The 112,098-nt window shown below is 66.8% G+C and carries 109 protein-coding genes, 1 tRNA gene and 1 pseudogene (1 of these 111 only partly in view); 55 read left to right on the top strand and 56 right to left on the bottom strand.

The genetic code is table 11. The annotated features are described in order from the left end of the window. Window positions 1–768 carry the 5' portion of a PD40 domain-containing protein gene (locus H7A87_RS19165; protein WP_119129820.1) on the bottom strand. It extends 114 nt beyond the left edge of the window, so only the first 768 of its 882 coding nucleotides appear in the window; it begins with the start codon at window positions 766–768; its stop codon lies off the left edge, out of view. Between the two features lie 52 nt (window positions 769–820). On the opposite strand from H7A87_RS19165, the gene aroE reads away from it, so the two are divergent. From aroE to H7A87_RS19085, 16 genes and pseudogenes are all read left to right on the top strand, one after another. After that, window positions 821–1,672 (top strand): shikimate dehydrogenase, encoded by an 852-nt coding sequence (gene aroE / locus H7A87_RS19160; RefSeq protein ID WP_119129819.1) that lies wholly within the window; start codon window positions 821–823, stop codon window positions 1,670–1,672. Then, a complete protein-coding gene (locus tag H7A87_RS19155; protein ID WP_180496803.1) occupies window positions 1,662–2,036 on the top strand; it encodes a hypothetical protein in 375 nt (124 codons plus the stop codon). Before aroE ends, H7A87_RS19155 begins: the two co-directional genes overlap by 11 nt. Next, the gene (locus tag H7A87_RS19150) at window positions 2,033–2,269 is read left to right on the top strand and encodes a hypothetical protein (protein WP_104584214.1); all 237 of its coding nucleotides are present in this window, start codon (window positions 2,033–2,035) and stop codon (window positions 2,267–2,269) included. Before H7A87_RS19155 ends, H7A87_RS19150 begins: the two co-directional genes overlap by 4 nt. A 250-nt stretch (window positions 2,270–2,519) precedes the next feature. After that, a complete protein-coding gene (gene dinG, locus H7A87_RS19145) occupies window positions 2,520–4,652 on the top strand; it encodes an ATP-dependent DNA helicase DinG (protein ID WP_119129818.1) in 2,133 nt (710 codons plus the stop codon). Window positions 4,653–4,678: 26 nt separating this feature from the next. Further along, window positions 4,679–5,089: pseudogene (locus H7A87_RS19140) on the top strand (hypothetical protein); the annotation flags it as partial. Continuing rightward, window positions 5,086–5,673 carry a DUF6624 domain-containing protein gene (locus tag H7A87_RS19135; protein WP_119129817.1) on the top strand — a complete coding sequence of 196 codons (588 nt, stop codon included), beginning with the start codon at window positions 5,086–5,088 and terminating at the stop codon, window positions 5,671–5,673. The pseudogene H7A87_RS19140 and the gene H7A87_RS19135, both read left to right, overlap by 4 nt. A 97-nt stretch (window positions 5,674–5,770) precedes the next feature. Continuing rightward, the gene (locus H7A87_RS19130; protein ID WP_180496802.1) at window positions 5,771–5,980 is read left to right on the top strand and encodes a hypothetical protein; all 210 of its coding nucleotides are present in this window, start codon (window positions 5,771–5,773) and stop codon (window positions 5,978–5,980) included. A 173-nt stretch (window positions 5,981–6,153) separates the two neighbouring features. Then, complete coding sequence (gene katB, locus H7A87_RS19125; RefSeq protein ID WP_180496801.1) at window positions 6,154–7,659, top strand: catalase KatB; 1,506 nt, start codon at window positions 6,154–6,156, stop codon at window positions 7,657–7,659. 57 nt (window positions 7,660–7,716) lie between these two features. Next, complete coding sequence (locus tag H7A87_RS19120; protein ID WP_119129815.1) at window positions 7,717–8,292, top strand: ankyrin repeat domain-containing protein; 576 nt, start codon at window positions 7,717–7,719, stop codon at window positions 8,290–8,292. An 879-nt stretch (window positions 8,293–9,171) separates the two neighbouring features. Beyond that, the gene (locus tag H7A87_RS19115) at window positions 9,172–9,396 is read left to right on the top strand and encodes a hypothetical protein (RefSeq protein WP_016902784.1); all 225 of its coding nucleotides are present in this window, start codon (window positions 9,172–9,174) and stop codon (window positions 9,394–9,396) included. A gap of 453 nt (window positions 9,397–9,849) precedes the next feature. Next, window positions 9,850–10,854, top strand: coding sequence for a tRNA dihydrouridine(20/20a) synthase DusA (dusA, locus tag H7A87_RS19110; RefSeq protein ID WP_119129988.1), 1,005 nt, complete (start codon window positions 9,850–9,852; stop codon window positions 10,852–10,854). Between the two features lie 250 nt (window positions 10,855–11,104). Next, the gene (locus H7A87_RS19105; protein ID WP_180496800.1) at window positions 11,105–11,494 is read left to right on the top strand and encodes a hypothetical protein; all 390 of its coding nucleotides are present in this window, start codon (window positions 11,105–11,107) and stop codon (window positions 11,492–11,494) included. 71 nt (window positions 11,495–11,565) lie between these two features. Continuing rightward, window positions 11,566–12,249, top strand: coding sequence for a response regulator transcription factor (locus H7A87_RS19100; RefSeq protein WP_002808458.1), 684 nt, complete (start codon window positions 11,566–11,568; stop codon window positions 12,247–12,249). Between the two features lie 74 nt (window positions 12,250–12,323). Then, window positions 12,324–13,694, top strand: a complete 1,371-nt coding sequence (locus H7A87_RS19095; RefSeq protein WP_024939071.1) for an ATP-binding protein — start codon at window positions 12,324–12,326, stop codon at window positions 13,692–13,694. Window positions 13,695–13,805: 111 nt separating this feature from the next. Beyond that, window positions 13,806–15,407, top strand: coding sequence for a DUF1800 domain-containing protein (locus tag H7A87_RS19090; RefSeq protein ID WP_119129814.1), 1,602 nt, complete (start codon window positions 13,806–13,808; stop codon window positions 15,405–15,407). An 84-nt stretch (window positions 15,408–15,491) separates the two neighbouring features. Further along, window positions 15,492–16,679 (top strand): DUF1501 domain-containing protein, encoded by a 1,188-nt coding sequence (locus H7A87_RS19085; protein WP_119129813.1) that lies wholly within the window; start codon window positions 15,492–15,494, stop codon window positions 16,677–16,679. A gap of 157 nt (window positions 16,680–16,836) precedes the next feature. Here H7A87_RS19085 and H7A87_RS19080 read toward each other — a convergent pair whose 3' ends face one another. Beyond that, entirely contained in the window at window positions 16,837–17,592 is a 756-nt protein-coding gene (locus H7A87_RS19080) for a M90 family metallopeptidase (RefSeq protein WP_119129812.1), read from the bottom strand. Window positions 17,593–17,600: 8 nt separating this feature from the next. Beyond that, window positions 17,601–17,915, bottom strand: a complete 315-nt coding sequence (locus tag H7A87_RS19075) for a hypothetical protein (RefSeq protein ID WP_104649935.1) — start codon at window positions 17,913–17,915, stop codon at window positions 17,601–17,603. A 50-nt stretch (window positions 17,916–17,965) separates the two neighbouring features. Between H7A87_RS19075 and birA the strand changes: the two genes are divergently transcribed. From birA to H7A87_RS19055, 4 genes are all read left to right on the top strand, one after another. Next, a complete protein-coding gene (birA, locus tag H7A87_RS19070; protein WP_321186793.1) occupies window positions 17,966–18,970 on the top strand; it encodes a bifunctional biotin--[acetyl-CoA-carboxylase] ligase/biotin operon repressor BirA in 1,005 nt (334 codons plus the stop codon). Then, entirely contained in the window at window positions 18,967–19,695 is a 729-nt protein-coding gene (locus H7A87_RS19065) for a type III pantothenate kinase (RefSeq protein ID WP_119129810.1), read from the top strand. Before birA ends, H7A87_RS19065 begins: the two co-directional genes overlap by 4 nt. 156 nt (window positions 19,696–19,851) lie before the next feature. Continuing rightward, entirely contained in the window at window positions 19,852–20,745 is an 894-nt protein-coding gene (locus H7A87_RS19060; RefSeq protein ID WP_119129809.1) for an SPOR domain-containing protein, read from the top strand. Window positions 20,746–20,778: 33 nt separating this feature from the next. Next, window positions 20,779–20,854 (top strand) — tRNA-Thr (locus H7A87_RS19055). Window positions 20,855–21,024: 170 nt separating this feature from the next. Here the strand turns inward: H7A87_RS19055 and tmk are convergent. The 5 genes from tmk to H7A87_RS19030 form a co-directional block, all read right to left on the bottom strand. Then, window positions 21,025–21,708, bottom strand: a complete 684-nt coding sequence (gene tmk / locus H7A87_RS19050; RefSeq protein ID WP_104584242.1) for a dTMP kinase — start codon at window positions 21,706–21,708, stop codon at window positions 21,025–21,027. Window positions 21,709–22,210: 502 nt separating this feature from the next. Beyond that, on the bottom strand, window positions 22,211–22,753 hold the full coding sequence (locus H7A87_RS19045; RefSeq protein WP_016904520.1) for a GTPase: 543 nt from the start codon (window positions 22,751–22,753) through the stop codon (window positions 22,211–22,213). After that, a complete protein-coding gene (locus H7A87_RS19040; RefSeq protein ID WP_119129808.1) occupies window positions 22,750–23,667 on the bottom strand; it encodes a hypothetical protein in 918 nt (305 codons plus the stop codon). The genes H7A87_RS19045 and H7A87_RS19040 overlap by 4 nt, the downstream gene beginning before the upstream one ends. 94 nt (window positions 23,668–23,761) lie before the next feature. Next, a complete protein-coding gene (locus H7A87_RS19035) occupies window positions 23,762–24,121 on the bottom strand; it encodes a roadblock/LC7 domain-containing protein (protein ID WP_119129807.1) in 360 nt (119 codons plus the stop codon). Window positions 24,122–24,184: 63 nt separating this feature from the next. Beyond that, a complete protein-coding gene (locus tag H7A87_RS19030; protein ID WP_104649943.1) occupies window positions 24,185–24,637 on the bottom strand; it encodes a roadblock/LC7 domain-containing protein in 453 nt (150 codons plus the stop codon). Between the two features lie 469 nt (window positions 24,638–25,106). Between H7A87_RS19030 and rocF the strand changes: the two genes are divergently transcribed. The 7 genes from rocF to H7A87_RS18995 all read left to right on the top strand — a co-directional run bounded on the left by rocF (window position 25,107) and on the right by H7A87_RS18995 (window position 31,452). After that, entirely contained in the window at window positions 25,107–26,030 is a 924-nt protein-coding gene (rocF, locus tag H7A87_RS19025; RefSeq protein ID WP_119129987.1) for an arginase, read from the top strand. A gap of 109 nt (window positions 26,031–26,139) precedes the next feature. Further along, window positions 26,140–26,292 (top strand): entericidin A/B family lipoprotein, encoded by a 153-nt coding sequence (locus H7A87_RS19020; RefSeq protein WP_006451340.1) that lies wholly within the window; start codon window positions 26,140–26,142, stop codon window positions 26,290–26,292. A 78-nt stretch (window positions 26,293–26,370) separates the two neighbouring features. Further along, window positions 26,371–26,505 (top strand): entericidin A/B family lipoprotein, encoded by a 135-nt coding sequence (locus H7A87_RS19015; protein ID WP_016904515.1) that lies wholly within the window; start codon window positions 26,371–26,373, stop codon window positions 26,503–26,505. Between the two features lie 239 nt (window positions 26,506–26,744). Continuing rightward, window positions 26,745–26,954 carry a CsbD family protein gene (locus H7A87_RS19010; protein WP_016904514.1) on the top strand — a complete coding sequence of 70 codons (210 nt, stop codon included), beginning with the start codon at window positions 26,745–26,747 and terminating at the stop codon, window positions 26,952–26,954. Window positions 26,955–27,147: 193 nt separating this feature from the next. Continuing rightward, window positions 27,148–28,437 carry a tryptophan--tRNA ligase gene (locus H7A87_RS19005; RefSeq protein ID WP_119129806.1) on the top strand — a complete coding sequence of 430 codons (1,290 nt, stop codon included), beginning with the start codon at window positions 27,148–27,150 and terminating at the stop codon, window positions 28,435–28,437. A gap of 57 nt (window positions 28,438–28,494) precedes the next feature. Further along, window positions 28,495–29,439, top strand: a complete 945-nt coding sequence (locus H7A87_RS19000) for an MBL fold metallo-hydrolase (RefSeq protein ID WP_119129805.1) — start codon at window positions 28,495–28,497, stop codon at window positions 29,437–29,439. Between the two features lie 318 nt (window positions 29,440–29,757). After that, complete coding sequence (locus H7A87_RS18995; protein WP_180497048.1) at window positions 29,758–31,452, top strand: M28 family metallopeptidase; 1,695 nt, start codon at window positions 29,758–29,760, stop codon at window positions 31,450–31,452. Window positions 31,453–31,575: 123 nt separating this feature from the next. On the opposite strand, the gene H7A87_RS18990 is transcribed toward H7A87_RS18995, so the two are convergent. Next, complete coding sequence (locus H7A87_RS18990) at window positions 31,576–31,959, bottom strand: Rap1a/Tai family immunity protein (RefSeq protein ID WP_232087887.1); 384 nt, start codon at window positions 31,957–31,959, stop codon at window positions 31,576–31,578. A 117-nt stretch (window positions 31,960–32,076) separates the two neighbouring features. Here H7A87_RS18990 and yedA point away from each other — a divergent pair, with 117 nt between their 5' ends. After that, entirely contained in the window at window positions 32,077–32,973 is an 897-nt protein-coding gene (gene yedA / locus H7A87_RS18985) for a drug/metabolite exporter YedA (protein WP_119129803.1), read from the top strand. After that, window positions 32,970–33,881, top strand: a complete 912-nt coding sequence (gene rarD, locus H7A87_RS18980) for an EamA family transporter RarD (RefSeq protein WP_119129802.1) — start codon at window positions 32,970–32,972, stop codon at window positions 33,879–33,881. The genes yedA and rarD overlap by 4 nt, the downstream gene beginning before the upstream one ends. A gap of 241 nt (window positions 33,882–34,122) precedes the next feature. On the opposite strand, the gene H7A87_RS18975 is transcribed toward rarD, so the two are convergent. The 5 genes from H7A87_RS18975 to H7A87_RS18955 all read right to left on the bottom strand — a co-directional run bounded on the left by H7A87_RS18975 (window position 34,123) and on the right by H7A87_RS18955 (window position 40,247). After that, a complete protein-coding gene (locus H7A87_RS18975; protein ID WP_104584260.1) occupies window positions 34,123–35,238 on the bottom strand; it encodes an alpha/beta fold hydrolase in 1,116 nt (371 codons plus the stop codon). 191 nt (window positions 35,239–35,429) lie between these two features. Then, entirely contained in the window at window positions 35,430–36,749 is a 1,320-nt protein-coding gene (locus tag H7A87_RS18970) for an ABC transporter permease (protein WP_180496799.1), read from the bottom strand. A 13-nt stretch (window positions 36,750–36,762) separates the two neighbouring features. Next, on the bottom strand, window positions 36,763–37,923 hold the full coding sequence (locus tag H7A87_RS18965; protein ID WP_119129801.1) for an ABC transporter permease: 1,161 nt from the start codon (window positions 37,921–37,923) through the stop codon (window positions 36,763–36,765). 12 nt (window positions 37,924–37,935) lie between these two features. Then, window positions 37,936–38,625, bottom strand: coding sequence for an ABC transporter ATP-binding protein (locus H7A87_RS18960; protein WP_119129800.1), 690 nt, complete (start codon window positions 38,623–38,625; stop codon window positions 37,936–37,938). 377 nt (window positions 38,626–39,002) lie between these two features. Beyond that, a complete protein-coding gene (locus H7A87_RS18955) occupies window positions 39,003–40,247 on the bottom strand; it encodes an efflux RND transporter periplasmic adaptor subunit (RefSeq protein ID WP_180496798.1) in 1,245 nt (414 codons plus the stop codon). Between the two features lie 432 nt (window positions 40,248–40,679). Here H7A87_RS18955 and H7A87_RS18950 point away from each other — a divergent pair, with 432 nt between their 5' ends. The 3 genes from H7A87_RS18950 (at window position 40,680) to H7A87_RS18940 (ending at window position 43,527) form a co-directional block, all read left to right on the top strand. Next, window positions 40,680–41,867 (top strand): sensor histidine kinase, encoded by a 1,188-nt coding sequence (locus H7A87_RS18950; RefSeq protein ID WP_119129799.1) that lies wholly within the window; start codon window positions 40,680–40,682, stop codon window positions 41,865–41,867. A 91-nt stretch (window positions 41,868–41,958) separates the two neighbouring features. Then, window positions 41,959–42,561 carry a response regulator transcription factor gene (locus tag H7A87_RS18945; protein ID WP_119129798.1) on the top strand — a complete coding sequence of 201 codons (603 nt, stop codon included), beginning with the start codon at window positions 41,959–41,961 and terminating at the stop codon, window positions 42,559–42,561. Between the two features lie 177 nt (window positions 42,562–42,738). Next, on the top strand, window positions 42,739–43,527 hold the full coding sequence (locus H7A87_RS18940; protein WP_119129797.1) for a ThuA domain-containing protein: 789 nt from the start codon (window positions 42,739–42,741) through the stop codon (window positions 43,525–43,527). A 241-nt stretch (window positions 43,528–43,768) separates the two neighbouring features. Here the strand turns inward: H7A87_RS18940 and H7A87_RS18935 are convergent, their stop codons facing one another. The 9 genes from H7A87_RS18935 to H7A87_RS18895 all read right to left on the bottom strand — a co-directional run bounded on the left by H7A87_RS18935 (window position 43,769) and on the right by H7A87_RS18895 (window position 52,345). Further along, entirely contained in the window at window positions 43,769–44,311 is a 543-nt protein-coding gene (locus H7A87_RS18935) for a cytochrome b (RefSeq protein ID WP_104649955.1), read from the bottom strand. Further along, window positions 44,308–45,402, bottom strand: coding sequence for a catalase family peroxidase (locus tag H7A87_RS18930; RefSeq protein WP_104649956.1), 1,095 nt, complete (start codon window positions 45,400–45,402; stop codon window positions 44,308–44,310). The genes H7A87_RS18935 and H7A87_RS18930 overlap by 4 nt, the downstream gene beginning before the upstream one ends. Window positions 45,403–45,994: 592 nt before the next feature. Further along, a complete protein-coding gene (locus tag H7A87_RS18925; protein ID WP_119129796.1) occupies window positions 45,995–47,365 on the bottom strand; it encodes a leucyl aminopeptidase family protein in 1,371 nt (456 codons plus the stop codon). 42 nt (window positions 47,366–47,407) lie between these two features. Further along, window positions 47,408–48,145, bottom strand: a complete 738-nt coding sequence (locus H7A87_RS18920; RefSeq protein WP_119129795.1) for an HAD family hydrolase — start codon at window positions 48,143–48,145, stop codon at window positions 47,408–47,410. A 115-nt stretch (window positions 48,146–48,260) separates the two neighbouring features. Beyond that, window positions 48,261–49,367 carry an AI-2E family transporter gene (locus H7A87_RS18915; protein WP_104584851.1) on the bottom strand — a complete coding sequence of 369 codons (1,107 nt, stop codon included), beginning with the start codon at window positions 49,365–49,367 and terminating at the stop codon, window positions 48,261–48,263. A 187-nt stretch (window positions 49,368–49,554) separates the two neighbouring features. After that, the gene (locus H7A87_RS18910; RefSeq protein ID WP_119129794.1) at window positions 49,555–49,938 is read right to left on the bottom strand and encodes a hypothetical protein; all 384 of its coding nucleotides are present in this window, start codon (window positions 49,936–49,938) and stop codon (window positions 49,555–49,557) included. Continuing rightward, a complete protein-coding gene (locus H7A87_RS18905) occupies window positions 49,935–50,423 on the bottom strand; it encodes a phage holin family protein (RefSeq protein WP_119129793.1) in 489 nt (162 codons plus the stop codon). The genes H7A87_RS18910 and H7A87_RS18905 overlap by 4 nt, the downstream gene beginning before the upstream one ends. Window positions 50,424–50,426: 3 nt before the next feature. Then, window positions 50,427–50,789 (bottom strand): hypothetical protein, encoded by a 363-nt coding sequence (locus tag H7A87_RS18900; RefSeq protein ID WP_006450942.1) that lies wholly within the window; start codon window positions 50,787–50,789, stop codon window positions 50,427–50,429. 116 nt (window positions 50,790–50,905) lie between these two features. After that, the gene (locus H7A87_RS18895) at window positions 50,906–52,345 is read right to left on the bottom strand and encodes a Do family serine endopeptidase (protein WP_104584857.1); all 1,440 of its coding nucleotides are present in this window, start codon (window positions 52,343–52,345) and stop codon (window positions 50,906–50,908) included. A 242-nt stretch (window positions 52,346–52,587) separates the two neighbouring features. On the opposite strand from H7A87_RS18895, the gene H7A87_RS18890 reads away from it, so the two are divergent. After that, the gene (locus H7A87_RS18890) at window positions 52,588–53,406 is read left to right on the top strand and encodes a histidine biosynthesis protein HisIE (protein WP_119129792.1); all 819 of its coding nucleotides are present in this window, start codon (window positions 52,588–52,590) and stop codon (window positions 53,404–53,406) included. Between the two features lie 330 nt (window positions 53,407–53,736). Here H7A87_RS18890 and H7A87_RS18885 read toward each other — a convergent pair whose 3' ends face one another. The 8 genes from H7A87_RS18885 to H7A87_RS18850 all read right to left on the bottom strand — a co-directional run bounded on the left by H7A87_RS18885 (window position 53,737) and on the right by H7A87_RS18850 (window position 59,202). Then, window positions 53,737–54,399 carry a DUF3313 domain-containing protein gene (locus H7A87_RS18885; RefSeq protein WP_119129791.1) on the bottom strand — a complete coding sequence of 221 codons (663 nt, stop codon included), beginning with the start codon at window positions 54,397–54,399 and terminating at the stop codon, window positions 53,737–53,739. Between the two features lie 59 nt (window positions 54,400–54,458). Further along, window positions 54,459–54,749 carry a hypothetical protein gene (locus H7A87_RS18880; RefSeq protein ID WP_119129984.1) on the bottom strand — a complete coding sequence of 97 codons (291 nt, stop codon included), beginning with the start codon at window positions 54,747–54,749 and terminating at the stop codon, window positions 54,459–54,461. A gap of 106 nt (window positions 54,750–54,855) precedes the next feature. Beyond that, window positions 54,856–56,040, bottom strand: a complete 1,185-nt coding sequence (locus tag H7A87_RS18875) for an ATP-binding protein (RefSeq protein ID WP_119129790.1) — start codon at window positions 56,038–56,040, stop codon at window positions 54,856–54,858. Further along, window positions 56,037–56,702, bottom strand: coding sequence for a response regulator transcription factor (locus H7A87_RS18870; protein WP_119129789.1), 666 nt, complete (start codon window positions 56,700–56,702; stop codon window positions 56,037–56,039). Before H7A87_RS18870 ends, H7A87_RS18875 begins: the two co-directional genes overlap by 4 nt. 146 nt (window positions 56,703–56,848) lie before the next feature. Continuing rightward, window positions 56,849–57,736, bottom strand: a complete 888-nt coding sequence (locus tag H7A87_RS18865; protein WP_119129788.1) for a TIGR01777 family oxidoreductase — start codon at window positions 57,734–57,736, stop codon at window positions 56,849–56,851. 201 nt (window positions 57,737–57,937) lie between these two features. Continuing rightward, the gene (locus H7A87_RS18860) at window positions 57,938–58,531 is read right to left on the bottom strand and encodes a DUF4142 domain-containing protein (RefSeq protein ID WP_104584867.1); all 594 of its coding nucleotides are present in this window, start codon (window positions 58,529–58,531) and stop codon (window positions 57,938–57,940) included. A 94-nt stretch (window positions 58,532–58,625) separates the two neighbouring features. Further along, window positions 58,626–58,892, bottom strand: a complete 267-nt coding sequence (locus H7A87_RS18855) for a hypothetical protein (protein ID WP_180496797.1) — start codon at window positions 58,890–58,892, stop codon at window positions 58,626–58,628. Between the two features lie 28 nt (window positions 58,893–58,920). Continuing rightward, window positions 58,921–59,202, bottom strand: a complete 282-nt coding sequence (locus tag H7A87_RS18850; RefSeq protein ID WP_104584871.1) for a hypothetical protein — start codon at window positions 59,200–59,202, stop codon at window positions 58,921–58,923. Window positions 59,203–59,591: 389 nt separating this feature from the next. Here H7A87_RS18850 and H7A87_RS18845 point away from each other — a divergent pair, with 389 nt between their 5' ends. From H7A87_RS18845 to H7A87_RS18835, 3 genes are all read left to right on the top strand, one after another. Then, a complete protein-coding gene (locus tag H7A87_RS18845; RefSeq protein WP_127169473.1) occupies window positions 59,592–59,777 on the top strand; it encodes a hypothetical protein in 186 nt (61 codons plus the stop codon). Window positions 59,778–59,885: 108 nt separating this feature from the next. After that, window positions 59,886–60,986: a DUF3182 family protein gene (locus H7A87_RS18840; RefSeq protein WP_119129786.1), complete on the top strand. Its 1,101-nt coding sequence runs from the start codon at window positions 59,886–59,888 to the stop codon at window positions 60,984–60,986. Then, complete coding sequence (locus tag H7A87_RS18835; RefSeq protein WP_115678001.1) at window positions 60,986–61,855, top strand: alpha/beta fold hydrolase; 870 nt, start codon at window positions 60,986–60,988, stop codon at window positions 61,853–61,855. Before H7A87_RS18840 ends, H7A87_RS18835 begins: the two co-directional genes overlap by 1 nt. 115 nt (window positions 61,856–61,970) lie before the next feature. Here the strand turns inward: H7A87_RS18835 and H7A87_RS18830 are convergent, their stop codons facing one another. Next, on the bottom strand, window positions 61,971–62,783 hold the full coding sequence (locus H7A87_RS18830; RefSeq protein ID WP_119129785.1) for a hypothetical protein: 813 nt from the start codon (window positions 62,781–62,783) through the stop codon (window positions 61,971–61,973). A 479-nt stretch (window positions 62,784–63,262) separates the two neighbouring features. Beyond that, window positions 63,263–63,910 carry an HTH-type transcriptional repressor FabR gene (gene fabR / locus H7A87_RS18825; RefSeq protein WP_104584881.1) on the bottom strand — a complete coding sequence of 216 codons (648 nt, stop codon included), beginning with the start codon at window positions 63,908–63,910 and terminating at the stop codon, window positions 63,263–63,265. Window positions 63,911–64,003: 93 nt separating this feature from the next. Between fabR and H7A87_RS18820 the strand changes: the two genes are divergently transcribed. After that, the gene (locus H7A87_RS18820) at window positions 64,004–65,080 is read left to right on the top strand and encodes a ferredoxin reductase (RefSeq protein ID WP_119129784.1); all 1,077 of its coding nucleotides are present in this window, start codon (window positions 64,004–64,006) and stop codon (window positions 65,078–65,080) included. Window positions 65,081–65,089: 9 nt separating this feature from the next. Next, entirely contained in the window at window positions 65,090–66,214 is a 1,125-nt protein-coding gene (locus H7A87_RS18815) for an acyl-CoA desaturase (protein WP_104584885.1), read from the top strand. A gap of 246 nt (window positions 66,215–66,460) precedes the next feature. Here H7A87_RS18815 and H7A87_RS18810 read toward each other — a convergent pair whose 3' ends face one another. Continuing rightward, the gene (locus H7A87_RS18810) at window positions 66,461–68,020 is read right to left on the bottom strand and encodes an EAL domain-containing protein (protein WP_119129783.1); all 1,560 of its coding nucleotides are present in this window, start codon (window positions 68,018–68,020) and stop codon (window positions 66,461–66,463) included. 383 nt (window positions 68,021–68,403) lie between these two features. Between H7A87_RS18810 and H7A87_RS18805 the strand changes: the two genes are divergently transcribed. After that, window positions 68,404–68,580: a hypothetical protein gene (locus tag H7A87_RS18805; protein WP_010374782.1), complete on the top strand. Its 177-nt coding sequence runs from the start codon at window positions 68,404–68,406 to the stop codon at window positions 68,578–68,580. A gap of 625 nt (window positions 68,581–69,205) precedes the next feature. Here the strand turns inward: H7A87_RS18805 and H7A87_RS18800 are convergent. The 3 genes from H7A87_RS18800 to H7A87_RS18790 form a co-directional block, all read right to left on the bottom strand. Continuing rightward, window positions 69,206–69,715 (bottom strand): lipocalin family protein, encoded by a 510-nt coding sequence (locus H7A87_RS18800; RefSeq protein ID WP_161960161.1) that lies wholly within the window; start codon window positions 69,713–69,715, stop codon window positions 69,206–69,208. Between the two features lie 272 nt (window positions 69,716–69,987). Next, window positions 69,988–71,508 (bottom strand): YifB family Mg chelatase-like AAA ATPase, encoded by a 1,521-nt coding sequence (locus H7A87_RS18795; RefSeq protein WP_119129780.1) that lies wholly within the window; start codon window positions 71,506–71,508, stop codon window positions 69,988–69,990. A gap of 15 nt (window positions 71,509–71,523) precedes the next feature. Continuing rightward, complete coding sequence (locus tag H7A87_RS18790) at window positions 71,524–71,790, bottom strand: accessory factor UbiK family protein (RefSeq protein WP_119129779.1); 267 nt, start codon at window positions 71,788–71,790, stop codon at window positions 71,524–71,526. Window positions 71,791–71,981: 191 nt separating this feature from the next. On the opposite strand from H7A87_RS18790, the gene H7A87_RS18785 reads away from it, so the two are divergent. Then, complete coding sequence (locus H7A87_RS18785) at window positions 71,982–72,320, top strand: P-II family nitrogen regulator (protein ID WP_016904463.1); 339 nt, start codon at window positions 71,982–71,984, stop codon at window positions 72,318–72,320. Between the two features lie 201 nt (window positions 72,321–72,521). Then, window positions 72,522–74,501 carry a beta-N-acetylglucosaminidase domain-containing protein gene (locus H7A87_RS18780; protein ID WP_119129778.1) on the top strand — a complete coding sequence of 660 codons (1,980 nt, stop codon included), beginning with the start codon at window positions 72,522–72,524 and terminating at the stop codon, window positions 74,499–74,501. Between the two features lie 154 nt (window positions 74,502–74,655). Here H7A87_RS18780 and H7A87_RS18775 read toward each other — a convergent pair whose 3' ends face one another. Beyond that, the gene (locus H7A87_RS18775) at window positions 74,656–75,312 is read right to left on the bottom strand and encodes an RIO1 family regulatory kinase/ATPase (RefSeq protein WP_164739214.1); all 657 of its coding nucleotides are present in this window, start codon (window positions 75,310–75,312) and stop codon (window positions 74,656–74,658) included. 281 nt (window positions 75,313–75,593) lie between these two features. Between H7A87_RS18775 and H7A87_RS18770 the strand changes: the two genes are divergently transcribed. Continuing rightward, window positions 75,594–75,764 (top strand): hypothetical protein, encoded by a 171-nt coding sequence (locus tag H7A87_RS18770; protein ID WP_180496796.1) that lies wholly within the window; start codon window positions 75,594–75,596, stop codon window positions 75,762–75,764. Between the two features lie 184 nt (window positions 75,765–75,948). Further along, window positions 75,949–76,560 carry a PH domain-containing protein gene (locus H7A87_RS18765; protein WP_119129777.1) on the top strand — a complete coding sequence of 204 codons (612 nt, stop codon included), beginning with the start codon at window positions 75,949–75,951 and terminating at the stop codon, window positions 76,558–76,560. Window positions 76,561–76,727: 167 nt separating this feature from the next. Here the strand turns inward: H7A87_RS18765 and speE are convergent, their stop codons facing one another. Next, on the bottom strand, window positions 76,728–77,585 hold the full coding sequence (gene speE / locus H7A87_RS18760) for a polyamine aminopropyltransferase (protein ID WP_024939717.1): 858 nt from the start codon (window positions 77,583–77,585) through the stop codon (window positions 76,728–76,730). Window positions 77,586–77,818: 233 nt separating this feature from the next. Here speE and speA point away from each other — a divergent pair, with 233 nt between their 5' ends. The 5 genes from speA (at window position 77,819) to H7A87_RS18735 (ending at window position 87,318) form a co-directional block, all read left to right on the top strand. Continuing rightward, a complete protein-coding gene (speA, locus tag H7A87_RS18755) occupies window positions 77,819–79,705 on the top strand; it encodes an arginine decarboxylase (protein ID WP_119129776.1) in 1,887 nt (628 codons plus the stop codon). A gap of 376 nt (window positions 79,706–80,081) precedes the next feature. Continuing rightward, window positions 80,082–80,348 (top strand): hypothetical protein, encoded by a 267-nt coding sequence (locus tag H7A87_RS18750; RefSeq protein WP_147421126.1) that lies wholly within the window; start codon window positions 80,082–80,084, stop codon window positions 80,346–80,348. A gap of 250 nt (window positions 80,349–80,598) precedes the next feature. Further along, on the top strand, window positions 80,599–84,582 hold the full coding sequence (locus H7A87_RS18745; protein WP_119129775.1) for a non-ribosomal peptide synthetase: 3,984 nt from the start codon (window positions 80,599–80,601) through the stop codon (window positions 84,580–84,582). Continuing rightward, entirely contained in the window at window positions 84,575–85,909 is a 1,335-nt protein-coding gene (locus H7A87_RS18740; protein ID WP_119129774.1) for a glycosyltransferase, read from the top strand. Before H7A87_RS18745 ends, H7A87_RS18740 begins: the two co-directional genes overlap by 8 nt. Window positions 85,910–86,190: 281 nt before the next feature. Then, entirely contained in the window at window positions 86,191–87,318 is a 1,128-nt protein-coding gene (locus tag H7A87_RS18735; RefSeq protein WP_119129773.1) for an acyltransferase, read from the top strand. A 131-nt stretch (window positions 87,319–87,449) separates the two neighbouring features. On the opposite strand, the gene H7A87_RS18730 is transcribed toward H7A87_RS18735, so the two are convergent. The 5 genes from H7A87_RS18730 to radC all read right to left on the bottom strand — a co-directional run bounded on the left by H7A87_RS18730 (window position 87,450) and on the right by radC (window position 92,170). Continuing rightward, entirely contained in the window at window positions 87,450–88,205 is a 756-nt protein-coding gene (locus H7A87_RS18730) for an SDR family NAD(P)-dependent oxidoreductase (protein ID WP_104584909.1), read from the bottom strand. Window positions 88,206–88,245: 40 nt separating this feature from the next. Further along, window positions 88,246–88,794 (bottom strand): hypothetical protein, encoded by a 549-nt coding sequence (locus H7A87_RS18725; protein ID WP_119129772.1) that lies wholly within the window; start codon window positions 88,792–88,794, stop codon window positions 88,246–88,248. 5 nt (window positions 88,795–88,799) lie between these two features. Further along, entirely contained in the window at window positions 88,800–89,672 is an 873-nt protein-coding gene (locus H7A87_RS18720; protein WP_119129771.1) for an SPOR domain-containing protein, read from the bottom strand. A 45-nt stretch (window positions 89,673–89,717) separates the two neighbouring features. Next, window positions 89,718–91,406 carry an arginine--tRNA ligase gene (gene argS, locus H7A87_RS18715; RefSeq protein WP_104584916.1) on the bottom strand — a complete coding sequence of 563 codons (1,689 nt, stop codon included), beginning with the start codon at window positions 91,404–91,406 and terminating at the stop codon, window positions 89,718–89,720. Between the two features lie 86 nt (window positions 91,407–91,492). After that, window positions 91,493–92,170, bottom strand: coding sequence for a DNA repair protein RadC (radC, locus tag H7A87_RS18710; protein WP_104584918.1), 678 nt, complete (start codon window positions 92,168–92,170; stop codon window positions 91,493–91,495). A gap of 96 nt (window positions 92,171–92,266) precedes the next feature. Between radC and coaBC the strand changes: the two genes are divergently transcribed. From coaBC to H7A87_RS18695, 3 genes are read left to right on the top strand one after another with little or no spacing between them, the layout of a single operon-like run. Continuing rightward, window positions 92,267–93,541 (top strand): bifunctional phosphopantothenoylcysteine decarboxylase/phosphopantothenate--cysteine ligase CoaBC, encoded by a 1,275-nt coding sequence (gene coaBC / locus H7A87_RS18705; protein ID WP_119129770.1) that lies wholly within the window; start codon window positions 92,267–92,269, stop codon window positions 93,539–93,541. Next, window positions 93,538–94,005: a dUTP diphosphatase gene (gene dut, locus H7A87_RS18700; protein WP_104535010.1), complete on the top strand. Its 468-nt coding sequence runs from the start codon at window positions 93,538–93,540 to the stop codon at window positions 94,003–94,005. Before coaBC ends, dut begins: the two co-directional genes overlap by 4 nt. Before the next feature lie 13 nt (window positions 94,006–94,018). Continuing rightward, the gene (locus H7A87_RS18695) at window positions 94,019–96,364 is read left to right on the top strand and encodes a phosphomannomutase/phosphoglucomutase (RefSeq protein WP_180496795.1); all 2,346 of its coding nucleotides are present in this window, start codon (window positions 94,019–94,021) and stop codon (window positions 96,362–96,364) included. 299 nt (window positions 96,365–96,663) lie between these two features. Here H7A87_RS18695 and H7A87_RS18690 read toward each other — a convergent pair whose 3' ends face one another. From H7A87_RS18690 to pyrE, 10 genes are all read right to left on the bottom strand, one after another. Continuing rightward, window positions 96,664–97,197 (bottom strand): hypothetical protein, encoded by a 534-nt coding sequence (locus H7A87_RS18690; protein WP_119129982.1) that lies wholly within the window; start codon window positions 97,195–97,197, stop codon window positions 96,664–96,666. Window positions 97,198–97,486: 289 nt separating this feature from the next. Next, window positions 97,487–97,828 carry a lipid-A-disaccharide synthase N-terminal domain-containing protein gene (locus tag H7A87_RS18685; protein ID WP_039816706.1) on the bottom strand — a complete coding sequence of 114 codons (342 nt, stop codon included), beginning with the start codon at window positions 97,826–97,828 and terminating at the stop codon, window positions 97,487–97,489. Continuing rightward, window positions 97,828–98,550 carry a glycosyltransferase family 2 protein gene (locus H7A87_RS18680; protein ID WP_119129769.1) on the bottom strand — a complete coding sequence of 241 codons (723 nt, stop codon included), beginning with the start codon at window positions 98,548–98,550 and terminating at the stop codon, window positions 97,828–97,830. Before H7A87_RS18680 ends, H7A87_RS18685 begins: the two co-directional genes overlap by 1 nt. Before the next feature lie 335 nt (window positions 98,551–98,885). Beyond that, window positions 98,886–99,851, bottom strand: coding sequence for an SDR family NAD(P)-dependent oxidoreductase (locus H7A87_RS18675; RefSeq protein ID WP_104584928.1), 966 nt, complete (start codon window positions 99,849–99,851; stop codon window positions 98,886–98,888). Window positions 99,852–99,897: 46 nt separating this feature from the next. Beyond that, the gene (locus H7A87_RS18670) at window positions 99,898–100,623 is read right to left on the bottom strand and encodes a suppressor of fused domain protein (protein WP_119129768.1); all 726 of its coding nucleotides are present in this window, start codon (window positions 100,621–100,623) and stop codon (window positions 99,898–99,900) included. Between the two features lie 43 nt (window positions 100,624–100,666). Continuing rightward, entirely contained in the window at window positions 100,667–100,975 is a 309-nt protein-coding gene (locus tag H7A87_RS18665; RefSeq protein ID WP_119129767.1) for a helix-hairpin-helix domain-containing protein, read from the bottom strand. A gap of 34 nt (window positions 100,976–101,009) precedes the next feature. After that, entirely contained in the window at window positions 101,010–101,939 is a 930-nt protein-coding gene (locus H7A87_RS18660) for a ParB/RepB/Spo0J family partition protein (protein ID WP_119129766.1), read from the bottom strand. Then, window positions 101,939–102,736: an AAA family ATPase gene (locus H7A87_RS18655; RefSeq protein ID WP_104584936.1), complete on the bottom strand. Its 798-nt coding sequence runs from the start codon at window positions 102,734–102,736 to the stop codon at window positions 101,939–101,941. The genes H7A87_RS18660 and H7A87_RS18655 overlap by 1 nt, the downstream gene beginning before the upstream one ends. A 114-nt stretch (window positions 102,737–102,850) precedes the next feature. After that, on the bottom strand, window positions 102,851–103,516 hold the full coding sequence (locus H7A87_RS18650) for a hypothetical protein (RefSeq protein WP_119129765.1): 666 nt from the start codon (window positions 103,514–103,516) through the stop codon (window positions 102,851–102,853). Window positions 103,517–103,538: 22 nt separating this feature from the next. Continuing rightward, the gene (pyrE, locus tag H7A87_RS18645) at window positions 103,539–104,198 is read right to left on the bottom strand and encodes an orotate phosphoribosyltransferase (protein WP_104584940.1); all 660 of its coding nucleotides are present in this window, start codon (window positions 104,196–104,198) and stop codon (window positions 103,539–103,541) included. A 121-nt stretch (window positions 104,199–104,319) separates the two neighbouring features. Between pyrE and H7A87_RS18640 the strand changes: the two genes are divergently transcribed. The 3 genes from H7A87_RS18640 to H7A87_RS18630 all read left to right on the top strand — a co-directional run bounded on the left by H7A87_RS18640 (window position 104,320) and on the right by H7A87_RS18630 (window position 106,943). Then, window positions 104,320–105,120, top strand: a complete 801-nt coding sequence (locus H7A87_RS18640; RefSeq protein ID WP_119129764.1) for an exodeoxyribonuclease III — start codon at window positions 104,320–104,322, stop codon at window positions 105,118–105,120. A 241-nt stretch (window positions 105,121–105,361) separates the two neighbouring features. Continuing rightward, complete coding sequence (locus tag H7A87_RS18635) at window positions 105,362–106,657, top strand: MFS transporter (RefSeq protein WP_164739889.1); 1,296 nt, start codon at window positions 105,362–105,364, stop codon at window positions 106,655–106,657. Window positions 106,658–106,715: 58 nt separating this feature from the next. Next, complete coding sequence (locus H7A87_RS18630) at window positions 106,716–106,943, top strand: hypothetical protein (RefSeq protein WP_104584944.1); 228 nt, start codon at window positions 106,716–106,718, stop codon at window positions 106,941–106,943. 338 nt (window positions 106,944–107,281) lie between these two features. Here H7A87_RS18630 and H7A87_RS18625 read toward each other — a convergent pair whose 3' ends face one another. Both H7A87_RS18625 and H7A87_RS18620 read right to left on the bottom strand, forming a co-directional pair. After that, window positions 107,282–108,424 carry an anhydro-N-acetylmuramic acid kinase gene (locus tag H7A87_RS18625; RefSeq protein ID WP_119129763.1) on the bottom strand — a complete coding sequence of 381 codons (1,143 nt, stop codon included), beginning with the start codon at window positions 108,422–108,424 and terminating at the stop codon, window positions 107,282–107,284. 278 nt (window positions 108,425–108,702) lie between these two features. Continuing rightward, on the bottom strand, window positions 108,703–110,121 hold the full coding sequence (locus H7A87_RS18620; protein WP_104649990.1) for a M23 family metallopeptidase: 1,419 nt from the start codon (window positions 110,119–110,121) through the stop codon (window positions 108,703–108,705). Between the two features lie 170 nt (window positions 110,122–110,291). Here H7A87_RS18620 and tyrS point away from each other — a divergent pair, with 170 nt between their 5' ends. After that, window positions 110,292–111,503 (top strand): tyrosine--tRNA ligase, encoded by a 1,212-nt coding sequence (gene tyrS, locus H7A87_RS18615; protein ID WP_119129762.1) that lies wholly within the window; start codon window positions 110,292–110,294, stop codon window positions 111,501–111,503. Window positions 111,504–112,098: the final 595 nt, after the last annotated feature.

Below are 112,098 nucleotides of genomic sequence, written 5' to 3'. Positions count from 1 at the left end.
CGCGTCCACCACCGCACCGAAGGTGCGTTCCAGCGGCCCGTTGAACGACAGCGGCAGCGCCTGGCCCACGGTGTAATGGCCGTTGTTGCAGGTCGCCAGCAATAACTGGCTGGGACCATCCTGCTGGCCGCGTGCCCATACCAGCCCCCGTCCATCGCCGAGCCAGGCCGCATCCAGCTCGTCGGCAGCGCTGTTGATGTCGCTCAACGACACCGGCGCCGCAAAGGCCTGCCCGACCCAGCGCGCCACGAACAGGTCCATGCCGCCGGTGCCGCCGTGGCCGTCGCTGGCGAACAACAGGCGCGTGCCGTCCAGCGACAGCGTCGGGGAACGCTCGTCGCCGCGGCTGTTGATCGGCGCGCCCAGCGATTGCACCGCGCCGATCCTTCCCTGCGCATCCACCGGCGCGCGATACAGGTCCGCGCCGCCGGTACCGCCGGGCCGGGTGGAGGCAAACAGCAGCCAGCGGCCATCGGCACTGAACAGCGGGGAGGTCTCGTCCTGCGCGGTGTTGATCGGCAGCACTTCGGCGTTCTGCCAACGCCCGCCGCTCAACCGGGCCTGCCACAGATCCCAGCCGCCGGTACCGCCAGCGCGGTCGCTGGCCCAGACGATGCGTTGCCCGTCCGGACTCAGCGTGGCGCGCGCCTCGTTGGCCGGCGTGGAGACCACACCCATGCCTTCGATGCCGAATTCGGCAAGCCCCGAAGCGGCCGGGACGCAGAGTAAACTTGCCGCCAGCGCGAGCAGCGTCCATCGAAGTTGCATGCGGTGTTCCTGTCTCAAGTCGCGCACAGTCTAGTCAACCAGAGAGCGTTTCATGCCCGTATCCCGTTATGCCGTGTTCGGTCACCCCGTTGCCCATTCGCTGTCGCCGGCCATCCACGCCGACTTCGGGAAGCAGACCGGCATCGCGCTGGACTACACCGCCATCGACGCAGCGCCGGAAGCATTCGCTGCCGCGCTGGAGCGCTTCGCCGACGAAGGCGGCAAGGGTGCAAACGTGACCCTGCCGCTGAAGGAGGCTGCCTGTGCGTTGTCGGCCAGCCTGAGCGAGCGCGCGCGTCTGGCCGGTGCGGTCAATACGCTGGTGCGCAACGACGGCCGCTGGCAGGGCGACAACACCGATGGCGCCGGCCTGGTGCGCGATCTCACCGACCGCCACGGGCTGGATCTGCGCGGTCGCCGTGTGCTGCTGCTGGGCGCCGGCGGTGCCGCGCGCGGCGTGGCGCCGGCGTTGCTGGAAGCGGGCATCACCGAAATGGTGGTGGTGAACCGCTCGCCCGAGCGCGCCGATGCCTTGTGCGATGCGCTTGGCGAACCGCGGCGGGTGGTCTCGCGCTACATCGAAGACCTGCGCGACCTGGGCGACTTCGAACTGATCGTCAACGCCACCGCAGCCGGGCGTGATCGCGACGCCGGTGCGTTCGCCATGCCGCTGGGTCTGGTCAACAGCCTCACCGCAGCGGTCGATCTCAATTACGGCGCCACCGCCATCGCCTTCCTGGCCTGGGCACGTGCGGCGCAATGCCGCTACGCCGTCGACGGCCTGGGCATGCTGGTGGAGCAGGCCGCCGAGAGTTTCGCGCTGTGGCATGGCGTGCGCCCGGACACCGACCCGGTGTACGCCGCGCTGCGCGCGCGCGAGGCCCTCCTGGTCAGTGCCGACTGAGGTGGGCAGCGTCACCGCCACCGATATCCTGCTGACCCTGGTCACCAGCCTGCTGTCGCGCGTGCCGATGCTGATCGCGCTGCTGCTCGGGCTGGTTCTGCTGTGGCGTGCCTCGCAAAGCCCGTTGCGGCGTGCCGGGCTGGGCGCGCTCTGGCTGCTGCTGGGCTGCCTGTTTGCCGAGGTTGCCTTCCAGGCGATTCCGATGCTGCTGCTGCAGCAAGGCAATGTGCGTCAGATCAGCACGGTGGTCAGCATCGCCCACTTCGTGCTGATGGCGGTGCAAGGCGTGGGCATCGGCATGCTGGTGTGGACGCTGGCAGGCAGCCTGCAACGGATGCCGCCCGCCACCGGCCCGCGCCCATGATTCCGCTCAAAGCCATCGCGCTGGTGGTGGTCGGGCTGGTCAGCGCCGGGCAGGGCGGGTGGACGCTGCTGCATCCGCAGGCGCTGGCCGCGGTCAATCGCGGCGGTCTGCTGTACGAACGCTTCGGGCCCACTGGCGTGGGCGCCGGCATGTTGCTGATGGGCATCGCAATGGTGGTCATCGGACTGGTCTGGGCGCGCCATGCATGGCCGCGGCGGCCGCAAGGCCACTGACAACCTGAAGCGACGCTGCCTGCTCGTTGCAGGTGGCGCAGGGTGGTTCGGTCGGCATCCATTGCGCGACCCTTCGGGTCAGGACTTGCGACCAGTGCCTGCCGGCGCTGATCGGATCCGAGGCATGCGGTGGCCGTGCACCGTGCGCACCCGGGAACAGGGTGGCGGCGGCGCCCTGCGCCAGCAAACACGTTCAGCCGAGCGCCGTGCCGGTCGCAGGCGCTGCGCCGGTCCGTGCGAAAATAGCCCGATGAATGAAGTTGCCCCACCGGCCGCGCCGTCGGCGCCCGTTCCCACCCAGCGTGTTCTGACCGACCCGATCAAGGCCGGCATCCGCGAGGCTTACGCCAAGCTGCAGGCCAACACGCCCGGCTTCGCCACGCGGCGGGCGCAGAGCCAGATGATCGGCCTGGTCTCGCGCGCGCTGGCCACCTCCGGTGGCATCGGCATTGCCGAGGCGCCTACCGGCGTCGGCAAGAGCCTGGGCTATCTCACCGCCGGCGTGCCGATCGCGCTGGCCACCAAGAAAAAGCTGGTCATCAGCACCGGCACCGTGGCGCTGCAATCGCAGCTGGTGGAGCGCGACATCCCGGCCTTCCTCAAGGCCACCGGCCTGGAAGCCACGGTCGCGCTGGCCAAGGGCCGCACCCGCTACCTGTGCACGCGCAACGCCGCCGAGCTGCAGGGCGAAACCAGCCAGGAAGGCATGTTCGACGACGAGCAGGTGCTCTACGACCGCCCGCTCAGCCCGGCCGACGCGGATCTGGCCAAGCGCCTGGCCAAGGCCTACGCCGAGCGCAGCTGGAACGGCGATCTGGACGATGCGCCCGAACAGGTCTCGGTGCCGCTGCGGCTGCGCATCACCACGCCGGCCTCCGGCTGTGCCGGCCGCCGCTGCAGCTACGCCGCGCAATGCCCGGTGCTGAAGGCGCGCACCGACGTGCGCGAAGCGCAGATCGTGGTCACCAACCATGCACTGCTGCTGTCGTCGCTGTCGCTGGGCGATGCCGAGAATGGCCAGCCATTGATCGCCCCGCCCGCCGACATGCTGCTGGTGCTCGACGAAGGCCACCACATCGCCGGCGTGGCGATCGACCAGGGCGCGGCCAACCTGCCATTGGACGAGATGGCCAAGCGCACCGGCCGGTTGCAGATCCTCATCGCCGCAGCCTACCGCGCCGTGGACAAGGACAAGCTCGGCAACCTGCTGCCCAACGAGGCGATCGAGGTGGCCGCGCGCGTGTCCAAGCTGCTCAAGGCCTTCCATGCCGAGGTCGAACGCGTGTGGAAGCCCGAGCCCGGCGAGCGCGATCCCCTGTGGCGTGCGGCCAATGGCAAGCTGCCGCCGCAGTGGGGCCCGGCCATCGAAGAACTCGGCGAAGAAACCCGCGCGTTGTTCAACTGGGTGCATGCCGCGCACAGCGCGATTGCCAAGGGCAAGCAGGACGATGCGGCGCGCGAACGCCTGCAGCGCAGCCTCGGCCTGGCCCTGGAGATGGCCGAGCAGCAACACAATCTGTGGAGCGGCTGGCGGCGCGAGGACAAGGAAGGCCAGCCGCCGATGGCGCGCTGGATCACCCTCTCGCGCGATGGCGATCTGATCTGCCATTGCTCGCCGGTGTCGGCCGCGCAGGTGCTGCGCACGATGATCTGGAACGAAGTGGATTCGGTGGTGATGACCTCGGCCACCTTGACCGGTGGCGGCGATTTCCAATCGTTTGCCATCGACAACGGCCTGCCCGATCACGCCGAGATGGCTTCGTTGGCCTCACCGTTCGACCTGCCCAACCAGGCCGAGTTGATCGTGCCCAATTTCCCGGTCACTCCCGACGACCGCGAAGGCCACCCGAAGGAAGTCGCACGTTACCTGGTGCGCGAACTCGACTGGACGTCCAAGGGCAGCATCGTGCTGTTCACCTCGCGCTGGAAGATGGAAAAGGTCGCCGACCTGATGCCGCTGGCGCAGCGCAACCGCGTACTGGTGCAGGGCGAGGGCAACAAGTCGCAACTGATCACCGAACACATGCGCCGCATCGCCGCCGGCGAGGGCTCGGTGCTGTTTGGCCTGAACTCCTTCGGCGAAGGCCTGGACCTGCCCGGCGATGCCTGCACCACCGTGGTCATCACCCAGGTGCCGTTTGCGGTGCCGACCGACCCGCAGACCTCGACCTTGAGCGAATGGCTGGAAAGCCGCGGCCACAATGCCTTCAACCTGATCGCCATCCCGCACGCGCTGCGCACGCTCACGCAGTTTGCAGGCCGCTTGATCCGCAGCTCCAGCGACCACGGCCGCGTGATCATCCTCGACTCGCGCCTGCTCACGCGCCGCTACGGCAAACGCATCATCGACGCGCTGCCGCCGTTCAAGCGGGTGATCGGCTAGTCCAGGGCAGCCATTGGTCTGCATGGGGGGAGTACTTCTGCATGCAGATGCGTCATTCCTTGTTGGGCGAGATCGACTATCGTGCTGTCAGGCATAAGACGACCATGCACTACGAGTGGATATCTTTGTATCCCGGATTGCAGGCAAAGCTGGATGTGCTTCGATCATCACTGGGGATCGACTTCTTCTGTGCAGATTTTGTCGTCCCCATCGCTGGGGGTGAGCCGGTATTCCTGGAGCTCAACCCAGGTGGACAATTCCTCTATCTGGATGACAAGTCGCCTGGGATGGACATAGCGGGCAAGTTTTGTTCGTTCCTGGTTTACGGGAAAACCAGTAGGTACCGGGAATTTCCACGCTTGGAAGAAAAGCCCGTAGCTGTCCAGAGTGGGACGGGGGTCAAGAGTTTTCCAGAATCGGGAGTTGCGTGCTCATGAAAGTGGTGATGCTAGGAGTGCTGCTGTGGCAGCTGGCGACGATAGGGCATGCCGTTGCCGAAACACGCCAGAATCTGCAGCCGGACGGCCACTCTATGAATGCCACCTACCGCGAACAGCTGCTGGCACTGGCCGATGCAGATCAGAAGATCCGCGAGCAGATTCGTGGTGCTTTCACGGCGCAACAGCTACAGGCCAACCAAGGCGCAGCGAAAGACATGGCAATGCGTCTGGTTGCGTCGCAACGGGAAAACCAGGCTGCGCTGTCTGCATTGATCGAGAAATTCGGCTTCCCCGATGTCGCGTCGGTTGGCGAAGACGGGGCGCATGCTGGTTTCCTGGTCGCGCAGCACTCCACTGACCGCACGTTTCGCGATGGCTTCCTGAAGAGCATCGAGGTTGCAGTGGCGCGCGGGTCTTACAGCACCGCGGACATGGCATTGTTCGTGGATCGTAATCTGATCATGTCGGGCAAGCCGCAGCGCTACGGTACCCAGCGCAAGGCGGACGGCAGCCTGTTCGAGCTGGAGGATCCTGCGCAGCTGGCACGCAGACGGGCAGAGGTCGGTTTGCCTGACGAATAGGGCGGTTCTGGCGGTCTTTGAGCCTTGGGGGATCGCCAAGTGCGATGCGATGGCTGCTGATCAACGCACGGGTCGCGCGTGCATGCGTGGATCGAACATGCTGTTCTGGGATCTTGGTGTCCTGCTTACACTGGGCGATGAACCCGGTTTCCTGTGCATGCTTTCACTGCATGCCATTGCCATTGCCATTGCCATTGCCATTGCCGTTTGCAAGTTTGCCAATCGTGTGCACTGCAGTATTTTGCAGTCGTCAACGCAGAGCGTGCGTCGCTGTGAATCAGGCCTGGTCACCGCATCCGCGGCATAAGCGGCATGATCTTCAACGTACCGCCGCTTTGTTACGCGATGCATATCACGCTCTGTAGTCATCATCATGTTCGCCTATCGCAGCGATCATAACTAACGACTTCTCACGCTTCGGTCCGCTGGCCATGATTCAGCTCCCTCAAACGAGCTGACGCCATGCGCCCTGGATCCCTCATGGTGCTAGCCCTGCTAGCCCCAACGCTGATCGCCCCGCCGGTCTTCGCCCAATCCGTTCTGACCCGCGACAATGGCGCCAAGGTCGGTGACAACCAGAACTCGCAGACCGCCGGCGCCAATGGCCCGACCCTGCTGCAGGATGTGCAGCTGATCCAGAAGCTGCAGCGCTTCGATCGCGAGCGCATCCCCGAGCGCGTGGTGCATGCACGCGGCACCGGCGTCAAAGGCGAGTTCACCGCTACCGCCGATCTGTCCAGCCTGACCAAGGCCAAGGTATTCAGTGCCGGCGAAAAGACCCCGGTGTTCGTGCGCTTCTCCTCGGTGGTGCACGGCAATCACTCGCCGGAGACCTTGCGCGACCCGCACGGCTTCGCCACCAAGTTCTACACCAGCGAAGGCAACTGGGATCTGGTCGGCAACAACTTCCCCACCTTCTTCATCCGCGATGCGATCAAGTTCCCCGACATGGTCCACGCCTTCAAGCCGGACCCGCGCACCAACCTGGACGACGACTCGCGCCGTTTCGATTTCTTCTCGCACGTGCCCGAAAGCACCCGCACGCTGACGCTGCTGTATTCCAACGAAGGCACCCCGGCTGGCTATCGCTTCATGGATGGCAACGGTGTGCATGCCTACAAGCTGGTCAATGCCCAGGGTGAAGTGCACTACGTCAAGTTCCACTGGAAGACGCTGCAGGGCATCAAGAACCTCGATCCCAAGCAGGTTGCCGCCGTCCAGGCCAAGGACTACAGCCACCTGACCAACGACCTGGTCGGTGCGATCAAGAAGGGCGACTACCCGAAGTGGGACCTGTACGTGCAGGTGCTCAAGCCGGAAGACCTGGCCAAGTTCGATTTCGATCCGCTGGATGCCACCAAGATCTGGCCGGACGTGCCGGAGCAGAAGGTCGGCCAGATGGTGTTGAACAAGAACGTCGACAACTTCTTCCAGGAAACCGAGCAGGTCGCGATGGCGCCGGCCAACCTGGTGCCGGGCATCGAGCCGTCCGAAGATCGTCTGCTGCAGGGCCGTATCTTCTCCTACGCCGATACCCAGCTGTATCGCGTCGGCACCAATGGTTTGAGCCTGCCGGTGAATCGTCCGCGTGTGGCGGTCAACAACGGCAACCAGGATGGCGAGGCCAATCACGGCCACACCACCAGTGGCGTGAACTACGAGCCGAGCCGCCTGGAACCGCGTCCGCAGGACACTGCTGCGCGCTATAGCGAACTGCCGCTGTCGGGTACCACCCAGCAGGCCAAGATCACCCGCGAGCAGAACTTCAAGCAGGCCGGCGAGTTGTATCGGTCCTACAGCAAGAAGGATCGCGCCGATCTGGTGCAGAGTTTCGGCGAGTCGCTGGCCAACACCGACACCGAGAGCAAGCACATCATGCTGTCGTTCCTGTACAAGGCCGACCCCGAGTACGGCACCGGCGTGACCCGTGTCGCCAAGGGCGACCTGGCCCGGGTCAAGCAGCTGGCTTCCAGCCTGCAGGACTGATCCACCCACGGCATCGCGGCCTGTGCCGCGGTGCCGTTTCGCTATCGGGAGAGCCATATGCGCACCCTGCTGTTTCTGATGCTCGGCACCCTGTCTGCGGCTGCCAACGCTGCCTCGCCCACAGCTGCCTCCACCAGCGCCACGACTGCCGCCGCCGACCCGGCGCAGATCAAGCTGCAGCTGCGCGAGTACTTCTTCGACGCCGCACGCGAAGGGCGGCAGGACATGCTGGCCGAGTTCATTCGCTCGCACTACGACCTCAACACCCGCGACGAGAAGGGCTACACCGCCCTGATCCTGGCGGCCTATCACGGCCAGCGCCCGGCAGTGGAGCAGCTGCTCAGCGCCGGCGCCGACCCCTGCGCGCAGGACAAGCGCGGCAACACTGCGCTGATGGGGGCGATCTTCAAGGGCGAGCTGAGCATCGCCAAGCGCCTGATGCAGGCCGACTGTGCTCCCGACCAGCGCAACAATGCCGGGCAGACCGCGGCGATGTACGCAGCGCTGTTCCAGCGGACCGATGTACTCAAGGACCTGGCTGCCAAGGGCGCGGACCTCAGCCTCAAGGATGGGCAGGGCAACGATGTGACCAGGCTGCAACGCGGCGAGTTCGCGACGACCCCGGCGCGCTGAGCGCGCCTGTCATGCGTGGCCGGGCAGGCGTGCGTGATGCCAAGCGTGCGTGATGCCAGGCGTCAGCGAGCCTGCACAGGCGCCATGTGGCCGATGCCGGCGTGAGCCAACGGCGATGCTTGCTGCAGCGTGCCGTACCGCACTGCACCTGGTGCACAGGCCAGTCGCCTGCAAGCCGCAGCCGAGCGGATTGCACGCCTAGCGCTCGGCCGTCTTCGAAGCGCTGTCGGTGGTTGCAACGGCAGCTCCGTCCCGGTGGCCGTCGGATGAGTCGCTGATCGGCATCGCCTGAGTCCTGCACCTCGATACACGGAGCGTCGACGGCCTCGCTGCAGCACTCCATCGCGCGTGCTGACACTACCGGTGCGTACCGGCGACGCCCGCTCGGCTATGACCACCGACGTGGTTCGGGGGGGCAGCCGTTGCGCACCGAGCGCACCGCATCCTCGCTCTAAGATCGGCTGGCCGCGCCTCGACTTACTCAATCTGCCTTCATCACCTGCCGAGAGGGGCAACCATCGCCCCCGCCAGGTTCGGAGGTCAGCCATCGTGCACCGAGCGCAGCGAATCGTCGCTCCCGGATCGGCTAGTGGCTCGCCGACCTGCTCCATTTGCCTCCACGACCCGCCAAAAAGTGCGGCCGCCGCCTCCGCCGGTTTTCTGCCACAGGCGCGTTGGATCTCTGGCGCATGTGGTGATTTTTACGCCACTGCGTCAGGAGTCTCCTGACGTGGAAATGCTTGTGCGCCAAGGGTTTGACAGAAGTCTGAGTGCGCGCTGACTTGCCTGAAATTTATGCGGGAAAACCGCAAAAAACAGTTCAAGAAAGCGCTGCGAACGCCGATGCTTCCGCTATCGCACACTGGAACCCCCCGGACCATGAAGCTCGATCCCTCCATCCCTTTCCTGATGTCCCTGCTGGCCATGGTGCTGTGCACCGCCACTGCCGTGGTCGCCCTGGTGTTCGGTCAGGTACACGTGCTGGCCACGTCGTGGAGCTTCTACACCGTGCTGGGCACTGCCCTGATCACCCTGGTCGCTTCGTACCATGCCCTCGGCAAGCCGCTGAGTGCCGAAGAGCGTGTGGGCTTCCGCAACCCGTAACTGCAACTTTCGTCCAGGCGCAGTGCGCCACGCCAGTACTGGACGACACACGTTCCTTTCGTTACCGACGATGCATCGCGTTCGCCCGACGTAGGCGAACGCCCAGACGCTGAGCAGCCTGCAGTGATGCTGCCCCATACCGCGCTGACCCGGCAGCAAGGGCAACGACAGCAGCGCCAGCGCGGTGTCGTTCGTCTCTTTCGATGGTAGTGATAGCCGCGATGCTGGACGCCGAGGCGCGCCGCCAGCGGGTCCCATCAACGCGCGTCATGCCGAACTTAGCTAGCCCGTACGGGTCGACCACCTGGCGCAGTGGAACGGCAATCGACCAGCGGGCTCCAGCAGGTCGGTCTTGCATGACGCCATGCCGCGCTGCGTCAGATTCATCGACACCCGTGTAAGCTGTTGATCCTGCTCCGCATTCCGATGGCCGCCTGTTGCGGCCACATGTCGATGACCGCTTCCGCCGATCGCTACGCCGCCTCCCTGCGCCTGTCCGTCGCCCCGATGATGGACTGGACCGACCGCCATTGCCGGGTCTTCCATCGCCTGCTGGCACCCTCGGCGCGGCTGTATACCGAGATGGTGCATGCCAATGCAGTGATCCATGGCGATCGCGCGCGGCTGATCGGCTTCGATCCGGTCGAACATCCGCTGGCGTTGCAACTGGGCGGCAGCGAGCCGGCGCAGCTTGCGCAGGCCGCGGCGATCGCGCAGGCCTGGGGCTACGACGAGATCAACCTCAATTGCGGCTGCCCGTCCGATCGGGTGCAGGCCGGGCGCTTCGGTGCCTGCCTGATGCGCGAGCCGGGCCTGGTGGCCGACTGTGTTGCCGCCATGCGTGCAGCGACCACGCTGCCGATCACGGTCAAGTGCCGCCTCGGCGTGGACGACGATGACGACTACGCCGTGTTCGCCAGCTTCGTCGACCAGGTGGTCGCAGCCGGCGCGGCCATGGTGGTGGTGCATGCCCGCAACGCGTGGCTCAAGGGCTTATCGCCCAAGGAAAACCGCGAGGTGCCGCCGTTGCGTTACGACTGGGCCTATCGCCTCAAGCAGGAGCGCCCCGCGCTGCCGGTGGTGCTCAATGGCGGCATTGCGACGGTGGAGGCCGCCCTGGAGCATCTACACCAGGCCGACGGCGTCATGCTCGGCCGCGCCGCCTACCACGATCCCTACGTGCTGCATCGCCTGGATGCGGCCCTGAACCAGCGTGCGGAGCAGCCGCGCGATGCGTTGCTGCGCGCCTTGCGGCCCTACGTCGAGTCGCAGCTGGAACGCGGCCTGGCGCTGAAGCATATGACCCGGCACGTGCTGGGGCTGTTCCATGGCCAGCCGGGCGGACGCGCGTTCCGGCAGGTCCTGAGCGAGGGCGCACACCGGCCGGGTGCCGGTTGGGATCTGGTCGAGCAGGCCTTGCAGCGCACCGACACCCAGGGCTGGCGCGTGGTGGCCTGAACTGGCTTGCAGCTTGGATTAGCTGAACCGGCATACGGATGTCTGGCTTGTAGCGGGATGCCGCCGGTCAGGCGCGCCTGCGAAATCCGGCGCTGAACCGCCCTACGGCGGCCGGATGGATTCATTTCACTGAACAGCGTTAACACAAAGCTAAAAAGTTCAGATGGGATTCACCCCGAAAAATCAAGAATTTGGGTCTATTCTCGGGTTCGACCATGCGGTGCCCGGTGGCCGTCTTCACGAATTTTGAATGTTCCTGAACAACCCGCTAGGATTCATTGTGACCCAGCCGTCCTGCCGCGCCCGCTATGTCGTCCTGGTTGCCCTTGGGGTTGCCATGGCAGCGCCGTTGGCATGGGGACAGGCGTATCCGATGTCGCATGCGGGACGCGATCCATTGCCGCCGTCTGCGCGCGGCAATGGGCGCACGCTCTCGGACACCATCCGGCAGGTGCAGCGGTCCACCGGTGGACAGATCCTCAGTGCCGAGCGCGTGCCGTTCGACGGGGGCAATCTCAACCGGATCAAGTACATGAAGGATGGCCGCGTGCATACCGTGTACGAGTCGGAGCAGATGCAGGCTACGCCACCGCGCAGCCAGGCTCAGCCGGATGCGCCACCACGCGACGATAACCACTAAACGTAGATAGTTCTGCGTTCAGTCTTATAAATTCCCCGGCCATTGGCCGACAACGTAACTAGGGAGAGTGCATGCGTATCCTTTTGGTCGAAGACGAAGCTCCGCTGCGCGAGACCCTTGCCGCGCGCCTGAAGCGTGAAGGCTTTGCTGTCGACGCTGCACAAGACGGCGAAGAAGGCCTGTACATGGGTCGCGAAGTCCCGTTCGATGTCGGCATCATCGACCTTGGCCTGCCCAAGATGTCCGGGATGGAGTTGATCAAGGCGCTGCGCGACGAGGGCAAGAAATTTCCGGTGCTGATCCTGACCGCGCGTTCGAGCTGGCAGGACAAGGTCGAAGGCCTCAAGCAGGGTGCCGACGATTACCTGGTCAAGCCGTTCCATGTGGAAGAGTTGCTGGCGCGCGTCAATGCGCTGCTGCGGCGCGCCGCAGGCTGGAGCAAGCCGACCCTGGAATGCGGCCCGGTTGCCCTGGATCTGGCAGCGCAGACGGTCAGTGTCAATGGCGCCAACGTGGACCTGACCAGCTACGAGTACAAGGTGCTCGAGTACCTGATGATGCATGCCGGCGAACTGGTCTCCAAGGCCGACCTGACCGAGCACATCTACCAGCAGGATTTCGATCGCGATTCGAACGTGCTGGAAGTGTTCATCGGCCGCCTGCGCAAGAAGCTCGATCCCGATGGTGAGCTCAAGCCGATCGAGACCGTACGCGGTCGCGGCTACCGTTTCGCCATTCCGCGTACCGAAGGCTGAGTCCGCGCATCGGCAAGCAGGAAGATCAGGTGCCGGGCCGCTCCAAATGGTATAGACGCTGGCGGCCGCGCTCCCTGCAGGCCCGCCAGCTGCTGGCTGCCAGCCTCAGTCTGGTGGCCTTCCTGGCCCTGGCGGGGTATGCGCTGGATGTGGCGTTTGCCGATACCGCCGAGAAAAACCTGCGCGAGCGGCTGAAGAACTACGCCTCTGCGTACGCGGCCAATATCGATTTCGTCCGCGACGGCTCGCTGTATATCGGCGGGCAGCCGCCAGACCCGCGTTTCGATGTGCCCGGTGGCGGGCTGTACGTGGAAGTCGTGCGCCCGGATGAAAGCTGGACCTCGATGTCAGCCGAGGGCCCGAATATTCCGCACGGGCGCATGCTCGAGCCGCGCCAGGAAGAATTCATCGGCCCGCTGGAGATGACCCAGATCGACGGCAGCGTGGGCCAGTTGTACCGCTACGGCCTGGGTGTGAGCTACGTCGAGCGCGAACACGGCGGGGAGATTCCGTACACCATCTACGTGATGGAAGATGCGCGCTCGATGGGCGCGCAGCTGCGCGTGTTCCGTGGCGCGGTGTGGTTCTATCTCGGCAGTGCCGGCGTGGTGCTGCTGGTGCTGCAGGCCTTCATCCTGCAGTGGAGCCTGCGTCCGCTGCGGCGGGTCATCAACGAGTTGACCAAGGTGCAGCGCGGCGAGATCCAGCGCATGAGCGAGCAGCATCCGCGCGAGCTGGAGCCGCTGACCGAAAGCATCAACGCCTTCATCGAGAGTGAGCGCGACAATCTGGACCGCCAGCGCAATACGCTCGCCGATCTGGCACACAGCCTCAAGACGCCGATCGCGGTGTTGCGCACCCAGCTCGATAGCGGGCAGTCCGAGCGCGATCTGCACGAGGAAATGGACGTGCAGCTGCGCCGCATGAACGACCTGGTGTCCTACCAGCTCGCACGCGCGGCCTCCAGCGGCCACAAGCTGTTTGCCGCACCGCTGCCGATCGAGTCGACCGCCGAAGAAATCGTGCGCGGACTGGAGAAGGTCTATTCGGTCAAGGGCGTGTTGTGCGAGTTCGATATTTCGCCCGACGCGCGCTTTCATGGCGAGCCGGGCGACCTGCAGGAATTGCTGGGCAACCTGCTGGAAAACGGCTTCAAATGGGCGCGCAGCCGCGTGCTGCTGACCGCCCAGCCCGGTCCCACCACCGGCAGCCGTCGCGCCGGCTTGATCCTGTCGGTGGAAGACGATGGCCCCGGCATCGCGCCGGAAGACGTGGCCAAGATCCTGCAGCGTGGCGTGCGCGGCGACGAGCGCGTGCAAGGCCACGGCATCGGCATGTCGATCGTGCAGGACCTGATCAAGGCCTACCGCGGCGAACTGCAGGTGGTGCGCTCGCAGGAACTGGGCGGTGCCCGCTTCGACGTGACCCTTCCGCCGGGGCTGTGACCGGCATTGGGTGCGCAATGAACCCGTGGTCAACGCTGCAGCGCACTCCGACAACCGTTTAACGCCCCGCGCGTTGGCTTGACCATACTGGGCCCGTTTCAGGCCGTTGCGATGGAGAATTGCATGTTCGAGCGCAATGCACAGACGCGCTGGCTGAGCGCACATCCGGTGGGCACGCGCCGCCGCCACCGATGGCAGCTGACGTGGCTTCTCGCGGGTTGTGTCTTCGCCATGTCGTGCAGTGCTGCCAATCCAGCACTGACGCCGACCCAGACACGCTGGCTGCAGCGTGCCACCTACGGCGTGGATGCCGGCAGCGCAGCGCAACTGCAGCGGCTCGGGCCCAAGCGCTACGGCAGGTTGCTATTGCAGGCCGGCGACGATGCGGCACTGCCAGCGCCGATCCGTGCCCAACTGCAGCAATTCGATGCATTGCACACGCCCTTGCTGGCCTTGCTGACGCAGTACGAGGCCGACAAGATCCGCCTGCAAGGCATGCCTGATGGCGATGAAAAGACAGCATTGCGCAAGGCGTGGCAGGCGCGTGGCGGGCAGATGCTGACCCAGGCGCGTCAGGCGCAGCTGTTGCGTGCGGTGTATGCGCCGGAGCAGGTGCATGAGCAGCTGGTGTGGTTCTGGCTCAATCATTTCAGCGTGTACGCCGACAAGGGGCGCGTGAAATGGATGGCGGCCGATTACATGGAAAACGCGATCCGCCCGCATGCCACCGGCAAGTTCGCCGACCTGGTGATGGCGACGCTGGAAAGCCCGGCGATGCTGGAATATCTGGACAACGCCAAGAACGCCAAAGGCAAGGTCAACGAAAATTACGCACGCGAACTGATGGAGCTGCACACGCTGGGCGTGCATGGCGGCTACAGCCAGCAGGATGTGCAGCAGCTGGCGCTGATTCTTACCGGTGCCGGCCTGGTGCCGGTCAAGGCCGAGGGCGCTCCGCCGCTGGCCGCTACCGCGCCGGGGCAGCCGCAGGTGGTGCGCAAGGGGCTGTTCGAATTCAATCCTGCGCGTCATCAACCTGGCGACAAGACCTTGCTTGGCCAGCGCATCGCCGCCGGCGGCCTGGATGAGATCGCGCGTGCGGTGCAGTTGCTGGTGCGGCAGCCGGCATGCGCCCATTTCATTTCGCAGCGCCTGGCCGAGTACTTTGTCAGCGACACGCCACCGGCCGCGTTGGTCGAGCGCATGGCAAACACCTTTCAGCGCAGCGATGGCGATATCGCCAAGGTCATGCAGACCCTGCTGGATTCAGCGGAGTTTGCGCAGGCGCAACCGCGCAAGTTCAAGGATCCGAATCGGTTCGTGGTTTCGGCGATGCGGCTGGCGTACGAGGGCCAGCCGGTGGTCAATGCCGCGCCGATGGTGAGCTGGGTGCAGCAACTCGGCGAGCCGGTGTTCGGGCGCATCACTCCCGATGGGTGGTCGCTGCAATCGAAGGCGTGGACCAGCTCCGGGCAGCTGGCGCGCCGCTTCGAGGTGGCGCGTGCGTTGGGTGGCGGACCCAGGCAATTGTTTCGCTTCGATGGCGATAACGACACGCCACTTCCGGCGCTGACGCGGATCGATACGCGCCCATCGTATCGCTGGGTTGCGCCGTCGCTTTCCAGCAGCACGCGCGAGGCGCTGGACCAGGCGCGTTCGCCTGCGGAATGGAACGGATTCCTGCTGTCATCGCCGGACTTCAACTATCGCTGATTCAAGGGGCGCCGATTCAACGGCCGCCGATGCAATACCCGCTGATCAACAACCGACCAGCGATCACCGCCACGGGAGTGCGCCATGCAACGACGTCGATTTCTGCTCGCCTCTGCAGCGGCCGCCAGCCTGCCCTGGAGCGGTCGCCTGTTTGCTGCACCACGCGACAGTGCGCGCATGCTGGTGGTGTTCCTGCGTGGCGGCTATGACTGCAACAACCTGCTGGTGCCGCATGCCAGCGATTTCTATTATCAGGCGCGTCCGACCCTGGCGATTGCGCGGCCGGATGCGGCCAATCCGGGCAGTGCCATTGCGTTGGATACGCAATGGGGGCTCAACCCGGTGATGCGCGATGCGCTGCTGCCGCTATGGCAACGCCAGCAGCTGGCGTTCGTGCCGTTTGCCGGCACCGACGATCTGTCGCGCAGTCACTTCGAAACCCAGGACGACATCGAATCCGGGCAGGCCGGCACGCAGCGCCGCGATTATCGTTCCGGCTTCATGGCGCGCCTGTCGGGCGTGCTCAGCGGAGTGCCGGCGATTGCCTTCACCGATTCGCTGCCGCTGACCTTCCAGGGCGGCGGCGACCTGCCCAACGTGTCGTTGCGGGGCATCGGCAAGGGCGGTGTGGATGCGCGACAGGCGCAGATCCTGTCGCAGATGTACGACGCAACGCCGCTGGCAGCGGCCGCGCGCGAAGGTCTGGCGCTGCGTCAGCAGGTCACCGCGCAGCTGCGCGAAGAGATGGAGCAGGCCGGTCGCGGTGCCGCCAGCGCGCGCAGCTTCGCCGACGAAACCCGGCGCATGGCGAGCCTGATGCGCGAGCGTTATCGGCTGGGATTTGTCGATGTCGGCGGTTGGGACACGCACGCCAACCAGGGCAGTGTCGAAGGTGGCCTGGCCAACAATCTGCGCAATCTGAGCGAAGGACTGGCGGCGTATGCCCAGGCCCTGGGGCCGGCATGGAAGGACACCGTGGTGGTGGTGCTGTCCGAGTTCGGCCGCACGTTCCGCGAGAACGGCAGCAAGGGCACCGATCATGGGCATGGCACCACGTACTGGATACTGGGCGGCAGCGTGCGTGGCGGCCGGATCGCGGGCGAGCAGGTCGCCGTTGCGCAGGCACAGCTGCTGCAGAACCGCGATTATCCGGTGCTCACCAATTACCGCAGCCTGTTCGGCGGTGTATTGAGCCGGTTGTGGGGATTGTCGCCTGCGCAGCTGGAACAGGTGTTTCCCGGAGCCAGGCCGCGCGATCTTGGGTTGGTTTGAATGCCTGGCAATGCGCGAGCGATGTCGATCCGTCCCGCGTGTGGCCGCGTGCGGCATCGCGCATTGGTGTGCTCAGTCGCTTGAAACGCGTGCGATTGATGCGCGCGACAGCATTGCACGACGACAGCCCAACGCATGCAGGCATGTCACCGCACCATCAGCGCTGCGCTGACGCCGCAAACGGCGATGGTCCATAGAAGCGCGTCAGCTGCGCAGCAACATCCGGCATGACGCGCGCCAGCAGCTGCGGTGCGGAGAAGTGATATTCGCTCACCACTGCAAAGAATTCGTCCGGTGCTTCGGCGGCATACGGGTCGATCTCGGTGTCTTCGCCCGCATCGACGCGTTGGCAGAAGGCATCGAAGGCCTGCTGAAAATCGCGTGCCCAGGCGCGCTGCGCATCGCGCGGCAGCGGCGGAGTGCCGTCGAGGGCGCCATCGAGTGCATCGAGCTTGTGCGCCATCTCATGCACGATCACGTTGAAGCCGGCCTGCGGGTCGTCCAGGTCGGCCTGCACGTCGGCCCAGCTGACGATCAGCGGGCCTTGCTCCCAGGCCTCGCCGATCAGGGTGTCGTCCCAGGCATGCATCACCCCGGCCGCATCCACATGCGTGCGCTGCACGCGGAACGCGTCCGGGTAGACGATCAGTTGCGACCAGCCACGCCAGCCGGCCGCGCCGATGTTCAGCAGCGGCAGGCAGCAGCTGGCAGCCAGCAAGACGCGATCGTGGGGTTGCAGCTGCAGCCCGCCGAGCGGCGAAATGGTCTTTTGCTGCAGGAACTGCGCGGCCAATGCACGCAGACGTTGCTGGCGGGGCGGGTCGAGCGCAGCGACCCAGGCGCAGCGGCGGCTGGCCGCAACCCACAACGCATCGGGAATATCGAGCGGCGGCCGGCGCAGCCGGCGCAACAACCACTGGATCAGCGGAACATGCCCGGCAGGAAGCTATGCCAGCGCGGCATTGTGCGCATGCGGGGGAACAGTCCGTCGCCGTCGCTGCCGCCGCCGCCGGTGGCTGGCGCGGGCTTGTGCGTCGGAGCGCGTGCCGGGGCTGCCGGGTCGCTGTTGGGGGTCCTGCCGCGTGCCGCCGAGTTGCTGCTGACGCAGCTCTCATGATCGCCATCGGTCAGCGGGTCCGATGCCAGTGCGGCAAGCGGAGCCAACAACAACAGCAGGCAAACCGTGATTCGGCGCATCGTCCACATCCAGGGCAAGCGGCGTGAGTGGCCGATCATAACGTGCTTTTCACTCCCTCACGCAAGCCAGGCTGGGCGGGTGGGAGCGCTTGGCGCATACTTTCACGGATCGATTTGGGAACCTTGCCGTGGATGACCGCGCCTTGCTGGCCAAACTTGCGAGCGGCCGGCTATCCGGCGATGCGCTGGCGCGCGACGCCGGGCTGACCCGTGCGGCGGTATGGAAGCGGATCCAGCACCTGCGCGCGGCCGGGGTCGAGATCGAAGGGCGGACCGGGGACGGCTACCGCCTGGCGGCACCGCTGGACCTGCTGGACGAGGCGCGCATTCGTGCAGCGCTGTCGGCCGATGCGCTGGCAGGCCTGGCTGCGCTGGAGGTCGCCTGGACGCTGGAATCCACCAATACCAGCTTGCTGGCGCGTCCGGCGCCGGAGCAGGGCGTGGCAGTGCTGCTGGCCGAGCGGCAGACCGGCGGGCGTGGCCGGCGTGGACGCCAATGGACTTCGCCACTGGGGGCGCACATCTATCTCTCGGCCTCGCGCCGGTTCAACGGTGGGCTGGGGCAGTTGGCCGGGCTCAGCCTGGCCGTGGGCGTGGCGGTGGCCGAGGCCTTGCGTGATTGCGGCTTTGCCGATGTCGGGCTGAAATGGCCCAACGATCTGCTGGCGCGCGAGCGCAAGCTGGGCGGCCTGCTGATCGAAGGCGGCGGCGAAATGGCCGGCAACGCGCGCGCGGTGATCGGGTTGGGTTTGAACGTGCATATGCCGGCCGCCGCGGCCGCTACGATCGACCAACCGTGGGTGGATCTGGATACGCTAGCCGGCCACGCGGTGTCGCGCGATACCGTGGTGGCGGCGGTGGTGTCGGCGCTGCTGCCGGCGCTGGCGCTGTTCGAAGCGCAGGGGCTGGCCCCGTTCCTGGGCCGCTATGCGGCCCTGGACGTCTTGCGCGGCCGCGCGGTGCAGGTCGAGGAAGCCGGCACCCGGCATCATGGCACTGCGCTTGGCCTGGCAGCCGACGGCGCGTTGCGGGTGCAACTGGGCGAGACGGTGCGGCTGTTCCACTCCGGAGAAGTGAGCGTGAGACCTGCATGAGCGAGTGGTTGTTCGACCTGGGGAATTCGCGGTTCAAGTACGCACCGCTGCAGGGCGACCGCGCAGGCGATGTGCAGGCCTGGCCGCACGGTGCCGAGGCGATGGATGCGGCCGCATTGGCCGCATTGCCCACCGGGCGCATTGCGCACGTGGCCAGCGTGGCCGCGCCGGCATTGACGCAGCGCATGCTGGGCTGCCTGCGCGAGCGCTTCGAACAGGTGCGCATCGTGCGGACCGTGGCCGAATGCGCCGGCATTCGCATCGCCTACGCAGACCCGAGCCGTTTCGGGGTGGACCGCTTCCTGGCGCTGCTGGGCGCACGAGGCGACGCACCGGTGCTGGTGGCCGGCGTGGGCACCGCGCTGACCATCGATGTACTGGGCGCCGACGGACAGCACCACGGCGGGCGGATCGCTGCCTCGCCGACCACGATGCGCGAAGCGCTGCATGCGCGCGCAGTGCAGTTGCCGGCCAGCGGCGGGGCCTATGTCGAGCTGGCCGACGACACCGACGACGCGTTGACCTCCGGCTGCGATGGCGCCGCGGTGGCGTTGATCGAACGCAGCCTGCAGCATGCCCAACGCAGCCTGGGCGTGCCGGTGCGGCTGCTGGTGCACGGGGGCGGTGCGCCGCCGCTGCTGCCGCTGTTGCCCGATGCCAGCTTCCGCGCGGCGCTGGTGCTGGACGGACTGGCGATCTGGGCCAGGGCTGCGTCGGCAGCTTGAACGCGCGAGCCGCGCGATCGCACGGCCTCGCAGCGGGTGCGGCCGGCAGACGGAACCGGCCGGCCACGCCGGTGCACTGCGCCCACGGGCCCTGCCCTCGGCGGCGGGTCGACGAGCACTCGTGCGTTGTGACCGCCCCCGCTTAGAATCCCTGGCATGTATGTGCGCGCACTCATCGTTGTCCTGATCGTCCTCAATGCCGGTGTGGCGTTGTGGTGGGCGTTGCAGCCGCCACCGGCAGCCGTGGCTGCACCGCCGCAGCCGGCTGGCGTGGCGCGCCTGGAAGTACTGCCGAGCACGGCGACAGCCGCGGCACCTGCGGTGTCAGGCGAGGCAGGCACCGCAGCGACAGCGTCGGGCGCTGCGCCGACCGCACCATCGGATGCGCCGGCACCGGCATCGCCTGAGACATTGACGACCGCACCAGCGGCGGCAGCTTCCTCGACAGCTGCGGCTACGGCGAAGGTGGCCGCCACGTCGCAGTCATCGGCACAGGCGCCATCACCAGCACCGGCCAAGCCCGCTCCGTCGCCGGCCGAGCGTGCCGCGGCAGCGCCGATCAACGCTTCGCCGGCGGTGCCCGCTCCGGCCGCTGCGCCGGAGCGCTGTGCCAGCCTGGGGCCGTATGCGGCGCGCGCCGAGGCCGATGCCGCGCTGGCACGCTTGCGTGGCCAGACCAAGCGCGGCAGCGTGCGCGAGGACAAGGACGCCGGGGTCAGTACGTTCCGGGTGATGCTGCCCAATGTCGGCGACCGTGCGGCGGCGCAGGCGTTGGTCAAACGTATTGCTGCGGCCGGCATTGGCGACTATTACGTGATTGCCCAGGGTGAGGACACCAGCATCGCGCTGGGGCAATACCAGAGTCGCGAACGTGCCGAGCGACGTCAGGCCAGCCTGGTCGGCGCGGGATTTCCGGCGCAGCTGCTGCCCAGCGGCAGCGGGCAATCGCGCTGGTGGATCGATGTGCGCAGCACGGCCGCGATCGGGACATTGCAGGGCACCGCAGGCGCAACGCGTCAGCGGTCGCTAGATTGCGCCACGCTGCGCTAGAATGCGCACCGGCGCGTAACGCGCTTGGCCTTTGCCGGCATAGCTCAGTTGGTAGAGCAACCGCCTTGTAAGCGGTAGGTCCCCAGTTCGAATCCGGGTGCCGGCACCACGAAGGTCCTTCGTGCTCTCCCGCAATCTGTGCATGTAGCTCGGTGCTGGCTGCCCGTCAGCGCTCCGGAGCGCGTCTTCGCGGGTTCGACCGGTCGAGAACAGATCCCTGCACGCAGCCCGCCAATCACTGCGCGGTTGCGGTTGCCTGCGCGTGGTTCGCGCAGCACCTCAGGCCGGGCGACCGGCCGACAGCAGCTCCAGCGTGGCCTTGTCGGCGTCGGCGTCGGCGGCCTCGCTGCGCAGGCGGTCGGCCAGTGCGGCGACGACGATGGCGTGGGCCTGGCGGAGCACGCTGTCCGCATCGGCACTGGCGTCCACGACGTGCTTCCCCGGCAGCTGCAGCTGCGCAAAGATGCTGCGGCAGCGTTCCAGGTTGTCCTGGGTCTCGAAGTGATTGGGCGCATCGCCGCGGGCGCGGATACGCGCCAGCCCGGTGGGCGGGGGCAGGTCGAGCAGCAGCAGCACGTCCGGGCGCGGCGCGAAGGCGTTGCGTTCCAGCAGATCGTCCAGCGGCAGGCCGGCAGCGCCCTGGTAGGCGACCATCGAGGGGAAATACCGGTCCAGGATCACGATGTCGCCGCGTGCCAGCGCGGGTGCGATCAGGGTGTCCACGTGCTCGTGGCGGTCGCGGATCAGCAACTCGGCTTCTTCGTCCGCGCGCAGGCGGCCGGTGGCGGCGGACTGGCGCAGCTGGGTGCCCCAGGGGCCGTTGGTCGGCTCCTTGCTCAGCACCACGCGCGCGCCGGCCGCTTCCAGCGTGGTGGCCAGGCTGCGGGCGAGGGTGGTCTTGCCGGCGCCGTCGATGCCTTCGATCGCGATCAGCAGACCGCCGGGCTTCAGTTCGAGTGTCATCGCGCTACTTTATCCGATCATGGTGCTGGATCAGCACTTGCGCAGCGGCAGGGATCTCGGCCCGCAATTGCCGATCCCGGTGGGTCAGGTATCTGCTGCGTCCACCGATGGGCGTTGATGCCGCACATCGCTGCGTGCGTGAACGGCGGGACGACTGGTGTGTCCAACGCGTCGCCGGGCGTGCCTTGCAACCGCCGGTTGCGTGCGCGGCTGGCGACCCGCCATCAGCGCTATTGCCCATGCTGTATCGCCGGTATGTCCTGCGCGATGTCGGGAATGTCCCGATGCCCTGGTCTCCGACCGTGCGCCATACTGAACAAGTCAGGCAGCGCGCTCGAAGGTATGACGTTCGCGTCGCGTGCCTGGCATCAAGGAAGATGGACGCGTCGCCGCCACCCTAGAGGCGGCATCCCCCGCGTGACGCCCCTCAGGCACCGTCGTGACCGGATTCCTTGTTTTTCTCGCGCGCCGACCACGTCGGCAATGCCACGTACGCGCCCGCTCAGCTGGTCGCCGAGGTGTAACGATAGGATAGCAGCGACTTCACCAGGAACGTGATCTGGGTGGCCGAGCGCGCATCCACGCGCATGACCGGGATGCGGAAGCCTTCGGCCACCAATGCGTCGCGGAACGGCGGCAGCAAAAAGTCCTGCATTTCGTCGGTCATGGTGATGCCCACCGCCAGGCTTGCCGCAGGTGCGATCTGCGAAAACTCGCGCAGCAAGGCCACGGTGGCATCGCGCATCTGCGGATCGCGCGCGCTGACCAGCACGATCACGCCCAAGGCGCCGTCGCACACCAGCGGCCACATGAAATCCAGGTACTTCTGCCCCGGCACGCCGTAGACGTGCAGCAACTCGCCGTCTTCCAGTTCGATCGAGCTGTAGTCCAGCGCGACCGTGGTGTAGGTCTTGTCGCCGTAGGCATCCTGGCTGAGCGGCATCTCGGTGCTGACCGGCTCCACGTCGGAAATGGCGCGCACGGCGGTGGTCTTGCCGGCGCCCATGCCGCCAACGAACACCAGTTTGTTGGCCGGAAGACTCATGACTGCGCCTGAAAGAGAGAGAGGCCAAAGCGACGTGCGACCCAGGAGAGAAACCGGGAGTTGCTGCTGTCCGGGCGGGGCTGCGTTGCAGGCACGGGAATCTCCGCGGTCTGGGCAAGGCCGCTGGCGAGTGCCGCGGCGAACAGGCATTCCACCGTTTGCAGCGGTAGCTTGCAAGCCTTGGCCAGCGCCTGCGGGCGCCACGGACGCGCATGCAGGTGGGCAATGGCCAGCAGCCGCGCCGGTGAACTGGTCTCGGCGCTCAGCTCCGGCCATTGGCGCAACTGCAACGCGTGGCTGGGTTCGACCGCCGGCAGCGCGGGGCGCAGGTGCTCGGGCAGGGCGAAATACAGCGCCTCGAACGAAAGACGTTGGGTCAATTTGCTATCGGCGGTGTCCGGTACGACCTGCCAGCCGGGGCGATCCAGTGCGGCGACCAGCTCCGGCAACGCAATGCCGGCGGGAAGCTGCACGCAGCCGTTGGCCGGATCCACGCGCACCTGCAGTTGCGCATGGCGCAACAGCACCGCAGCGGTACCGAACTCGCCGCGGCAATGGCGGACCAGCAATGCCGGCTCGGCAACCTGCGCGTGATCGGAGGACGACAGCAGCAGGCGCATCTGTTCGTTGAGTTCGCGCACGGTGGCGCCGTGCTTGAGCCATGCGCCGCCCACCGGTGTCCGCGACACCACCAGCACACGCACGGGTTGCCCCTGCAAGGCCTGCCAGGCGGCCAGGCCGTCGGCGCTTTCCAGCCCCAGCACCACCACCTCGGCGGTATGTTGCGGCCATTGCCCCAGCTGCACGTCGATGCGCTCGGCCAGCAACAACGAGCACGCCAGTTTCAGGCGCGTGGTGTGCAGCAGGTCCAGGCCGGCCGTGGCGACCCGCATGGCGTGAATGGGTGTGGTCATGACAGGGCGCCGCGTCGGCGCTTTGAAAGTGCGGTGCCTGCCGGGACAAGCCGGCAGGCCGGGCAGGCGACGCGTGCGCGCCGCCGGTGTGGCATCAACCGAAGTCCAGGTTCTTCTCGAACGCCTTGAGCTCGTGGCGGGCCATGGCCAGATTGGCCTTGGCGCGATCCAGCACGACGTACAGGAACAAGGTGCCGTTGCTCTCCAGCGGACGCAGCAGGTGGTACTGACGCGCCAGGGTGATCAGGATGTCTTCGATGGTGTCGTTCAGACCGAGCTGCTCGGCGATACGGCGCTTGGCACGCACCACTTCGGTATTGCCGGCCGCGGCAAGTTCCAGGTTGAGATCGGTGCCGCCGGTCATGCCCAGCGCCATGCCGCTGTCGCTATCGACCAGGGCGGCGCCGACGAAGCCGGCGATCGAATGCAGGTGTTCCAGATTGAGTTTTGACACGGGTCGTCCTTACGAGCGATGAGAAATGGGTGCATTGGCACAAGCACGAACGATGCCAAACGCTCAGTTCGCCGGCTGCGCCAGCGCCGCAGCCAGACGGCCGGCGCAGTCGCGCGCGTTGAACAACAGCGCCGCGGCATTGATGTCGCTGCCGCCCACCGCAGTGAGCGTCAATGGTTTGTCGGCGCGAATGCGGATCAGCACCAGCTGCCCGCCACGCGTACTGATGGTGGCGTAGTCGGCTTCGCTCAGGCTGGATTCGCGCGCCAGCGTCTCGCCCAGGGTCAGGAACGAATTGGCCATCGCTGCCAGCCGGCGACCGTCCACATCCAGGCTGGAGTGTTCGGCGATGGCACGCCCGTCGGCGGTGGACAGCATCAACAGGCGGATGCCCCGCTCGCGCTCGATGGTCTGCGCGAACTCGCGCCCGATGCGCTGCAGATCGTAGTGATGCGTCGCCCGCGCGATCTCGCCCACGGCAGCCTTGACGACCTGGTTGACGGCGTTATGCGGCATGAAATCCTCCCCTGTACGAAACGCGCTGCGCGATGAAAGACCCTGTCGATGACACCGGGTCCCGCGCTGGCGGGCGAACAGTAGCATCGGCACGTTTTGTCATCGTCATAGCACCCTCAATGTCTTAACTGTGCGGTCAGGCAAGCACATTCGGCAAAGCGCGAATACGCCACAAACTGCCCAACCACGTCACCTGAAGCGGCCGTCGGGACGCCGTTGCCGCCCCAAGCGGACGCGGCCAATGGCGCTGGTTCGCCGGGCTGCATCACGCCGACGCGGCGGTGTTGTGCCTGCTGCCCGAACCGGTCCGACGACTGCCCGCTACGCACTATCGGCCGCACTTTCGATTGCTGCAGTGGCAGATGCGATTGCGTGATGGGACGCACGGCGTGCGTCGTGCTGCGCTGCCGCGCGTCAGTGCGCGAGCCGGCGACTAGACTGCAGCGCTTTCTCGATGCTGGAGCAATGCATGGCAACGCAGTACCTGCCGGTTTCCCTGATTGGCGTTCCCACCGACATCGGTGCCGGCCACCGTGGTGCGCGGATGGGGCCGGAGGCGCTGCGCATCGCCGGGTTGCAGGAGGCCTTGATCGGCCGCGGCGTGGAGGTGCGCGATCTGGGCAATCTGGATGGGCCGCGCAATCCCTGGCAGGCCCCGCAGGCCGGCTACCGGCATCTGGACGAAGTGGTGGCCTGGAACCAGGCGCTGATGGAGGCCAGCTATGCGCAGCTGCGTGCCGGGCGCATGCCGATCATGCTCGGTGGCGACCACTGCCTGGGCATCGGTTCGATCACCGCCGTGGCCAAGTACTGCCGCGAACAGCAACGCCCGTTGCGGGTGCTGTGGCTGGATGCGCACTCGGACTTCAATACCAGCGAGGTGACGCCGTCGGGCAATGTGCACGGCATGCCGGTGGCCTGCCTGTGCGGGCTGGGTCCGCAGGCATTGACCCACCTGGGCGGCAGTGCGCCGGCGCTGCTGCCCGAGCAGGTGCGGCAGATCGGCATCCGTTCGGTGGACCCGGAGGAGAAGCGCCTGATCAAGCAGCACCGCATCGATGTCTACGACATGCGCTACATCGACGAGGCCGGCATGAAGCGCACCATGGAGACCGCCTTGCAGGGCATGAGCGAGGACACCCATCTGCATGTGAGCTTCGATGTGGATTTCCTGGACCCGAGCATCGCGCCAGGCGTGGGCACCACCGTGCCGGGGGGACCCAACTACCGCGAGGCGCAGCTGGTGATGGAGATGATCGCCGATACCGGGCGCATGGGGTCGCTGGACATCGTCGAGCTCAACCCAGTGCTGGACAACCGCAACGCCACGGCGGAGCTGGCGGTGGATCTGGTCGAGAGCCTGTTCGGCAAGTCAACACTGATGCGAGATTGATCGATCGCTGAACGCAGCACGCCACGTTCACATCAAATCCACGGCCGCGCAGTCAGATTTGTCGCCAGAGATGGTGCGTCTGCACCGAACGCAGAACTGAGGAAGACCGATGAAGCGACTGCTGACACTGATGGTACTGGGCCTGTTTTCGGCCGGCGTGATGACTGGCTGCAACACCATGGCTGGCGCCGGCAAGGACATGCAGGGCGCGGGCGAGAAGGTCGAGAAGAAGGCCGACAATTGCAGTGACGGTAAGTGCTGACCCTTGAGTTTTGTTTGATCGTTGTTTGATTTGATTGATCTGCGGCAAGCCGCCGCTTTACCCACGAAGGAGTCTGTTATGAAGCGTGCAATTGTGCTGCTGGTGCTGTCGGTGTTGTCGGTCGGTATGCTGTCGGGTTGCAACACCGTCGCAGGTGCCGGCAAGGACGTGCAGGGCGCCGGCGAGAAGGTGGAAGACGCTGCGCGCAAGTAATCGAGCGCTGCATGCAGAAAGAACGGGCCGCAAGGCCCGTTTTTTTTGTCCGACGTTCTGCGCACGCAGGGCTGCGATGAGGTGTGAGGGCACAGCCGATGCGAACAAGGTGCGCCGCAAGCGCAGGCAACCGTTCAGTGCGGTGAGTACGGGTTTGACGGCTTTTGATCCGCGGCGAACGGGGCCAGGGGCAAGCTGCGCATACGGTCAATCGCGGCCGCATCAGCGGAGTCGACGCAATGAACACTGACATCATTTCCGGCAAGTGGACCCAGCTCAAGGGCAAGGCGCAGGCCAAGTGGGGCGACCTCACCGACGACGATTTCAAGGTGGCCGAAGGCAATGCCGAATATCTGCAGGGCAAGCTCCAGGAGCGCTATGGCTGGGACCGCGATCGTGCCCAGACCGAGGTGCGCGCCTTCGAGAAGTCGCTGCGCGACGACACCTGACGGTGTCGCTTCACTGCGTCCAGCCACTGCGGTGAGACAGTGGTGACGGCACATTGCACACAACGGGCCGCCTGATGCGGCCCGTTGCGCGTCTGCCGCCGGCGTAGGCGGCAGCAGGCATCCAACGCGGTTGCGTCCATGCCAGGGGCGCGGAACCGCTAAACTTGCGTGCTGACTCCCTGGCCTTACGCAGATGACCACTCGCGTCCTTACCGGCATCACCACCTCCGGCACCCCGCATCTGGGCAATTACGTCGGTGCGATCCGCCCGGCCATCCAGGCCAGTGCGGCGGCCGATGCGGAGAGCTTCTACTTCCTGGCCGACCTGCACAGCCTGATCAAGGCGCAGGACCCGGCGCGGACGCAACGCTCCACGCTGGAGATCGCCGCCAGTTGGCTGGCCTGCGGCCTGGACCCGGAAACGGTGTGGTTCTATCGCCAGTCCGATGTGCCGGAAACCACCGAGTTGCTGTGGTTGCTGACCTGCGTGGCCGGCAAGGGCATCCTCAACCGTGCGCATGCCTACAAGGCGGCGGTGGACAAGAATCGCGCCGATGGCGAGGACGAGGACGCGGGCGTGACCGCCGGCTTGTTCATGTATCCGGTGCTGATGGCCGCAGACATCCTGATCTTCAACGCGCACAAGGTGCCGGTGGGACGCGACCAGATCCAGCATATCGAGATGGCGCGCGATTTCGCCCAGCGCTTCAACCACGTGTATGGCCGCGACTTCTTCACCCTGCCCGAGGCGGTGATCGATGAGCAGGTCTCGACCTTGCCGGGTCTGGATGGCCGCAAGATGAGCAAGAGCTACGGCAACACGATTCCGCTGTTCGCCCCGCGCGAGGAACTGCGCAAGCTGGTGTTCTCCATCCTCACCGATTCGCGCGCACCGGGCCAGGCCAAGGACACGCAGGGGTCGGCGTTGTTCCAGTTGTACCAGGCCTTCGCCACGCCGCAGGAAACGGCCGCCTTTGCGCAGGCCTTTGCCGATGGCATCGGCTGGGGCGATGCCAAGCAGCAGCTGTTCGAGCGGATCGATCAGGAGATCGCACCGCTGCGCACGCGCTATGACGCGTTGATGGCCGAGCCGAGCAAGATCGAGGCGATTCTGCGCGCCGGTGGCGCACGTCTGCGCGCACGCTACGCCACGCCGTTCCTGGCCGAGCTGCGTGCTGCGGTGGGCCTGCGCGACCTGTCCAGCCAGGGCGATGCGGCCGCGCCGGCGGTGGGCGAGAAGAGCGCACCGCCGGTGTTCAAGCAGTACCGCGAGAGCGATGGGCAGTTCTATTTCAAGTTGACCGATGGCGCGGGCGCGTTGCTGCTGCACAGCGATGGCTTCGCCTCGCCACGCGATGCGGGCCAGCTGATCGCGCGGCTGAAACAGGCCGAGCAGGGCAGCGACCTGCAATTGCCGGGCGTGCATGCGCAGGTGGAGGCGGACGTGATCCTGGCGGCGATGCGCGTGTTGCGCGAGGCGTAACGACATGCGTGGAACCCATGGCTAGACTGGGGCCTCTCGCATAGCCGTGGAGGAGCAATGACAGCGATTGCCGATTCCAGCATCCAGACCATCGACACCGGCTTTGGCGGTGTGCAGTTCGATGCGGCGTACCTGATCGTCGAGGCGCAACGGGGTGCCTTCGTCGATTGCGGCACTTCGCTGTCGGTGCCGCAGATGCTGGCCGCGTTGCAGTCGGCCGGGCTGACGCCTGCGCAGGTGGACTGGCTGATCCTGACCCATGTGCATCTGGATCACGCCGGCGGTGCGGGTGCCTTGCTGCAGCACCTGCCCAATGCGCGGGTACTGGTGCATCCGCGCGGCGCGCCGCACATGATCGATCCGACCCGGCTGATTGCCGGTGCCACGGCGGTGTACGGCGCGGCGGAAATGGCGCGCAGTTACGGCGCGATCGTGCCGGTACCGGCCGAGCGCGTGGTGGAAGCGGCCGACGGACAGACCGTGATGCTGGGCGAGCGCGCGCTGCGCACCATCGAGACGCCCGGCCACGCGCGACATCATCTGTGCGTGTGGGATGCGCGCAGCCGCAGCTGGTTCACTGGCGACACCTTCGGCCTGTCGTATCGCCAGCTCGACAGCGCGCAAGGCGCCTTCATCCTGCCGACCTCCTCGCCGGTGCAGTTCGAGCCGGAGGCGATGCTGCAGTCGATCGCGCGGCTGATGGGGGCCGCGCCGCAGGCGATGTATCTCACCCATTACGGCCGGGTCGAATCGCCGGCACCGCTGGCGCAGGCGCTGGTCGAGCAGATCCATGCGATGACCGCCATCGCGCTCGCTTGCGCGCAGCGCGCCGATCGCCATCGCTGCATGGTGGAGGCGCTGACCGACCTGTATCTGCAGCGCGCCCGCCTGCATGGCTGCCGCCTGGACGATGCGCGCGTGGCGCAGTTGCTGGGTACCGATATCGAACTCAATGCGCAGGGCCTGGCCTGCTGGCTGGACCGCGCGACGCGTACGAATTAGCGCGCCTGGAGCGGGTAACGCCTCACCAGGCGAACGCTGTAGCGAGTCGTAGCCTCGCGTGGCTGCAGTCAAAGGCCGAGTCAGTCGAGCGTGCGGCGCCCTCACTGCTTGCGGGACACGCCGTGACCCCGTCCGTGGAGGCTCGGTGGCGGCATCCATGCCGCCACACGGTCCCGCAAGCGGCCAGGACACCGCACCAGACCGTTTGCAGGTTGCTTTCTTGAGAATGTGTTGCCTGGCCTGCGGTGGCAGGCGAGAGGTTGCAGGTTGCGTATGCAAGGCGTGTCTGCTGTCCCGGGGCGGGCGCGCGCTTGTAAACTGTGTGTCATCTATCTGTTGCAAGGCCACGCCGTGAATCCGATGCGCATCCTGTTGTTGTCCGCCTGCCTGTTCGTGGGAGGCGTGGCGCAGGCGGCCAACGATCTGCCCGGTGGCGGCATCGATGCCGAAGCGCTGTCGCGGCATGTGCGCCTGCTGGCATCGGATGAGTTCGAGGGCCGTGCGCCGGCCAGTGCCGGCGAGCAGCGCACGGTCGATTACCTGGTCGAGCAGTTCAAGGCCGGCGGCCTGCAGCCGGGTGGCGAGCAGGGCGGCTGGACCCAGGCGGTGCCCTTGGTACGCGCGCAGGTGGACGGCCCGGTGCGCGCCAGCCTGCGTGTCGGCGGCAAGACCCAGGCGCTGGTCAATGGCAGCGACGTGACCTTGCAGAGCCTGCGTCCGCAGGCCGCGGTGCGCTTGAAGAATGCACCGCTGGTGTTCGTGGGCTACGGCATCAGCGCGCCGGAGCGGCAGTGGGACGACTACAAGGGCGTGGACCTGCGCGGCAAGATCGCGGTGGTGCTGATCAACGATGCCGACTTTGAATCCAGCCAGCCGGGCGCCTTCGATGGCAAGGCGGTGACCTACTACGGCCGCTGGACCTACAAGTACGAAGAGGCCGCGCGTCGCGGTGCCGCCGGCGTGCTGATCGTGCACGAGACCGCACCGGCCGCGTACGGCTGGGCGACGGTGCAGAGTTCGGGCCTGTCGCCGCTGTTCGATATCGAACGCAGCGATGCCGATGCAAAGGTGCAGCACGTACCGGTACGTGGCTGGATGCAGCAGACGTTGGCGGCGTCGTTGTTCCAGCGCGCCGGGCTGGATTTTGCGCAGGCCAAGCAGCGTGCGCAGCAGCGCGATTTCGCACCGATGGCGTTGGGCGATGCGACGCTGTCGGTGGACTTCAAGCTCAAGCGCGAGCGCGTGGTCACGCACAACGTGGTGGCCAAGCTCACCGGCAGCCAGCATCCGGACGAGACGGTGATCTTCTCCGCGCACTGGGATGCGTTCGGCATGGGCAAGGCCGATGCCGGCGGCGACACGGTGCGGCGTGGCGCGGTGGACAACGCCACCGGCGTGGCCAGCGTGCTGGAGCTGGCACGCGTGTTCGCCGCCGGCCCCAAGCCGCAGCGCACGCTGTATTTCATCGCATTGACGGCGGAAGAGAAGGGCCTGCTCGGCGCCAATTACTACGCCGCCCATCCGCTGGCGCCGTTGGACAAGACCGTGGCGGTGCTCAACATGGAAATGTTCAGCCCCGATGGCCCCACCCGCGATATCGCCTCGTGGGGACGCGGACGGGTGTCGCTGGAAGGCGATCTGGAAACCGCGGCCAAGGCGCGCGGCCGCAGCTATTCGCCCGACCCGAATCTGGAAGCGGGCTTCTTCTACCGCGCCGACCATTTCGCCTTTGCGCGCATGGGCGTGCCGGCGATCACCGCAGGGCCCGGTCTGGACATGCTCGAAGGCGGCGTGGCGGCCGGCAAGGCGCTGCGCGACAAGTACTTTGCCGAGTGCTATCACCAGCCCTGCGACCGCTGGACCCCGCAATGGGACGCCAGCGGCCACGCGGCCGACACCACCCTGGTCTACGACGTCGGCGTGGCGCTAGCCAACGGCCGGCAGTGGCCGAGCTGGCAGGACGGTTCGGAGTTCAAGGCGATCCGCGCCAGCAGCGATGCCGCGCGCAAGTAAGGCCAGCGGTGTTCAAACGCCTGGTGCGTCCAAGCCGGCGCGGCGAGCGATTCGCGCGGCGCATGTGTACCACATCCGGCCATTGCATGGCGGTGCGTCGAGCTGGCTTCTGGCGACCGCCCGCTACTTGCGGCACGGATAGCGCTTGGCCAGCGCCTGTACGATCAATGCGGGTGCGGCCTCGTCCAGGCGCGCATCCGGCAGCGCGCCGATATCGGCGATGATCGCCTGCAGATCCGGCGGGCCGCTTTTGCCGGCCGGCATGCACCAGTGCGTGCGGTAGCTGCTGCTGGCGACGCCGAGCAGGTAGGCGCCGGCGCGGTTCGCCGAGAGCATGACCTTGAGTTCGGTTTGTTCGGGCGCGATTTCCGGCGCCAACGAACCGTCCAGCCCGGCCTCGAGCAGTTTGCGCCCGCTCGGTTCCCAGGGTTCGGGGACGCGCGCCGACGCACTGGCCGATAGCACGGTCAGGGCGGCAAAGGTCAACCAGGTGACGTGACGCTGCATGGGCACTCCGAGCCGGGGATCACTGCGCACCATAACGCGGCAGGCGCCTGAGGGCGTAGCCGTTGGCGTGGGCAGGTGATCTAGAATTGAAGCTTCTGCTGCACTTGGCAATCTCCGATGTCCTCTTCACACGATGCTGCTGTGCCTGCGCGCAGCGGCTTGGTCGTTGTCGCTTTGTTGCTGGTCTATGTGGTCTGGGGCTCGACCTATCTGGCGATCCGCTTTGCGCTGGAAGGCGGCGCGCTGCCGCTGACCATGGTGTCCGGGACGCGTTTCATCGTGGCCGGCACGGTGTTGTATGCGGTGTTGCGCTGGCGTGGTGTGGCCGCGCCGACGCGTGCGCAGTGGAGGAACGTGGCGATGATGGGCGCGGCCCTGCTGTTGCTGGGCAACGGCATGGTGGTGCTGGCCGAGCGCAGCGTCTCGTCCGGCCTGGCTGCCACCGCGGTGGCGTCGGTGCCGCTGTGGATGGCCTTGTTTGGCGCCTTGCGCGGGCAGCACGCCAGCCGTGGCGAATGGCTGGGCATCGTGGTCGGCTTTCTGGGCGTGGTCTGGCTCAATGCCGGCAGCAGCCTGACCGCCTCGCCGGGCGGGCTGGTGTTATTGCTGATTGCGCCGATCGGTTGGGCATTCGGCTCGGTGTGGTCGCGCGGACGCGACCTGCCGTCGCCGTTCATGACCGCCGCCGGGCAGATGCTGTGCGGCGGCGTGTTGCTGGTCGGCACCGGTCTGCTGATCGGCGAACGCCCACAGCGCCTGCCGACCCCGCAGGGGCTGCTGGCCGTGGCCTACCTGTGCGTGTTCGGCTCGATCGTGGCGTTCACCGCCTACGTGTGGCTGCTGCATCACGTGCGCCCGGCGTTGGCCGGCAGCTACGCCTACGTCAACCCGGTGATTGCGGTGGCGTTGGGCGCCTGGCTGGGGCATGAGCGTTTCAGCGCGCACGACATCGGCGCGATGGCGGTGATCCTGTCCGGCGTGCTGGTGGTGACGCTGGCAAAGGCGCGGCGATGACGGTGGTTTCGCCGATCGAGGCACGCCGCGGACTGCTGATCACCGCATCGACCTTCGTGATCTGGGGCCTGGTGCCGCTGTACTGGCATCTGCTCAAGGCGGTGCCGTCGCTGCAGATCATCGCGCACCGCATCGTCTGGAGTGCGTTGCTGGTGGTGGTGTGGTTGCTGGCCACCTCGGGCCTGCGCTGGTGGCGCGCTGTCGCCACGCAGCCGCGCGCGCTGTGGATGCTGGCCGGCAGCAGCGTGGCGATCGCGTTCAACTGGGGCCTGTACATCTGGGCGATCAACGCCGGGCATGTGATCGAGGCCAGCCTGGGCTATTTCATCAATCCGCTGCTGAGCGTGTTGCTGGGCGTGCTGGTGCTGAAGGAACGCCTGCAGCGCATTCAATGGGTGGCGGTGGTATGCGCGGCGGTGGGCGTGCTGTGGCTGACCCTGGATGCCGGTGCACCGCCGTGGATCGCGCTGGGGCTGGCGCTCTCGTTCGGTGCCTACGGCCTGCTGCGCAAGCTGGTGGCGGTGGATCCGGTGGCCGGGCTGGGCGTGGAAAGCGTGTACCTGTTCGTACCGGCGCTGCTGCTGGCGGGCTGGGGCGAGCAGGGCCATGGCGGCGCCTTCCTGAGCGGTTGGGACCTGCGTACCGATCTGCTGCTGATCGTCGTCGGCGTGCTGACCGCGGTGCCGCTGATCGGGTTTGCGTATGGCGTGCGGCGGATTCCGCTGTCGCTGGTGGGCATCCTGCAATACATCGCGCCGAGCCTGCAGTTGCTGCTGGGCGTGTGGTTCTTCCACGAGCCGTTCGATCAGGGGCGCGCGATCGGATTTGCCGCGATCTGGGTGGGGCTGCTGCTGTTCGTCGGCGATAGCCTGTGGCGGCAGCGGCGGCCGGTGGTGGTGACGCCTTAAGCATCGGCCGATGCGCGATCCGGGCAATCGCGCAGCGGCTGCGTTGCGCGGTGGGTAGCAGCGCGGTGCGCGCTTCGACAGCCTGCCGTTGCCCAGCTCCTGCCTGGATTCAGGGCGAGCAACAGACGACTGCGTTCACCGCGGTGCGTGTGCAGTCATCGGCATGTCATTCAGACCCACCGTTTCGGAACGCGCGGTCCGCTCCCGCCTGACGACCGTTCGCGACCTTCGTCCACCGCTCTCAGCCGCGCGGCGCCGACGCCGGTGCCGCCACCGCGAGCGTGGAGGTCGGCAGTGCCTGCGGGGCAGGGCAGTGATTCGGATCCTGCTGCGTCTGCGCCAGCCACTGGTCGATCGGCCCGCCCAGCAGATCCAGTCGCAGCGGCAGGCTCAGATGGGTTTCGCCGGGCAGCTCGACGTAGTGCGCGCGCGGGCTGGCCAGCGCCAGCGCACGTCCATGCGCCACCGGGATGTGCTGATCGGCATCGCCATGCACCAGCAGCACGCAGCTGCGGGTGTCGGCCAGGGCGTGCGCGACATCGACGTGATCCAGATCCAGCTGCAGCTGGCGGTCGGCGGCGGCGATCACCGCATCGAGATCCTGGTCGGCATAGCGCCAGCGCGCATACGCGGCCACCGCCTGCCCACGCCAGCCGTTCGGTTGGCTGGCGAGCAGGTGCGGCACCATGTCGCGAATGCCGCGCCCGGCGTTGGCGAAGGATTCCATCGCCACCACGCCGGTCACGCGCGGCCCGAGCTTGTCGGCGGTGAACAGCGCGGTGGCGGCGCCGTAGGAAATGCCGAACAGGTACAGCGGGCCGCGGATCTCGCCGCGCGGCTGCAGCGCATCGAGCACATCGATGACGTCGTCGGATTCGCGCGTGCCGTAGCCGGACGGGCCACCGCCGGAATGGCCGTGGTTGCGCAGGTCGATGGTGATCACCCGGTAGCCGGCCTGGGCCAGTTCCAGCGACCACGGCAGCAGCGAATCGCCATCCATCATCCAGCCGTGCAACAGCACCACGGTGCCGCGCGGCGTCGGCGGGGGGGCGGTGGGCACCTTGAAACTGAAATCCACATCCAGCGCATGCGCCGGATCGTGGCGCTGGCCGAGATAGCGGTAGTGCATGGCGTACTGGCCGGGGTCGATCGCGCGCCAGAAGATCGGCACCTGGTCGCGCGTGACCACATGCCCGCTGCGGTTGGGCACCGTGGCGATGGTGGCGGCAATGCGCTCGGCATCCAGCAATGGCGAAGTGCCGCCGGGCGCAACCAGGCGTTCGCTGAGCGAAGTGGAGGACGAAGAACAGCCGGCCAGCCACAGGCAGGCGCAGGCCAGCAGAATCAGGCGTGTCATGGGCACGATCGATGGATGCAACGGCCGGGCAGCCTACGGCCCGCCCGCCCGCGCATCTACCGCACTGCAGTGACAAAACGATGACAGCCTGCACTAGGTTCAGCCGCAGCAGCGCACTTGCTCCGCTTTGGCTGTCACGAATCCCCACTCCCGATTCCCGATTCCCGATTCCCGGCGGGCCAAGGCCCGCGCTACACCTCACGCAAGGCCGTCGTGATCGGCAAGCGCGCCGCGCGCAAGGCCGGGAACAGCCCGCCGACCAGGCCAATGCCCAGCGCCCATTTCAGCCCGCTCCACAACAGCTCCGGTGAGACCTTGAACTGGAATACGATCTGGCTGAAGTTGCTGCCCAGCGTGGACACGCTGTAGCCATTGAAGATGGCCCAGGCGATCAAGCCACCGAGCAGGCCGCCCAGCAGCGCCAGCAGCATGGTCTCCAGCATCAGCGCCATGATCACCGGCGTGCCGCGAAAGCCGATCGCGCGCATCGTGGCGATCTCGCGCGCCCGCGTGGCCACTGCCGCATACATGGTGTTGAGCGCGCCGAACACCGCGCCCACCGCCATGATCGCGCCGATCACCGTGCCCAGCACGCTGATCAACCTGTTCAAGCCGCCGCCCTGTTTGCCGTAGTAGGCGCGGGTGGTTTCCACATCCAGTTTGAGCCGCGGGTCGGCCGCCATGGCGGTCTTGAACTGGCTGAAACCGGCCTTGCCGGTGGTGCGTACGCTGATCGACTGATAGGCGCTGCGGTTGTAGGTGGTGGCCAGCGTCTGCGCGTCGGTCCACAGCTCCGAATCGTGCGCATCGCCGGAGGCGAACACGCCGACCACGGTCCATTGCTGGCTGCCGAGGGTGAGCGTCCTGCCCAGCTCCAAGCCACGGAACTGATTCAACGCGCCCTTGCCGACCACGATCTCGCGCAGGCCGGTGGTGAAGCGCCGGCCCTGCACCAGCCTGACCTTGGCGTGCACTGCCCAGGCCTGTTCGCCCACGCCACGTACCTGCGCGTTGACGTCGGTGCCATCGGACTTGGAGGCGATGTTGACCACTTGCGAGAGCTCCGGCGACAGCAGCGGGCGGTCCCTGGCATCGGCGGCGATGCCGGGCAGGCTGCTGATCAGCGGCACCAGCTCGCGCGTGATCACCGAGTTGGTCTCGGCCTGCGAGCCGCCGCGCAACACAATGGCGGTGGTGTCGTCGCCGGTGCTGTTGAGCGTGGCCTGGAAGCCCTGGCCCATCGCCAGCATCGCCACCAGCACCCCGACCACACCGGCGATGCCGACCACGATCACCGAGCTGGCACCCCAGCGTTGCGGCAGCGTGGCGATGCCGATACGTGCGGCGGCCAGTGACAGCCGGCCGCTGCGTGTGGCCAGCAGCCACACCGCCAGCAATGCTGCGATGACCAGCACGCCGATCCAGGGCAATGCGATCCACACACCCAGCCCGACGGCCAGCGACACGACCGACAGCAGATTGACCAGACGGTTCTTCCATTGGGTTTGCATCTGCATGCTCCTGTCAGCGGCCGGCGAGGGCATCGACGATCTTCAAGCGCTGCGCGCGTCGCGCCGGCAGCACACCCACCACGATGCCGATGCCGGCCATCAGGCCCAGCCCGACCAACCAGGTCTGCAGCGGCACGCTCTGCACCGGCATCACCCCGCCGCTGCGCGCGGCCATCAGCGGGATCACCAGCGCTGCCAGGCCCATGCCGATCAGCCCGCCCAGCCCGATCAACAGCACCGATTCGACCATCACCAGACTCAACACCGTGCGGTCCTGAAAGCCCAGCGTCTTGAGCGTGGCCAGTTCCGGAATGCGCTCGCGCACCGCCTGCGCCATGGTGTTGCCGGTCAGCAGCAGCAAGGTGAAGAACACCGCGGCCATGATCGAGGTGACGATCAGGCCGATATCGGCGAACTGCTTGATGAAGGCCTGCTGGAACGCCGACTCGGTCTGTGACTTGGTTTCGTGATCGGAGTTGGCCGACAACGCATCGATGGCCTGCGCCACGCGCGAGGCCTGGTCGGCGTTGGCCAGCGTCACCGTGTACCAGCTGACCTTGCTCTTGATGTAGTCGTTGGACTCGTCGAAGTACTTCCAGTTCATCATCAACTGGCGCTCCTGGTTGGCCGCCACCGCGCGGTCTTTCATGCGGAAGATGCCGACCAGTTGCAGCGGCCAGTCGTTGCTGCCGCCACGCGGAAAGATGGTGGCCTGCAGCGGAATGGTGTCGCCGATCTTCCAGCCATTGGCCTTGGCCAGGGTCTCGCCGACGATGGCGCCGGTACGCGTGGTCTGGAATGCCTTCAGCTGCTCCCTGGGCAACTCGTACTCGCTGTAGACGTCGAAGAAATTCGGCGCCACCGAAAAGTTCGGGAAGAAGTTCTTCGGGTCGCGGTAGATCCCGCCGAACCACATCGCCGAGGTCACATCGCGCACGCCCGGCACGCTGCGGATCTGCGGCTCCAGGCTGATCGGCAGCGACTGGGTGATCGACAGGCGCGAGGCCACCACCAGGCGGTTCACGCCGCTGACATTGCCGCCGGCGGTGAAGGCCACGCGCACCGAGTCGAGCATGCCGAACAGCAGGAATGCCGCCACCACCGACAGCAAGGTCAACAAGGTGCGCGTCTTGCTGCGGAACAACTGCGCCCACACCAGCGAGAGATACTTCATGGCATCACTCCGTCAGAGCGCAAGCGGCGCGTCGGCCAGCTCGCCCTTGTCCAGATGGATGGTATGGGTGGCGTACTCGGCGGCCTTGGGGTCGTGGGTGACCATCACGATGGTCTTGCCGTGTTCGCGATTGAGTTCCTGCAGCAGGCGCAGGATCTCCTCGGCGTTATGGCGATCCAGATCGCCGGTGGGTTCGTCGCAGATCAGGAAGGTGGGATCGGACACGATTGCGCGCGCAATCGCCACGCGTTGCTGCTGGCCGCCGGACAGTTCGCTGGGCTTGTGGTTGCGGCGTTCCTGCAGGCCGACCAGGGTCAGGGCGATTTCCGCATTGCGCTTGCGCTGCGCGGCGGTGAGCGCGGTGAGCAGCAACGGCAGTTCCACATTCTTTTGCGCGGTGAGCATCGGCATCAGGTTGTAGAACTGGAACACGAAGCCGACATGGTGGCTGCGCCAGGTCGCGAGCTGGCCGCCGCTCATGCGGTCGATGCGCTCACCCTGGATCTCGATCTCGCCACCGCTGGGGCTGTCCAGCCCGCCGATCAGGTTGAGCAAGGTGGTCTTGCCCGAACCGGACGGACCCATCAATGCGACGAAGTCGCCGTTGGCGATGTCCAGGTCGATGCCGTGCAGCACCTGCACTTGCTCGGGGCCGCGTTGGTAGGTCTTGGTGATGTTGCGCAAGCTGACGAGAGCGGTCATGGCGACTCCTGACGGTGCAAGGGAAAGAGGCAAGCGCGATGCAGCATGGCGACCGCGATGGCATGAGACGGCAACACGGCGATGCGATGACGGTGACGGTGACGCGGCAAGACGGTGCGAGGCTTGCTGACGACGGACGCAACTGCTGGGTGAAAACCGCGACGACGCATGGCGGCGGCGAGCCAAGCGTGGTTCTGCAATGACTAATGACGAATGCGGATCGCGATCGACCGCGCTCCCGGCGCCATGGCGACATCGCTGTGTGCGATCACAACGCCATCCAGGCGCAACGATCGTGTAATCCACTGACTGCGCATGTGGGCGCCGCTCCCCGCAGCGGCGTCGTTGCATGTTGTTGACTGCGGTTGCCGTTGTGGTTACTCGTCCGCTTCCGCGTCCGCTTCGGCCACCGTGTCACCGTCTTTCAGGCCTTGCGGCGGATCCAGCACCACGCTGTCGCCTGCACTCAAGCCCGATACCACCTGGCGGTCCTGGCCCATCACCATGCCGGGAGTGACCGTCCTTGCGCTGACGGTGTTGCGCTCGCCAAGCACGAACGCGACCGTGCGCGTGTCGCGTTCGACCAGCGCCGCACCCGGCACGCGCACGCCCTGCGGCTTGCTGGCCTCTTGCGTGTTGGCCCGCTCCAGAAAGCTCACCCGCACGCCCATCTCCGGCACGATGCGCGGGTCCTTGAGCTTGAACGCCACGCGCACCTTCACCGTGGCCTTGCCGCGATCGGCGGTGGGAATGATCGCGATCACCTCGCCGGGAATCTTCCATTCCGGGTAGGCGTTGAGCACCGCTTCCACCGGCATCTTCGGCTGCACGCGGCCGATGTAGGACTCGCCCACTTCCACTTCGATCTCCAGCGATTCCATATCCACGATGGTGCCGATGCCGGTGCGGGTGAAGCCGCCGCCGGCCGACAGCGGCGAGACGATTTCGCCGGGCTGGGCGGCCTTGGCGGTGACCACGCCGGCAAACGGCGCACGCACCACGTTGAAGTCCGAGCGGATCGCCGAGATCGCCAACTGGTCCGATGCCACGCGCACGTTGCGTTGCGCACTCTGCAGCTGTGCGCGCAAGGCATCGCGTTGTGCAGTGGCCTGCTCGTATTGCGAGCGCGACACAAGTTGCGCGCCGACCAGCGATTGCAGGCGCGTCGCATCGGCATTGGCCACCGCCAGCTGCGCCTGCATGTTGTCGACCTGGCTGCGTGCGGCCGACAGTTGCGATGCCGACAGCGTGCGCTGTGCATCGGCATCCAGCGGGTCCAGCGTCGCCATCACCTGGCCCTGTTCGACGCGCATGCCTTCCTCGATCATCACCTCGCGCACCTTGCCGGTGACCTGCGCCGACACCGTGGCCATGCGCCGCGCCACCACGTAGCCGGATGCGTCCAGCACCGAGGCGCTGCTGCTGCCGGCGCTGATCGCCACCACCGGTGCGGTCTGCACCTTCATCACTGGGCGTCTGGTGAACCACCACGCCGCGGTCGCCAACAGGATCACGATGACCACGGCGGCGATGATCCAGCCACCGCGCCGTGCAGGTTCAGGGGCAGCAGGACGCTGGCGGTCGATGCGCAGTTGCTTGAGCAGATCGGCAGAAGTATTCATCGATAACCGGGACGGGATGCTGCGCGAAATGTGACCGGACGCGGGCGGCGCCGCAAGCTGCCGGAAGTCACCAATGCAGGTGGGGCGACGAGCGGTAGCGCGATCGACGCGGCTGCAAGGTGCTGCGCAGCATGCGACCGTCGCGGCACCTCCACCAGTGACAGCTGTCACCTGCCGTCCATGACAGCGGCAACTGGCCGGGCTTTGCAGCATGCGCGAGGCTGCACCATCCTCATACTGCCGGATTGGCCATGCGCTGCGTTCATTGCTGTTGTCGGCCTGCGCGATTGCCCGGGTCGGTGCTGTGCAGGATCACCACGAGCGGGCGCGGCGCAGATGCATGAGCGTGGCGGTTCGCAGCGAGCTGCCGCATCGGGCGCCCGGCCGGGCCCGGCAGTGGCAGAATCCGATCACTCACACGGACCCATCCCGATGCGCTTGTCGCCGCCCGCCTGGGTTCGCCCCGCCGCCACGTCGCAGGTTGCCGCACGTCTGGCGCAGGGCCAGTCGCCGTGGATGGATGCCGTGCATCTGCTGTGGTCGAGCTGGGTGTTCGTGGTGCCGGTGTTTTCGCCACGTGGATACGACAGCACCTGGCTGCTGTGCACCGTGCTGTCGTATCCGGTGTTTCTGTTGTTGTACGCGCGCATGTTGCTGGCGCCGCGCGGCACGCTGTATCGCTACGCCTGGGCGATGGGTGCGCTCAGTGCCGCATTGCTGCCGGTGTATCCGGCGGGGATCAGCTATTTCGTCTTCGCCTGCCTGAGCCTGCGCCCGTCCACACGGCATGCCATGTGGCGGCACTTCGCAATGCTGGTGGTGATGAACGTGCTCTACCTGGGTTGGGCGCACTGGCTGGGAATGCGCCTGCAGTCGCTGGTGTGGCTGCCGGTGTCGGTGCTGGGCATGGCCGGGGTCGGTGCGGTGTACAGCATCAACGAACGCAAGGACGCATTGCTGCGCCTGTCGCAGGACGAAGTGCGCCGGCTGGCGGCCACCGCCGAGCGCGAACGGATTGGCCGCGATCTGCACGATCTGCTCGGCCACACCTTGTCGCTGGTGGCGCTCAAGTCCGATCTGGCCGCGCGTCTGATCGAGCGCGATCCGCAAGGAGCGCGCAGCGAGATCGATGCGGTGGCGCAGATTTCGCGCGATGCCCTGGCGCAGGTGCGGCGCGCGGTCACCGGCATTCGCGCGGCCGGGCTGGTGGCCGAGCTGGCGTCGGCGCGGGTATTGCTGGACATGGACGGCATCGTGCTGGAACACGACCTGCAGACGCTGGCATTGCCGCCGGAACACGAAACCGCACTGGCGCTGGTGGTGCGCGAGGCGGCCACCAACGTGCAACGGCATGCGCGGGCCAGACACGTGCGCGTGAGCTTGCGCGCGCACGGCGACCAGGCAGTGCTGGACATCAGCGACGACGGGCGCGGCGGGGTGATCGTGCCCGGCAATGGCCTGGACGGCATGCGCGCACGCCTGCGCGGCCTGGGCGGCGCGCTGGAAGTGGAAGCGCTGCCGCGCGGCATGCGCCTGCGCGCCAGCGTGCCGTTGCCGCAGCCCACACCAGTGCCGGCGCAGCCGCCGGTGCCGGTCCCGCTGGTGACACCGTCGCGCTGATCGCACGCACGTCCACTGCATATCGACCCATGCACGGCAGGCGCCACCGCTGCTATCGTGCGCCACCGTTGTCTGCATACGAGCGCGCGCGATGATCCGGGTGTTGTTGGCCGAAGACCAGGCGCTGCTGCGTGGCGCATTGGTCGCCTTGCTTGGGCTGGAAGACGATATCGAGGTGGTCGGCAGCGCAGGCGACGGCGAAAGTGCCTGGCGCGACCTGCAACGCCTGCAGCCGGACGTGCTGATCACCGATATCGAAATGCCCGGCCTGACCGGCCTGGAACTGGCCCAGCGTATCCAGCGCCAGGCACTGCCGGTGCGGGTGATGATCGTCACCACCTTCGCCCGCCCGGGATTTCTGCGCCGCGCGCTGGATGCCGGTGTGGCTGCCTATCTGCTCAAGGACGCGCCGGCCGAACAACTGGTCAGCGCACTGCGTCAGGTGCAGCGCGGCGGCCGGGTGATCGACCCGCAACTGGCCCTGGACGCCTGGGTGGAAGCCGACCCCTTGAGCGAACGCGAGCGCACCGTGTTGCGGCTGGCCGGCGAAGGGCGCTCGGCCAGCGAGATCGCGCAGCAGCTGCAGTTGTCGCACGGTACGGTGCGCAACTATCTGTCCGAATGCATCGGCAAGCTGGGCGTGGCCAATCGCATCGAGGCGTATCGGCTGGCCCGGCAGAAAGGCTGGCTGTGAACCGGTGAGGCAGACGCGTTGCGCTGTCAGCGGGCGCAGCGCCGGATGGCATTGGCCATGCACTGGCACGCATCACTCGATCACCGGCGCAGCGGACAGCTATTCCAGATCATGCGCAAAGCATGCCGTGCAGGCGCAGGTACACTGCCGGGCCAGAACGATTTCCGAGCGAACGGCATGAAACCTCTGTGGCTGTTGGGTCTGCTGCTGGTCTGCGCATTCAATGCGTCCGCCGAGCAGTTCAAGATCCTGGTGGCGGCAATTCCCAACCAGTATCACCACGACTATATCCCGGTGGCCAAACCGCAATTCGAAGCGATGGCGCGCAAGCATTATGTCGAGCTGGTCTGGGCGTGGAATGCCAAGGCCTTTGATGGCGATCTATCGCAATACGCGGCAATCGTGCTGCTCAACACGCCGGCCACCGATCTGGATCCGGCGCAACGTGCGAACTTCCAGAAATACGTGCGCAACGGCGGCGGCGTGGTGGCGGTGCACAAGGCGTTTGCGATCAAGCGTGGCGACTGGGAGTGGTACGACCATCTGATCGGCCGCTCGTTCCGCACCCATCCGTACATGCAGACCGCGATGGTCGACGTGGTGGACCCCAACTTCCCGGCCACCGCCGGCCTGCCCAGGCGCTGGGTGTGGACCGACGAGTGGTACGAATACGATCCGCCGTACAGCGATGACCTGGTCACACTGCTGACGGTGGACGAGAGCAGCTACGACCCCACGCTGATCTGGCCGGGCCAGGTTGCCAAGGGCATGGGCACCCAGCACCCGGTGGCCTGGTACCACCACTTCGAAGGCGGCCGCGTGTTCGCCACCGCGCTCGGCCATCTGACCGAGGCCTACAACGACCCGCGTTATCTGGAGCATCTGTATGGCGGGATCTACTGGGCCGCGACCGGCAAGGGCATTCAGGCACCCGCGCCAGCGGCCAAGACGAAGCGCCAGCGTTAGATCCTGCCCCTCTCCCGTCGGGAGAGGGGTGGGGTGAGGGTACGGGGGTAACGCCACTCCACATGGCAGCGAAGCCGATGCTTCGCCCGCACCCGCATCCGCCCCTGCGGGGCACCTTCTCCCAGCGGGAGAAGGGAAGACCAAGCCCCTCTCCCACCGGGAGAGGGGTTGGGGTGAGGGTACGTCCGCGCAGTGAAATCACTCAGCGCAACACGTCTTCCAACACCCCCCATCCAATCCGTCAACGCGCAGACCGCTCCCCGCGCGCCATGCTGGAAAACACGCCATCCCGGCGTACCCAGGCATGGAACAGCGCCGCGCTCAGATGCCCCAGCACGGTGGCGAACAACAGATACGCCAACCAGCCATGCGCGCTGCGCAGCCAGGCGTACAGCGCCGGATCGTGCGGTGCGATCGGCGGCAGGTTCGCACCCGGCCACAGCACGATCGGATACGCACCGGCCGACAGCATCGCCCAGCCGATCAACGGCATCCCCAGCATCAACGCATACAGCAGCCAGTGCGAGGCGATCGCGGCGGCCTTCTGCCAGGCCGGCAGGTCGGCCGGCAGCGGCGGCGGGCGGTGACGCAGGCGGTTGATCAGGCGCAGCACCGCTAGAACCAGGATCGCAATGCCCAGGGGGCGATGCAGGTCGATCAACCACGGCCGCTGCGTCACCGACGCCACCATGCCCACGCCGACGAACAGCATGGTCAGGATCATCGCGGCCATCAACCAATGCAGGATGCGCGCGGGCAGATTGAAGTGGGGATGGCTGCTCATCGGTGCGCTCCCTGGCCGGTGGCGGCGTTGCCCGTGCCATTGGCGATCTCATGCTCGCGCCGGTTGAACGATTGCGAATACACCGACGAGCGCGCCGCCAGGATCGGGTCGTTCGATCCGGCGATGCCCTTGGGCAGGATCAGCGGGTCGTAATTCAGATCGCGGCACGGGCCGGTGGCCTGCGGTTCGGCATGATCGATCGACACCGTGCCGGCCACGATCTGCTTGCGGCTTTCCGGCCATGGCTGCGAGGGATCGTCCACCGCATCTCCAGGCTCGGCCACGGTCAGCACCATGTCCCAGCGCAGCGGACCCTGCGCCAGGCGCGTGTCCAGGTCGGTGGCGAGAAAATCGCCATCGGCCTGCGCGCGCTGCTCGGCGCTGAGCTCCTTGAACGGCGTATGCGGACGCATCGACCAGCGGATGTAGCGCTCGCGTCCATCGGCGGCAATCGCGCGGAACGCATTCACCCCGTTGTATTGGGTGTTGGCCCAGCTGTTGGACCACGGCGCGGTCTTGGCCCACTGCTGGAACTTGGCCGCTTCCGGATACTGCTTGCCGAACGCGGCCAGCTTGGCCGGATCGGGCTTGCCGGTGGCCGGGTCCGGCCTGGAGGCCACATTCAAGGCCTGAAAACCGGCCGGCGTGGCCACCACGAAGAACGGAAAACTGTTCATCGCGGTGCGCCATTCCTGCCCGTCGTCGCTGCGCAGCAGCAATGCCATGCTGCGTACGCGCGCCGCGCCGTCGGCGCCATGCGGGTCGCCGCCGCCGATCGACATGCGCCCGAGCACCGGCGTGCTGGCCTGGCTGAAGATGCGTGCCGACGACAGCCAGGTGGCCTTGCCGCTGGCCTTGAACTCCCCGCTCACACACACGCCCTTGGTGTGCGCGCGGCGAAAGCCCGGATGCGGCGGCCCGCTGGCTTCGATGGTGTCGGTCATGCGCGCGGCAGTGAGCCGGTCGCCACCGATCCAGCCGGCGGTCCAGGCGAACGCCACCGCGATACCGCCGGCAATCGCGGCGATACCGAGCAATGGCGCCACAACACGTGCGCGCTGCGGGGGTGGAGCGGGAGGTGGCAAGTTCATGGCTGGCTCCGGTGGCAATGCGGCAAAGAGTCGATGCGGTGAGGCGTGTGGCGCCGTGATCGCCACCCCGCCCAACCTGCGGCACCGGCACGACCCGTGGGCGCATAGTCCACGCTCCAGTGCGTCTGGTGTGTGATGCCGCGACCAAAGCGGTCGATGAATGATCCAGATGACGGGCAATGGCGCAGCGCGCTCAAGGCACTACGCCCTCGACCCGCTCGGCTTGGGGATAGTCAAACGACGCTGAAGCTCGAGCGCTCGCTCGCCTTTTAGAGGTAATCGAACAGAGTGGATGCATCGGTTGTGGAGCGGATGATCTGCGGGTTTGCTGCAGGCCCCTTGCCCGCCCACCCTCGCGGGGCACGCTGCAAGTATGTCCATGTAAGCTCTTACGCGGCCATCCATGCCGCGTAAGGTCCCACAACGGTGGGCGGGCAAGGACCAGTCGGGATGGTCGGTGTGCATGGCTGCGAGCCGTGAATGCGGCGCGGGCTGATCACGCACTTTAATCCGATCAACGTCGCTGCCATCGTCGGCATCACTTCACGCGTCGACGAAGGCGAGTTTGTTGAAGCCGTGCTGTCAGCCGGCCTTAGCCGCCGTAACGCTGCTCGAGCATCGCGTAAGCCGAGCGCAACGCCAGTGCCTCGCCGCCAGCCGGGCGGCCGGGGCGGTCGCTGTCGTTCCAGGCGTAGACGTCCAAATGCGCCCACGGCTGGCCCGGTGCGACAAAGCGCTCCAGGTACAGCGCGGCGGTGACCGCGCCAGCCATGCGCGAGCCGGCGTTGGCCATGTCGGCGACATGGCTGTTGAGGTAACGCAGGTACGGGCGCCATAGCGGCATGCGCCAGACCGGGTCACGGGTCTGCTCGCCGGCGTTCAACCAGGCCTGCGCCAGCGCATCGTCGTTGGCGAACAGCGCGGGCAGGTCCGGCCCTAGGGCGATGCGTGCGGCGCCAGTGAGCGTTGCGAAATCCAGGATCAGATCGGGGCGCTGCTCGGTGGCGTAGCTCAGCGCATCGCATAGCACCAGGCGGCCTTCGGCATCGGTGTTGTCCACTTCCACCGTGACACCGGCGCGGGTGGTGATGACTTCGCCCGGGCGGAACGCATCCGGGCCGACGGCGTTTTCCACCGCGGCGATCAACAGGGTCAGCCGCACCGGCAGCTGTTGCGCCATCACCAGGCCGGCCAGCGCCAAGGCATGCGCCGCCCCGCCCATATCCTTTTTCATGTTGCGCATGCCATCGGCCGGTTTCAGGTCCAGCCCGCCGGTGTCGAAGCACACGCCCTTGCCGACCAGCACCAGATGCGGATGCGCCGCGTCGCCCCATTGCAGCGTGATCAGCCGCGGGGCCCGGTGCGAGGCACGCCCGACCGCGTGGATGGTGGGGAAGTTCTGCGCCAGCAATGCCTCACCGACGATGGCCTCGACCTGCGCGCCATGCGGTTGTGCCACTGCACGCGCTGCCTCTTCCAGCTGCTGCGGGCCCATGTCCTCGGTCGGGGTGTTGACCCAGTCGCGCACGCGGAGGCAGGCCTGGATCAAGGCGCGCGTGTGCGGCGCCGGTGTGGCGGCCAGTTCGGCCGGTGCGCGCGGCACCTTGCGATAGCGCGAGAAGCGGTACGCGCCCAGGCCCCAGCCCAGGTGCAGCAGCGCCTGCTCGCTCTCGCTCAGCGCGCTGGCCAGCGTCCAGCGGCTGGCCGGCGGCAGCGCCATCGGCGCGTGCGCATAGGCGTAGGCATCGGCGCGGTCGCCGATCCCGAGCACCGCGCCGGCCAGCCCGTGTTCCCCCGGCAGCAACAGCACGCTGCCCGGCGCGGCATCGAAACGCTGCGCCTGCGCCCACGCCAGCACGCGGGTGGGCTGCTCGGCGCACCAACCTGCAAAGCCTTCGCGGTCGAGCACATGCAGCGGCAGGGCTGCGGCGTTGGGATCGATGAAACCGGTGAGCTGCGACATGGAAATCCTCGGAGGCGGCGCCATGCGCCGAGCAAAAGTGGCTCAGGCGGGAATGCGGATGCCGGTACGCGCGGCGTCGGGATGCAGCTGCTGCGCGTCCAGCCAATCGGCCAGCCCGGTCATGGAATCGAACTCCAGATCCGGCTGCTGGGTCGGGTGCGACCACTGTGCTCGGTCGCGATTGATCCAGCAGGCGCGCAGGCCGGCATCCAGCGCGCCAAGCACGTCCATGCGCACATGGTCGCCCACATGCAGCACCTGTGCCGGCGGCACCTCCAGGCGCGCGCAGGCGGCCAGGAAGATGCTCGGGTCGGGTTTTGCGCTGCCGTGCTCGCGCGAGCCCAGCTGAAACGCGAAGTGATGCATCAGCCCGATGCGCTGCAGATCGGCATTGCCGTTGCTGAGCGCCGCCACCGGTACATGCGCGGCGATACGCGCCAGCGCGTCCAACGCATCCGGGTAGCACTCCACCTGGTTGCGCGCGGCGTAGAAGACCTCATACGCAGGCTCCACCAAGGCCAGATCACCACCGCTCTCGCGCAGTGCCATTTCCAGCGTCAGCCGCCGCAGCGCGCTGAGATCGTGATGCAGGTGCGGGTTGTCGGCAAAGCTGCGCTCGCGCAGTTCGCGCATCGCCTCCACCGGAAACCGCTCTGCGGTGACCGGACTGTGCTCGCGCATCCAGTCGTACAACACCTGGTCGATCCGCGCCCCGATCGGCGCAAAGGGCCACAACGTGTCGTCGAGGTCGAGAGTGATGGCGCTGATTGGGAAACTCATCGCGAGATTGTAATGCCGGGAATGGGGAGTCGGGAATCGAGAATGGGTAGAGCAACGCTTTGGCGGGCTGCTTCACTGCTCTTGCGATTCCCGAATCCCGAATCTCCAATCCCGGCTACTCAAGCAGCCTGGCCCAGCGCTGCATTCCCTCTACCCGGCTCAGCACCATCTTGATGCAGACCAGCAGCGGCACCGCCAGCAGCAGGCCGATCATGCCCCACAGCCAGCCGAACAGCATCAGCGCCAGGATCAGCATCAGCGGCGAGATCGCCATGCGGCGGCCGAGCACGATCGGAGTGACCACCTGGCCCTCGATGGTGTGCAGCGCCAGATACAGGATCGCCGGCAGCATTGCCGACAAGGTGGTGCGGAATTCCACAAAGCCCATCAGCAGCATCAGCATCACGCCGATCAACGGACCCACGTACGGTGCGAAGTTGAGCAGCGCCACCACCGTGCCCCACAACAGCGCTTCGGGCAGCGGAATCTTGAGCACATAGAGAATGCCGGCAAAGACCAGCCCGACCAGCGTATTGATCACGCTGATGGTGAGCACGTAGCGCGAGACCTCGCGCTCGATGTCCAGCATGATTTCGGTGGTGAAGCGTTGCTGCTGGCGATTGGGCAGCAACGCAATCGCATGCCGTTGCAGGCTTTCGCCGTAGACCATGAAGAAGAACGTCAGCAGTACCACCGCCAGCACCGAGGCGGCCAGTTTCGGCGTGCGCACCAGCGCCTTGTAGGGGTCGTCCATCTGCGTGCGCACGATCTGCACGCTGCGCTGGCCGTCGCCGCCGGCGGCGCGCGCAAAGTTTTCCGCGGCCTGGTTGGCCTGCATCATCGGCTTGGTGAAATCGCGCACGTCGCGCGCAATCTGGCGCATCTGTCGGGGCGCCTGCTGCACCCACTCGGCTGCCGGCCCGGCCAGCTGCGCAGCCAGCGCCACGGTCGCGGCCAGGCCCAGGCACAACACCATCAAGGCGCCGAGAAAGCGCGGGATATACAGCTTGCGCAGACCGCGCAGGATGGGATTGCCGATCAAGGCAAAAAACGCTGCCAGCATCACCGGCAGGATGATCGTCTGTGCCGCCCACAGGGTGTAACCGACCGCCAGCGTGGCCAGCACCACCAACGAGACCGGTGCGCGCGGGCGCGGTGCCGGTGGCGGCGGAAGCGAATCTGCCGCAACGGCAGCATCCATTGAATCAACGGGAAGAGTCATGCGCGCCCTGGCAGCAGACTGGCATGCTGCCAGCGGTGCGCCATTATCAGCCGAACGTGTCAACACCGCGCACAGAGGGTGTGCGCAGGATGTCAGGCCCGAACGATGTCAGTGGCGGGCTCTGCCGTGTACTGGGTGGCACACCTTGCGCAGCGTGATCCCGGGCGATGGCCCGGGACCGTCGTCATTATGCGGCGCGATCAACCGGTGCCTGCACCACCGTCACCGGTGGATCGGCAGCGACCTCTTCGGCATTGTCGGCGGCACGTTCTGCCTGCTCGGAGGCTTCCTGCGCACGATGTGCAGTGAACAGCGCAGAGATCGTGCTGATCATCTGCAGGATTTTCGGGATACCGCCCAGCTTGCTGGCGATACTGCCCAGCGCCGCCTGCGGTTCGTTACGGCCGGTGACAAAACCCAGGCCGAACCCGACCACCATGATCCGCAACGGGGACCATCCGGCACGCCAGGTGTCACGCAGTTCTCCCCAATGCAGGCGCGTTTCCTGTGCGCGCCCTTCCACCAGGAATTCCGCGCGATCGACGCGCTGACGCAAGGTGCCAAACTTCATGTACGTGCTCCAGTGGCAGCCGATGCATGGGCATCGTCGTCGTCGCTGCTGTCATCGAAGATGCCCAGCTTGACCAGCTGACGGCGTGTTGCATTCAAGCCGGTGTGGTCGAAGTAGAAGAACACGCGCCACGCCGCGATGCCGGTGACCAACAGGCTGGCCAACGCGGTGAAAAACATCGCCTGGAACCACGACAGCCCCGCGCGTTGCAGCAGGGCGATGATCGCACCGGCCAGCAACAGCCACGAGGAGGCACCGAAGACCACGGCAACGCATGCCCAGGCCAGTCCGCGCCCGAAGGCACTGCGTGCAAGTTGTAAATCGGCCGACACCAGCCGGCGCAATGCCCGGCTGGTGTCCTTGGCCGAGCCCAGCGTCGCACGGCCGGCTGCGCCGACCGCACGTACGCTTTCGTCCAGTCCTGGCGTTTCCGGCCGCGCGCTGGGCGCGTCGGAGGCGGCAGCTGTGGAGGCCTGATCGCTCACGACTTAGTTGTCGTTGCTACGTGCCAGCTTGGCAATGATCCAGCCGGTCGCAAACGCCACACCAAACGCAGCCAGCGGCCGCTCGCGGATCAGATCGGTCGCGCTTTCCAGCAGGTCGTTGCCCTTGCTGACCAGCACGTCGAGCTGCTCCTTGGCAGCGGCGCCGCCGAACTCGGCAGCCGCCATACCGGCCAGTGCGGTATCGGAGAGCTCTGCCTTGACGTTGGCACGACCAAGCTTGAGTTCGTCGCCGGCAGCACTGGTGGCGCCTTTGACGGCTTCGCCGGCGGCGCTGGCGGCAGACTTAAGATGGGTGCTGGCTTCGCTCAGGTTTTCTTTCAGCTGGTCGGTATTGGTGGGGCTCATGCGATATCTCCTTCGGTCATTGATGGCAGCCGCGAATAGCATGCGGGCGTGGTGCAGCAATAGCATCGCTGCGGTGTAGGAGGTGTTAGTGCAGGTCGAGGGCAGTGCACGCCATGTCAACGCATCAACGCGTCGTACTGCGCATTGCCGCGCAGGATGCGCACCACCAGTTGCTGCGGCTTGCGTTGGAAATTAGCGCGCCAGCTGGCCAGATCGGCAAACTCGCCCACGCTGCTGGCCACGATCACATCACCGGTGACCAGACCATTGGCTGCGGCACGACCGCCGCGTTTGACCTCGCTGACCATGACGCCGGTGATGCCGGACTGGCGCAGCGATTCGGGCAGATCCACGAAGGTGGCGCCGCCCAGGCGTGGGTCGAGCATGTCGCCGGTGACTGCGCGGTCCTGCTCCTTCAGTGTCGCGGTGAGCGTGAGCGGTTTGCCATCGCGGCGAATCTCCAGCCTTACCGCGCTACCGACCGCCTGCAGGCCTTCATAGTTGTGCAATGCCTCTGCGCTGTCCACGCGCTGGTCGTTGGCCGCCACCACCACATCGCCCGGCTGCACGCCTGCGGCCGCCGCGGCGGACCCTGGCAACACGCGCGTCACCAGGGCGCCGCGCAACGAATCCACACCCAGGCCCTGCAGCATCTGCTGGGTGAGGTTCTGGGTTTCCAGCCCGAGCGTGCCGCGCACGACCACGCCCTTGGTCACCAGTTGCTCGACCACATTGCGCGCCAGGTTGGAGGGGATCGCCAGGCCCAGGCCGATGTTGCCGGCCATGCTGCCCTGCGGGTTGAAGCTGGCGGTGTTGATGCCCACCAACTGGCCCTGCAGGTTGACCAGCGCGCCGCCGGAATTACCTGGATTGATCGAGGCATCGGTCTGGATGAAGTTCTGGTAGCCCAGCCCGCGAATCCCGCTGCGCCCCACTGCCGAGACGATGCCGGAGGTGACCGTCTGGGTGAAGCCGAACGGGTTGCCGATCGCCACCACGAAGTCGCCCACGCGCAGCGCGTTGCTGTCGGCCAGCTTGATGTCGGTGAGCTTGTCGGCCTTGATGCGGATCAACGCGATATCGGTATCGGCATCGGAGCCGATGAAATCGGCCTTGACCGTGCGCCCGTCGCCGAGCGTGACCTGCACGTCGTCGGCGTTTTCGATGACATGGTGATTGGTCAGCACGTAGCCCTTCTGCGCATCGATGATCACGCCCGAGCCCAGCGATTCATTGATGCGGTCCTGCGGAATCTCCGGGAACAGCCGGCGCAGGATTGGGTCGTTGAAGAACGGGTTGCGCACGCGCACCACCTGCTTGGTGTTGACGCTCACCACCGCCGGCATCGCCTGTTGCAGCATCGGCGCCAGCGACGGCACCGGTTGCCCGGCCACGGCGGCCGGCAACGCGGCAGCCGCCGGCAGGCTGAAGGTGGTGGCGGCGCCGGCCGGTGTGGCCTCGGCGCGGTTGTCCATCCAGGCATTGATGCCGGTGGCGGCAAAACCGCCGAAGGCAGCGGCCAGGGAAAGTGTCAGCAAGGTAGGCAGCGGGCGCATGCAACGAAGTCCGGGTTACGCGGTGGAAGAGGAATAGGGCGTCTGGCTGCGTAAATCAAGCTGAACGAGAGTGCCAGCGGGCAATTTAACGCCTGGTGAAAGCGCAGCAGATCCCTTGCGGGCGCTGCGTTGACAGCCGCTTGAGCCCGGCGTAGCGTCCGCTTGATCCGATGCCTGTTCAGCATACGCATGCCGCTGCGCATCGCCCGCGTTTTCCGCACTGACGCCCTTAAGGAGGGTCTATGAACAACGGCAATGGTGTGACGGCAACCCTCTCCGACGCTGTCGAGAGCGTCAAGAGCACGGCCACCGAACTGGGCGAGACCATCGCCAGCACCACCAGCGACGCGGTGGCCAGCGTGCAGGACGCGGCCGGCACGGCGGCGGCGCAGGTCAGGACCGGCGTCGCCAAGGCGCGCAAGGCCGTGGTCAAGGTCGAACAGCGCGTCGTCGACAAAGCTGGCGATGCAGCCACCGCGGTCAAGCGCGGCGTGGCCAAGACCAAGCGTTCGCTGGTGTCGGGCAAAGCGGCCGCCAAGGACAAACTGGCCGCCACCAGTGCTGCCGCCAGGCAGAAGCTCGCCTCCACCAAGGATGCGGCCAAGCAGAAGCTGAGCACCACCACCGATGCTGCCAAACAGACACTGGCCAACACCAAGGCCAGCGCCAGGCAGAAGCTGGAGACCGCCAAGGCCAATGCCAAGGCCGACGCGGCGGCGCTCAGTGCCAAGACGGCCGCCAAGAGCGCGGCGCGCAAGAGCGCGGTGGCCACGGTGGGTGCGCGCGCAGCAGCGAAGAAGGCGGTGGCCAAGTCGGCCCCGGTCAAGAAGCCGGTCGCCAAGACCATCGTCAAGCCCGCCGCCAAGAAGGCGCCGGTGGCCAAGCAGACCGCCACCAAGCAGGCTGCAGTGAAAAAGGTGCCGCTCAAGAAGGCGGTGACCAAGACCACCTTGAAGAAGGCCGCCAAGGTCACCAAGACGCCGGCCACGCGCGCCGTGGCCAAGACCACCGCCGCCCGCAAGGCCGTCGGCAAAAAGGCGGCCAAGCGGGTCACGCGCTGAGGCTGCAGCGCCAAGAGGGCATGGCCCGCTGACAACACGTGGGCCGTGCAAACTGACAAAGGCCGGCGCTGTCCGTACAGCGCCGGCCTTTTCGTGGGTTGACCGTGACTCGGCGACCGCGGTCTTGCTGCGCTCATGTGATCGGGCAGGTGATCGGATCTGACATCTGGGCTGGATTGGGCCTCTGGTCCGTACCCTCATCCGCCCCTGCGGGGCACCTTCTCCCGGTGGGAGAAGGAAACTAGAAGCCATCGCTTCCGATAATCCGATTCTCGATTCCCGATTCCCGATTCCCGATTCCAATCCCGAATCCCGAATCCCGAATCCCAGCTAATCCATTCCCTTGACCAACTGCTCGGCGCCCTTGCGAATACCGGCCTTGGCGGCGTCGTAGGCGCCCAGGCTGGCCTTGATGTTCATTGCGCTGGGGTACTGTTTTTCGACGTAGGCGGCGAGCAGGCGGTTGCTCTGCGCGTCGAAGATTTCCACCGCGTAGCTGACCGAGCCGGAAAACGCGCCTTCCTTGCCGCGTGCGGCCTGCACCGCGTTATAGGAACCGCCGCCCAGATCTACCTTCATGAAGGTGCCCAGCACCCGCTTGCTGGGTTTGGCACCGGTCAGGCTGATGCGCACGCGCAAGGTGTCGCGATCGGCCACTGTCGCGCGTTGCCAACGCTGCCCGATCGCAACGCCGAACTCCTGCTGCATGTCATCGGCGAGCATGCGTCTGTCCTGCTCGGGCACGTCTTCGAATTGCGCGTCGGGACCGCGATAGATGCTGACCGGCTCGACCAGTGCGGCGCGGTAGCGTGTCCAATCCACCGCGCCCTGGTAGGCGTACGGCATGCGGTCGCCGCGGCTGCCAACGTGCGGGCGCAGATAGCTTGAAGATGGCAACTGGCTGTACGGCATCGGGCGCGTACTGGCACAACCGATCAGCGTCACGCCGATAACCAGCAGCGCGCAGCAACGGACAAGGGAATACGACGACATGGGCAAATACCTGGAGAGGAAGCAGATAGGGACAAGCACGCGAGAGCGGGGCCGCGCGCTCAATGCATCAGATAACTGGCCACCGCCAGCGCAAACACCACTGCGGCGGCAGTGAACAACACACCGCCGTTGGCCCAGCGCTGCAGCCGGCGTGCCTGGCGCGCGCTACGGATATCCGGCAGTGCGCGCCAAATGTCGCGATTGCGCGTGCCTGTGCGGCCACAGCGGAATTCCCGTAGTGCCGCGTTGGCGACGGCGGCAGGGATGGCGCTGTCGTTGGCGGCCGCGTGCGGTGCCAGCAGCGCGACGGCGGCGGGGACGAGCGGGGTGGAACGGATCGAGTTGACCATCACCAGGCATCCTGGATGCATGCGGTGAGTGCACTGTAGGCAGTGGGTGTTGGAAACTTATTGGCTTGGGCGATAACGACAGGCGATAGTCGATCGCCGCCTGCGTTCAGCCAGTGCGGCGCACGCCTTCGCCGGCCAACACCACGCGCACGCACAGGCCGCGGCCCTGGTGGCCTTCGCAGGTTTCGATGGTGGCCGCGTGCAGGCGCGCGATACCGGCCACCAGCGACAGCCCGATCCCGCTGCCTTGCACCTGGCTGCCGGCGACCCGGTAGAAGCGTTCGAAGATGGACGCGTGGGCGCTTTCCGGCACGCCCGGGCCGTCATCGCTGACCTGCACGAATGGATGCAGCGCATCGGCGCGCAGGCAATAGCCGCAACTCACTTCCACCGTGCCGTGGAGGCGCCCATAGCGGATGGCGTTGTCGACCAGATTGCGGATCAGGATGCCCACCGCATCCACATCGCAACGCAGCAGGCACGGCGATGCCTCCACCTGCAGAGTGATGTGGCGGGCGTCGGCCTGCACGCTGAATTCGTCCAGCACATGCGAGATCAACTCGCCCATGTCCACCTGCCGGTACGCCGCCGAACTGATGCCTGCATCCAGCCGGGCCAGATCCAGCAATTGCGCAGCCAGCCGATTGCTGCGCCGTGCGGTTTCCAGCAGCTGCTGCAGCGCCGCGTCCTTGGACTCCAGCGTGGGTGCGCGCAGCGCGACCTCGGCGTAGGCATGCAGCGCAGACAGCGGGGTGCGCAGTTCGTGCGCGGCGTCTGCCACGAAATCGCGCTCGGCCTGCACGGTCTTTTCTACGCGGGCCAGCAGCGAATTGAAGGAGCCGATCAGCGGGCGAATCTCCTCCGGCACCTGCGCCAGCGGCACCGGCTCGGTCTCCAGCCCGGTGCGTTGCGCGATGGCGCTGGAAATGGCGCGCAGCGGTGCGAGCGCGGTGCGTACCGCCCACCACACCAGCAGGCCCAGCACGCCCAGTTGCACGGTGTTGAGCACCATCGCAATCAAGGTCTGCTTGAAGCTCATGCGCGAGGACACATTGCCGATCGGGGTGTGCGCGTCGACCGCGGCCCGCGGCTCCGGTTGCGTATCGAAGCGGTGCTCCAGCGCATCGGGCAGGGCGCTGATCAACTGGTCGCCGAACATGTTGAGCTCCTGCTCGAACACGCTGTGATGGCCCTGGGTGACCAGGGCGACCAGGATCCACAACGAGGTGGACCAGCTCAACAACATGATTGCAGCCAGCGCCGCCAGCATGCGTGCCTGCAGCGATTTCATTCCGGTGCCTTGCCGACCATGTAGCCCTGGCCATACACCGTGGAGATCAGCGCATCACCCAGCTTGCGGCGCAGCTGGTGCACGTACACCGCAATCATGTTGCTGCCGCCTTCGGACGGGCCGCCGTAGACGCCTTCTTCCAGTTGATCCCTGGTGACCACGCGCCCGGCGCGTTCCATCAGCGCCAGCAGCAGGCGGTATTCGTGCGCGCTCAGCGCCACCCACTTGCCGTCACGGGTGACCTTGCGGCTGCTCGGGTCCACGCAGACATCCCCTTGCGTGAGCAGCGGCACCACGCGGCCCTGGCTGCGCCGGGTGATCGCACGCAGCCGCGCCATCAGCTCGTCGAACTGGAACGGCTTGACCAGGTAGTCGTCGGCACCGGCATCCAGGCCGCGGATGCGGTCGGTGAGCTGGCCGCGCGCGGTCAGTGCGATCACCGGCGTGGCGTCGTAGTGGCCGCGCATGAAGCGGATCACCGTCAGCCCGGACTCGCCCGGCAGGCCGATATCCAGCAGCACCGCGGTGTAGCGGTGGTCCACCAGCACGGTCTTGGCGGCATTGGCGCTGCCGACGTGGTCGATGGTCCAGGACTGCTGGCGCACGCCATCGCAGATCGCGTTGGCCAGCATGGTGTCGTCTTCGACAAGGAGCAGGTGCATAGTGTTCCGCCGGGCCCGGGGCCAGTCCGAGATCGGCAGTACTGTCGGGGATGGTCGTTAGGCAAATATTAGTGCATGGCTAACGGCCGTCGCAGCGCGACCGGCGGCCCGCCCCGTGTGCAAGGCCCCGCCCGGGCAACGCACGGTCAGTGCTGCAGGATGGCGCGCAACGCCTCGTCCAGGCGCACATAGCGGAAGCGGAAGCCGGCCTCCAGGGCGCGTTGCGGCAGCACGCGCTGGCTGATCAGCAGCAGCTCGGCCATCTCGCCAAAGCCCAGTCGCAGCAGGCCGGCCGGCAACGCCAGCAGCGCCGGGCGATGCAGCACGTGGGCCAGGGGGCGCGCGAATTCGGCATTGGTGACAGGGGTCGGTGCGGTGGCGTTGTAGGCACCGCCCTGGCCGTGCTCCAGCAACCACAGCAGCAAGGCCACCATGTCGGCCCGGTGGATCCAGCTCATCCAGTGCCTGCCATCACCGAACGGGCCGCCGCCGCCGAAACGGAACGCCGGCAGCATGCGGGCCAGGGCGCCGCCGTCGCGGTCGAGCACGATGCCGGTGCGCACCCAGCTCACGCGCGGGCCGAGTGCGGCGATGCTGGCCGCCTCGGCTTCCCAGTCGCGGCACAGCTGCGCGGAGAAATCGTCGCCGGCAGGGTCTGCCTCGGTCAGGACGCTGTCACCACGCTCGCCGTAATAGCCCACCGCCGAGCCGGAAATCAGTACCGACGGGCGCTGTTCGGCCGGCTGCTGCGCGATCCAGGCATGCAGCTGGCCGGTGATGCCCAGGCGCGATGCCCGGAAGCGCTGCTTGCGCGCGTCAGTCCAGCGACCGGCAGCCAGCGGTTCGCCCGCCAGGTTGATGACCGCATCGGCCCGCATCCCGTCCAGCGTGTCCACCGCGGTCATGCCGGGCAGGCTGCGCCCGGCGCGGCGCGGGTCGCGGGTCAGCACGCTGACCTGATGCCCGGCCTGCAGGAGTGCCGGACACAAGGCCTGGCCGATGAAGCCGGTGCCGCCGGTGATGAGCAACTGCATGGGGACACTCCTGCGCCGAATCGATGCGGCACGATAGGCCAGCGCTGCCTGCTGCAGGGTGAAGTCGCTGCCGCATGCGTGGCGGTCGCCGCGTGGCGCCAGGACGGCGGCCGGGTGGACAGCGCGCTCGATCGGCGAGGCCCAAACGCCAACGCGCCGGACAGGCCGGCGCGTTGGATGCTTGCAGACGGTGCTCCAGGCTCAGCGCGAGGAGGACACCGCGTGGGCCCGCTCGAAGTGCGCCGACACCACGCGCCGGCTTTCTTCCAGATGCTGCTTGACCGGCGCGCTTTCGGCGGCGGGCAGCAGTTCGGCATCGATGATCTTGATGGTGTCGCCGTGGTCGCTGACCATCGTGCGCATGAAGGCATTGCGGTAGGCGTCCTTGCCATCGGGCAGGGTCGCGGTCTTTGCCAGTGCGTCCACTGCCGCCTTGCCCTTGGCGCGCATGGCATCGGCACGGGGGCTGTCGGTGGCACCCAGCGCCTTGCTCTTTTCCAGGTTGGCTTCGTGGTCGTGCAGCAGCTGCTTGGCGAACGTATCGGTCGCACCGCCCAGATCCTGGGCAATGGCCTGCTTGGCCAGCGCGATCTCGTTTTCATCCAGCGCCACCAACACGCCGAGCACGGCGGCATCGCCCTTGGCCAGTTCGGTGGCGCCAGTCCCGGAGACCGGTGCAGCAGTCGGTTCGGGGGACACTGCCGGCGCAGTCCGCGACGCATCGCCGCCGGGGCGGTCGCAGGCGGTAAGGGAAAGCATGGCGAGGAGCGATGTCGCAACAAGAAGGGATTTCATGGAGGTCCTGGGAAGAGGCGGCCAACACTGCCGACGGTGAAATGCAAAGGAGCCGCTACGCGGCTCCGGTGATGCGTGGATCGGTGCCTGCCGATCAGGCCAGCTGCGGTTGGGCGACTGCGCCAAGGCCTAACGATCTGACCGGCGTGCGCACCGTATCCTGCGCGGTGCGGCACACGCGCGCCATGCGTGCGGTGCGTTCGCGAATCAACGCGTGTTCGCTGGCCGGGGCACTGCCCAGCAAGCTGGCGACATGGAAGCCTAGGATGTCCTCCGCGCGGTCGCCCTGGTCGCTGACGATGTGCGGAACCAACCGCTCCAATCGCTCCAGCTCCTGCTGCACTTGATACGGGGTTTTCATGATGCTCTCCAATGAGGAACGGTCTTGCTCAACTATTGCGGTTGCCTAACCGCTGCCAGCAATCGGTCGCCAACTGCTCGTAATTGGACTGCGTGCTGGATGAAATGAAATGATGCTCCAGGCGGTCGCGAAACAGGCGCAGACGTTCCTGGTCGCTCGAACGCGGTGCCTGCAGATAGATGTCGCAGGCCATTTTCACCACCGGGGACAATTCGCTGAACTTGCCTGCACCCAGGTTGCCCTGCGCGTGACGCGCCTGCCAATGCGCGATTTCGGCCTGTACATCGATGACGGATGGGTCTCTGCTCATGACTTCGCGTGGTCCGGGTTAAACAAACTTGACACGCAGGGTAACCGTGGCTGTGTCAACGGATGATCATCGAACCCGACTATTGGCCGAATCGCAGCAGCGCGTGCTTAACTGGTCAGCTTCGTTTGCGCCGTGACATGCTACGCATATAGGTCGTGTCGTCTGCAGCGTGCATCGGCGATTCAAGTCATAGCGCAGCGGTGAGCACCCGTCAGCAATCGATTGCATCCTTTCGAAAGGTCTACGTTCGGCGAGTTCCCATTGCCACCGTGCATCGGGCGATCGTTGCGATGATGTCGGGGCAAACATGCGCGCATTGCCGCAATTTACGGAAGATTCTGAATCGTTCCACACTTGTGTAACGTCTGATGCTTAGGATGTGGGATGACATGATGGAGATGAGAGTACTCAGGATGCAGGACAGCGAAAGCAGTCGTAAGCCGCAAGCCGCCAGCGGCACCTCGGAAGCACGTGTGTGGTGGCATGCCTTGGTGGAGTTACGTGGGGGACGTGTCGCCATCAGCTTGATCGTCGTCCTTGTGATCGTGTTTGCGTTCTATCTGACCTTGAAGTAAGCCGGGTTCTTCCGGCGCCGGCGTAGCGCTGCATCATCGACTGCGCGGGTCTCAACTGCTTGAAAAGCCAGCAACGGCACGCGGTTCGACGCTGCGAGGGGAGACGTGATGGCGCACAAGCAGTACTGCCAGGTCGTGGGGCATGTCACTCGGCCGGTGCCCGAGGATGGTCATGAGCGTGCCACGCACGCGTGGGTCTGTCGCGAAATTGCACGGCTGCTGGACGTGCGCGGCGCAGGGCATCGTGCCGCCTCCGGACCCATGGTCGCCGAGACCGTGTTTCATGTGCCCGATGAAACCCTGACGTCGGAACAGGCGCATGGACTGGGCATCGATGACGCTGCGGACTTGCTGGGCGGCATCGTGCCGCATGCCTTCCTGGCAACCAAGGTGATCGGCCACCCGCTGATTGCCGAGCAGGCGGCCAGCGTCCCCGGATGGAACCAGGCACTGGCCACCGCGCTGATTCCGGCCACGTTGGCGGGCTATACGGTGTTTTCGCGCACCGATGCCCTGCGTGCGCTGCAGACCCTGCTGCCGGATGGCGGTGTGCGACTCAAGCTGCCGACCGGCGTGGGTGGCAACGGCCAGTGGCGTATTGCCGATGCAGCGCAGCTGACGCAGGTGCTGGACAGCTTGCCGGAGGACTATCTGGGCACGCATGGCGCGGTCCTGGAGCGCAATATCCTGCAGCCGGTGACACATAGCGTGGGCGAGCTATGCGTTGCCGGCGTCCAGATCGCCTATTACGGCACCCAATGCAGCGTGCGCAATGCGCAGGGCGAGGACGTCTATGGCGGCTCATCGCTGCATGTGTATCGCGGATCGCTCGAAGCGCTGGCCGTGACGGCGCTACCGCCCCTGCAACAGCGTGTGGTCGCGCAAGCCTGCAGATACGATCGATTCATCACCGCCGCCTATCCTGGGTTGCACATCTCGCGGCGCAACTACGATGTGGTCAGCGGCGACGATGGAAGGAACGGTGCGGTCTGCGGCGTGCTGGAGCAATCCTGGCGCGTCGGCGGCGCCACACCGGCCGAGCTCGCCGCGATTGGCAGCTTTCAGGACGATGCCAACTTGCGCTGGGTGCATGCATCCACGCACGAGATCTATCAGGGCGAACCGCCCGCAGATGCGCAGATCTACTACCGCGCCGAACGCCCCGGGCCGGGTCCGCGCTTCAAATACAGGAGGGTATCCACCACGTAATGGAAGCCAAACTTTCCAGCATCCAGATCCCGGTCGACCAGGACGAACTCAGTGGCACCCTGCTCACGCCCACCGGCATTCCCGCCGTGCTGTTCGTGCATGGCTGGGGCGGTAGCCAGCATCACAGCCTAGTGCGCGCGCGCGAAGCGGTCGGCCTTGGCTGCATCTGCATGACCTTCGACCTGCGTGGCCACGAAGGCTATGCGTCCATGCGCCAGAGCGTGACACGCGCGCAGAACCTGGACGACATCAAGGCGGCCTACGATCAGCTTGCCGGCCTGCCGTATGTCGACCCGCAATCGATCGCCGTGGTCGGGCTCAGCTACGGTGGCTACCTGTCCGCCTTGCTGACGCGCGAACGCCCGGTGGAATGGCTGGCGTTACGCTCGCCCGCGCTGTACAAGGACGAGCATTGGGATCGCCCCAAGGTCAGCCTCAACGCCGATCCGGAATTGATGGAATACCGGCAGCGCGTGCTGACCCCGGACGACAATATCGCCTTGGCGGCCTGTGCCGACTACAAGGGCGATGTGCTGTTGGTGGAGGCGCAACACGACGTGATCGTGCCGCATCCGGTATTGCGCAATTATGCCAATGCCTTCGTCAATGCGCGCTCGCTGAGCGCGCGGGTGATTGCCGGTGCCGATCACGCATTGAGCATCAAGGAACACCAGCAGGAATACACGCGGACCCTGATCGACTGGCTGACCGAAATGGTGGTTGGCCGGCGCATCGCCCTGGCCAAGGAAGTGGTGGCCGCACGCAAGCAGATGCTCAAGCAGCAACAGGGCGATGCAGTGTCATCGCCCGGGCAGGGCGCGCGCGAATTTCGTGGCGACATCCGTGCCGTGGAAAACAGCTCCAGCTGAGTCGTCCAGGCAACGGGGTCAGCGTCCCCGTCGATGTTTTCGACAATGAAGAACGGGCCCATCGGGCCCGCTCTTTTTCACACATCAGCGTGGCCTGGTGCCAGGCCGCGACACCTTAGACGCGCGGGTCGGTCGGATTGCGACGTGCTGCCTGATCGTGATTTTCCGAATCGAAGGCTTCGCGCACGGCATGCTTGGCCTTTTCCCAGCTCAGGCGCGAGTTGGACTTGAAACGGTCCCAGCCATCGCCCAGGTCGCGTTCCAGATGGTCGTCCCACTGGCGGCCGACATATTGCTGACGTGCCTGCATGCCATAACGATAGGCAGGGCGATAATCGTCGTAGGAGTATTCGGCGTCGCGATAGCTCGCGCTGTCGAAACGGCCTTGGTAATGCGTATCGCCCTCGCGATAGACGCTATGCGTGCGATCGGCACGCTCCCAGGCATCGCGCGCGGCAAGGCGTGCCTCTTCCCATTCCAGGCGCGATTCGCCGCGATTGCGCGGCCATTCACCAGCCAGCGTGGCCTCGGTTTCTTCCCAGGTGCTGGTCGGACGTGTTTCGCGCGCCTGCAGGCCAAAGCCGTAGACGGTGGCGTAATCGCGGTCGTAGTCAGTGCCTTCCTTGTAGTAAGGACGGTTCTGGTGCTCCTGACGCCAGTATTCGGTTTCCACGGTCGGGTCCAGGCGCTCGGCCACGCCCTTGCCGGCTGCGGCGCCGGCCACCACGCCAACCGCCGCGCCGATCAGCGTGCCCAGCGGACCGAACACGGTGCCGGCCAGCGCACCGGCGGCAGCGCCGCCTGCGATGCCGCCCACACCCACACCGACCGGATGCGAACCGGGTGCACCGGAGATCGGATCACGGTTCAGATCCTGCGCTTCGGCCTTGCGTTCCTGCTTGTCGAGAGGGGTGTCGTGGTTGCTCATGTCGTCTCCGTGTGCCTGTAGGTGCGTCTGTCGAGCAGATCGCGAACGTGGCCCACCTTGGCCAGCCAGGAGTGAAACGCGTGTGCTTGGATGTGAGCACCACCGCGACAAGACTGAACTGTGCATTCGCCGCCATGGATGAGGCTGGTCGATAGGAGATAGACGTACGACCGTATCGCCTTGCAGGTGTTGGATGGCTTTGAAGACAAACAGGCACTGCCGATGTTTCAGCGATCGCCATGTTCGCTTGTCTGCGCAAAACGCGGCATGTGCCGATCTCCATGCACAGGCGCTTGCACGCACCTGGCGTGGCTATGCACCCGGACTGCGCCACCTTATTGCGCGCAGGTCATTGACGCACCGACAGCGCATGCGTGCGACTTGATGCGTAGGCAACCAGCCAGGCGTATCGCTCGAAGCGAGCATGCGTCACCGGTCAACGCGAGACAGACCGGTGGCTTTCCAGCGTCAGGCTACGCTCACCCGCCGTGCGTGCCCAAGGTGCGTGCACCGGTGAGTATCATGCGCAGCATCTGCGAGATCTGCTCGATCAGTTCGGGGTCTTTTTCCGGCGGCGAGTCCATCGCCACCGCGCCCATCGCAAACACCAGCCGGGTGATCGCCTTGGACACCAGCGCCGGCGCATGCAGCTTGGCATTGTCGGCGGCGGCCAGGCGGATCAGGTCCACCCGCAACTCGTCTTCGAAATAGCTGAGCTCACGCTCCACCGCCTGCTTGAACGCATCCGAGCCCACCGCACCTTCGCGCAGCAGCACGTGCAGCAACTTGTCGTCGGCGCGCAGCTGTTCCATGAAGGCTTCGACCGACACCCGGATGACGCTGCGGTCGGTGGAGGTGGCGCGCTGACGGGCCTGGCCGATGATGGTGCGCAACGAACGCCCGGCCAGATCGATCAGGGCCACCGCCAGTTCGTCCATGTCGCGGAACTGGCGATAGAAGCTGTTGGGCGCGATGCCGGCTTCGCGGGCCACTTCGCGCAGGCTCAGCGTGGACAGGCTGCGGTGTGGTCCGATCAGCGACAGTGCCGCGGCGATCAGATCCTCACGTGAAATCGCCGGCTTGCGTGACGGCGGCGCGTCGTTGGAAGGCAGGGCGATGGAGGTCATGAGGCGGTAGCCGGGCGTGGGCCTGAATCATAGCTCCTCTGATCGATATACAACTGTATACACGGCTGTGCATGCATGCGTATAGTGCAATCCATGAACCTGGCATCCGACCCCAAGTCCAAGTCCCCGTTGCCGACGCGTGTGGCGCGCCGGCTGGTGTCGCCGCAGTTGTTCGATTTCTGGGCAACCCGGCTCAACCCCTTGTGGACCCTGGAACGGCCAATGGCCCGCCTGGTCGCGCGCACGCCGGCCAGCCGCGACGCGGTAACCCTGGTGCTGCGGCCCAACGGCCACTGGCAAGGGCTGCAGGCCGGCCAGCACGTGAGCCTGGGCGTGGAGATCGACGGCCGCCGCCTGCTGCGCAGCTACAGCCCGACCGTGCTGGCCGATGGCCGCCTGGCGATCACCGTCAAGGCGATCGAGGGCGGGCTGGTCAGCCGCTACCTGGCCGGCGATGCGCCGATCGGGACGGTGGTGTCGCTGGATCCGGCCTTCGGCGACATGCTGCTGCCGGCCGCCCCGACGCCGCTGTTGCTGCTGGCGGCCGGCTCGGGCATCACCCCGATGCGCGCGCTGCTGCAGGCCGCCGCGCAGGCCGGCATGCCGATGGACGTGGACCTGCTGTACTGGGTGCGCCAGCGCGACGAAGCCTGCTTCGTCGAGGAATTCGAGGCGATGGCTGCCGCACATCCGCGCCTGCGCGTGCGCCTGCTGACCACCCGCGAAGGCGCTACGCCGGCTGCGCGCATCGATGGCTACCCGTTGGAGCAGGTCGCCGATCTCTCCAGCCGCCACGTCATGGTCTGCGGCCCGGGCGGCTTCGTGCAGGCAGCGCGCGCGCGCCTGCAGGGCCGCGTGGCCGCGTTCCAGGCCGAAGCCTTCAGCGTGCCGGTGCTGGACGACGGCGAAGCCGGTGAGGTGCAGGTCCAGCTGTCACGCAGCGGCCGTACGCTGACCCTGCCGCGCGGCCAGTCGCTGCTGGAGGGGCTGGAAGCGCAAGGCCTGCGGCCGAAGCACGGTTGCCGCATGGGCATCTGCAACAGCTGCGCCTGCGCGCGCCAGGCCGGCACCACGCGTCACCTGTTGACCGGTGAGCGCAGCAACGAACGCACCGCACAGGTCCGCCTGTGCATCAGTGCCCCGAGCACTGACCTGATCCTGGATCTGTAAGGAATCCTCATGAGCCGAGTCCACAACCGCGCCCTGTCCGCTGCCGAACTGCAGTCCTTCGGCGACGAACTCGACGCCATCCGCGCCCGCGTGCAGGCCCAGGTCGGTGCCGCCGATGCGCGTTACATCCGCCGCATCGTGGCCGCGGTGCGCTGGACCGGCGTGGCCGGACGCGCGCTGCTGTTCCTGGGCGCGTTCGTGCACAGCGTGCTGATCCCGGCGTGGATCGCCGGTGTTGTGCTGCTGACGCTGTCCAAGATCCTGGAGAACATGGAGCTGGGCCACAACGTCATGCACGGCCAGTACGACTGGATGGGCGACCCGCAGCTCAACGGCAACACCTACGAGTGGGACATCGTTGCCACCGGCGACAACTGGCGCAAGACGCACAACTTCAAGCACCACACCTACACCAATGTGCGCGGCATGGACGACGACATCGGCTACGGGCTGCTGCGCATCTTCCCCGAGCAGCGCTGGCGCCCGTTCTACCTGCTGCAGCCGTTCATTGCGGTGGTGTTCGCGTTGCTGTTCGAATGGGGCGTGGCGATCCAGGACCTGCGCCTGGGCCGCTGGTTCGCCGGCAAGATGAAGGCGGCCGAGTTACGCGCCTCGTTCCTGCCGGTCGGCCGCAAGATCGGCCGCCAGATGCTCAAGGACTACATCGTGTTCCCGGCGCTGGCCGGCCCGTTCTTCCTGACCGTGCTGCTGGGCAACCTGGCCGCCAACGTGCTGCGCAGCATCTGGACCTTCGTGATCATCTTCTGCGGTCACTTCACCGCCGATGCGGAAGTGTTCCCGAAGGAGTCGATCCGCAACGAGTCGCGCGGTCACTGGTATCTGCGTCAGCTGCGGGGGTCTTCGAACCTCACCGGCGGCAAGCTGATGAACGTGCTGTCGGGCAATCTGAGCCACCAGATCGAGCACCACTTCTACCCGGACCTGCCGGCCAACCGTTACGCGCAGATTGCGGTCGAGGTGAAGCAGATCTGTGCGCGCTACGGCCAGCACTACAACACCGGCTCGCTGCCGCGTCAGTTCGGCCAGGTGATGTGGCGGATCGTGCGGCATGCGTTCCCGAGCCGGCCCAGGCCGGTACGTCGCCAACGCGAAGGTGCCCTGCAAGGCGCCTGATCGAAAGGGCCGCCACTGGCGGCCCTTTTTCTTGTCGCGCCAGTCAGTCAGGCCTGGCGGCCACACGAGCGTGCGCCTGGTCGGCGTGCGACCTCGTTGCTTTCGGCACGGCGAACCGTCTTGGCCGCGATTCGAGCAGGCCGTGCGTGCCATCCCGCTGATTGCCGTGCCTTGATCGCCGTGCCCGGCTGGTCGACGACTCGCCGTCACGGCTCCAAATCGGTGTTGACGCCGTAGCGGCGCTGGTCAGTGCGCGCCGCCGCGCATCAGCGCGTGGTAGGCGATGAAGCCGGTGGCCGGCAGCGCGCGCGAGAACAGCCAGCCCTGCGCCAGGTCCACGCCGTGCGCGCGCAGATAGTCCAGCTGCTCCTGCCGTTCCACGCCTTCGGCGATGGTGCGCAGTTGCAGCGTCTTGGCCATGTCGATGATGTGCGAGGTCACCGCGCTGGTGGCCGAGTGGGTGCCGATGGTGTCCACGAAGGACTTGTCGATCTTCAGCGCATCCAGCGGCAAGCCTTGCAGGTACTGCAGGCTCGAATAACCGGTGCCGAAGTCGTCGATCGACACCGTGTGGCCGGCACCGCGCAGGTGGGTGATGGTGGTGCGCGCCGCTTCGATGTCCATCAGGCTGCGTTCGGTCGCCTCCACCCACAACTGTCCGCTGTCCACGTTGGTGCCATGCAGCGCCCGGGCCAGCACGGTCTGCACGCGGCCGCTCTTGATGTCGTCGGCGGAGACATTGATGGCCACGTGCAGGGAAGGGTCGGTCGCCAGGGTCGGGCCGAGGTCGCGGATGACTTCGGCCACCACCAGATCGGTGATTGGCAGGATCAGGCCGCTCTCTTCGGCCAGCGGGATGAAGGCATCGGGCGGGATCAACACGCCATCGGGTTGCTGCCAGCGCACCAGCGCCTCGGCACCGACGCAGGCGCCGGTGTCGAGCGCGATGATCGGCTGGTAGTGCACCACGAACTCGTTGCGCTGCACGGCGATTTCCAGCCGCGCCAGCGGCGACAACCGCCGCCGCGAGACCCAGATCACCAGGCTGACCAACAGCAGCGCCAGCGCGATGCCGGCCGGTACCACCTGCAGCCGTGCAGCCGCCAGTGGCCCGCGCAGATACGCCACCGGCTCGGTGACGACCGCGGCCCAGTCGCCGCGGCGGTCGCGGCCGGACAATGCCTGGGCGTCCGGCCCGGGGCCGGATGCAGCGGTCGGCAGCGCGATCAGCAACTGCTCGGCGGCGGTGCCGGTGCTGCTCAGTATCTGGCCGTCCGGCGTGCCAATCGCCAATTGCAGGCCGGGCGGCAGATTGATGTCGGTCAGCGTGGTCGGATTGATCAGCACGTTGTAGTCCCGCAACTGCAAGGCCATCAGCGGGTGGTGCGGATTGGCCAGCGGGCGCAACCGCGTGGTGACTGCGATGCCGCGCTTGACCACGAAGTCGGCAGCGGTGTGCGCCACGACCTCCGGTGATGGGCCCCACGAGGTGCAGCGCAGCCGGCCCTGCTGGAGGTAGCCCAGTTCGACGATGTAATGACTGGCCAGCACCAGCGCGCGCATCTGCGCCAGATGCGGTTGGGAACACGGCTGCAGCGGCGATGCGCCCATGCTCAAGAGCGCACCATGTGCCTCGTCAAAGGCGGTTTCGGTGCGCCGGATCGACAATGCCGCGAGTTGCGCGAGCTTGCCTTCCTCGCGGTCCAGCGCCAGCCGCCATGCCAGGTAGTAGGACAGGCTGATCGGAAGCGTTGCGCACAGCAGCACCAGCAACACGGTCACACTGATGATGCGTTGACGCTTCACCTCACCACCCACATCTGCGGGGAGGCGTGCTCACGCACGACAGCCCGCGCAGGGCAGCGCTGACATGCATCGCCCCACGAACGGCGCGGCGTAGTTGCGCCGCACGCGGGCATGCCGCGGCAAGACGGTGGAGAGAGTGACGGTGGACTGATGAGGCTGCACGTCGCGAATGTACGACAGACGCGTGGGTTGCGCGCGTCCGCGGGGCGAAGCGGATGTGATTTTCTGCAAATGATGGTGCCGGGCGCCGTGGCAATCGGCCTCGTCAATGGATTCACGCGCCTGCACCAGACGGCGCGCTAGGGTCGGGTCGTCTGTGCTCCCGCGTGGGAGCCGCGGCGCCATCCGGCTCCGTGCAAGGCACTCTCCCTGGAGGAATCACCATGACAACGCAGAAAGAACGCGTCGGCGGCACCGATGCAGTGCCGATCTTCAAGATGCAGGAAACCACCCGCGATGGCGAGCTGACCAAGTACGTGGTCGGCGACACCGGTGTTGCCTTCGACAGCCTGGAAGGCGCGCAGGCTGCGGCCAAGGATCTGGGCACGCTCAACGGTTGAGTCGGGCTGCAGTCCGGTCTGCGCAGTCGTTCAATGCCGGAGCGTCGGAGGCGCGGATAGGTCCGAGGGCGCGTGCCCTCACTGCTTGCAGGACAGGCAGTCCATCCTTAGGGGTCCTTGGTGGCATCCATGCCGCCAGGGGCTCCGTAACCAGCCGGGCTACCGCACCGGTAAATCGGTCGGCCGCGTTCCTGGCAGCCTGTCAGTCGGCGTGCGGTGAGCAGATGAGACGTTTGTAGGTTGCGTGTTGAGGGGTTGTCCGCTGCCCGGCTTGCGATGGAACTCTGGCCGCACACGCCATGCCCCGGACACCCCAATCCCTGCACTGCTTGCACCATTCACAGCGATCATCCTGATTGGTCCTTGTTCGCCTACCGCCGCGGGGCCTTGTGCGGCATGGACGCCGCAGAAGAGCCTCCGGGAACGGAGTCACGGCATGTCCCGCGAGGGTGGGCAGGCGCGAGGGTAGGCAAGGGCCCTGCAACCAGGCCGCAGATCAGCCGCTCTTGATCCAGCTCTGCAGTCGATCTATCGGTGCGACCCAATCCCTGCGGACCAGCATTCGCTGGCCGAGGACGCGCGTTCTGGCCACTGGGCAGACTGCGATGTCAGCTGTGCACAGCACTCAGGGAAGTGGCTGCTCGGTCAGTCGCCCGGTATGCGGGGTGTGGATCAACGGGGCCAGGTCGAAGCCCTGCTCGCGCGCATGCGCCAGATAGGCCTGGGTGATGTTTTCGTCCAGCTGCGGCAGCCTTGCCAGCAGCCACAGGTACTTGCGGTCGGGACCGCCGACCAGCGCGGCGGTGTAGTCCGCATCGATGCGCATCACCCAGTAATCGCCTTTGGTGAACGGAATCCAGCGCAGGCCTTCGGGCAGGAAGGTGACTTCCAGCCGCGCGTTGCTGTCGTCGATGGCGCGCGCCTCGCCGACTGCCTCTTCCAGCTCGCCTTCGGCGGTCAGGCAGCGGTTCTGCACCCGCACCGTGCCATCGTCCTGCAGCGAGTAGTGCGCCGATACATCGGTGCAATCGGCATCCTCGAAGCGAATCGGTAGCCGTGCGATCTCGTACCAGGTGCCCAGATAGCGATTCAGATCCAGAGACGGGACGGTGACTAGGTCGGGATGTCGGCTCATGGCGGCCTCTGCGCAGTGGTGTGGCGGACGTTGTACGTGCTTTGCCATGAAATGGATGTTGCGACGCCGGAGAGAGCGGGTGGACGTTTGGGGCCAATGCCGTGTTGCCAGAGAAAGGCGCGTGCACGCTCATTGCAGTCGCACAGGCAGCGAGCGATGGTGCGATGAAGCGGTCGACCGTCCTGCCCTGCTGGAGTGCTTAGCGTCCTAACCAACAGCGTGGAATGGGGTGCGCGGGCGTGCGGTCGCCTCGACGCACCCGGGTCGGCGCATTACGCCGCGCTCGCCGTCTCCACCGCACGATCCAGTTTGCGGTAGCCGATGGCCTCGGTCAGATGCCGGGTGGCAATGGCTGCACTGTCGTCGAGATCGGCGATGGTGCGAGCCACGCGCAGGATGCGATGCATCGAGCGCGCGGAGAGCTGCAGGTGTTCGATGGCGCGTTCCAGCAGCACCTGATCGTCGCCCTGCAGGTGGCAATGATGATCGGTCTGTGCCTGATCCAGTTGTGCGTTGGGTGTGCCGGCACGCGCGAGTTGCCGTTCGCGTGCGGCGACCACGCGTGTACGCACGCTGGCGCTGTCTTCGCCGGGATTGCTGCTGCGCAAGGCATGCGGTGGCAGTCGCGGCACGTCGACATGCAGATCGATCCGGTCCAGCAACGGACCGGAGATGCGGCTGCGGTAGCGGCGGATGCTGTCGCTGCTGCAGCGGCACCGCCCGCTGCCGTCGCCGGCCCATCCGCACGGACACGGGTTCATGGCAGCAACCAGTTGGAACCGCGCCGGGAAATCCACGCTGCGCGCTGCGCGCGAAATCGTCACCAGCCCCGATTCCAGGGGCTCGCGCAACACTTCCAGCGTCTGCCGCTGCCACTCCGGGAGCTCGTCCAGAAACAGCACGCCGTGATGGGCCAGCGAGATCTCGCCGGGACGCGGATGGGTGCCACCACCGACCAACGCGACCGCGCTGGCGGTGTGGTGCGGGGCCCGGTAAGGCCGCTGCCGCCAGCGCGCAAGATCCAGCCCGCGGCCGCTGACCGAGGTGATGGCAGCGGTTTCCAGTGCCTCGGCTTCGCTGGATTCGGGCAACAGGCTGGGCAGGCGCGAGGCGAGCAGGGTCTTGCCGCAGCCGGGGCTGCCGACCAGCAGCAGATGATGGCCGCCGGCGGCGGCGATCTCCAGCGCGCGACGCGCATGCGGCTGGCCGCGCACATCGGCCATGTCGGGCAGGGCACGCGCGCCGAGCGCCGGCACCGCCACCTCGGCGGCCGGTGCCCGTTGGCTGCCGTTGAGCGCGGCGCAGACTTCCAGCAGCGTGCGCGCGGTGAAGGCTTCGACGTGCCCGGCGATGGCCGCTTCGGCGCCGTTGGCCAGCGGCACGATCAGCCGTCTGCCGGCCTGCGCGGCGGCCAGGGCGGCCGGCAGTACTCCATCGACGCCACGTAATTCGCCGGTCAGCGCGAGCTCGCCGAGAAACTCGTAATCGGCCAGGGTTTGGCGATCGATCTGGCCGCTGGCGGCCAGGATGCCGAGGGCGATCGGCAGGTCGAAGCGGCCGCCTTCCTTCGGCAAGTCGGCCGGGGCCAGGTTGATGGTGATGCGCCGGGCGGGAAATTCGAACTGCGCACACAGCAGCGCCGCGCGCACGCGTTCGCGCGATTCGCGTACCGCAGCCTCGGGCAGGCCCACGATCTGGGTGGAGGGAAGCCCGCCGGACAAGTGCACTTCCACCCGAACTTCAGGTGCATGCACCCCCACGCGGGCACGGCTGTGCACCAGCGCCAGACTCATGGTGGAAGGCCCTGGTCAGGGAGCGGTGGGTGGCGCCGCGGGCGCGCGGGCTTCCAGCGCGGCCACGGCCTGTTCCAGCGCGTCGAGTTTCTCGCGCGTGCGCAGCAGTACCGCGCGCTGCACGTCGAACTCTTCGCGGGTGACCAGATCCAGCTTGCCCAGGCCGGCCTGCAGTGCGCCCTTGAAGGTGCCTTGCAGTTCTTCGCGCGATTGGCGCAGGCCCGGCGGCACCAGGTCGCTGAGGCGGCGGGCGAGGTCGTCGAGCTGGTTGAAATCGATCATGGGTGTTCTCCGCAGGTCCGTAGGAAGCCTAGTGCAGGCCGGGACACGCGGAACATCGGCAAGGCAGTCGGCAGGCGGTAAGGATAGTCCCATTCGGCTGTCGGCCGCGGTGACGGCGGTACGCCATGGGGTGAGTGTTATGGCCGTCCACGGTATGCTGCGCGCCCCGTCATGCCCTTGGTACTGCACCGATGAAAATGATCATGGCCATCGTCAAACCGTTCAAGCTCGACGATGTGCGCGAAGCGCTCGCCGGCTGCGGGGTGGCGGGCATCACGGTGACCGAGGTCAAGGGGTTCGGGCGCCAGAAGGGGCACACCGAGCTGTATCGCGGCGCCGAGTACGTGGTCGATTTCCTGCCCAAGGTGAAGATCGAAGTGGCGGTGACCGACGACCAGGCCGAGCGCGTGGTCGAGGCCATCGTGACCGCGGCCGGGACCGGCAAGATCGGCGACGGCAAGGTGTTCGTCTACGACCTGGGCAGCGTGGTGCGGATCCGCACCGGCGAGCTGGATAGCGACGCGCTGTAAGGCGTCGGCAAGCACTCATACCATTTCAATACCGAAGGCCGGGCCAGGCACCCGAGGCCGGCATCGGCAGCTGGCGCATGCGTGTGACCTGGCGTCAGGCTCATTGGAGGCGAAGACCGTCCCGAGATCGGCCCTGCTTGTCGCCACGCGAGGACTTGCCTACTCTAGGGCCTAATACCATTTCAATACCGGAGTTCGGGGATGAAGCGACGCGCTGGAACGTCGGGCTTGCGCCCGCTCTCGCTGTGGCTGGCAGCAGGCCTGGCAGCGGCGGCAGTCCCCGCACTGGCGCAGCCGGTCACCCAGCCGGCGATCTTCCCCACGCCGGTCGCGATCACGCTGGACAGCGGCACGGTCACGCTGGGTCGGTCGGTGGTGCTGGTGGTGGCACCGGGCGCAGATCCGGAGGCGGTCGCGTTGGTGCGCCGCATCCTCGGCACGGCCGGCGTCACCAAGATCGCCACTGCGGCGCGTCTGCCGGCCACGCTCGACCGCCCGCATATCGTGCTCGGCACCGGTGAGGCGGCAGTGGTGCGCGATGCCCTGACCCGCAGCAAGGCAGTGCAGGACACCCACACGGAGGGCTATACGCTGGCCAGCGTGGCACTGGGCACCGGCAGCCTGATCACGCTGGCCGGTCACGACAACGATGGCCTGTTCCACGCGGCGCAGACGCTGCGCCAGCTGGTCGAGCGCCCGGCCATTCCGACCCTGGCGATCCAGGATCATCCGGCGATGCCGATCCGCGGCACCATCGAAGGCTTCTACGGCGCGCCATGGTCGATGGCCGACCGCAGCAAGCACATCGAATTTCTCGCCCGCAGCAAGGCCAATACCTTCATCTATAGCCCCAAGGACGACCCGTATGCGCGCGACCGCTGGCGCGAGGCGTATCCGGCCGCGACGCTGAAGGCGCTCGGCAAGCTGGCGGCCACCGCCAGGCGCAATCACGTCGACTTCGTCTATGCGATCTCGCCGGGGCCGACGGTGTGCTTCTCCGATCCGGCCGATGCCAAGGCACTGCTGCGCAAGTTCGATGCCTTCCGCGCGCTGGGCGTGCGTAGCTTCTACGTGGCGCTGGACGATATCGAATACACCAAGTGGAACTGCGAGCGCGACAAGACCACCTTCGGCGCGTCCGGCGCGCAGGCGGCCGGCATCGCGCAGTCGTATCTGCTCAATCTGGTGCAGGCCGACCTGGTGGCCCGCCACGATGCGTCTTCGGAACTGATCATGGTGCCGACCGAGTATTACGACGCCAAGGAAAGCCCGTACAAGGAAGCGCTGCGCAAGCACCTGGACCCGAAGATCGTGGTGCAGTGGACCGGCACCGACGTGGTGCCGCCGGCCATTTCCATTCCCGATGCACGCGCGGCCACCAAGGCGTTCGGCCGCAAGACGCTGCTGTGGGACAACTACCCGGTCAACGATTTCGAAACCTCGGCCGGGCGCCTGCTGATGGCGCCGTATGCGCGGCGCGAAGCCGGCCTGTCGGCGGAGTTGTCCGGCATCGTCTCCAACCCGATGAATCAGGAAGTGCCCAGCCGGGTCGCGGTGATGGGGCTGACCGCGTTCGCATGGAACGACACTGGCTACGATGCCCAGCGCACCTGGCACGCGGCCGCGCGCGACCTGGCCGGTGGCCACGCGCAGGTGACCTCCGCGCTGCTGACCTTCTTCGATACCCAGCATCTGGCGCCGACCTTCGGCAGCCAGCCGTGGCAGGAACAGGCGCCGCGCCTGAAGGCCGTGCTCGACCATGTACGCGAGACGATTGCGCTCGGCGATGCGGCGGCGCGCAGCCAGGCCATCGCCGAACTGGCGCGTACGGCGGACGCGTTCGCGGCTGCGCCGCAGGTCATCCGTACGGGCGTGGCCGACAAGGGCTTTGCGGAACAGTCGCGTCCCTGGCTGGAGGCGATGGACGGCTGGGGCCGCGCGCTGCAGCAGACTGCGGCCGGGCTGGATGCCGCCAATCGTGGTGACGCGCAGGCGTCCGTTGCGTTTGCCGATGCCAAGCGGATCGCTGCCGAAGCCGCAGCAATCGTCTCGATTCCCGGCGCCACGCGCTTCGGGGGCCCGGTCAAGATTGCCGATGGCGTGCTGGACCGCTTCATCGCCGACGCGCCGCGCCTGATCGCCTACAAGGCGCCCGCCGGGTCGGCGGCGGTGGAGCACTGATGGTGCTGTTGGCGGCTGAGAGTCGCTGACACAGCGACTGTGCTCACCGGCAGGCGGGCGCAGCCGCTGCCAGGTGCGGCTGCACCCGCACACGCCGGTACCCCGCGCCGTCCGCACCTCTCTGACGCATGCTCGTCAGGCGGCTCCGAGCTGTTTACGCGCCGCGCTTGAGGCGGCGATAGAGCCGCTTCCAGCCGCCGCGAAGGGTACCCACCCAGCGCGGTTCGGCGCTGCGTGCGGCCTCGTCGGCGGTCGGTGCGATCCCGGCCAGGCGCTGGCGCATCTTCTGGAAATTGGCCACGTCGCTGCGCTGCAGCTGGCGTGCCAGCGTGCCGCGCCGCAACCAGCGCGGGAAGCGCCAGGCCGAGGTGAAATCGATCAACACCGGCACCCCGGCACTGACCACCACGTTGGTGCCGTGCAGATCGTTATGGGTGATGCCGAACGCATGCAGGCGACGCAGTGCCTGCTGCAATTGTTGAAAGACTTCCTGGCCGACCACCGCACTGGCACTGAGAGTGTCGCCGGGGATGAACTCCATGCCCAGCGCCAGACCACCCAACGTGCCGAGCAGGGCCGGCGCATGCCGCCAACCGTGCAGGCGGGCCAGCATCTTCGCCTCGTGGCGCACCATCAGCCGCGCGACCGGCGCCAGCAGCGTGCGGCGGTAGCGGCTGTAGTCCTTGACCACCGCCAGCTGTCCATCCAGATGTGTGCGATAGACGTTGGGCTCGAGCAGCCGGGTGCCCTGCTTGAGCAGCACCGGCGTGACGATTTGCAGGCTGGAGGTGTCCAGCGGCTGGTAATGCATGGCAAGTCTCCGGACCTTGTCGGCGCGGAGGAATCACGCGTCTGGCAGGTTCACGATGATCGCGAGGGATCGGTCCGGTGAATTTTAGAACTTGGAAGTATGGTAATTACATTTGTTTAACAAATGAAATGTTCCGGGAGTGGAACGGTTTTAAGAATCAACAGCTTGCCGCGTCATCTAAGACTCATCCTGTCGCTGTATCCGGGCGGCGCGCTGCATGCAGCCGGCGACTTGGTACGCAGGGCGTGCCGTGCCCATCGGCGTGGCGGGCTTCGACGTCGGTGGCCGCTCTGGGTACGGGCTGCGGCGTGGCTATCGGCCAGCATGTCAGTGTGAGCGCGCCCCACACGAACGACCTGCATGCCGACGAGTACGACGACGAAGACATCACGATCAATCGTACCGACGTGTTGAGCTTCGGCGCCGGAGTCCGTTTTTTGAGCCAGCGATAAAACCAGCGTGGTGCCCACAGCAAGGCGATGGCGACATCCGCCTTGTTGCCGTTGGGGCTGTCTGAAGCACTCAGCGATCCGGCGCCGTGCATTGCTGGCCGGGTTTCTGATCGGCACCACGAAGGCACGGATGTGGTGTCATACAGGACAACGCTGCGGCGCAGGCGATCACGACGAGGAAGGTATGGAGGTCTTTACGCAATTCCTGGCCGACGAGCAGGACCCGGTGGCCGTGGGCAAGATCCTGCCCAAGGTAAACGAGTTGCTGACGCGGGACGAGCAGGTCGAGTACATCGCGGTGCAGAAGAAAATGGTGGTGAACCTGTCGCCGGCCGCGGTGGTGCTGACCACTCGCAGATTCATCGTGGTGCACCCCACGCTGTTCGGGATGACGTTTCGCGATGTCCCCTGGCGCGAGGTGCTCGACGTGCACATGAGCGAGCAGATGCTGGGAGCGACGATCATGTGCCGCACCACGCAGGGCGGCTACCTGTCCATCGACAGCCTGCCCAAGAAACAGGCCCGGCGGGTCTACGCCTATGCGCAGCAGGTGGAAGAATCGGCCTACGAAAAGCGCCAGCAGCTGGAGTTCGACAAGTTGCGCGCCTCGGCCGGTGGCGTGGTGGTGCATGCACCCGGCGCGCAGGGCGGCATGCCGTCTACATCGCCGAGCACGGCAGCCGCCGCGGACGATCCGATACAGGTGCTGAGCAAGCTCAGGCAATTGCTGGATGCGGGGCTGGTCACCCAGGAGGAGTTCGACGCCAAGAAAACCGAGGTGCTGGCACGGTTGTAGGCGCTCGGCACGGTTACCTGGCCGTGGCCACGGCCAGGACCGACAAACGACTGCGCCGATCGCCAGGCGGGCGCGGCCGCGGCCCGGAACCGGCGGGAACCAGGCCTCCCATGGCTCCCGTCGCGCCACCCGTACCTGCCGGCAGCGCGACGGGCTGACAGTTACGCTTACTCGCCCAGCGCCTTGGCCACGAACGGCGGTGCGACCAGCACGCCGGTATGCAGGTGCGCGGTGTAGTACAGCGTCTCGAAGCCCTTGGCCTGTGCGGCGTCCTGGCGGAAGGCGAAATCGGCGTTGGCCTGCTTGCTGGCCATGGTCACGCTCCACCAGCCGGTGGGGTAGCACGGCTGCGGGAACGGCAGCGTCTTGAACGACTGGAAGCCGGCCTTGCCCATTTCGGTGCGCATTTCCTTGATCAGCTCCAGCAGCGCCAGCGGCGACTCGGACTGCTGCACCAGGATGCCGTCGTCCTTCAGTGCCTTGAAGCAGCTCTCGTAGAAAGCCTTGTTGAACAGGCCTTCGGCCGGGCCGACCGGATCGGTGGAGTCGACGATCACGATGTCCACGCTGCCGGCCGGGCAGTTCGCCATGTAGGCCACGCCGTCGTCGAACAACAGCTCGGCGCGCGCGTCGTGGTTGGAGTCGCACAGCTCGGGGAAATACTTCTCCGACATGCGGGTGACCTGCTCGTCGATATCGCACTGGGTGGCGCTTTCCACGCCCGGGTGCTTGAGCACCTCGCGCAGCGTGCCGCAGTCGCCGCCGCCGATGATCACCACGCGCTTGGGCGCGGCGTGGGTGAACAGCGCAGGGTGGCTGATCATCTCGTGGTAGAAGAAATTGTCGCGGCTGGTCAGCATCACCGCGCCGTCGATCAGCATCAGCTTGCCCCAGTCGGTGGTCTGGTAGATCTCGATCTTCTGGAACGGGGACTGCACCTCGTCCAGCTTGCCGCTGATGCGGAAGCCGATGGCCGAGCCGGTCGGCTGGAAGTGTTCGATGTACCAGTTGTCGTTGGCGCTCATGCAAAGTCCTAAAGATGGGGGCTGTTGCTTCTCCCGCCGGGAGAAGGTGGCGCGAAGCGCCGGATGAGGGGTGGGCGCCGCCGCGTGCAAGCAAGCTGCTGGCGGCCGTCCCGACCCCCTGCCAACCCCGCTCCGACCAGGAGCAGGGCGTGAAGTCGGCGCGGATTGTAACGGACCCTGCGCGTGCCAGGCGTTACACTTCACGCCCTTTTTGCCCCAGCCGAGTCAGCGAAATGAGCGATTGGTCCCTCGACCAAGCCCGCAAGACCTATTCGATCCCGCATTGGGCCGACGGGTATTTCGACGTGAACGATGCCGGACATGTAGTGGTCACGCCGACCAGCGACGGCCCGTCGGTGTCGTTGCCCGAGGTGGTGGACGCCGCGCGCGCGGCCGGCGCCAAGCTGCCGCTGCTGGTGCGTTTCCCCGACATCCTGGGCCAGCGCCTGGGCAAGCTGCAGGCGGCGTTCGCGCAGGCGCAGTCCGAATGGGATTACGCCGGCGGCTACACCGCGGTGTACCCGATCAAGGTCAACCAGCATCGCGGCGTGGCCGGCACCCTGGCCAGCCACCACGGTGACGGCTTCGGCCTGGAAGCGGGCAGCAAGCCGGAGCTGATGGCGGTGCTGGCGCTGTCGCGTCCGGGCGGGCTGATCGTCTGCAACGGCTACAAGGACCGCGAATACATCCGCCTGGCGCTGATCGGCCGCAAGCTCGGCCTGCAGACCTTCATCGTCATCGAAAAGCCCTCCGAGCTGAAGCTGGTGCTGGAAGAGGCGCGCGCGCTGGACGTCAAGCCGGGCCTGGGCGTGCGCATGCGCCTGGCCTCGCTGGGCGCGGGCAAGTGGCAGAACAGCGGCGGCGACAAGGCCAAGTTCGGGCTGTCGCCGCGTCAGGTGCTGGACCTGTGGAAGACGCTGCGCGACACCGAGTACGCCGACAGCCTGAACCTGCTGCATTTCCACATGGGATCGCAGATCTCCAACGTGCGCGACATCGCCAACGGCATGCGCGAGGCCACGCGCTATTTCGTGGAGCTGTCGCGGCTGGGCGCCAGGATCAGCCACGTGGACGTCGGCGGCGGTCTGGGTATCGATTACGAAGGCACGCGCTCGCGCAGCTATTGCTCGATCAACTACGGCCTGCATTCCTACGCCAGCAACATCGTGCAGCCGTTGGCCAGCGCCTGCGAAGAGCACGGCCTGACCCCGCCGCGCATCGTCACCGAATGCGGCCGCGCCATGACCGCTCACCACGCGGTGCTGATCGCCAACGTGTCCGAAGTGGAGCAGGCGCCGGAAGGCCGCGTGCCCGACGCGCACGACGACGAACCGGCGGCGATCCGCCACCTGCGCGAGATCCACGACGAGCTCGATGTGCGCCCGGCGGTGGAACTGTTCCAGGAGGCGCAGCATTTCCACGCCGAAGGCTTGAGTGCGTATGCACTGGGCCAGATCGACCTGACCCACCGCGCGCGCATCGACGACTTGTTCTATGCGATCGCGCACGGCGTGCGTGCACGCCTGAGCTTCGACGAAAAGAGCCATCGCCCGGTGCTGGACGAACTCAACGAGCGGCTGGTGGACAAGTACTTCGTCAACTTCAGCGTGTTCGAGTCGATCCCGGATGTGTGGGCGATCGATCAGGTGTTTCCGATCGTGCCGATCGAGCGCCTGAACGAAGCGCCGCAGCGGCGCGGCATCATTGCCGACATGACCTGCGATTCCGACGGCATGGTCAAGACCTATGTCGAGAACGAAAGCCTGGACAGCTCGATGCCGCTGCACACGTTGAATGCAGGCGAGAGCTATCGCATCGGCTTTTTCCTGGTTGGCGCCTACCAGGAAATCCTCGGCGACATCCATAACCTGTTCGGCGATACCGATGCGGTGGAAGTGGCCGTGGATGGCGACGGCTATCGCATCGCGCAGCAGCGTCGTGGCGATACCACCGATGTGATGCTGGACTACGTGGGGTATCAGCTGGACACGCTGCGTGCGACCTATGCCGAGCGCATTGCCGCCGCGCAGCTATCGCCCGAGCGCGCGCAGGAACTGAGCGATGCACTGGAAGCAGGGTTGACCGGTTACACCTATCTGTCCGACGAACCGTTGGGCTGATGCACTGCGCGCTGCGGCCGATGCCGTGGCGCGCCGTTTTGTTGTCACTCCGCGCGCAATGCATGGAAGAGGTGGGCCGCAGCACAGCGATGCGGCCGGCATGTGACGTGCCTCAGGTGTTGAACCGGCGCCATCGCCGGACGCCGTGGTTTCTGCGCGCCTAGGCGATGCCGGTGACGTACCGCCCATCGACGGCCTGCGAGACCCCACGCCATCTGCTCTAGCCAGGAGCTGGCCACGCATCCCACGGCTGTGCATGCGTGGCCGACGCGGCGTGGCAATGACAGTCAGATAACCCTCGCGTGACGCTGCGGTTGCAATCCGCATTCCAAAAAAGTGCGGTGCCCTGCGCAGTGGTTGTGCCCGCAGTGCACTGATGTCAATGCCGTTGCATGCAGTGGTCTTGGTGCGCGCGGTTCCGGGCATGTTGCGAAACAGGGCCAAATTCCCGGCAAAGAACGCCCTGGCCACGTTGCCGGGTGATGCATGGCAGTCTGGTCCGCAGCGCGCGGCGTGTGGGAAACGCCATCTGTGGACGTACGCATCTGGAACACTAATTGAAATCACACTTCAGCACATGATTTTTGCAGGCGACGCGGATTTCGTGATTTTTGCACGGGTTATCGCGTTGGCTAATTGTTAGTGTTTGTTTAACTTGTCGGGAAACAAGTGCTTTAAAGAAAGCCGGTGCACGTCGTTGTCTCGACGCTGCACGTCGCTTCGTGGTGCGTTCCCATTGTGCGTTTCCATCGTGTATCGCCGGCCTGCGCCGGCGGTCGTCGGTGTCTCTTACCTCACGTTTTCAAGGCCATGTGCTGATCCGGCGTCCCAGTGACCGCGTTGCGGGCATGGCGCACCGGGCGACTGCGCGCCATACAAGAAGGATGCACGCCATGCACGCTGACGCCTCTCCCGTGTTTCCCCTGACCAAAGCGCAACGCGGCCTGTGGGTCGCCAACAAGTTGCACACCGACAACACCTTGATGTTGTCCGAAGCCCTGGAAATGGTCGGCCCGCTCGATCCGCAGCTGCTGATCCGCGCCAGCATGCAGCTGACGCGCGAATTCGACACGCTGCGGCTCTGCATCGTCGAGCACGACGGCGTGCCGCATCAGGTGGTCCTGCCCGACTACACCGCCGCGATTCCGTACTTCGACGTCAGCGAAGATCCTTCCCCGCGCACTGCGGCCGAGCACTGGGTCGATGAAGAAATCCGCAAGCCGGAAGACCTGCAGAACGGGCCGTTATGGCATTGCGCGGTATTCCGCCTGGGCGAGGATCACCACATGTGGGTGCAATGCGTCAGTCATCTGGTGATGGATGGCTATTGCGCCTCGATCATGATGCAGCGCATGGCGGTGCTGTATAACGCCTACGCAGAAAACATCGAGCCGGCGCCTGCGCAATATGGCAGCGCGCTGTCGCTGATCGAACTCGAGCAGCAGTATCGCGACTCCGATCGCTTTCAGCGCGACCGCAGCTACTGGATGCAGCAGCTGGCCGATCTGCCACCGCCGGCAACCCTGGCACGTCCGGGCAGCCAGCTGTCGACCGGGCTGTTGCGTGGCACCGGGCAGTTCTCGCCGCAGCAGGTGACGCGGCTGCGTGCGCTGGGCAAGGACCATGGAGCCAGCCTGCCGCAGATGCTGATTTCGCTGATCGCCGCCTATTACTACCGCTGCACCGGCACCGAGGATCTGGTGCTGGCCATGCCGGTGACCGGCCGCATCAATGCGCGTTACCGGCAGACCGCAGGCCTGGTGGCCAATGTGATTTCGCTGCGCCTGAAAATGGATCCGCAGCAGCCGGTGCATGCCCTGTTCGCGCAGGTGTCCTCGGTGGTCAGGCATGCGCTGCGCCACCAGCAATACCGCTTCGAGGATGTGCGCCGCGATCTGGGCATGTTCGGGATCGACCAGAAGTTCGCACGCCTGGCGGTGAACATCGAAGCCTTCGACTACGCACTGCGCTTTGGCCAGGCCCATGCGATGCCGCATAACCTCTCCAACGGCCCGGCCGATGATCTGACCATCTTCTGCTACGAGCGCGGCGACGGTGCCGCGTTGCGCTTCGATCTGGATGCCAATCCGGCGTTGTACGACAGCGACGAACTGGCCGACCATTGCCGCCGCCTGACCCATCTGGCCGATGCGGTATTGGCCGACCCGGAGTGCGCGCTGGGCCAGATCGATGTGCTGGGCGATGCGGAACGCCACCGCCTGTTGCACACCTGGAACGCCACCGCCGCGGCGTTGCCGGAACCGGCCACGTTGCTGCACGGCATGCTGCAGCGCGCCGAGCTGATGCCGGCAGCGGTGGTGGTGGAATACGACAACCGCACCCTGGATTACGCCACGCTGTGCGAACTGGCCTCGCGCATCGCCGCGCAATGGGTGGCCGATGGCGTCCGCCCCGGCGATGTGGTCGCCATCGCGTTGCCGCGCAGCGAGCACTTGCTGGTGGCCCTGCTGGCGGTGATGTGGAGCGGGGCGGCGTATCTGCCGCTGGACCCGGAAAGCCCGGCCGCGCGCAACCGGCAGATGCTCAACGATTCCGGCGCCATCGCGCTGGTCTGCGAGCCGGCGTTGTGCGAGCGCTATCTGCTCGGTGGCATGGTCTGGCTGGATCCGCGCCCGGCGGTGTTGCCGGCGGCGATCGCGCCGCTGGCCACGCCGGACGGGACTGCCTACCTGCTGTACACCTCCGGCTCGACCGGCGCGCCCAAGGGCGTGGAAATCAGCCATCGCAATCTGTTCAATTTCCTGCATGCGATGGAGCATGAGCTGGCATTGCGCCCACGCGACCGCGTGCTGGCAGTCACCACCATCACCTTCGATATCGCCGGGCTGGAGCTGTATCTGCCGTTGCTGGTGGGCGCGCGCGTGGTCATCGCACCGGCCGGCATCACCCACGATCCACGCAGCCTGTCGCGGTTGATCGCGCACGCGCAGATCAGCGTGGTGCAGGCGACCCCATCGCTGTGGCGCATCCTGCTGGCCAACCAGGATCTGGCGCTGGACCGCATCCACGCCCTGGTCGGTGGTGAAGCCCTGGTGCCGGAACTGGCGACCCAGCTGCTGAGCCGGGTCGGGCGCCTGACCCAGTTGTACGGGCCGACCGAAACCACGATCTGGTCGACCATCATGCCGTTGCAGCTGACCGACGCCGCCGCTCCGCCGATCGGCCGGCCGCTGCTCAATACGCGTGTCTATGTGCTCGATGCACAGCGGCAACCGCTGCCGACCGGCGCGATCGGCGAGTTGTACATCGGCGGTGCGGGCGTGGCCAAGGGCTATCGCGGCAAGCGCCAGCTGACCAGCGAGCGGTTCGTGCGTGACCCGTTCGCCAACGACGGCAGCAACATGTACCGCACCGGCGACCGCGTGCGTCAGCGCCGCGACGGCATGCTGGAATTCATCGGCCGCGCCGACGCGCAACTGAAGATCCGCGGCCATCGCGTGGAGCCGGCCGAAATCGAAAACGCCTTGCTGCTGCATTCGCAGGTGGCGCAGGCGGTGGTGGTCGGTCATCGCGATGGCGACCACGATGCGCTGCAGTTGCTGGCGTATGTGGTGGGCAAGCAGGGCGCAACGCCATCGCCCGAGCTATTGCGTGCGCATCTGCAGCAGCGCCTGCCGGCGTCGATGATTCCCACCTTGTGGATGCCGTTGCAGGCATTGCCGCTGACACCCAATGGCAAGCTGGATCGCCGCGCCTTGCCGTCGCCGGGTGCGCTGCCGCAGCGCGCGCATGTGGCGCCGCGCGACGCGCTCGAACACCAGCTGGCGGCGATGCTGCAGGACGTGCTGGGGATCGAGGCGGTGGGTGTGGAAGACAACTTCTTCGAGCTCGGCGGCGACTCGCTGCGCGCGGCGGAAATGGCCGCACGCTTCCCGCAGGCGTTCGGTGTCGAACTGCCGTTGGGCAGCCTGTTCCATGCACCGACCATCGCCGGCCTGGCCGAGGTGATCAAGCGCAACGTACAGACCCCGAACGACCCGCTCGGCGTGCTGTTGCCGCTGCGTGCCGGCACCCCGGGCACGACGCCGCTGTTCTGCATCCATCCGGTGGTCGGTCTGGGCTGGTCGTATCTCACCTTGCTCGGCCAGCTCGATCCGCAGTGGCCGGTATATGCCCTGCAGTCGCCGGGCTTGAGCGACCCGCAGCATCGCCCGGAAAGCATCGAGGCGATTGCACGCGACTATCTGGCGCGGCTGCGCACGGTGCAGCCGCAGGGGCCGTACCGGTTGATTGGCTGGTCGCTGGGCGGCTTGATCGCCCATGCCATCACCGCCGAACTGCATGCGCTGGGCGAAGAAGTCGAACTGCTGGCGATGCTCGACAGCTACCCGCACCTGGAGCAGGCCGCGTCGCTGCCGGAATCGGAAAACGTGCGTGCATCGGTGCATGCGCTGGGCCTGCATCTGGCCCATGGCCAGCCGATGCCGACCACGGTTGCCGAACTGGCCAGCCTGCTGTGCGATCACTACGGGTTGAACGACCTGCCCGCGGTGCGCCAGCTGCTCGAACAACGTCCCACATTGCTGGACGACATGGGCGGCATGACCCAGCACCACCTGCAGCTGGCGCGGCGCCATCGCCCCAAGCCGCTGGACCAGGATGTGGTGTTCGTCGAAGCCAGCGTGCGCATGAGCTCCGGCGGCGACGATACGGTATGGGTGGATTACCGGCCGCAGGCCTGGCGCCCGTACGTGCGCAACCTGCACCTGCATGCGCTCGACAGCGACCACCATTCGATGCTGTCGCCCACGCATTCGGCCACGCTCAGTGCATTGCTGCACGCGGCCACTGCGAAAGCCGTACAACGTGATGGCCGCATCGCCACCGCCAGCGACGGGGTGGCCGAATATGCCTGAGTCTTCCTTCAACGCGGGACGCCGCCCGGTGCTGATCGCCACCCTGGGCACGCATGGCGATGTGCGCCCGATCATTGCGCTGGGGCGTGGCTTGCAGGAGCGCGGTTACCCGGTGCGGGTGCTGACCAGCGCCAACTTTGAATCGCTGATCCGTGCCAACGGGCTGGAGTTCTTCCCGCTCAGCGGCGACCACCAGAAGCTGTTGCAGGGCCATCCGGATGTCGCCGAGATGCGCGGTGGCTGGCGCGGCATCTGGGGCACCTTGCGCGCCCAGCTGCTGGAGTGGGCACGCGACTGGGCCGCGCAGGGCTGCGCGGCCTGTGCCGATGCCGGCCTGATTCTCGGCGTCGGCAGCGCGAGCCTGCTGGCGCACAGCCTGGGCCAGGCCTACGGGTTGCCGGTGGTGCTCACGCAATTGCAGCCGCTGACCGCCTCGCGCCACGTGCCGTTGATGGTGATGCCCACCGTACGTCTGCCCGGGCTGGTGAGTGTGGCGCTGCATCATGCGGTGCGCTTTGCCGGCTGGCAGCTGATGCGTCCGGCGCTCAACGGTATCGTGCGCCCGGCATTGGGGTTGCCGGCGTATCCGTGGAGCGGTCCCGATCGCAGTGCGCAGCGCGTGGTGTATGGCTACAGCGAGCATCTGTGCCCACGTCCGCCGGACTGGCCGGATCGGGCCCAGGTCAGCGGTTTCTGGCAGTTGCCGCAGCCGCAGTGGCAGCCGCCGGCCGCGCTGGAGGCATTTTTGCAGGCGGGCCCGCCGCCGCTGTACATCGGTTTCGGCAGCATGATCAGCAGCGATGCGGCGCAGCTCACCGCCACCGTCAAGGCGGCGGTGCGTCTGACCGGTCAGCGCGCGCTGCTGGCCAGCGGCTGGGGCGGGCTGGCGGCCGGGGAAGATGCGTCCGACGATGCCGGGCGCTTCTTCCAGCTGGAACAGGCACCGCACGATTGGCTGTTTCCACGGGTGTCGGTGGCGGTGCATCACGGCGGTGCCGGCACCACCGGTGCGGCGCTGGCTGCGGGGATTCCGTCGGTGGTGCTGCCGTTCGGCTACGACCAGCCGTTCTGGGCGCATTGCCTGGCCCAGCGCGGCGTCGCGCCGCCGGCGCTTGCACGGGCCGGATTGCAGCCGGAGACCCTGGCCGATGCCATCGGCCAGGCCAGCGCGCCGGGCATGCGCGCGGCGGCACGCGCGCTGGGCCAGCGCATCCGCGAGGAGGACGGAATCGGCCGGGCAGTGGACCAACTGGAAGCATGGGGATTGCTGGAACCGGCGGTGACGCTGGCGCAGGGAGCGCGCGTCGAGCAGCAGGCTGTCGCGTGATGGATGACGCCGTGGGGAAGCCACCGCATCGACAGCGGTTTGGCGGCCGCAATGCGGCTGGTGGCTGTACCGAAGGTCTCCGGGTGCGGCACCGGTGGAGTGCAGGGCGTGTTGCTGTCGCCGCTAGCTGGTCGACGGCAGCAGGCCTGCACTGCTGACAGACGTCGAGAACGCGTCTGCGTTGCCGGCACGAGCCGGCGAGCGCGGCCAACGCCGGTGCCGGCATCGCCGCAGCGGCGGGATGCGGCACAATCGGGCTCCCTCGGCCCTGCATCGCCCGCATGCGCTATCCCGCTCTCGATCTGCTGCGTGGCATCGCCATCGTCTGGGTGATGCTGTTCCATTCCTTCGTGGTCGGCGGTCTGGGGCCGGACTGGGCGTGGTTGTCGCGCTACGGCTGGATGGGCGTGGACCTGTTCTTCGTGCTGAGCGGCTTCCTGATCGGCACGCAGGTGCTGAGGCCGCTGGCACGCGGGCAACGCCTGGACTTCAGGGATTTCTACCTGCGCCGCGCGTTCCGCATCCTGCCGGCGTTCTTGGTGGTGCTGGCGATCTACTTGGCGTGGCCGCAGTTCCGCGAGGCGCCCGGGTTGGCGCCGTGGTGGATGTTCGTCAGCTTCACCCTGAACCTGTTGGTCGACTATGGCCGTGATGCCGCGTTCTCGCACGCCTGGTCGCTCTGCGTGGAAGAACATTTCTATCTGGTGTTTCCGTTGCTGGCGACGCTGTTGATGCGGCGGCCCTCGGCCGCGCGGTTCGTCGTGCTCTGCGTGCTGGTGGTGGTGGCAGGCATCGCGTTGCGTGCCGGCATCTGGTGGCACAACACCGCCCTGGACAGCGCCGGCGCCGGCCTGCAGCGCAACTGGTTCATCGAAGACCTCTATTACCCGACCTGGAACCGTCTGGACGGTCTGCTGGCCGGTGTCGTGCTGGCGGTGCTCAAGGTCGTTCGCCCTGCGCTGTGGCAACGGCTGCAGCAACACGGCAATGCATTTTTGCTTGCGGGCGTGGCGATCCTGGCGCTGGCGATGTGGCTGTTTCGCGAGCGCACCGGCCTGGTCGGCAATGCGCTGGGCTGGCCGGTGCTGTCACTGGGACTGGCCTTGCTGGTGTTCGCCGGCACCGCCACCCGCGGTGTGCTTGGCGGCTTGCGCGTGCCTGGTGCGGCATGGCTGGCGGCCATTTCCTACAGCCTGTATCTGACCCACAAGGCCGTGTTCCATCTCACCCAGGGCTGGTTCGGCCCGGCGCTGGAGGGGCGTGGCGTGCTGGCGTTTGCGGTGTATGGCCTGGTGGCAGTGCTGGGCGGTGCGCTGTTGCACTACGTGGTGGAGCGCCCGTTCCTGCAGCTGCGCGACAGGGTGCTGCGGCCAGGCGTGCGGCCGCTGGCTGCCGCTGATCGCGGCTGACCGCGCAGCGCAAAACGCCGCGCAATGCGCGGCGTTGTCGTGCTGCCTCGATGCGGCGCGCGGTGCTCACGCGCCGGCCGACACAGCATCGGATCGCGACCCGGAAGATGCATCGGCGTTGCAGGCCATCGTCACTGCGCGTCGCGCGCTACCTGGAAACCGGCGAACGACTGCGTGACCGGCATGATTTCCAGCCGATTGATGTTCAGGTGCGCCGGCAGGCTGGCGACGTAGAAGATCTGCTCGGCGATGTCCTCGGCGGTCATCGGCGTGGCGCCGCGGTACAGCGTGTCCGAGGCGGCCTGGTTGCCGCCCGTGCGCACCAGGGTGAATTCGGTTTCGGCCATGCCCGGTTCGATCGAGGTCACGCGCACGCCAGTGCCGTGCAGGTCCGCGCGCAGGCCCAGCGAAAACTGCTGCACGAACGCCTTGGTACCGCCGTAGACGTTGCCGCCGGTATAGGGGTAGGTCGCCGCGACCGAGGCGATGTTGATGATGGCGCCACGGCGTGCGATCAACGCCGGCAGCAGGCGGTGGGTGAGGGTGACCAGCGCGGTGACATTGGTGTCGATCATCTGCTGCCACTGCGTCAGGTCGGCCTGTTGCGCGGGCGCGGTGCCCAGCGCCAGCCCGGCGTTGTTGACCAGCACATCGATGTCGGCAAACTCCGCCGGCACTGCATCGATCGCTGCCGACAAGGCCTGCGCATCGCGCATGTCGAACGCGGCGGTATGCACCTGGCCGGCGGGCAGGTCGGCCGCCAGGGCATCCAGGCGCTCGGCGCGGCGGCCGGTGGCGATGATCTTCCAGCCGTCGGCGGCAAACCGGCGCACGGCGGCGCTGCCGAATCCGGAGGTGGCACCGGTGATCAGGACAGTCTTGGACATGGGGGATAACTCCTGCAAACGAGGGGGATCAGGCAAGGGATCAGGGGGCAGTGGCAGGGCCGGGCGCGCTGGCCTGGGCGCGCCGCGCGCGCAGGCTGGCCTCACTGAGCGGTTCGCGCGCCAGGACACGGCCGTGTTGCACCTGCAGCAGCAGGTACGGCGCCTCTGCGGCGGTGGATGCGGTGTCGGCGGCGCTCGCAGCGGTTGGCAAAGCAATCACCAGCTCGCCATCGATCCAGTCCGCGGCGACCGGGGCGGTTCGTCCGGGAAACAACACATCCAGGGGCAATGCCGGCGGTGCGGTGGCACAGGCGCCGATGACGACGCGATCCAGCAGCAGCTGCGCGTTTTCCACGCGCCAATCGGCCCGGTAACCGCGCCAGTTCGCACTGCAACTGCCCAGCGCCTGCCGCGCATGCGGCACGAAACGTTGCCAGGTGGCCTGGTCGTCCAGCACCGGCGACAGGGGTTCGGCTAGCAGCGCCGCGTCCTGCCCGTCGATCCGGATACGGTCTGGAATCTGCTCGGTGGCGTGCGCCGCGCCGATCAGTCCCCACCACAACCACAGGCCGGCGGCGCGCTGCAGCACTGCGGCTACTGCGCCTTGATCGCAATGGCGGGCAAGCCGCTGCCGGTCAGCTTCTGCTTGGCTTCGGCCAGTTCGCCGGCGCTGCCATATGGCCCCATGCGCACGCGGTAGACGGTTTTGCCGCTGATATCGGCCGATTCCACGCGTGCGGCCAGGCCCATCATCGCCAGCTTGGCCTTGGTCGATTCGGCGTCGCCGGAGGCGCCGAACGAGCCGGCCTGCAGGATGTAGCGGGTGTTGTCTGCCACTGCAGCGGGGGTTGCCGCGGTGGCAGCTGTCGCTGCCGGCTTCGGCGCAGCCGTCGCTGCCGGCGTGGCGAGCGCGGCTGTGCTGTCCGGCGCCGGCGTGGCGGCCGGACGTGCCGGGGCGGTCTCCGCCAACGGCTTCGGCGCGCTGGCCGCCGTTTCGTTCAACGGCACCGGCACGCTGGTGGCCGGCGTGGCGGCGGCCACGCTCGCACCCGGTGCAGGTGCAACCGGCTTGCCTTCCAGCGCCGCACGCGCACGTGCGGCTTCCTCGGCGCGCGCACTGGCCGCCAGTTCGGCATCGGACATCTGCACTTCCTTGCCGGGCAGCAAGGTGTAGAAGTCGTACTGGGTTTGCGCATCGCCCGGCTTGGCTTGCGGTTTGGGCGGTTGCGCGGGCTTGGGGAGCTCGGCCGGCGTATCCACGTCGGCATCGGCCACCGGCTCGGGCTGGGCGTCGGGGTTCGCCCGCGGGCCCACGCGCAGGAAGCCGTCGCCGTCCTTCTTGAACAGGTTGGGCGCGGCCAGAAAGATCACTGCCGCAATCGCAGCGCCTGCCACCAACCACACCCAAACGGGGGTGCCATTGCTGGTGTTGCGTCGCGCCTGACTCTTACCGCGTCGTGCTGCCATCTACCACTTCTCCGAATCACGTCGTTACGGGCCATGCGGCCCGACTTACATCTTTTCTGGGGCGCTGACGCCAAGCAGTTCCAGGCCGTTGGCGAGCACCTGTTGCGTGGCGACGGCGAGGGTGAGTTTGGCGTCGCGCTCTGCGGCATCGTCCACCAGCAGTTTGGTGTTGTGATACCACGTGTGGAAGGCGTGCGCCAATTCACGCAGGTATTGCGCGATCTGGTACGGCTCCAGCGCCTGGCCGGCGATTTCCACCACCTCCGCATAGCGCGACAGCTCGACCATGACGTTGAGCGAGTGCTCGTCGTCCAGGCGCGCCAGCTCGGCCAGTCCATGCGCCTGCTCGTACTTGTAGCCTTTTTCCTGCGCCTGCCGCAGCACGCTGCACACGCGCGCATGCGCGTACTGCACGTAGAACACCGGGTTGTCGTTGCTCTGCTGGCGGGCCAGGTCGATGTCGAAGGTGAGCTGCGAGTCGGGCTTGCGCGCGATCAGGAACCAGCGCACCGCATCGGCGCTGGTTTCCTCGATCAGGTCGCGCAGGGTGACGTAGCTGCCGGCACGCTTGGACAGTTTCACTTCCTCGCCGCCGCGCATCACCGTGACCATCTGGTGCAGCACGTACTCCGGCCAGCCCTGCGGGATGCCCAGTTCCAGCGCCTGCAGGCCGGCGCGCACGCGCGTCAGCGAGCCGTGGTGGTCCGCGCCCAGTTCGGTGATCGCGCGCTCGTAGCCGCGCTGCCACTTGGTCAGGTGGTAGGCCACGTCCGGCACGAAGTAGGTGTAGGTGCCGTCGGACTTGCGCATCACCCGGTCCTTGTCGTCGCCGAAGTCGGTGGACTTCAACCACAACGCGCCGCCTTCCTCGTAGGTATGGCCGGAGGCGATCAGCTTCTGCACGGCCTCTTCGACCTTGCCGTCCTTGTACAGCGAGCTTTCGAGGAAATAGATATCGAAATCGACGCGGAAGGCGGCCAGGTCGTGGTTCTGCTCGTTGCGCAGGTAGGCCACGGCGAAACGGCGGATCGCGTCGAAGTCGGCCGGGTCCTTGCCGCCGGTGACCAGATGGCCTTCCAGGTCGACGGTGTCGCCGGCCAGGTAGGCATTGGCCACATCGGCGATGTAGTCGCCGCGGTAGCCGTTCTCCGGCCAGCCGTCGCTGTCGGGGGTGAGCCCCTGCGCGCGCGCCTGCACCGACAAGGCCAGGTTCTCGATCTGCACGCCGGCATCGTTGTAGTAGAACTCGCGCTTGACGTTCCAGCCGTTGGCATCGAGCACGCGCGCCAGGCTGTCGCCAATCGCCGCCGCGCGGCCATGGCCGACATGCAGCGGGCCGGTCGGGTTGGCCGAGACGTATTCCACGCCCACCGAGCGGCCGTTGCCGGCCAGCCCACGCCCGTAGTCGTGGCCCTGCTTGAGCACATGTGCCACTTCGCGCTGGTAGGCGGTGGGGGCGAGATGGAAATTGATGAAGCCCGGCCCGGCGATCTCCACCTTGGCCACGTCGTCGCTGGCCGGCAATGCGGCGACCAGCGCCTGGGCTAGCGCGCGCGGATTGCTGCGCGCCGGCTTGGCCAGCAGCATCGCGGCATTGGTGGCGAAGTCGCCGTGCTCGCGCGTCTTGGGTCGCTCGACCACAAAATCCGGCGGCAGGGTGTCGGCAGGCAGGGTGCCGTTGGCGCGCAAGGCTTCGATGCCTTGGCCGATCAGTGCGCGGAGTTGGGCTTTCACGTGGGATCTGCTTGGAACGAAACCAGCGATTTTACCCGACCGCGCGCCCCGGGGTCGGGCCGATGGTTCAGGTCAGCGTCGCGCTGTCATCCCAGCCAGCCGCGCTCGGCCAGCGATACGGGCCGGCCGTCGCCGATCACGAAGTGGTCCAGCAGGCGGATATCCACCAGCTCCAATGCGCCCAGCAGACGCCGGGTGACCGCGCGGTCGGCCTCGGACGGTTCCGGATTGCCGGACGGGTGGTTGTGCCCGACGATCACCGCCGCGGCATTGTGCAGTAGCGCCCGCCGCACCACCTCGCGCGGATGGATGTCGGCCCCGTCGATGGTGCCGGTGAACACTTCCTCGAAGGCGATGGCGTGATGGCGGGTGTCCAGGTACAGCACCGCGAACACCTCATAGGGGCGCGGACGCAGCCGTTGCGAAAAGTAGCGGCCGGCGCTGGGCGGGTCGCTGAGCGCATCGCCGCGTTCCAGCGCGCTCAGCAGGTGACGGTGTGCCAGTTCCAGCCCCGCGCTGAGTTTGCAGGCCGAAGCCGGACCCAGGCCGGGCAGCCGCGCCAGCGCGGGCGCCGTGTGGTCCAGCAGCACGCGCAGCGGGCCGTGACGCAGCAGCAGGTTGCGCCCGGTCTGGACGGCGTCCTGGCCGCGCAGGCCGGAGCCGACAAAGATCGCCAGCAGCTCGGCATCGGACAGGGCAGTCGCCCCGCGCGCCAGAAGTTTCTCGCGCGGGCGTTCGTGGGTGGGCCAGTCGTGAATGTGCATATGGCGAGATTGCCGGTGCTCATCGCTCACGCCTATCAGGCCGGACGGGGGCATCGGCTAATCTAGTTGTCCTTGTAACCGTAGGACGACTCCGACGTGATCGGCTCCACTCAGGCCCGCCCCCTGGACGGACAGCGCTTGCTGCTGTGCGTCGGCGGAGGCATTGCCGCTTACAAATCGCTTGAACTGGTCCGTCGCCTGCGCGACGCCGGCGCACTTGTACAGGTCGCCATGACCAGCGGCGCGCAACAATTCGTCACCCCGCTCAGCTTCCAGGCGCTGTCCGGGCAGCCCACCCGCACCACGTTGTGGGACAGCGCTGCCGAGCAGGCGATGGGACATATCGAACTGGCGCGCTGGGCCGATCAGGTGATCGTCGCTCCGGCCACCGCCGACCTGCTGGCGCGGCTGGCGCATGGCCTGGCCGATGATCTGGTCAGCACGCTGTGCCTGGCCACGACTGCGCCGCTGACCGTGGCCCCGGCGATGAACCACCGCATGTGGCTGCACGCGGCCACGCAGGCGAATGTGGCGACCCTGTCCGCACGCGGCGTGCGCGTGGTCGGTCCCGATGACGGCCCGCTGGCCGAAGGCGAATCCGGCCCCGGACGGCTGGCCGAGCCGGCGGCGATCATTGCCGCCCTGGCCGGCGGTGCCGGCGCCGGCAGCGCCGCGCCGGTGGCCTCCAGCAGTGCGGCTGCGCCGGCATTCGTGCCCAGCAGCGCGCAGCTGGAGGGCCTGCGCATCGTGATCAGCGCCGGCCCCACCTTCGAGGACCTGGATCCGGTGCGTTACGTGGGCAACCGCAGCAGCGGCAAGATGGGCTATGCCCTGGCCGCCGCCGCCGCCGCCCAGGGGGCCGAGGTGGTGCTGGTCAGCGGCCCGGTGCACCAGGCCACCCCGGCCGGCGTGCGGCGGATCGACGTGCGCTCGGCTGCGCAGATGCGCGATGCGGTGCTGGGCGCGTTCCCGGCCGACATCTACATCGGCGCCGCCGCGGTGGCCGACTACACCCCCAAGCGGGTGGTCGCGCAGAAGATCAAGAAGACCGGCGAGACGCTGACCCTGGAACTGGTGCGCACCCCGGACATCCTGGCCGAGGTCGCCGCGCAGACCGGCGCGCTGAAGCTGGTGGTGGGTTTTGCCGCCGAGACGCACGACGTGGAGCATTACGCGCGTGGCAAGCTGGCCGCCAAGCGGCTGGACCTGATCATCGCCAACCAGGTGGGGATCGAGGGCGGCGGCTTCGAAAGCGACAACAACGCCGCCACCGCCTACTGGCAGGGCGGCGAGCGCGCCTTCCCCAGCAGCAGCAAGACCGAACTGGCCGACCAGCTGTTGGCCCTGATCGCGGAGAGATTGCAGGCATGAGCACCCCGACCCAGTCCTTGCAGGTGAAGCTGCTCGACCCGCGCTTCGGCGACCTGTGGCCGCTGCCGGCCTATGCCACCGACGCCAGCGCAGGCATGGACCTGCGCGCCGCGCTGGAAGCGCCGATGACGCTGGAGCCCGGCGATGCGGCGCTGATTCCCAGCGGCATCGCGATCCATCTGGCCGACCCGCAGCTGTGTGCGGTGATCCTGCCGCGCTCGGGCCTGGGCCATCGCCACGGCATCGTGCTCGGCAACGGCACCGGGCTGATCGATGCCGATTACCAGGGGCCGTTGCTGATCAGCACCTGGAATCGCGGTCGCGCCGCCTTCACCATCGAGCCGGGTGACCGCATCGCACAGCTGGTGATCCTGCCGATCGTGCGCGTGGGCTTGCAAGTGGTGGATACTTTCGTCGACAGCGCGCGGGGAGCGGGTGGATTCGGCCACACCGGCGTGCGCTGACGGGGGACGTCACATGAGCAAGACGAGCGAGCGCAGGCAGTCGATGTCCAGCGTGCGTACGCGTGGTCCGGTGTTGGGGGGAGTGTTGTTGCTGCTGGCTGCCTGGTTCGGCTGGAGCAGCTACACGCAATGGCGCAAGGATGCGGTTGCGCAGGACCTGGAACAGGCGCGCGACCGCGCCGTGCAGGACGTCAGCCAGGCCATGGCGCAGCAGGCCAGCCAGCTCGACGCCCTGCTCAAGCAGCCGCAGGTCATCGCCGCGTTGGCCAACGGTGACGCGCTGGCGGCGGCCTCGACCATCCGCGAGCGCTTCAAGGGCGCCGAGGACGTGCAGGTCCTGCCCGGCGACCTGACCGCCGCCTACGACAATCCCAAGGACTTCGGTTACGCGCGGCTGAGCCTGCTCGAGTCGGCGCTGGTGGCCAAACGTGCCCAGGTGCATGTGGTGCGCGACGCCAAGCAGGTCCGTCTGGGTGTGGCAGCGGTGGTCACACTGGGCACGCAGCCGGCGGTGGCGTACGCGCGCCTGCCGTTGTTGCGTCTGACCGGCCCGCTGGATGCGATCGCAGTGCCCGGCAGCGCCTATCTGGCCTTGCGCCAGGGCAGCTACAACGTCGCCCAGCAAGGCGATGTGGCGCTGGCCGATGCCGCCGAGACCCTGGCCAGGCCATTGGGTGACAGCGGCATGCGCGTGGCCGCCGCGGTGCCGCAACGCGATGAGGGCCCGCTGGGTCTGGGCACCGTCGGCTGCGCGATCGTGGCCGTGCTGCTGCTCGCCATCGCCGTGCTGTTGGTGCTGGCCAGCCGTGGCCGCGTCGCCTTGCCGCGTCGCCGCGTGGCCAGCGAGCCGAGCGCCGACGAACCCACCTTCAGCCAGAGCCTGCAGCACGACGCCAGCCTCGCCAGCGAGGCGCGCGCGCTGGACGCAGATGCGCCGCCCGCGCCGCCGGCGCTGGTGCCGGCCGTGCAGGTCGCCACCGAGATGTTCCGCGCCTACGACATCCGCGGTGTGGTCGGCAAGGACCTCAATCCGGGCGTCGCCGCCTTGATCGGCCAGGCCATCGGCAGCGTGATGCAGGCGCAGGGCCTGCGCGAGGTGGTGGTCGGCCGCGATGGGCGGCTGTCGGGCCCGGAGCTCGCCAATGGCCTGATCGACGGCCTGCGTCGCGCCGGCTGCCAGGTGATCGATGTCGGTCTGGCGCCCACCCCGGTGGTGTATTTCGGCGCCTATGAACTGCGCGCCGGCAGCTGCGTGGCGGTCACCGGCAGCCACAATCCGCCCGACTACAACGGCTTCAAGATCGTCATCGGTGGCGAGACGCTGTCCGGGTCGGCGATCGCCGACCTGCACCAGCGCATCAACGAAGGCCGCCTGCACACCGCGGCAACGCCTGGCGAGCTGGAACAGCGCGACATCAGCGACGCCTACATCCAGCGCATCGCCGACGACGTGCAGCTGGACCGCCCGATCAAGGTCGTGGTGGATGCCGGCAACGGCGTGGCCGGTGAGATCGCGCCGCGCCTGCTGGAAGCCATCGGTGCCGAGGTCATCCCGTTGTACTGCGAGATCGACGGCACCTTCCCCAACCATCACCCCGACCCGAGCGAGCCGCACAACCTCGACGATCTGGTGAAGATGGTGCAGCGCTTCGATGCCGATATCGGAGTGGCCTTCGATGGCGATGCCGATCGTCTGGGCGTGGTTACCAAGCAAGGCACCATGGTGTTCCCGGACCGTCTGCTGATGCTGTTCGCCGCCGACGTGCTGCAGCGCAATCCCGGTGCGTTGGTGATCTACGACGTCAAGTGCACCGGAAAGCTGTCCGACCACGTGCTGCGCAATGGCGGCAGCCCGCTGATGTGGAAGACCGGGCACTCGCTGATCAAGGCCAAGATGCGCGAGACCGACGCCGAACTGGCCGGCGAGATGAGCGGGCACTTCTTCTTCAAGGAGCGCTGGTACGGCTTTGACGACGGCATCTATGCGGCCGCACGCCTGCTGGAAATCCTGGCCCAGCGTGAGCAGACCCCGTCGGAGGTGCTGGAGGCCTTGCCCGAAAGCGTGTCCACGCCGGAAATCAAGGTGCCGGTGGACGGTGATGCGCATGCACTGGTCGCGCGTTTCGTCGAGCGTGCCCAGGCCGGCGAGGAATCGCCGTTCGAATCGGCGCGGCTGTCGACGATCGACGGACTGCGCGCGGACTTCGCCGACGGCTGGGGCCTGGTGCGTGCCTCCAACACCACGCCGATCCTGGTGCTGCGGTTCGAGGCTGACACCGAGGCCGCATTGGAGCGGATTCGCGGGCTGTTCCGCAGCCAGTTGCAGGCCTTGCTGCCGGAGCATCCACTGGAGTTTTGAGCGACCGGTGCGTCACGGACGACTGCCCTGCCGGTATACCGGCAGGGCGGGTCGCGGCGCCGCAACCCGCTTGTAGTGGCCGATCACGCCATGCTCGGCGCTGGCAGATGTCGGCGATCACCGCAGCGTGCAGCCCGCCTTGACCGACGTGGCGACCGACGTCAGACGTCGCCCGAACAGACGGCGCTCGACGTCAACATTGATCGGGCGGACGTCGCTCGCACAGACCCGCAATGCTGACCGGCGAAGACACGCAACAGTCTGTCTGGCTCGCGCCGGACGGACGCGCGCGATCACGGTCACCTGTCTCCCGGACCCGGCATGCGTGGACCATCAACCGGCACTGCAGTCCCGGCGCCGTGCGCAGCGTGGTCGTGCAGCAGCCAGACCGCATCCCAGTACGGATACCCGCCGATCTGCGCGGCCAGCCCTGCCCGTAACGGCAACGCCACCAGTGCGCGCGCGAACTGTCGATGGTCGTCATGCGGGGCAAGCGCCGACGCCTGCATCTGCGGCTGCCACACCGTCCCGCCGCGGCCACGTGCACGATTGACCGCCCCGGCGGCGACCTGCCGCGCAACGGCAGCCATGTGCAGCAGCGCAGCCTTGCCCGGTGCCTGCAGCAGCGCACACCAGCAATCGGGCAGCAGCACCCAGCACAGCAACTGCGCGCCCTGCCAGTGACCGGCCGCCGCCAGGCTCGCCGCCGCGGCCCGCGCGCAGCGCCAGTCGGCAAACAACGGCACCTGCTGATGCGTGTGCAGCCGCAAATGCCAGTGCGCCGCAATCGGCGCCGACCCGGACAAGGAACGATGGAGAAGCGCACTGGACATGCGCACAGCATGCCGATGAGCAAACAGCCGCGGCATCGGCGACGCGCCTCATCTCCGGTCGGTCACCAGCGCATCGCGGTGTACGAAGAAACCCATTGACTGTCGGATATCGCACGCCTGGGGTTACCCACCACAAGGCAGAGCCGATGCAGCCTGCTGCACCAGCTCAGTTGCGCCACCGGCACCACCTCAAAAGCCTGGAGACCTGGCGCACCAATCACCAGCAACCGGTCACAGCACCCGCGAACCGCGATTCCCCAATCCCGATTCCCGATTCCCGATTCCCCGCTCAATGCACCGCCCGGTCGCGCTTCCACCCGCGATGCTTCACATCCAGATACAGGCTGTAGAACGCGGTGAACGCCGGGAACAGGTTCTGCAGCACGCCCACCGAATCCTGCTTGGCCGAGAACACGAAGTAGCTCAGCGTCATCAGGCTGCCGACCACGCTCATGTACCAGAACATGCGCGGGATCACCGGCTTGCCGGCGCGCTTGGAAGCGACAAACTGCACCAGCCAACGGCCGCCGAACATCAGTGCGCCCACATAGCCGATCAGCTTCCAGCCGGTGACATGCAGCCCGGTCCAGTACAGCCAGGTCAGTGGCTGGTCCAGCCAATGCAGTTCCATCAGCGCTCCTGCACCACGGTGCGCCTGCTGCGGGTGATCAGCCAGGCCACGCCGCGCAGGTCGCGGATGCCGACCAGCGCGCGATTGAGATTGTTGTACTTGGACACGCCGGCGGTGCGATGGCGGTGGTGCACCGGCACGCTCACCGTGCGCCAGCCGGCGCGCTGCATCAATGCCGGCAGATAGCGGTGCATATGATCGAAGTAGGGCAGGTCCAGGAACGCCTCGCGCTCGAACAGCTTGATGCCGCAGCCGGTATCGGGCGTGTTGTCGTGCAGCATGCGCGAGCGGATCGCGTTGGCCCACTTGCTGGCCCAGCGCTTGGACCCCGAATCCTGGCGGTTGACCCGCCAGCCGGCGAACAGCTTCACCTGCGCATCGGCGCTGGCGCGCGCGGTCAGCAGCTTGGGAATGTCGGCTGGATCGTTCTGGCCGTCGCCATCGAGCGTGGCGATCCAGCTCGCACGGGCGGCCTTGACGCCATTGCGCACCGCCGTGCTCTGGCCGCTCTGGGTCACGTGATGCAGCACGCGCAGCTCCGGCGTGGTGACCTTCAGGCCTTGCAGCACCGCCAGCGTGTCATCGCGCGAGTGGTCGTCGACATAGACGATCTCGAACGCCACCAACCCGCGCAAGGCGGCGACGATCTCACCGACCAGCGCGGCGACGTTATCGCGCTCGTTGAACACCGGGACGACAACGGAAAGCTGAGGGTGGCTCATGGATTCGTGGTGGCCAGATGAAGGCTGAGCGAAAAGATCGCGCATTGTGCCCTGACTGTCTGAGTCAGGCATGAAGCACGCGCGCGTTATGTGCGGTGGAGCGCGCGCAAAGCGGACTGTAGCGTGTATGCATGCCCTAAAGCGCCGGCTGCGTGGCCGGCAAGGCGCCGCGCGCCGCGCTCGGATGGTGCAGGGTGGGCGCGAAAGCTCAACGTCCGGCGCGCCGTCCTGCAGATGCGCGCCTCGCTACGGACGGACTCGTGGCGATGTGCTATCGCCTGGCCGCCTGGCCGCTACCACCAGTATTGCGGCTGCGCCGTGGTGGCAGGTGTCGGCTAGGCGCGCTCGCCGAAATAATGGCGGCACCACTCCACCACCTGTGGCAAGCCGCGCTCGACCGGAGTGGCCGGCTCGAAGCCGAAGGCGGCCTGCGCGCGCTGCGTATCGGCCATGGTGCGGATCATGTCGCCCGGCTGCATCGGCCGGTAGACCTTCTCGGCGGGCCGGCCGGCGGCCTGGGCGATCACGTCGATGAAGTATTCCAGTTCCACCGGGGTGTGGTTGCCCAGGTTGAACACCCGGTGCGGCACCGGCTCGCTGCTGGGCGTGTCCAGCGCGCCCAGCACGCCGGCCACGATGTCGTCGACGAAGGTGAAATCGCGCTGCATCCTGCCGTGGTTGAATACCTCGATCGGCCGCCCCGCCAGCACCGCGCGGCTGAAGATCAACGGCGCCATGTCCGGCCGTCCCCATGGCCCGTACACGGTGAAAAACCGCAGCCCGGTCGCGCGCAGGCCGTACAGCTGCGCATAGGTATAGCCCATCAGCTCGTTGGCGGCCTTGGTCGCCGCATACAGCGAGCGCGGCTGGTCCACGCGCTGGTCTTCGGAAAACGGCGGGGTGGCCGAATCGCCGTAGACCGAACTGCTCGACGCATACACCAGGTGCTGCACGCCGCGGTGCCGGCACAGCTCGAGCATGTTGACGAAGCCGACCAGGTTGCTGTCGACGTAGGCGGACGGGTTTTCCAGCGAGTAACGCACCCCGGCCTGCGCGGCCAGATGCACCACGCGCGTGGGCCGGACCTGCTCGAACAACGCGGCCAGGCCATCGCGGTCGGTCAGGTCCAGCGTGCGGATGTCCATGCCCGGGCACAACGCCGCCACCCGGTCGCGCTTGAGCTGCGGGTCGTAATAGCTGTTGTAGTTGTCCAGGCCCACCACCGACTCACCGCGCGCAGCCAGCGCGCGGCAGGTGTAGGCCCCGATGAAACCGGCGGCGCCGGTGACGAGAATGGTCATTGCAATGGTCCTGGAGATGTCGAAGGCAGGCGAGCGGCAAGCGGGCTCAGAACAGCCCGAAGCGCTTTTTGGCGACGTTGACGCGATCAAGCGCAATGATGTCCCCAATCCCCCTGGCATCGAAGCGATCCAGCAACGCGTCGCTGCCGTCCTTCAGTTTCAGTGCCATCTCCTCCGGGTACAGCGGCACCACCGTCATGAACACGATGGTCTTGTCGGCATCGATGACCAGGCGCGCAAATTTCTCGGGCGTGCTCACCGGCGGCAGCACGATGGCGCCATCGAAGCGCACCCCGGGTGCGTAGGGTTCGGCCCGATGGCCATTGGGGATGGTGTGGCCGAAGCCCAGCCAGGTCTCGAACGTGTGCGGCAGCCGGGCCAGGGTCTTGAGCAGGCGGATCGGCCAGTAGTGGCGCGGGTCTTCGAAGTCGCGCTGGTCCAGCGACCAATCGGCGGGCAGGCTCAGCATCAGCTCCATGTACTGCGGCGCTTCCACCCCTTCGGGCAGCGTCATCGGCAGGTCGCTCATGCCCGAGGTCACCAGCCGCAGGTAGGGGACGTCCTCGGTGGCGGGCACCACATGCACGTCCAGATGCACGGCATCGGAGATGATCTCGTGCAGAACGCCCGAGATCGGTCCCAGATGCCGCTCGATATGTGCGCTGATCCGCTCGATGCAGTCACCGCCGTGTGCCGGCGCGAACCGCTTTTCCTGCGCGTGCAGCATCATCGTGCTGCCGCCCGGGCTGATCTGGTCGTGTTCAGTGCTCATGGGTTGCTCCTGTTGATGGCAGCGCCTGACCGCGTGCGCGCACTCACCCCAGCCGGAGCGGTGCCTGGCTGGCCAGCGTTGCCTTGCGTTCGGCGCTGAACGCCCACCACGGCTGCGGCGCCTCGCCCTGCATGAAGCGCGTGATCGACAGGAACACGTCGATCACGCAGGGGTCGTGCAGCACACCGGTCCGCAGGCACAGCTGCGCATACATGTCGTAGGCATCGCGACCGCGCAATTGCGCGGCAACGCGGATGCCGATCCGCTGCAGATCCTTTTCGCAGGCCGGGCCCACGTTCGGCAGGTCGGTCAGATGCAGCAGGTGCTTGCGATCGACCTTGACGGGATTCATTGCCGGGACTGCTCCTGGTGGGTGCGCAGAGAACTCAGCTGCGCTGCACGCGCAGGCGTTCGAGCACGCCGTCCAGCGTGTCCAGGTCGGTGTAGTGGATCACCAGCTTGCCCTTGCCGCCGCGGCCGTGGTTGAACACCACCTTGGTGCCCAGCGATTCGGACAGTTCGGTCTCCAGCGAGGCGATATCGGCCTGCGGCGCGGCAGCGGCCGGCTTGCCCTTGCGCAACGCGCCGGGCACCTTGCCGGCGGCGAACTGCTGCGCACGGTGTTCGACCTCACGCACCGACCAACCCTGGTCGGCCGCTTCCTGCGCCAGCTTGCTGGCCAGCTCCGGCGCCAGGGTGAGCAGCGCACGCGCATGGCCCATTTCCAGACGGCGGGTTTCCAGCAGCACGCGGATGGCCACCGGCAATTCCAGCAGCCGCAGCAGGTTGGACACCGACGCACGCGAGCGGCCCACCGCGCCGGCGGCCTCGGCGTGGGTCAGCGAAAATTCGTCGATCAAGCGCTGCAGCGCCTGCGCTTCTTCCAGCGGGTTGAGGTCTTCGCGCTGGATGTTCTCGATCAGCGCCATCGCGATGACGGTGCGGTCGTCCAGCTCGCGCACCACCACCGGCACCTCGCTCAGCCCGGCCAGCTGCGAGGCGCGCCAGCGGCGTTCGCCGGCCACGATCTCGTACTGCCCCGGCGCCAGCTCGCGCGCCACGATCGGCTGGATCACCCCCTGCGCCTTGATCGACTCCGCCAGCTCGGCCAGCTTGACCTCGTCCATCTCCTTGCGCGGCTGGTACTTGCCCGGCTGCAGCTGGCTGACCGGCAACTGGCGCAGGCTGTCGCCCGGCTGCAACGCTTCCTCGCTGGCCGCGCTCGGCGCCGCCGCGGCGGCCGCGCCCTTCGGTCCCAACAGCGCTTCCAGACCACGGCCCAGGCCACGCTTCTTTGCGGGGATCGGCTTGTTCATCAGACGGTCTCCACGGGCCGGTAGGCCTTGTTGCGGTCGTTCTGGCGGCGCAGGATTTCGCTGGCCAGCCCCAGGTAGGCCACGCCACCGCGCGAGGTGCGGTCGTAACCGACGATGCTCTGGCCATGGCTGGGCGCCTCGGCCAGGCGCACGTTGCGCGGCACGATGGTGCGGAACACCTTGTCGCCGAAATGCTCGGTCAGCTCGGCCGACACCGCGTTGGCCAGGTTGTTGCGGATGTCGAACATCGTGCGCAGCACGCCTTCGATTTCCAGTGCCGGATTGAGGTTGGCGCGCAAGGCCTCGATGGTTTCCAGCAGCGCGGTCAGTCCTTCCAGTGCGTAGTACTCGCACTGCATCGGCACGATGATCGAGTCGGCCGCGGTCAAGGCATTGAGCGTCAGCAGCGACAACGCCGGCGGGCAGTCGATCAGGATGAAGTCGTACTCGTCGCGGATCGGTGCCAGTGCGCGCTTGAGCCGCTGTTCGCGCTCGCCCTGATCCATCAGCTGGATCTCGGCAGCGGTCAGGTCGATGTTGCCCGGCAGCAGGTCGAAGCCTTCCGGCGCGGTGACCCGGATCTCGGCGGCGGTGTTTTCGCCCAGCAACAGGTCGCACGTCGAGGCGGCCACATCGCGCTTGTCGATGCCGCTGCCCATGGTGGCGTTGCCCTGCGAGTCCAGATCCACCAGCAACACACGCTTGGGCGCGCGCGCCAGGCCGGCCGCCAGATTGACCGCGGTCGTGGTCTTGCCGACGCCGCCTTTCTGGTTGGCAATGGCGATGATCCGGGCCATGCGGGAGAGCCTCGTGGGCAGGGAGTAAGACCGGCCATTATGCGGGCAGGGCGTCGGATCGGGAAATGCCGCCTGCCGCAGTGCGCCGCACGGGTGGCAATGACGGCGGGCCGGTCAGCCGGCAGGCGCAGTGGCGGCCGGCGGTTCCTTCATCGCCCGGTAGCGCTGCAGGATGTCGGCGATCTCGCCGTCCAGCGCCACCCGTTGCTGCTCGAAGCTGGTCTGCAGACGCAGCTGCGCCAGCAGCTCGCGATGGCGTTGCTGGATGTCGGCGGCCAGCTTGTCGGCCACCGCCTGGCCAGCCAGTTCGCGGTCGCCGGCGCTGCGCAGCATGCTGGCCAGCCCTTCGCGCAGGCTGGTCACATTGAAGCGCGCGGTGTGGATGTTGTTGTCGACGATGGCGATGCGCTCGTTGAACACCCGGCGCAGGTCGTCCTCGCTCTGGTAGGACATCAGCATCGCCTGGTCGGTGCGCTGGCGCATCTGCTCGGCGGCCAGATCGGCCTGGCGTTGCTGCTCGCTGGCAGCGGCGGCGGCCCGCTCGTCGCTGCTCATGGCGCGCTGCACCTCGGCGCTGCGCAGGCCGCTCCTGGCGTTGAACTCGTCGCGCGCCTGGTTCACCGCCTCCGGCGGCAGCGTATCGCTGCACACCCGGGCGCCGTTCTGGTTCCAGCAATACAGCGTCTTCGCGGCCGGCTTGTCCTGCGCGATGGCAGGTGCGGCGGCCACGGCCGCCGCAACGGCGGCGAGTAACGCCAAACGGGTGTGTCTCGGCATCATCGCAGCCCCCTGTCGCCTGCCGTCAGCCTGTGGTGTCGGTGCCGTAACGGCCACGATAGGCCAGCAGCGGTTCCCGGAAGCCCACAAGGTCGGCGTTTCCTGCCGCAAAAGCAAGCAGGTCGCCCAGGTTGGCCACCGCGATCACCGGGATGCCGGCCTCGGCCGCCACCGCCTGCGCGGCCGAGCGGCGATCCTGCTCGGAGGCGATCTCCTGCCGGTCCAGCGCCACCACGATCCCGGACGGAACGCCGCCGGCGCCACGGATGATGCCCAGCGCCTCGCGGATCGCGGTGCCGGCGGTGATCACGTCGTCGACGATCAATACCTTGCGCCCCTGAAGCGGCGCACCGATCAGGCTGCCGCCCTCGCCATGGTCCTTGGCTTCCTTGCGGTTGAACGCCAGCGGCAGGTCGCGCCCGCGCCCGGCGTAGGCGCAGGCCAGCGCGGTCGCCAGCGGGATGCCCTTGTAGGCCGGCCCGAACAGCAGATCGAACTCCACCCCGGCCGCGTCGATCGCATCGGCATAGCACTGCGCCAGCTGCGCGGTCTTGGCGCCCGAATCGAAGCGCCCGGCATTGAAGAAATACGGACTGAGCCGCCCGGACTTGAGCGTGAACTCGCCAAAGCGCAGGGCATCGGCGCCCAGGGCCAGCTGCAGGAAACGGGTGCGGTGGTCGGTCATTGGACGGGAATGGGGAATAGGGAATCGAGAATGGTAAACGCATCGTGCGCCGGCAGCCTTCCGCATGCGCCTGGGGTAGGCTTTACGATTCCCCATTCCCAACTCCCCATTCCCGGCCCTTATGCGCATCATCAGTTTCAACGCCAACGGCCTGCGCTCGGCCGTCACCAAGGGTTTCTTCGAGTGGTTCGCCGAGCAGGACGCCGACGTGCTGTGCGTGCAGGAGACCAAGGCCCAGGAGCATCAGCTGGCCGGTGCCAAATTCCTGCCCACCGGCTACAAGGCCTGGTTCCGCGACGCCAGCACCAAGAAGGGCTACAGCGGCGTGGCCATCTACAGCAGGCACGAACCCGATGAAGTGCGCACCGCGCTGGGCTGGCCCGAGTTCGACGAAGAGGGCCGCTACATCGAGGCGCGCTTTGGCAACCTCAGCGTAGTGTCCTTCTATATTCCGTCCGGCTCCTCGGGCGAGTTGCGCCAGGGCTACAAGTTCCAGGTGATGGAATGGCTGCGGCCGATCCTGGATGAATGGCTGGCCAGCGGCCGGCAGTACGTGCTGTGCGGCGACTGGAACATCGTGCGCTCGGCGCTGGACATCAAGAACTGGAAGTCCAACCAGAAGAATTCCGGCTGCCTGCCGCCCGAGCGCGACTGGCTCAACGGCCTGTGCGCCGATGCGCTGGAAGACGCCGATGCCGCCGGCGGCCGCGGCTGGGTCGATACCTACCGCGTGCTGCATCCCCAGGGCCAGGACTACACCTGGTGGAGCAACCGCGGTGCGGCGCGCAGCAACAACGTCGGTTGGCGCATCGACTACGAACTGGTCACTCCCGGCCTGCGCGACAAGGTCAAGGCCTGCTCCATCTACCGCGAGCAGCGCTTTTCCGACCACGCGCCGTATGTCGTAGATTACGCGGAGTGAGGAAGGGTGCGCAGCCGGCGGTGACGCGCACCGGGACGGTTGGCCAAGCCTCACCGTGTTGTGTTTCCGGCCGCGTCGTGCAGATGCACGTCGAGGGCGTGCAGGCCGTGCCTGGCCGCAGCCAGATGGCCGTGGATCCTTCCGGGAGCCAATCATGCGTGTCCGGCAGGTCGCTCCGCGCAGTGGCCGGTGATACTGCCCGCCCGGCATCGATCAGCCCCCATTCCCAGCGGCCATACGCATGACCACGCCTGCACCCAACTACAAAGGACTGCGCGGCATCCGGCAGGCCTTCGCCACCCCATCGGCGGCGACCATGGCCCTGCTGGGTTTCGGCAGTGGCCTTCCGTTCCTGCTGATCGCCTCGCAGACCCTGTCCACCCGGTTGCGCGATGTCGGGCTGGATCTGGGCAGCATCGGCCTGATCAGCCTGGCCAGCTTCTTCTACCTGCTCAAGTTCCTGTGGGCGCCGCTGCTCGACCGCTATGCGTTTCCGCTCACCGCGTGGTTGGGGCGTCGGCGTTCCTGGCTGCTGGTCTCGCAACTCGGCGTCACCGCCGGCCTGTTCGCACTGGCGTTTTCGCGCCCGGACATGAGTGTCACCGGCCTGGTCGCCTGGGTGCTGTTCGCCTCGTTCTGGGGCGCCACGCAGGATTCGGTGGTGGATGCCTATCGCATCGAAATCGCCCCGGACACGGCGCAGGCCGCCTTGGCGGCGACCTACACCCTGGGCTACCGGATCGGCCTGATCCTCGGTGGCGCCGGCGCGCTGTACCTGGCCGAATACCTCAACTGGACCTCGGCGTACCTGGCCATGTCGGCGCTGATGCTGCTGCCGATCATCACCACCCTGGTATGCCGCGAGCCGGACCGGCCGCAGCTCACGGTGGTGCGCCGCATCGACGTGGCCGGCGCATTCTGGCAGCCCATTTCCAGTTTCTTTTCCGGCAACGGGCTGGCGCTGGGCATCGTCCTGCTGGCTTTTGTCGGCCTGTTCAAGTTCCCGGACCAGGTGATCGGCGTGATGGCCGGGCCGTTCTATCTGGATTCGGGCTACACCAAGGCCGACATCGCCACGGTGTCCAAGCTGTTCGGCGTGTGGATGGGCATCGTCGGCGCGTTTGCCGGCGGTGCGGCGGTGGCTGCGTTCGGCTTCCGGCGCATGCTGCTGGTCGCCGCCCTGGGCGTGGCGCTGTCCAACCTGGCATTTTTGCTGATGGCGCAGAACCCCGGCAAATTGTGGGCGTTCTATGCCGCACTCAGTGCCGACAATCTGTTCCAGGGGTTCGCCGGTACCGTGCTGGTGGCCTTCATGTCATCGCTGACCAATCGCAACTTCACCGCCACCCAGTACGCCTTGCTGGTGTCACTGGCCAATTTGCCGGGCAAGTTCGCCGGCGGTGTATCCGGGTTCCTGGTCGAGGCCACCTCCTACAGCACCTTCTTCATCCTCAGCGCCCTCACCGTGGTTCCCACGCTGGCCCTGCTGGCCTGGCTGTGGCCGCGGCTGGATGCCCGCGACGGGCGCCCGGATTGAAACGTCCGCCAAGGTTGCCGATGATGCCGACGCGGCACTGCATCGCACGAGGAAGGGCATGACCGATCTGGTACTGCGTGACATCGATCCATTGCTGGTGGACAGGATCCGTCGCATCTCCGTCGCACGCGGCTGGACCCAGCACCAGACGGTGATGCATCTGCTCGAACAGGGCCTGTTCGCCAGCGAGTACGACGTCAGCGGCGGCCTGCAGCATCCGGAAGTCGATGTGCTGGCCGAGGCGATCGCCGCGCTCAAGGCGCTGCCGGCGGGGAATACTCCCTAGCGCTGCAAACGGCCAGGCGGTGCTGCCCGGTGCGCAAGTTCACTCGGTGCGAGCACGGTATGCGAATGCGGATGGTTTGGTCGGAAACCCTTGCATGCTGCCGAGAAGAGCCGAGATTGCTGTGCATTCGCCGGCTCAACTGCGCACGTCCCCGCCAGCCTCTGCTCAATTGCGTGCTAGTCGGTTGCAGACGAGGCGGGCATCATCAGCAAGCTAGCTTCACCGAACACGTCACCGCTACCCCTCATTAATTGAGCGCTGGTCGCGTCGCAGAATTCGGGGCGGGGCACCATCAGGAAGCGCGGTAGTGGCATCCAACGCGCGCCGATCCAGGCCACTCATGCCGGATAGATCGCCCCCAGCAACCGCGGCCCCGCCGCCCCGGTCACCGACGGCAGATTGGCCGTGCGGCCCGCGAGCAGCTCCGCGGCCAACCACGCAAATCCCATTGCCTCTAGATAGTCAGGATCCAGCCCATGCCGCGCGCTGGATTCCACCACCACGCCCGGCAGTCGCGCCGCCAGGCGCGCCATCAACACCGGATTGCGCACCCCACCACCGCACACCAGCACCCGGCGGGTATCGGGCTGCAGCCGCAGCAACGCGTCGGCGACGCTGGCGGCGGTGAGTTCGAGCAGGGTCGCCTGTATATCGGCCGCGGACGGCGCCGCGTTGCCCGGCGACCGCATCGCCTGCATCGCCCAGTCCAGGTGGAACTGCTCGCGTCCGGTGCTCTTGGGCGGTGCCAGTGCGAACCACGGGTCGGCCAAGAGCGCCTGCAGCAGCGCCGTATCGACGCGCCCGCTGGCGGCAAACGCACCGTCGGCATCGAACGCCGTGCCGCGGTGCTGCTGGCACCAGCTGTCCAGCAATGCATTGGCCGGGCCGGTATCGAAGCCCAGCACCGCGCCACTGCGCGGGATCAAGGTCAGGTTACCGATGCCGCCCAGGTTCAGCACCGCACGGTCCTCGTCGGCGGCACCCAGCATGGCCAGATGGAAGGCCGGCATCAGCGGTGCGCCCTGGCCGCCGGCAGCCACATCGCGCCGGCGGAAATCGGCCACCGTGGTGATGCCGGTGTGCTCGGCAATCCGGCTCGCATCGCCTATCTGCCAGGTGAAGGCCGGATCGGCCTTGGGGCGATGTCGAATGGTCTGCCCGTGCGAGCCGATCGCGCGAATGCGCCCACGCGCAATGCCGCTGTCGCGGATCAGCTGATTGGCCGCGGCCGCAAACGCCAGCCCCACCTGCGCATCCAGGTGTCCAAGCGCATCGATGGCGATGACCTCGGCGCCCTGGCCCAACGTCACCAGCGTTTCGCGCAGCTGTGGCTCCCAGGCCACCGTGGTGCCTGCGACCAGTTCGCAGCGGCGATGGCCCTCGTCGGTGAAGCGCACCAGCGCCGCATCGATGCCGTCGGCGCTGGTGCCCGACATCAGGCCCAGATAGAGCGGGGATTCAAGATGTTCCGGAGCAGACATGCCAGGGCCAGTTGCACGGTGGTCGTGCAGCTTGTGCAGCCGGGATGGGAGAGTCAACCGGCCTTGCGCGCATTGCGGTGGAAGCAGGGGCGATGCGCTCGCCAGCCAAGCACCCTAAATGTAGTGCCGACTGTCGCGTCGGCACCATGGTGTCCACTTGTTGCTGGCAGCAACCCGATGCCGGCTGCGGCGTCGCGTGAGCCAGAGCCCTCGAACGGAGGCGCAGTCGTGCGATCGGCGGTTGCCAGCGCGGCGGCTGGGAAACCAGCCGCGCCCACTCAACCGCGCGGCTTGCCCTTGGCGGGCTTGCCGGCGTCGGCGTAGATCAACTTCTCCATGCCTTCGATACGCGCCAGCGCCGGCGCCGTCTGCGCGCGGAAGGCGGCCAGCTCGGCGCCCTGCAACGGCTCCGGCGGCGGCATCGTCACCGACATCGGGTTGCGCTGCTGCCCGGCGACGCGGAATTCGTAATGCAGATGCGGGCCGGTCGCCAGGCCGGTCATGCCGACATAGCCGATCACCGTACCCTGGTTGATGCGCTGGCCGGCCTTGATCTTGCCGAAGCGCGACATGTGCCCGTACAGCGTGCTGAAGTTCCTGCCGTGGTCCAGGATCACCACATTGCCGTAGCCGCGCTGGGTGCCGACGAACACCACCCGTGCATCGCCAGCGGCCATGATCGGCGTGCCCGATGCTGCCGCGTAGTCCACGCCCTTGTGCATGCGCATCGTGCCCAGCACCGGATGCTTGCGCGCGCCAAAGGTCGAGCTGATGCGGCTATAGGCCACCGGCATGCGGATGAAGCTCTTCTTCAATGGCCGGCCGTTGATGTCGAAATACTCGGCCGGCTTGCCGGCACGCTCGAAGCGGAAACCGGTGTAGGTCTTGCCGCCGGTGGTGAAGGTCGCCGCCAGGATGTCGCCGGTGTTGATGCGCTCGCCCTCGCGCCAGGTCTCGTCCATCACCACGCTGAAGCGATCGCCCGGCTGCAGATCCTTGTCGAAGTCGATGTCGTACTTGAAGATCTCGTCGGTCATGATCGCCACCGCCGCCGGCGACAGCCCCGACTTGCCGGCCGAGGCGTACAGCGAGCTGCTGATTTCCCCGCTTGCCACCACCGTGCGCGTGGTCGTGGCGCGCTCGGTGACGTTCTCGCGCACGCTGTCGCCCAGCAGGCGCAGCTCCACGCGGTGGCTGTCGTCGCGGTCGAAGCGCAATGCGCGCAGCTCGCCCGGCGTCGGCATGTCGAAGGCGATCTCGGCGCCCGGACGCAGCTTGGTCAGCGCCTCCTTGGTGCCCGGATGCGCCAGCACCTGGTACATCACCGCCGTCGGGATTCCCAATTCGCCGAACAAGGTGCTCAGCGTCTGCCCCGATTTGACCTGCAGGATTTCCCAATCGGTGCTCGGTGCCAGCTGCTTGCGGGCCGGCACCAACGGCGGCAACGGCAGGGCCAGCGTGGAATGGCTGGACAGCGGCGCATCGATGGCATTGGAAAAGCCCGGCACGATCGTGGCCACCAGCGCACCGATGGTCGCGAACAGGCTGGCGTGGATCCAGTGCCGGCGCGTCCATTGGTCGTTGAATGCCGCCGGAAGATGCGCCTTGAGCTTGCGATGCAGGGCAGTGTCGTGGAGGACGTGGAGGCGTTCGTGAAAGCGCCGCTTGCGTGCACGGCCCTGCTCTGAGTTCTGCATCGTTCAAATTCCTCGCTGGCTCGAAGTGCGGGCCCAATCGCCGGTACCATAGACAGCCTGTAACAGCGCGTCAAACCATTGAGCCTGTTCAACATTTTCATTTGGCGTGGAATTAACCCGCGTTTAACATCGTTCACGTTTTTGACGGCAAACGCCGCTGGAGTCTGTGGTTGGCCACTATCGAAGAATCCCTCGCACTCATCGGCCGCGGCGCCGAGGAGATCCTCAAGCTCGATCAGCTCGAAGCGCGCCTGAAATCCGGCGTGCCGTTGCGGGTCAAGGCCGGGTTCGATCCCACCGCGCCGGATCTGCATCTGGGCCACACCGTGCTGCTCAACAAGATGCGGCAGTTCCAGCAGCTCGGGCATCAGGTGATTTTCCTGATCGGCGACTTCACCGGAATGATCGGTGACCCGAGCGGCAAGAACGTCACCCGCAAGCCGCTGAGCCGCGACGATGTGCTGGCCAACGCGCGCACCTATGAGGAGCAGGTCTTCAAGATCCTGGACCGCGAACGCACCGAGGTGCGCTTCAACTCCGAGTGGTTCGGCCAGATGAGCGCGGCGGACATGATCAAGCTGTCCGCGCAGCACACCGTGGCACGCATGCTCGAGCGCGACGATTTCGCCAAGCGCTTCAACGGCCAGCAACCGATCGCCATCCACGAGTTCCTGTATCCGCTGGTCCAGGGCTACGACTCGGTCGCCTTGAAGGCGGACGTCGAACTGGGCGGGACCGACCAGAAGTTCAACCTGCTGATGGGGCGCGGCCTGCAGGAGCACTACGGCCAGGCCCCGCAGGTCGTGCTGACCATGCCGCTGCTGGAAGGCCTGGACGGGGTGGCCAAGATGTCCAAGTCGCTGGGCAACTACATCGGCATCAACGAGCCGGCCATCGACATCGTCACCAAGACCATGAAGATCGGCGACGAACTGACCTGGCGCTGGATCGATCTGCTGTCTTTCGACATCGGTGTTGCCGAGGCCGCGCGCCTGAAAGAACAGGTCGCCTCCGGTGACCTGCACCCGCGCGAGGTCAAGTTGCGTCTGGCGCGCGAACTCACCGCGCGCTTCCACGATGCCGCCACTGCAGAGCAGGCCATCGCCGGCTGGCACGCCGTGGTGACGGGGCAGGGCGACACCAGCCTGTTGCCGCTGCAGGAGGTGGCCGTGCCGGCCGAAGGTCTGCGGATCGCAAGTCTGCTCACCGCCGCCGGCCTGACGCCCAGCAATTCGGAGGCCACGCGTAAGCTCAAGGAACGTGCGGTCAAGATCGATGGTGAAGTGGTCGAAGATCCGGCACGTCAGTTTGGGCCGGGCTTCGAGGGTGTCATCCAGGTGGGGAAGCGTAATTTCGCCCGCGTTGCGCTGGTCAGCGCCTGAGCTGGCGAGGGTTGCTGCATGGCAGCGATGTCGGCGCCGGGATGACATCTATATAGAGGCATCAGACGGATGACGCAGGATCAGCGGCTTGCTGCAGCAACGACGAAGGACTTACTGCTACAGATGGCAGCGGGATCGTGAAAAATTTTTCACAAACCCCTTCCCAAACGTCCCGGTTGGGCCTATAGTTCGCCTCCCCCGACGCAACGGCCCCGCAAATGCGGAACCAGAGCGGAAGGGTTCGAAAATGCCTTGATTTAAGGTGTTGACGAAACGAAAAAGCCGGCTATGATGGGCGGCTCGCTACACGGAAAGATGCTTCGGCAGATTGAGGTGCAGCGGCGGCAACTTCCTCTTCACGAGGGGTTGACGAAGATGAAAAGCCTGCTAATATGGCCGGCTCGCTTCGCAGAAAACCTTCAGGTCGAAACGAAGCAGCGTCAACCATCTCGAAATGAGGTGTTGACGGCAAGAAAAAGTCCGCTATAATGGGCGGCTCGCTTCGACGGAAACGACGAAGCTGACGGGAACGGCGCTGAGGCCACTTCCCAATGTTCTTTGACAGTGTGCGCAGGTAATTTGTGCGGACGCCTGC

This window comes from Xanthomonas sp. CPBF 426 (genome assembly GCF_903989465.1).
GTDB classification, from domain to species: Bacteria; Pseudomonadota; Gammaproteobacteria; order Xanthomonadales; family Xanthomonadaceae; genus Xanthomonas; species Xanthomonas euroxanthea.
The sequence above is the reverse complement of the archived record's forward strand: the minus strand, read 5'-3'. Positions and strand labels throughout refer to the sequence as shown.

Excerpts from the sequence above, each read along its gene's own strand:
- H7A87_RS18630 (WP_104584944.1), top strand. The coding sequence starts at position 106,716 with ATGACCGATCTGGTACTGCGTGACATCGATCCATTGCTGGTGGACAGG.
- H7A87_RS18660 (WP_119129766.1), bottom strand. The coding sequence starts at position 101,939 with ATGAACAAGCCGATCCCCGCAAAGAAGCGTGGCCTGGGCCGTGGTCTG.
- H7A87_RS18670 (WP_119129768.1), bottom strand. The coding sequence starts at position 100,623 with ATGAGCACTGAACACGACCAGATCAGCCCGGGCGGCAGCACGATGATG.
- speE (WP_024939717.1), bottom strand. The coding sequence starts at position 77,585 with ATGAGCGCCAACGACAACTGGTACATCGAACACTTCCAGCCGACCGGC.
- H7A87_RS18695 (WP_180496795.1), top strand. The coding sequence starts at position 94,019 with ATGAGCAAGACGAGCGAGCGCAGGCAGTCGATGTCCAGCGTGCGTACG.
- H7A87_RS18795 (WP_119129780.1), bottom strand. The coding sequence starts at position 71,508 with ATGAGTCTGGCGCTGGTGCACAGCCGTGCCCGCGTGGGGGTGCATGCA.
- H7A87_RS19020 (WP_006451340.1), top strand. The coding sequence starts at position 26,140 with ATGAAGCGACTGCTGACACTGATGGTACTGGGCCTGTTTTCGGCCGGC.
- H7A87_RS18885 (WP_119129791.1), bottom strand. The coding sequence starts at position 54,399 with ATGTCGTCGTATTCCCTTGTCCGTTGCTGCGCGCTGCTGGTTATCGGC.
- H7A87_RS18840 (WP_119129786.1), top strand. The coding sequence starts at position 59,886 with ATGGCGCACAAGCAGTACTGCCAGGTCGTGGGGCATGTCACTCGGCCG.
- H7A87_RS19130 (WP_180496802.1), top strand. The coding sequence starts at position 5,771 with ATGCTGTTCTGGGATCTTGGTGTCCTGCTTACACTGGGCGATGAACCC.
- H7A87_RS18665 (WP_119129767.1), bottom strand. The coding sequence starts at position 100,975 with ATGAATCCCGTCAAGGTCGATCGCAAGCACCTGCTGCATCTGACCGAC.
- H7A87_RS19150 (WP_104584214.1), top strand. The coding sequence starts at position 2,033 with ATGATTCCGCTCAAAGCCATCGCGCTGGTGGTGGTCGGGCTGGTCAGC.
- H7A87_RS18935 (WP_104649955.1), bottom strand. The coding sequence starts at position 44,311 with ATGAGCAGCCATCCCCACTTCAATCTGCCCGCGCGCATCCTGCATTGG.
- H7A87_RS19040 (WP_119129808.1), bottom strand. The coding sequence starts at position 23,667 with ATGACCACACCCATTCACGCCATGCGGGTCGCCACGGCCGGCCTGGAC.
- katB (WP_180496801.1), top strand. The coding sequence starts at position 6,154 with ATGGTGCTAGCCCTGCTAGCCCCAACGCTGATCGCCCCGCCGGTCTTC.
- rarD (WP_119129802.1), top strand. The coding sequence starts at position 32,970 with ATGACGGTGGTTTCGCCGATCGAGGCACGCCGCGGACTGCTGATCACC.
- H7A87_RS18970 (WP_180496799.1), bottom strand. The coding sequence starts at position 36,749 with ATGCAAACCCAATGGAAGAACCGTCTGGTCAATCTGCTGTCGGTCGTG.
- H7A87_RS18685 (WP_039816706.1), bottom strand. The coding sequence starts at position 97,828 with ATGGAACTGCATTGGCTGGACCAGCCACTGACCTGGCTGTACTGGACC.
- tmk (WP_104584242.1), bottom strand. The coding sequence starts at position 21,708 with ATGACACTCGAACTGAAGCCCGGCGGTCTGCTGATCGCGATCGAAGGC.
- H7A87_RS18635 (WP_164739889.1), top strand. The coding sequence starts at position 105,362 with ATGACCACGCCTGCACCCAACTACAAAGGACTGCGCGGCATCCGGCAG.
- H7A87_RS19135 (WP_119129817.1), top strand. The coding sequence starts at position 5,086 with ATGAAAGTGGTGATGCTAGGAGTGCTGCTGTGGCAGCTGGCGACGATA.
- H7A87_RS18895 (WP_104584857.1), bottom strand. The coding sequence starts at position 52,345 with ATGCGCCCGCTGCCTACCTTGCTGACACTTTCCCTGGCCGCTGCCTTC.
- H7A87_RS18690 (WP_119129982.1), bottom strand. The coding sequence starts at position 97,197 with ATGTCCAGTGCGCTTCTCCATCGTTCCTTGTCCGGGTCGGCGCCGATT.
- H7A87_RS18750 (WP_147421126.1), top strand. The coding sequence starts at position 80,082 with ATGTCAATGCCGTTGCATGCAGTGGTCTTGGTGCGCGCGGTTCCGGGC.
- H7A87_RS19060 (WP_119129809.1), top strand. The coding sequence starts at position 19,852 with ATGTATGTGCGCGCACTCATCGTTGTCCTGATCGTCCTCAATGCCGGT.
- H7A87_RS18745 (WP_119129775.1), top strand. The coding sequence starts at position 80,599 with ATGCACGCTGACGCCTCTCCCGTGTTTCCCCTGACCAAAGCGCAACGC.
- H7A87_RS18865 (WP_119129788.1), bottom strand. The coding sequence starts at position 57,736 with ATGCAGTTGCTCATCACCGGCGGCACCGGCTTCATCGGCCAGGCCTTG.
- H7A87_RS18805 (WP_010374782.1), top strand. The coding sequence starts at position 68,404 with ATGACAACGCAGAAAGAACGCGTCGGCGGCACCGATGCAGTGCCGATC.
- H7A87_RS18910 (WP_119129794.1), bottom strand. The coding sequence starts at position 49,938 with ATGAAGTTTGGCACCTTGCGTCAGCGCGTCGATCGCGCGGAATTCCTG.
- dinG (WP_119129818.1), top strand. The coding sequence starts at position 2,520 with ATGAATGAAGTTGCCCCACCGGCCGCGCCGTCGGCGCCCGTTCCCACC.
- H7A87_RS18975 (WP_104584260.1), bottom strand. The coding sequence starts at position 35,238 with ATGACACGCCTGATTCTGCTGGCCTGCGCCTGCCTGTGGCTGGCCGGC.
- H7A87_RS18675 (WP_104584928.1), bottom strand. The coding sequence starts at position 99,851 with ATGACCATTCTCGTCACCGGCGCCGCCGGTTTCATCGGGGCCTACACC.
- H7A87_RS18950 (WP_119129799.1), top strand. The coding sequence starts at position 40,680 with ATGCGCTTGTCGCCGCCCGCCTGGGTTCGCCCCGCCGCCACGTCGCAG.
- H7A87_RS18730 (WP_104584909.1), bottom strand. The coding sequence starts at position 88,205 with ATGTCCAAGACTGTCCTGATCACCGGTGCCACCTCCGGATTCGGCAGC.
- H7A87_RS18955 (WP_180496798.1), bottom strand. The coding sequence starts at position 40,247 with ATGAATACTTCTGCCGATCTGCTCAAGCAACTGCGCATCGACCGCCAG.
- H7A87_RS19010 (WP_016904514.1), top strand. The coding sequence starts at position 26,745 with ATGAACACTGACATCATTTCCGGCAAGTGGACCCAGCTCAAGGGCAAG.
- H7A87_RS19000 (WP_119129805.1), top strand. The coding sequence starts at position 28,495 with ATGACAGCGATTGCCGATTCCAGCATCCAGACCATCGACACCGGCTTT.
- H7A87_RS19015 (WP_016904515.1), top strand. The coding sequence starts at position 26,371 with ATGAAGCGTGCAATTGTGCTGCTGGTGCTGTCGGTGTTGTCGGTCGGT.
- H7A87_RS19065 (WP_119129810.1), top strand. The coding sequence starts at position 18,967 with ATGAGCGAGTGGTTGTTCGACCTGGGGAATTCGCGGTTCAAGTACGCA.
- pyrE (WP_104584940.1), bottom strand. The coding sequence starts at position 104,198 with ATGACCGACCACCGCACCCGTTTCCTGCAGCTGGCCCTGGGCGCCGAT.
- H7A87_RS18790 (WP_119129779.1), bottom strand. The coding sequence starts at position 71,790 with ATGATCGATTTCAACCAGCTCGACGACCTCGCCCGCCGCCTCAGCGAC.
- H7A87_RS18875 (WP_119129790.1), bottom strand. The coding sequence starts at position 56,040 with ATGAAATCGCTGCAGGCACGCATGCTGGCGGCGCTGGCTGCAATCATG.
- H7A87_RS18880 (WP_119129984.1), bottom strand. The coding sequence starts at position 54,749 with ATGGTCAACTCGATCCGTTCCACCCCGCTCGTCCCCGCCGCCGTCGCG.
- aroE (WP_119129819.1), top strand. The coding sequence starts at position 821 with ATGCCCGTATCCCGTTATGCCGTGTTCGGTCACCCCGTTGCCCATTCG.
- H7A87_RS19075 (WP_104649935.1), bottom strand. The coding sequence starts at position 17,915 with ATGATCGGCCACTCACGCCGCTTGCCCTGGATGTGGACGATGCGCCGA.
- dut (WP_104535010.1), top strand. The coding sequence starts at position 93,538 with ATGAGCACCCCGACCCAGTCCTTGCAGGTGAAGCTGCTCGACCCGCGC.
- H7A87_RS18680 (WP_119129769.1), bottom strand. The coding sequence starts at position 98,550 with ATGAGCCACCCTCAGCTTTCCGTTGTCGTCCCGGTGTTCAACGAGCGC.
- H7A87_RS18820 (WP_119129784.1), top strand. The coding sequence starts at position 64,004 with ATGAACCTGGCATCCGACCCCAAGTCCAAGTCCCCGTTGCCGACGCGT.
- H7A87_RS18870 (WP_119129789.1), bottom strand. The coding sequence starts at position 56,702 with ATGCACCTGCTCCTTGTCGAAGACGACACCATGCTGGCCAACGCGATC.
- H7A87_RS19005 (WP_119129806.1), top strand. The coding sequence starts at position 27,148 with ATGACCACTCGCGTCCTTACCGGCATCACCACCTCCGGCACCCCGCAT.
- fabR (WP_104584881.1), bottom strand. The coding sequence starts at position 63,910 with ATGACCTCCATCGCCCTGCCTTCCAACGACGCGCCGCCGTCACGCAAG.
- H7A87_RS19030 (WP_104649943.1), bottom strand. The coding sequence starts at position 24,637 with ATGCCGCATAACGCCGTCAACCAGGTCGTCAAGGCTGCCGTGGGCGAG.
- H7A87_RS18735 (WP_119129773.1), top strand. The coding sequence starts at position 86,191 with ATGCGCTATCCCGCTCTCGATCTGCTGCGTGGCATCGCCATCGTCTGG.
- H7A87_RS18800 (WP_161960161.1), bottom strand. The coding sequence starts at position 69,715 with ATGAGCCGACATCCCGACCTAGTCACCGTCCCGTCTCTGGATCTGAAT.
- H7A87_RS18890 (WP_119129792.1), top strand. The coding sequence starts at position 52,588 with ATGAACAACGGCAATGGTGTGACGGCAACCCTCTCCGACGCTGTCGAG.
- H7A87_RS18625 (WP_119129763.1), bottom strand. The coding sequence starts at position 108,424 with ATGTCTGCTCCGGAACATCTTGAATCCCCGCTCTATCTGGGCCTGATG.
- rocF (WP_119129987.1), top strand. The coding sequence starts at position 25,107 with ATGGCAACGCAGTACCTGCCGGTTTCCCTGATTGGCGTTCCCACCGAC.
- yedA (WP_119129803.1), top strand. The coding sequence starts at position 32,077 with ATGTCCTCTTCACACGATGCTGCTGTGCCTGCGCGCAGCGGCTTGGTC.
- H7A87_RS18815 (WP_104584885.1), top strand. The coding sequence starts at position 65,090 with ATGAGCCGAGTCCACAACCGCGCCCTGTCCGCTGCCGAACTGCAGTCC.
- H7A87_RS18940 (WP_119129797.1), top strand. The coding sequence starts at position 42,739 with ATGAAACCTCTGTGGCTGTTGGGTCTGCTGCTGGTCTGCGCATTCAAT.
- H7A87_RS18775 (WP_164739214.1), bottom strand. The coding sequence starts at position 75,312 with ATGCATTACCAGCCGCTGGACACCTCCAGCCTGCAAATCGTCACGCCG.
- H7A87_RS19090 (WP_119129814.1), top strand. The coding sequence starts at position 13,806 with ATGGAGAATTGCATGTTCGAGCGCAATGCACAGACGCGCTGGCTGAGC.
- dusA (WP_119129988.1), top strand. The coding sequence starts at position 9,850 with ATGACCGCTTCCGCCGATCGCTACGCCGCCTCCCTGCGCCTGTCCGTC.
- H7A87_RS18620 (WP_104649990.1), bottom strand. The coding sequence starts at position 110,121 with ATGCAGAACTCAGAGCAGGGCCGTGCACGCAAGCGGCGCTTTCACGAA.
- H7A87_RS19085 (WP_119129813.1), top strand. The coding sequence starts at position 15,492 with ATGCAACGACGTCGATTTCTGCTCGCCTCTGCAGCGGCCGCCAGCCTG.
- H7A87_RS19105 (WP_180496800.1), top strand. The coding sequence starts at position 11,105 with ATGTTCCTGAACAACCCGCTAGGATTCATTGTGACCCAGCCGTCCTGC.
- H7A87_RS18740 (WP_119129774.1), top strand. The coding sequence starts at position 84,575 with ATGCCTGAGTCTTCCTTCAACGCGGGACGCCGCCCGGTGCTGATCGCC.
- H7A87_RS18780 (WP_119129778.1), top strand. The coding sequence starts at position 72,522 with ATGAAGCGACGCGCTGGAACGTCGGGCTTGCGCCCGCTCTCGCTGTGG.
- H7A87_RS19115 (WP_016902784.1), top strand. The coding sequence starts at position 9,172 with ATGAAGCTCGATCCCTCCATCCCTTTCCTGATGTCCCTGCTGGCCATG.
- H7A87_RS18945 (WP_119129798.1), top strand. The coding sequence starts at position 41,959 with ATGATCCGGGTGTTGTTGGCCGAAGACCAGGCGCTGCTGCGTGGCGCA.
- H7A87_RS18920 (WP_119129795.1), bottom strand. The coding sequence starts at position 48,145 with ATGAGTTTCCCAATCAGCGCCATCACTCTCGACCTCGACGACACGTTG.
- H7A87_RS18960 (WP_119129800.1), bottom strand. The coding sequence starts at position 38,625 with ATGACCGCTCTCGTCAGCTTGCGCAACATCACCAAGACCTACCAACGC.
- H7A87_RS18965 (WP_119129801.1), bottom strand. The coding sequence starts at position 37,923 with ATGAAGTATCTCTCGCTGGTGTGGGCGCAGTTGTTCCGCAGCAAGACG.
- H7A87_RS19120 (WP_119129815.1), top strand. The coding sequence starts at position 7,717 with ATGCGCACCCTGCTGTTTCTGATGCTCGGCACCCTGTCTGCGGCTGCC.
- H7A87_RS18720 (WP_119129771.1), bottom strand. The coding sequence starts at position 89,672 with ATGGCAGCACGACGCGGTAAGAGTCAGGCGCGACGCAACACCAGCAAT.
- speA (WP_119129776.1), top strand. The coding sequence starts at position 77,819 with ATGAGCGATTGGTCCCTCGACCAAGCCCGCAAGACCTATTCGATCCCG.
- H7A87_RS18650 (WP_119129765.1), bottom strand. The coding sequence starts at position 103,516 with ATGATGCCGAGACACACCCGTTTGGCGTTACTCGCCGCCGTTGCGGCG.
- H7A87_RS18915 (WP_104584851.1), bottom strand. The coding sequence starts at position 49,367 with ATGACTCTTCCCGTTGATTCAATGGATGCTGCCGTTGCGGCAGATTCG.
- H7A87_RS18990 (WP_232087887.1), bottom strand. The coding sequence starts at position 31,959 with ATGCAGCGTCACGTCACCTGGTTGACCTTTGCCGCCCTGACCGTGCTA.
- H7A87_RS18830 (WP_119129785.1), bottom strand. The coding sequence starts at position 62,783 with ATGAGCAACCACGACACCCCTCTCGACAAGCAGGAACGCAAGGCCGAA.
- H7A87_RS18640 (WP_119129764.1), top strand. The coding sequence starts at position 104,320 with ATGCGCATCATCAGTTTCAACGCCAACGGCCTGCGCTCGGCCGTCACC.
- H7A87_RS19045 (WP_016904520.1), bottom strand. The coding sequence starts at position 22,753 with ATGAGTCTTCCGGCCAACAAACTGGTGTTCGTTGGCGGCATGGGCGCC.
- radC (WP_104584918.1), bottom strand. The coding sequence starts at position 92,170 with ATGCACATTCACGACTGGCCCACCCACGAACGCCCGCGCGAGAAACTT.
- H7A87_RS18925 (WP_119129796.1), bottom strand. The coding sequence starts at position 47,365 with ATGTCGCAGCTCACCGGTTTCATCGATCCCAACGCCGCAGCCCTGCCG.
- H7A87_RS18850 (WP_104584871.1), bottom strand. The coding sequence starts at position 59,202 with ATGAGCAGAGACCCATCCGTCATCGATGTACAGGCCGAAATCGCGCAT.
- H7A87_RS18930 (WP_104649956.1), bottom strand. The coding sequence starts at position 45,402 with ATGAACTTGCCACCTCCCGCTCCACCCCCGCAGCGCGCACGTGTTGTG.
- H7A87_RS18765 (WP_119129777.1), top strand. The coding sequence starts at position 75,949 with ATGGAGGTCTTTACGCAATTCCTGGCCGACGAGCAGGACCCGGTGGCC.
- H7A87_RS18655 (WP_104584936.1), bottom strand. The coding sequence starts at position 102,736 with ATGGCCCGGATCATCGCCATTGCCAACCAGAAAGGCGGCGTCGGCAAG.
- H7A87_RS18855 (WP_180496797.1), bottom strand. The coding sequence starts at position 58,892 with ATGAAAACCCCGTATCAAGTGCAGCAGGAGCTGGAGCGATTGGAGCGG.
- H7A87_RS18845 (WP_127169473.1), top strand. The coding sequence starts at position 59,592 with ATGATGGAGATGAGAGTACTCAGGATGCAGGACAGCGAAAGCAGTCGT.
- H7A87_RS19100 (WP_002808458.1), top strand. The coding sequence starts at position 11,566 with ATGCGTATCCTTTTGGTCGAAGACGAAGCTCCGCTGCGCGAGACCCTT.
- H7A87_RS18785 (WP_016904463.1), top strand. The coding sequence starts at position 71,982 with ATGAAAATGATCATGGCCATCGTCAAACCGTTCAAGCTCGACGATGTG.
- H7A87_RS18900 (WP_006450942.1), bottom strand. The coding sequence starts at position 50,789 with ATGAGCCCCACCAATACCGACCAGCTGAAAGAAAACCTGAGCGAAGCC.
- H7A87_RS18860 (WP_104584867.1), bottom strand. The coding sequence starts at position 58,531 with ATGAAATCCCTTCTTGTTGCGACATCGCTCCTCGCCATGCTTTCCCTT.
- H7A87_RS18835 (WP_115678001.1), top strand. The coding sequence starts at position 60,986 with ATGGAAGCCAAACTTTCCAGCATCCAGATCCCGGTCGACCAGGACGAA.